Genomic DNA, 115,343 nt, shown 5'->3' with positions numbered 1-115,343 from the left:
CACTGATCAGCAAAATCAACGCAAAAAGGCTGACGCGGGTAAATTCCACCGTCAGCCCCTGATTTTTACTGTTCTGCAAAGCAAAACTTAAACGCATCTATTGAACCACATCCGCCATGTTGAAGATCGGAAGATACATCGCCACAACCAGAACCGCGATGATACCGCCCAGAACAACCATCAACAGTGGTTCCAGCAAAGAGGTCATCGCTTTTACAGCCGTTTCAACTTCATCTTCATAGAAATCCGCGATTTTACCCAGCATGATATCCATCGTACCAGACTGCTCCCCGATAGAGATCATCTGAACCACCATCTCCGGGAACGCTTTTTCCTTTGCCAGCGGGGAAGCGAAAGTTCGCCCTGCCGTCACCGACTCTTTACAGCGAAGCAAAGACTGCTCGATCACCACATTGCCCGCAGTTTTAGCAGAGATCTCAATAGCCTCGATCAAGCCCACACCGGAAGAAAGCAATGTTGACAAAGTGCGGGTCAAACGCGCGATTGCGGATTTTTGCACAACCTCACCAAACACCGGCGCTTTCATGATGAAACGGTCGAAGGCATCTTTGCCCCCGTCGGTTTTCAACCACTGCATCAAAGCCATCGGGCCGACAATCAGAACACCCAGATAGATGTACCAGTTGTTGATCATCGAGTTACTCAGGTTAACAACCATCATGGTCAGCATTGGCGGCTCTTTTCCGGAACCGGCGAAGAACTCCATGAACTTAGGAATGATGAAAACCAAAATACCGGCGATCACGATCATCGCCACGACGATGATGACCATCGGATAAACCAAAGCCCCTTTCACCTGGGCTTTGATTTTTTCGGACTTTTCCATGTAACTCGCCAGACGCTGCAGGATGCCGTCAAGGATACCGGCCTCTTCCCCCGCCTGAATCATATTCACATACAATTTATCAAAGACATTCGGAACCTGCGCCATCGAATCAGCCAGACGACGGCCCCCTTCGATAGAGGTTTTAACTTGCGCGGAAGCTTCTTTCAAAAGACCCGGGCGCAAACCTTCAGACAGGATTTTCAAAGAATCCACCACCGGGATACCGGCGTTGATCAAAGTTGCAAACTGACGAGTGAAGATCTGCAGGTCCTTCCCTTTTACGGTGGGAGCAAACAGACTGGCCGTTTTTCCCGCGGAAGCGCGCGTAGCGCCGAAGGCTACCACCCGCACTGGCAAAAGCTGCTGGGCGCGCAGACGGATAATGGCTTCCTGCTGGGAAGCCGCTTCGATCTCGCCCTGAACCATTTGGCCAGAGGCATTCTTGGCCTGATACTGGAATTTTGCCATCTTAGATACCTACCTTCTTAAGAAGCTGATCAAGATTGTCCGGGTCGCGGGACACTTCAAACGCGGTTTTTAAATCCACGCGACGACGGATCAGATGCTGCAACAAAGACTGATTCAAAGTCAGGATGCCGGAGTTTTCCGGAGCCTGGGTCAAAAGATTTTCCAAAGATTTCAGATCCTGATCTTCAATCAGGCCGCGCACCTGAGGCTTCATCAGAAGCACTTCATGTGCAAAAACCTTTTCACCGCTCAGACCCGCCACCGGATACTGACCGGAAGCCATCGTCAGCACTTCCGCCAGACGAGGGGCGCCGTGTTCTCCAAAACGCTCACCCAAAGTGGAAAGCGCACGACGAAGAGCATTTGTCACTGATGGAGCCTTCATGGAATAAATCACGAACACACCCTGTTCGGCCAAAGACAAAGCCTCCAGCAAAGATTCTTCGTCGTTAAAGCCGTCATAGACGACCATGTCCACGCCGGCCATCAGACTTTCTTTTTCTTCCGGGCGGGCAAATTCACCGTTGTGATAGATATAGCAGGATCTGGATTCACGCACCTGCGGAAACGCCTTGCGCGAAAACACCACACCCAGGAATGACTTTTCATCAGAGATTTTCTGCAGAATTCGGTGCAGGGCCCACACCTGACCGGCTTCACCCGGACCGGACAACAGCACCAGACCCTTCATGCGCAGACAAGCTTCCAGCAACGACGGGGGCAGCGCCACTTCCTGCTTTCCACCGTCAAGATCCATGTCCAAAACAGCCTTCATGGTGCTGTCCTGCTGGAAGAAGGAAAAACCAATACGCAATGTATCCAGTGCTGCTTCCCCTTGCACCACACCCGTGGTTTCAAGCACCGCTTTTTGCTGGGTGCTGAGCAGGCTTTGCTGCAAAAGATTCCATTCCGTCATCAACGCAGGTGATGAGCGCAAACTTGTCCAGCCTGAAGCCAGACGAGCACGCGGCTCACTGCCGACAACAAATAAAAATTCTTCCGCTTTTTTGGCTTTAGCCTGCAAAAGGAGCTCGGTCAGACTCATTAGGTGTCCTTCACTGATGCGTTGAGCACTTCTTCAATAGTTGTTACGCCACGTTTTAGTTTCAAAAGCGCACTTCGGCGCAGGGTTCTCATCCCCTGTTCACGGGCCAGGAAACGAAGCTGTCCGGTGGAGGCACCCTTCAAGATGGCCTCTTTCATTTTCTCGGTCATGGCCAGCAATTCGTAAATCGCCAGACGGCCTTTGATGCCGGTGTTGTTGCAGTTGGCGCAACCCTTTCCACGCATCAATTTATATTCCCCGATTTCAGCCTGCGGCACGCCCAGATTCAGCAGAGTCTGCGCCGGCACTTCCACCGGAGCCTTGCAGGATTCACAGACTTTACCGACCAGACGCTGGGCCACGATCAGATTCACTGTCGAAGTGATAATGTATGGAGCCACACCCATCTCGGTCAGACGAATGACAGTTCCAGGAGCATCGTTGGTGTGCAGGGTGCTGACGACCAAGTGACCTGTGGAGGCCGCTTTAAAGGCGATCTCGGCGGTTTCAAGGTCACGAATCTCCCCCACCATCACGACATCCGGATCCTGACGCAGGAAGGATTTCAGGGCGCTGGAAAAATTCAGATCGATATCCGGGTTCATCTGAACCTGGTTGATACCTTCCAAGTTGAACTCCACCGGATCTTCCGCCGTGGAGATGTTCACATCCGGCTGATTCAGTTCCGCCAAGGCAGAATAAATCGTCGTGGTTTTACCCGAACCCGTCGGTCCTGTGATCAAAACCATGCCTTGCGGCAGATTGATGGTGGCTTTAAACAATTTCAAATCGTCTTCTTCAAAGCCGAGCTTCGTCATATCCAACTGCAAATTGGATTTATCCAAAAGACGCAGAACGACCTTTTCACCCCAAAGCGTTGGCAAAACACTGACACGGAAATCCATCTCTTTGGCCTTGGTGCGCACTTTCAAACGACCATCCTGCGGACGGCGTTTTTCGGCGATATCAAGTTTGGACATGATCTTGATACGAGAAGCAATCGCCGCCGCCGTGCCTGCCGGAGGCGCTGTGGCTTCTACCAGATTACCGTCAATACGGAAACGCACGCGGTATTTTTTCTCGTAGGGTTCAAAGTGAATATCAGATACTTTCTTACGGATCGCATCCGCCAGAATCGAGTTCACGAACTTGATGATCGGCGCGTCTTCAGACCCGCCGTCCTGATCGATGACTTCGGTGGCCGGCCCCGCACTGAGGATGAAATCATCCTCGTCGCCAACACCCATGGTGTTCAAAGACTTGGTGCTGATGCTGCCACCATAGTATTTTTCGATACCGGACATGATGGCGCTTTCCGTCCCCACCACCGCTTGGATGCGGCAACGGGTGATAAAGCGCAAATCTTCTTTGACTATAATATTAGAGGGATCGGCAAAGGCCACGACCAGAGTGTTCCCGGCTTTTTGCAGCGGGATCAGGGTGTTTTTTTCGCACACATCCTTGGGAATCATTGCAATGACACTTGCATCGATTTCAAACGTGTTGACCTCGACCCCTGGAACCGCAAAGTGTTTTTCAACAGCGCGAAGGATCTGATTGTCTTTTAAGTAACCGAGTTGAATGATGGAATTCGTCAGCTTCTGCCCGGTTTTTTTCTGCTCTTCGATGGCCAACGCCAATTGATCAGGCTTGAGCAAACCTTGCTTGACTAGAATTTCCCCGATTTTGAGTGAAGACATTAGGACTCCCCTGGACTCACTTTACTCCAGGGTGCCATTTTTTGTAACTAGACTGAGGATGAGTTTTCTTTCAAAAAGCGGGTCCAGCTTTCGTGAATCTCTTCGTTGCTCAGATTATGATTCGGATGCAGACGCTCCAGCCACAAACGTGTCAGCGCCTCGGCGACCAGCACCGGATGCAGCACCCGCAGCTCGGCTTTTTCGGCTTCTTCCAGCAACAGATTCTGCAGCGGCAACAAGTTCAGGTCCAGGGCATAGCCAGTGCCCTTCATATAATTGAAGTAAGACAAATCCGTCAGCAGTGCCTGCTGCCCTGATAAATCCACCGTGTTCACCACAATGCCGGCACTCACCGCCTGCATTGTCAGTTCATCAATTGGCAAAATATGGAAACGAATCCCCAGATGGGATTTCATCAAAGCCTGCTGATGTTCCTCCAGGCCTTCAGCTTCCCCCACCAGATAAATATCTGAAATACCCATCAGCGCCAGCACCGAAGCGACCACGCGGGCCTCTTCGTTGTGCCCGATCACAAAAGCCGGGGTGCGAATATCCAGATCGCGGGCATCAGCCACCAAAACCATGCGCAAAGCCTCATGCAACAGCACCCGCGGATACCAGGATCCGTCTTCTGAAAAGAAAGAATCCAGAACCTGCACCGCCCGAACCTGCGTGGGCAGCACTTTCATTTGCGGCAGAATTTCGGAAGACAATGACGGAGCGACTTTAACCGCCGCCGCCCCTTGAAAAACCCCTGCGGAAAATTCACTGACCGTTTCAAACTGCCAGTCCCAGCCCTTTTCACTGGCCAAAGACTGCATAAAACGCATGAACTGTCCTGGTGTGCCGTCCGGCCGGATCTCACGAATGAGGGTGCTCATCAAAATACTTTCTGGCGTCGGCCATGTCGTTTTGAATCTGGTTTTTCAGCTCTTCAATGCCCGAGAATTTTTTTTCATCGCGCAGGAATTTCAGCAGGTAAACCTCCACTTCAATTCCGTAAAGCTGAGCATCAAAATCGAACAAATGCGTTTCGATTTTCACCGGACCCTTGCCGTTTTCCTGGAAGGTGGGATTCACTCCGATGTTGGTGATGGAAGGATGCAGATGCGCTCCGATTTTGGTCAGAGTGCAGTACACACCCTGACGCGGAATAAACTCGACATCCGGGTGAACATTGGCTGTCGGAACACCGATGGTGCGCCCGCGCTGAAAGCCTTTTTCCACATGACCACGCAAATAGTAAGTGCGCGCCAAAAGATCATTGGCCTTTTCCACCTCACCGTTTTTCAGATGTTCACGGATGCGCGTGGAAGACACCACCGCCCCTTCAAACTGGAACGGCGGAATGATGATCAGGCGAATGCCTTTTTCGGCGCAGTATCTTTCCAGGAACGGGATGTTGCCGGCGCGGTCAGCTCCAAAGTTAAAATCATGCCCCACCACCAGGGTTTTGGGATTCAGTTGCTTCAGGACATAATTATCCAAAAACTGCTGCGGAGTGACCTTGGCAAAGTCCCGGGTGAATTCCTCGATAATGACGTTTTCGATGCCGCGTTTTTCAAACTGTTCCTGCTGGTCTTTCAGGTCGAAAAGACGATAAGTGGCCCTTTCAGGGTGAAGAACCTTCACGGGGTGAGGATGGAAAGTATACACAACCGACGGGACCCCGAAATACTGAGCCTCTCGCACGACATTTTCAATAAGCTGCTGGTGGCCCAGATGGACCCCGTCAAAATTCCCTATAGTGACGACAGACGCCGCCAAGGGAGCGCTCAGATGTTTGGCACCTTGATAAACCTGCATATTTTTCAATATACCCGTTTCTACGCCTCCCGGTAAGAGCTTTTAATCGTTGAATTTTTCAATAAATTTGCTATGTTGCGACGCGTGCAAAAGGGCCTCATTCCTCACCTCTTATACCGACTCGAAGTCCTGCTTCGATTCTTCTCCCGTCGCCGGGGTTTTTGGCTGCGTTGCCTTTTGTGCTGGCTTATCGGTTGCCTGGCTTTGTCCAACGATGAAATCACGTCTTACGACCAGCGCTTCCAACTGCGCGGAGACCAAAAAACCTCCCCGCAGATCGTTCTGATCACCATCAAACAATCAGACTTTGCGATGATCTATGATGCCCGAACAAACTTCCTCGACAACATGAGCGAAGTCACCGACATCACCGACAGCTTCTTCTGGAACAAACCCCTTTGGTCCGAACTGCTTTTGCGTATCCTGCGCCAAAATCCCCAGTCTGTGGGCGTGACCCTGTACTTTGGCGATAACATCGGCACGGTTCGCATGACGCCGGAGGATCAGCGCATCTTCCTGGATCCGCGCATCGTGTGGGCTTCGACCACCAATTCCCTGGAACGCATCCTGACCCCGGTCTTTACCAACCGGGACCACAACAACCTGGGAAGCAACGAACTTCGTCGGGACGAAGACGGCGTGGTCCGTCGTGTGTTCCCTCAGCGGGCGGAAATGCCCCACTTGGTGGAAAAAATCACCGGCAAGAAGTTCCCGACCCAATTGGCGGGCCTGGCGATCAACTATCGCGGCTCAGCGCGAGTCTTCAAACAGTACTCTTTAAGTGAAATCATCTATGACGAACTTCCGGCCAATGCCTTCACTGACAAAATCATTTTGATCGGGGCCGAGACTTCGTCCGCTCCGGTGTACATGACCCCGATGGGGACTTTGTCGCGCACAGAAATCCTGGCGCATATCACCGACACGGTTTTAGGCGACAAGTGGATTAAGCGCCTGAGCTTTGCCTGGTACGCTGCCGGTTTCTTTGTGCTGATGCTGATGGCGGTCTTTGTGATCACCACCTATCCGCAGTCCGTGGCCCTGTTCTTTATTCTTTGGATCGGCACTTTGCTTGCGGCCCTGTCGGCGTGGGTCTTTGACACGTTCTATTTCTGGTCCCCGGCGTTTTCTCCGTTCGTACTGCTGGCCACAAGCTGGATCATCTTCATCGGTTATCAGGCCACCAAAATTGAACGCCAGAACTTCCATTTGCAGCAGGAACAGGAATATCTGGCACAGCTGGAACAGTTGAAAAACAACTTCGTCAGTCTGATTTCCCATGACCTGAAAACGCCGATTGCAAAAATTCAGGCCATCGTCGACCGCCTGATGACCCAGCATGCGCACGAAACGGAATTGGGACAGGATCTGAAATCCCTGCGCCTTTTCAGTGATGAACTGAATCGTTATATCCAGTCCATCCTGAAGGTTCTTCGTGTCGAGTCCCGTGATTTCAAAATCAACAAGGAAGTTGCCGACATCAACGAGATCATCGAAGAGGCCCTGCAGCACCTGCGCCCGCTGGCCCGGGAAAGAGGCATCCAGATCCACACGGCTTTGGAGCCGATGTTCTCGGTGGAATTTGATACGACTCTGCTGAAAGAGGTTGTGATCAATCTGATTGAAAATGCGATTAAGTACACGCCCAGCGGCGGTCAGATCGAAGTGATCTCGCACGAGTCCGAAGAATTCGTGCACGTCCTGGTGAAGGACACCGGGGAAGGGATCAAGCCCGAGGACATGGAAAAGGTCTGGGGTAAATTCACGCGCGGTTCCGATCAGGATCTGCGCACCAAGGGAACCGGCCTTGGACTTTATCTGGTTAAATATTTTATTGAACTGCATGGCGGTAAAGTGACGATGGAAAGTAAACTGGGACTTGGGACCACGGTTGCTTTCACCCTCCCGCTGGATGCTGAAGAAGACGAGGTGTTAGTATGATCAATAAGCTCCACACACTGATTGTTGATGACGAGGCCGAACTGCGCCGTTCGGTGATTTCGATCCTGAAATCCACCATGCCCGAAATTGAATTCACCATCGAGGAAGCCGCGACGGGCCGCGAAGCCCTGGACAAGGTGAAACAACAGCAATGGGATCTGGTTCTGATGGACGTGAAAATGCCGGAAATGAACGGCCTTGAAGCGTTGACCGCGATTAAGGAACACGATCCCCGCACTTTCGTCGTTTTGATGACGGCGCATTCAAATCTTCATGACGCTGTCGTGGCGATCAAAGAAGGTGCTTACGACTACGTCGAAAAACCGGTGCAGCCACAACAACTGGCCGAAATCGTGCGTAAAAGCCTTGAGGCGCGCGATCTGATCTCGTCTTTGGCGATGTCCAATCCCGTGTTTGACGACGACATTGAATCCGAGATCGTGGGCGGCTCTTCCAAAATGAAAGAGGTCTTCAACCTGATCTACCGTCTGTGCAAAGTCGACACGACGGTTCTGGTGCGTGGTGAAAACGGAACCGGCAAAGAGCTTGTGGCCCGCGCCATTCACTTCAACTCCCCTCGAAAATCCGGCGCCTTTGTGGCCATCAACTGCGGGGCGATCCCGGAAAATCTGATGGAAAGCGAATTGTTCGGCCACGAAAAAGGCGCTTTCACCGGCGCGGTGGAACGCAAGATCGGGAAATTCCAACTGGCGAACAACGGAACCTTGTTCCTTGATGAAATCGGCGAGCTTCGCCCGGACATGCAGGTAAAACTTTTGCGCGTTTTGCAAGAGCGCAAGTTCACCCCGGTGGGCAGCAACCGTGAAGTCAAAACCACGACGCGTATTATTGCCGCCACCAACCGCAATCTGGAAAAGATGATGGAAGAAGGCGAATTCCGCGAAGATTTGTTCTATCGCCTGAATGTCATGCCGATCTTCCTGCCGCCTTTGCGTGAGCGTTCTGATGACATCGAGGCCCTGGCTGGAAACTTCATCAAGAAGTTCTCAAAGCAACACGGCCGTCAGATCACGGGCATCACCCCGGAAGCTTTGGACATGCTGAAATCCTATCGCTGGCCCGGAAACATCCGCGAGCTTGAGAACATCATCGAGCGTTCTTTCATCGTGGAAAACAGCCACCAGATCACCGTGGATTCACTGCCTGATTCCATCAAACTTGCGCCGAAAGACGGCACTGACAAAACAGCGAGCGTTGGTTATTCCGGCCCGCTGGACTTTGATGCCTTCAAAGAAGAGATGGAAAAGGAATTTATCGTCAGCGCTTTGAAAGCCAACAACGGTCGTATCAACCAGACGGTGGCTCAGGCGAACATTCCGAAGAACACCCTGCTGCGCAAGATCCGCAAGTACGGCATCAATGTGAAGGAATACACTAACGAAGAATAAACCCGGCCGTGCGAAGGACTTCCTCTGCCGGGATGTCCTTCATGCACACATGGGTTTTGATCGGACAGACCTTGTGGCCATGCTTGCCGCAAGGTCGACAGCGCAAGTCCTCTTTCTGGACGACATAAGATTGTGCTGACCACGGGCGATAGCCAAATTCCAAAATCGTGGGACCAAACACCGCAATCAAAGGTGTTTCACAGACCGCCGCCAAGTGTGTCGACGCGCTGTCGTTTCCAACCAGCAAAGCGGCACGGGCGATCAACTGGGCTGACTCAATGATCTTGGTTTTGCCAGCCAAGGACACAGAACCCGGAATGCCCGCGGCCACTCGTTCTGACAGTGTTTCTTCCCCGGGACCACCCATCACGTAGACTTCATAGCCCTGATCTTTCAGCGCCTTGCCAACGCCGATAAAGCCCTCCTCCGTCCAGCGTTTGGTGGCCCACACGCTGCCTGGGAAGATCAACACGGCTTTTCCGTTTTCAAACCCCTGAAGGTTGAATTTGGTCTTTAGCTGCTGAAACAATTCAGAATGCGCCAGCACTTTTTCACGCTGGCTCATGGACGCCCACTCAGGAGGCGCTGGTAACAAACCATTATCTGCCGGCAAATAGGGTTTTGCCCGGGCGACATAGTCTTCGATGTTCTTTTTCAGTTCGGGATCAAACGGCGCCAAAAGACTGAGCTGTCTCATCGCATCCGGCAGACGCACATCGCGTTTTACGCGGGTTTGGAAAGCCAGAAAATTCCAGGCATTTTTGTAAGAGACTTTATGAGCGGCCTTGATTTGCATACAGAACAAAACCGTACGCATGGATTCATGCGGAGAAATCAGATGATCGACATTTTCTGACCGCAGGGATTCAATGATGCGGGCGTATGTGTCTTTCTTGCCCTTTTCGATTTCATAGACGTGATCAACAATACCGGCTTTGACAAAGAAGTCGCCCAAACCTTTGCGGCAAACCAACCCCAGCTTGTGGTCAGGCCACAAGGCCCGGCATTTTTTAAGGAGCGGGATTGAGAGCAGTAGATCGCCCAGAAAGGCGGTTTGCACAACAAGATTCAAGGGCATCGATAACTTCCTCTAACGAGACCTGATCGTAGCACATAATGGCTTTTTCACAAGTCCTCTTCCAGCAAGGGCTGCAGGGGCTTTTTGTCAAAAGCTTAAATCCTCTGTCATAAATGTCGATCTCGTGAGCACAAGTCGGACCAAACCAGGCCACCACTTGTTTTTTCTGAGAGATCGCCATGTGCATGCCCAGACTGTCCCCGGTCACAACCACATCACAGGCGGCAACACTGATCAGGCCGTCACGAAGCCCCGACTCGGTTTCCGAAGAAATCACGGAATAACCTTCCTGAATAAGACCGTTACGAATGGTGTCTTCAGGACCGCCCAGCAGCACAATCTCAGCATACGGAAACTTTGCCTGAATGCGCTCAATCAGCAGACGATGATAGTCCACCGTCAGTTTTTTATAAGGAATCACCGGACTGCATCCAGTGTTCAAACCAATCACCAGGGATTTATTATTTTCAGCAAGCCACATGTCTTTACGACGACGAGCTTCTCGGTCTTCACTTTCAGTCAGTGGCAACCAGTAGTCATCGCGCTGGTATTCACCCAACTCCAAAGCCTCAATCATCAACTGGGTTTCAGGCTTTTGATTGACGAAGAATTTTTTATGATTGTCCAAACCCAGTTCCCACAGCTCTTGAGCCGCGTCCGTGGCCGGAACAATCGCGCCATTGGATCCTTGAACCGTGAAGCCATAAATTTGATCCACTTGAGTGCGCTTCACGACCCCGCAGGCCTTCAGGGACTTATCAATCACAAAACCCACTTCAAATTCCAAAGTCGACAGTTGCAAAAGGTCCGCTTCGCTGGTGGTCAGGACACGATCAAGGGCAGGATGATTTTTCAGCAGATGGTGAGCCGGCGCATCAGTCACCCACGTGATCATGGAACCGGGGTATTTGCGCTTGATAGCTTTCAACAGACTGGTGCTGCGAACCACGGCCCCCAAGGCGCCCAGATGAACAATCAAAACAGAGCATGTCGGCACATCTTTTTGCGTGCAGGAAGAGTCACACACCGTATTTTTGGAGCAGGGTTTGTAACCGGAAAAGTGTCTGCAATTGATCATCGCCATCTTCATATTCTATGTCAGTTGCCCGCCGATGGCGCAGATCCAGACCGGCTTTTCAGGACCTTGGTATTGTTGAAGGCCGGCTGAAATATTCCGATAAGCCCTCGAATGAGAATCGAGAAAGAACCCCTGCAAATCCCCGCCCTGCAAATGCAGCCTTCCGCTGATGGCGGCAGCTTTACGGTTCTTTCCACGCGCAAAAGCTATCGCCTGAATCCCCTGCAGTACTCATATCTGGATGTGCTTAAAAACGGCAGCTCCATCGAGGGCCTGGTTCAGTTCTTTCTGGGACAGGGCTGGCTGGTCAGCTTTCGCGAATTGTCTGCTTTGCTGGAATTCCTGATTCAGGAAGGCCTTTTGCAAAACCCGAATGTTCAGGCGTACTTCAACCGCGCCCAACAGGCCATGCACGAACAAGGGCATTTAAGCGGACCAGGCCAGCAAGTGAGCTCGCTAAATCCGTCGCAACTGCCCTTCTTCCGTTCTTTGGATTCGCGGCTTGCGCAGCACCTGATGCAAAACTCTGAACGCTTCCAGGTCCCGGCCAACATCAAAGTCATTCAATCCGGAAAAAATGACCGGGATCTGTTCATTCTGTTAAAAGGCCAGGCCGGCATTTACCGTGTGTTCGGCAATCAACAGCGCCAGATGGTGGCGGCACTTCATTCCGGGGCCCTGTTTGGTGAAAGCGGATTCCTGTTAAATCACCCGCGCACCGCGGACGTTATCACTCTGGCTCCCAGTGAAATTCTGCGTGTTCGCCATTTGCCAGAGTTCGATCAACTGATCAAAAGCGACAAAGCTCAAAGCCTGCAACAACGCTTCTGGATTCTGCAGGCCCTGCAGTCTTCCAACGTATTTAAGAATTTACCCGGTGATTGCCTGGACAGTTTGATCTTCTCAGGCCGTTTGGTTAAGTCCCCGGCCCATCAAAGACTTTTCAATGAGGGCCAACCCGCCAACACCTGCTACATCGTCGTCCAAGGCAGCGTTGTGATCAGCCAACAGGGCCGCAACATCAACGTCATGGCCCAAGGCGCCTGTTTCGGCGAAATTTCCCTACTAATGAGCGGCGGCCAGCGCACAGCCACCGCCACCACCCAACAAGAAACCATTCTGCTGGAAATCCAGCAAAACAATTTCTATCAAGTTCTGTCTCAAAATTTATTCTTAGCAAAAGAAATCGAAACTCTGGCCGCACAAAGACTCGAAGCCGACCGCCAACGATAGTTCAACTTAGGGGCCGCTCAAAATGCCCCAGATGCAAGGCGGAGAAGCTCCCCACAGCGCAGGCGTGCTCCAAGCACGTCGGAGCGAGGAGAGCGCACGACAACGCAGTCAGATGGGGTATTTTCAGCGGCCCGGGTTAATAGACACGACTTCGGAAACAAGTGTTCCGATTTTGATTTTGGATTCAATTCTCAGGATAAATTTACGATCATCGTCAGACAACCAGATGAAGTTGTCGCCGATCGGATTTAATTTGCCCTTCAAAGTGATTTTGGGCTGAACCACGATGGCTTTAATCGGCCCCAGCTTGGTGTTCAGAACTTCACGGCGCAGGGCTTTGCCAGAGAAGACCAGGTTCTCATTGTCATTCCCGACGCGGAAAGAATACTCTTTGCCCGTTTCCCATTTGAAATTTCGCATATAGTAAATCGCGCTGTACACGTTTTGCGTGTAAGGCAGGATTTCCCAGTTCTGTTTTTTCTCTTCTTCCCCGTGATCCTTGGTCACCTTCTTTTCCCAGAAGGTCGCCGTGTTTTTCTCGACGTCAAAGAGCATCTTGGCTTCACGCAATTGACCGGATTCCTTCACGTGCAACTGGAACACACGAGGCACAAGGTCCTCGTAATCCACGAATGTCTCAACGCGGTCTTCAACACTATAGAAGGAACTGAACAAGGAACTGGTACGAATCTCCACCGCAAATGTGTAAGACTTGCGATTATTGACCATGGCAAAAGGCTCCACCTTCATGCGAAGCTCCCCGGCAGAGACCTTGAAATAATGCACGTCGTGCACCACTTCCTCACCCACCCGGAATGGATCATTCACCGGACGACGGCCGTTGAATCCTTCGGAATCTTCGATATCAGGCTGGCGGGCCGCTGGCTCGGACGCAGCCGTTTCTGTTTTAGCCGACTTGGTGGTTTTTGCAGCCGGCTTGCCTGCGGGTGCGGCGGCTGTCTTTGCGGAAGCTTTTACATCCGTTTTTTCAGCGGCCTTCCCTGTTGGCTTTGCAGAAGTTTTGCCGGGGGCTTTGGCAGAAGTTTTGGCGGCTGACTTATCCGCCTTCCCTGGAGTATCGGATTTCGCCGCGGCCGGTCCTGCCGCTGTGGTTTCCGCAGCGCCCTCTGGTGGGGCTTCCGTCTGCGGTTTTACAATCGTGACGGCTCCTTCGAACTCCTCGTTTTTTTTCAGTTGATCGGCCTTTTCGTACTTCAAAAATGAAGTCGAACAAGAAACCAAAAACAATGAAACGAGAGCACCAAGAAGCAGCTTATTCACCGGAAGTCCTTCCACCGTCGATGCACCCACATCCATTGTTCCGGGTGCTTTCTGACAATCTCTTCAAGCTTGTCGCAATAACTTTGCGTCAAATTCAGAGTCGTCTGGTCTTTATCATCAGCCACACACGAAGCCGTGTCCATCGCTGGCTCCACAACAACATGAAGTTTTTTGTCTTCCCCCTCGTAGGTATAGATGGGAAGGACCGGAGCCTTGGTTTTTTGCACGAACAGAGCTAGACCATAGGCTGTGCCTGTCTTTTTTCCGAAGAAGGAGGTCTCAATACCGAAGGGGCGACCCATAAACTGGTCCAGGACAAAGACCACCGCCGAGTTCTTTTTTAAGGCCTTCAAAATTTCAAAAGCGTTGTTAGGCGCGTGCGCATCGATGTACTGAACACCTTTCGCCCCGCGAATGGAAAACCACAGATCATCAAACCATTTGGTTTTAAATCTTTTCGTGATCAGGTTCACGCTCTGCCCGTTTAACACAATCGTGTTACAGGCAAGATCCCCATTTCCCAGATGCAAAGTCAGGAAGAACATTCCTTTCCCGGCAGCCCGGGCATTTTCAACGTGCTCCCAGCCGTGAAAAACCACATTCTTGGTGATCCACTCAGGCGTCACAGACGGAATGAAAAAGAATTCTGCAAAGTTATATCCCAATTGATAAACTGACTCACGCCCCACAGCTTTTCTTTGTTTGTCAGTCCATTCGGGGAAAGCCAGCTTCAGATTGTCCAGGACGATTTTTTTGCGGAAACCAAAGACATCAAACCACAAGAATCCCACCCAGGATCCGGATTTGCGCAGCCAGCGGCGCGGCACCAGCGAGCTGAAAAAAACCATCAGATTAACGAAGAACTTGAGTAATAATCTCATGAAGGCGTCCCTTCTTTCCTGCTTCAACCACTTCCAAAGAGGTGCTCCACAGGATGGAGGAGTCGTTGAACAAATGACGAAGTTTCACGGCATCTTTGCCGGTGGTCACCAGCATATCCGCCCCTGAAAGTTCGAAGGCCTCGGTGATGTTTTTCACATCCTGAGCCGTGTACTGATGATGATCGCGATAGTGCAGGCTCTGTTTTGAGACCTCCCCGATTTCGCCCATCATCTTTTCGAAAACATCGGGTCTTGCAATGGCTGAAACCAGGAACAGTTTTTTACCCTGAATTTCGCTGCGATTCAAAACCTGTCCGGTTTTGACGTTCTGGCACTTCTGAATCTCGTATCCGAAATAAAGCACTTCCTTGTCTTTGGGAAGTTTGGCCTCCAAAGCCTTCAAAGCATCCTCTGTGGCCAGATTGCATTTGGATAAAATCAAAACATCCGCACGCTGTATCCCCGCCCACGATTCACGGGCACGGCCTTCCGGCAGAACCTCGTAATTCGCCAGGCTTTCGGTCGCATCCAGAATGACGATATTCAAATCACGATGCAGGCGGCGGTGCTGGAATCCATCATCCACAATCAGCACATCATATTTATGAACTTCCGTGGAATAACGGGCCGTGCGCCACTTGCTGGGGCCCACGTACACTTTCACCTGGGGGTTGGCCTGAGCCAGCAACACCGGCTCGTCACCGAAGTAACGTGCGGCAAAGGGGTGATCCACATCCACCAGACAAGGCGAATCAGCATCCGCGCGGTAAGAGCGGCTGATCACCGCCACTTTCTTGCCATCAGCCACCAGCGACTTCAGACAATAATCAGTGATCGGGGTTTTTCCGGTTCCACCCACTGTCAGATTTCCGATACTGATCACCGGCACCGGCGCCTTGTAGATGCCGAATACACCGCGGTCAAAGAGGCTGTTTTTAACCCCCACGACCTGATCATACAAAAATGACAGTGGACGAAGATATCTCATCAGACGAAGTACTCTTCCAGGGCTTTGACCACGCGTTCGGTCGCACCCTTGTCACCAAGATACTGACGAACCTGCCCAAGATCCGCGACGACAGAGTCGTGATACTTCTTATCCAGAACATAACGTTCCAGCTCAGCCGCCAAATTCTCGGCGGTCACTTCACTTTGGAACAGCTCTGGAACCGCTTCTTTGTCCAGAATCAAATTCACCAGACCAAAATACTTGGTCCCGCGAACGAAGAGCTTCGCAAAAATACCCGTCAGCCACTTCATCTTGTACATGATGACCATGGGTTTTTTCAGCAAGCCCACTTGCAGGGTCGCTGTTCCTGAAGCCACCAGCATCATGTCCACCAGATGAATCATTCTAAACGGCTCATCCTTCAGCAACATATAAGGCAGTCGGAAATTTTCCAGACGGTCCTGCATGTACTCTTTCGTGAAGGTCGGAGCAGTCAGGATCAAAACTTTCAGATTCGGGAATTTCTTGGACAAAATCCGAGCCGCATCCAATTGAATGTCCAGGTGCTGCTTCACTTCCAGACGACGGCTGCCCGGCATCAAGCCCAGCACGATTTCGTTGTCACGAATGCCGCACTGGTTGCGGTGAGTTTTGCGGTACTCAAGATCATCAATCAAACGCTCGTCCAATTCATCCAGAAGCGGATGACCGACGAACTCCACCGGCACCCCGTGCTCTTCATAGAAAGGCACTTCAAACGGGAACAAAACGAATACTTTTTTGCAGTACTTTTTGATCGTCTTCACACGGCCTTTGCGCCATGCCCACACCTGCGGGGAAATGTAGTAAACAACCGGGATTCCCAATGCGTGCAGTTTTTTTGCCAGCATCAGGTTGAATTCCGGATAGTCCATCACGATCGCCACTTTCGGACGGCGCTTTTCAGCCTCCGCCACCAGGCTGTCAAAAACACTTTTCAGATGAGAATAAGCACTGATGATTTCGGCGGCACCGACCACGGCCATCTCTTCGGATTTACCCAGGCGTTCAAAGCCGATGTCTTCCATATCCTGGCTGCCCACGCCGAAAGCATGAACCTTGCGGCCTTTGCGCTTCCAGGCTTCCAGAATTCTTTGGGCATAGGTCACACTGGAGGCTTCCGCCGCCACAATCAGAACCTGATCCATCAGCCCTCAATCATTCTCTGCACGTCTTCGATGGCTTTCAGGGCCTTCAACCCGTCAAGACCTGTGACCACAGGTTTTTTATTATTCAAAACACAGTCGATGAAAGCATCCGTTTCCCTTTGCAGGGCATCGGCTTTTTCAACGGACCACTTGGTGACCGTCAGGAACTCATCACCACCCGGACCCGGAACCACTTTTTCAAGTTCCAAAGTGCCAGTCTGGGCAAACAGGGTGCAATCATCCTGCAAAACGCGAATGGATCGCTGGGCCACCGGGGACACACGGCTGACATTGATCATCACCTGCATGCCATTTTTCATTTTGAAAGACACAGAGGCGGTATCCAGCTCTTTGGAAATAAGCTTGGTGCCGGTGCCGTTCATGGACTCAATTTCAGAACCCGTCAGCCAGAACAACAGATCCATGTCGTGGATCATCAGGTCGTGCAAAACGCTGACATCAGAACCACGCTTGTTGTAAGGCGCCATGCGGTTCAGCTCGATGAATTTTGGATTCTTCAGATGCTTTTGCAGATCATTGATCGCCGGGTTGAATCTTTCGATATGCCCGACGGCCACTTTCACATTCTTTTTTTCAGCCAAAGCCAGAAGCTCTTCAGCCTGCTGAACGGTGGCGGTGATCGGCTTTTCAACGTTCACATGAACGCCGTTTTCCACGAACAACTTTGCCAGTTCAAAGTGACTCAGCGTACTTGCCGCAATGGTCACCAGATCCACATGACCAATCAAATCCTGGGGCTTGTGGAAGCTTTTTACCCCCAGCTCCATGGCGATTTTATCAGCCTGTGCCGGGAAGTGATCACACACCCCGACCAGTTCCACGTTCGGATTGTTTTTGTATTTCTGAGCGTGGAATTTACCCAGGTAACCAACCCCGATAACCGCGCCACGAAGTTTATTACTCATCGTCCTGCCATCCTTTAGGGCTTCTGTCCACGGCGATACCGCGTTTGGAAGAGCGAATGAAGTTCACGAAGTACTCGATGTTCGGGCTCATCGTGCACTCGTTCAGGATGCGTTCAATGCCTTCCTCAACGGTGTGAGAACCCATGATGATGATACGGATGGCTTTGTGCACGTTTGCGATTTCTTCACGTGGGAAGCCTTTGCGCGCCAGACCGATCTTGTTGGTCGCGCGGATTGTCGCGTAAGTGCCCTGAGCACGACAGAACGGCAGGATGTCCTTGTTCACGATGGAAGAACCCGCCACGAAAGCACCACGGCCCACTTTGGTGAACTGGTTGAAGGCGCACACGCCCCCGATGGTCACACCGTCTTCAATTTCACAGTGTCCGCCCAAATGGGAGTTGTTGGCGATGGTCACATTGTTGCCGACTTTGCAGTCATGCCCGATGTGCGTGTAAGCCATGAAGTAGCCGTTGTTGCCGATTTCTGTTTTGCCGTCACCCTTGCTGGTCGCAAGATTGGCGGTGGAGAATTCACGGAACGTGTTGTTGTTACCGATAATCAATTTGGTTGGTTCACCTTTATAGGAAAGGTCCTGAGGAGCCCCTCCGATTACAGCACCGGGACAGAAATGATTATTTTCGCCGATTTCGATAATGCCGTGACGGGAACCCAGTGTCACATGACCTTCGACGAATGTGCCTTTGCCAATAAAACCTTTGCCTTGAATCAAACAGTAAGGGCCGATTTCAACATCGTCGGCGATTTGGATGTCTGGAGAAATAACACTGCTTGGATGAATCTTATAATTTGCCATGAACTTCTATTCCTAAACTAAAAAAGGGCCTTTGCAGGCCCTTTCGTTTTCTTATCAACTACTTTTCTTTTTCGAAGGCCGCGATTACTTCAGTTGTCAGGTCCGCATCCGCAGTTGCGTAAAGAACCATTTGAGAGTTCTCCAGCACCAGAGTGTAACCTTTGTCTTTCGCAAGTTTCGCGATCACTTTTTTCATTTTCTCAAGAATCGGAGCTGTCAGCTCGCGCTCTTTTTTCTGAATTTCGATCTGGCTTTTACCAACCACATCACGATACTTCAGCATTTCTTCCTGGAATTCAGCTTGTTTTTTACCAAGCGCTTCTTCAGAAAGAACAGACTTTTTCTTTTCCAGGTCTTCACCCATCTTTTTCAAGTCTGCTTCTTTTTTCTCCAGCTCTTTTTTCTTTTTGTTGAACTCTGTTTCAAGTTCCGTTTTTGCTTTCTTACCCGCAGAAGTGGACTGAATAGCTTTTTGCATATCAACAAATCCAACTTTTGCCTGAGCTTGTGCCAAAGATGCCGTCAGTAGCATGCTCAACACGATCAACATTTTCTTCATTCCAAATCCTCCTTAAAAGGTTTTAAAAATAATTTTGTACTGGTTCAGCTACGCGGGCAAAGCCCGCTGCGCTCTCCCGGCCCAGCCGGCTAAGTCTAGCTACGGCGCCCAGAGGGCGCCTGCGCTTCCTGCGCCGGGCGCGCTTAGAAACTAGGCCCGATGGAGAATTCGAAGACGGTGGCGTCTTGGTAAGCTGGGTTGCGGTTCAGTGGGAAGCCCCATTCGAAGCGCAATACACCAATTGGTGAATACCAGCGAATACCGAAGCCGACGTCCGCGAAGAAGTTATTGTCTGAAAGGACATCATCCGCGGCACCGATATCGAAGAATCCAGCACCCATGATGCCAGCTTCTTTAACCAAAGGGAACTGTAATTCCGTCTGGTACATGGCCTGCTGAACGCCCCCGTAGAAACGCCAAGCTTTCTCACGAGCTTCCGCCTCGGACTTACCCTCGGCGATCAGATCGTTATAGATCATCTCAGAGAACTTCATTTTACCCACGCGATAGGATCTATAACCACGCAAAGAGTAAGGTCCACCCAGAAGGTACAATTCAGAGAACGGAACTTCCTGACCATCCAACCCGTCGATACGGGAATATTGGATGTTATTTCGCCACACTACGTCCCAGAACAGGTTCTTATAGTATCTGAAGTTGGCGTTACCGCGAGTATACTTCAGATCTCCACCCAGACCGGCGTATTCATAAGACGCGCTGGAATAGATCCCTTTGGTCGGCATCTGACGGTCATTACGCGTGTCATATTCAACAGTTCCAGTCATGGAGCTGGTCACACCGGAAGCCGATTCCAACGGGAACAGATCCGGATCCGTGATCAACTTGCCTTCACTGTCGTATTTTTTAGACAGTTTGGTGTCGTCATATTTGTACTTCAGGAAACCACGCGTGTACTCGGCCAGCGGGTGACCCAAACGAATTGCACCACCTGTGTGATTTTCGTCATAGTCCACACGTCCAGTGTTCGCGCTTTGATAAAGATCCGCCCCCAAAGACCAAAGGGTGTCTCGGAAGTACGGCTCAGTGAAGGACAAGCTGTAGTAACTGCCCGTGTTGCTCAAATTCAAGGACGCACCCAGATTCTGACCTTTACCCAGGAAGTTCGCCTGACTGATGGAACCCTGCAAAGTGAAACCCTGGGAAGTACCATACCCGGCACCCAACTGGATCTGACCGGTGTTACGCTCTTTCACGGAAATGTCCACGTTCATAACTTCCGTGCGTTCCGGATCGATGGAGGTCTTGAAGTTCACCTCCTCAAAGAAGCCCAGACGCTGGATGTTTTCCAAAGACTGACGACGGCGCGTTTCGTTGTACAGCTCGCCCTCATGAACTTTCAGCTCACGACGGATGACCTTGTCACGGGTCTTGGAGTTGCCGACCATGTTGATTTTGCCGAAGTAAACTTTGTTACCCTTGTCGAATTCAAACACCAGGTCCACGCGACGTTCTTTGTCGTTGAAACGAGTGCGCGGAATAACGTTGGCATAGGCATAACCCAAGTCACCATACTTCGCCGTCAGATCACTGATGTCTTTTTGCAACACATCGTAAGCAAAAACGCCGTTGTCATCGATCTTGATCACTTCGCGCAATTCGGATTTCGGGAACAAAAGATCGCCGGCAAAATCCACGTCGCCGACATTGTACTGCTCACCCTCTTCAATTCGGATGGTGATATAAATGTTCTTTTTATCCGGTGTCACCGTCACCTGCGGACGATCAACCTTGGCTTGAACATAACCCTGATTCCAGTAAAGGAAGCGAAGGATCTGAACATCACGTTCAAACATCTCCTGCTTGTACTGACCAGAGCCGCTGATGCCAGAGAAGAAGCCGCCCTCTTGAGTCAGCATCTTGCTTTTCAGCGAGCTGTCACCCATGTGGTTGTTACCCAGGAAGGTGATCTTTTTAACTTTTACTTTATCATTTTCACGGATCTTAAAGACCAGACGGACAGTTTCGTCTTTGGTGACCTCTTGAACTTCTGAATCAATCTTGGCCAGGAAGAAACCCTTGTCTTCATAAAGCTTTTGGATTTTCTCCACCGCTTCTTTAACTTTGGCCATATTCAAAAGCTGGTAAGGCTTGATGCCTGTGGCATCGGCAATATCTTCAGACTTTACTTCACTGTTGCCTTCATAAGTGATTTCAACCACAGAAGGTTTTTCCAAAACAGTGTACGTCAGCGTGACGTCTTTGCCGGTGGTCTTGCGATCCACTTGGATGTCGTTGAAGAAGCCCAGATTGAACAACGCCTGCACATCTTCACGGATGTGCTGAGTGCTGTACTGCTCGCCCACTTTGGTGGTGATCTTTGCAAGAATGGCGTCTTTTTCAATTTTACGATTGCCGGCAACTTCGATGGTTTTAACGATCAAACCGGATGTCGCATCCGATGCTTCCGCAGCCGCAACAGGAGCTTTGGCCTTGGCGTTTTTCTTTTTGGCAGGCTGAGCTACCACCGTCGAAGTCATGAATGTGATTAACAGTGCACAAAGAAGCTTACTCAAAGTTCCCATTCCCCGTTATTTTTTAAAAATCTATAAGATTTTTAAGTACTTACAATTTAGACAAGGAATCGTAACTTAAGACCAAGGTCCTGTCAAAGCCACCAGACAAGCAAATCGACTTTTTTAGCCGCAAAGCACAAGCAAATCATGAAGATAGCCCCAGGGCCTTAAGACTGCCATTGACCGTCTTTCATTCTGTACACCTTCGGAAACCTGGTGGCGAAGGTCAGATCGTGAGTCACGATAACCAGGGCCAATTTCATTTCTTCCTTCAGACGGAAGAACAGCTCCTGAATCTTTCCACTGGTGTGGGAATCCAAATTCCCTGTCGGCTCATCTGCGAACAGAATCTTTGGATGGCGCACCAAGGCACGAGCAATGGCTACGCGCTGCAACTCACCCCCAGAAAGCTGGTTCGGATGATGGTCGGCGCGGTCCGCAAGGCCCATGAAATTCAAAAGGTGCAACGCCTTTTCTTTGGCCACCTTGATAGACTCCCCACCCACACGACAAGGGATCATGACGTTTTCAAGAGCATTGAATTCACTTAAGAGATGGTGGAACTGAAAGACGAAACCCATCTCCGAGTTGCGGAAGCGGGACAGCTCATCATCACTCATCGCCAGAAGATCGCGACCTTCACAATACAGCTCGCCCTTATTCGGACGATCCAAAGTTCCCATGATCTGCAACAAAGTCGATTTGCCAGCACCGGAAGCCCCAAGAATCGCAAACGCCTCACCCTCGCGGATATCCAGACTGACACCACGAAGAATTTCAAGCTCACCCACCCCTTGGGTATAGGATTTGTGAATGTCCACGGCACGCAAAAGAATATTTTCGCTATTCACTTCGAAGTCCCTCCACCGGTTCCAGCTTCGCCCCGCGACGTGCCGGCGCAATTGTGGCAATCAAACAGATCACAAGTGTTGCAATACAGATGGCCACGCCATCCACGAAACGGATTTGCAGTTCGATATTTTCCAGACGATAGACCTCGCCGGAAATCAGACTTAAACGCCCCTGCATAAATTCAAACAAATAGGCGATACCGACACCCAGAACAAACCCCAGCACCAGCCCCACCACGCCCATGAACAGGCCCTGACAGACAAAGATCTTCATGATGTCTTTTTGTGACAGGCCCACGGTTTTAAGAATGGCGATATCTTTGAAGCGACGAACGACATTTACAAACAAAGTTGCCGACACATTGAACGCCGCCACGATGGTGATCACCAGTACAACAAAGAAGATCCCCGGACGCTCGACATTGATGGCTTCAAAAAGGTTTTCATTGGCATCACGCCAGTCACGCACCCAGTAAGGAGCCCCCAACACACCGCTTAAGTTGAAGGCAGCTTCACGGGCATGATCCACGTCCTGAAACTTCAACAACAGGCCCGAATAACGGTCTCCAATATCAGCCAGATCCTGGGTGGCTTTTAAATCAGACAAAATAAAACGTTCATTCCAGTCGTGTTTTCCCAGATCCAAAACACCCTGCACCTTGAAAGCCCCCACCCGGCGCTGGAATTTTGACGGATCCACAGAATCCGCCACTGGCACCACCACACGGAAGGTGTCGCCGACATTGAGGTTCATTTTTTTGGCAAGATTCTTACCCACCAGCGCCAAAGGCACATCCGTGGCCACATTTAAATCATCAGACCCGCTGACAATACGGCGTTTGAAGTTCAAAACCTCATTCACCCTTTGTGTGTCCACACCCTGAATCAAAACACCCGAAATCTGGCCTTTATTGGCCAAAACCGCTTCAATAAAAACAAAGCGGCTGGTGCTGACCAAGGTGGGTTCGGCCTTGCGAATGCGCTCTTCCAGCTCTTTCCAGTCATCAGGAAAACGTGAACGCTTCACCACTTGTGCATGACCGGAAACTTCCGCCATGGCGGTTTTCAGAGTGTTTTCAAAACCACTCATCACCGCCATCGAGGCCACCAGCGCCGCCACCCCCAAAACCAGTCCCAACAAGGCCAAAGGAGCCGAGCCGCCAAACATGGTTTTGCGCGAGAAAAGCAGTCGCCAGGAAAGCCAAGGCAATGACGACTTCACGAAGGCTGACTTTCCGCCGTCAAAGTGGACTTCAGATAAGACATGATAAACCCATCCAAATCCCCGTCCATCACGTCATCGACCTGATTGGTCTCATGATCGGTGCGGTGGTCTTTGACCATCTGATAGGGATGCATCACGTAAGAGCGAATTTGCGAACCCCATTCATTGGCTTTTTTCTGGGAATTCATCGCGTCTTTTTCTGCATTGCGCTTTTCGATTTCCATTTCATAAAGGCGCGCTTTCAACATCTTCAGGGCTTTTTCACGGTTCTGGATCTGGGATCTTTCCACCTGACAGGTCACAATAACCCCGGTCGGAATATGTGTCATACGAACCGCCGAATCCGTTCTGTTGACGTGCTGACCACCGGCCCCGCTGGCGCGGAAGGTGTCAACTTTCAAGTCTTCCGGACGAACCTCGATATTGATGTCGTCATCCACTTCCGCCCAGGCAAAAACGGACGCAAACGAAGTGTGGCGACGGGCATTGGAATCAAATGGAGAAATGCGCACCAGACGATGCACACCGGATTCAGCTTTCAGATATCCATAGGCATACGGACCTTCAATCAAAAGCGTGCAGGATTTAATCCCGGCACCCTCGCCCTCGGTCATCTCGATGATTTGAACTTTGAAGTCATGCTTGTCAGCATAGCGGGTATACATACGCAGAAGCATCGAAGCCCAGTCGCAGGACTCAGTACCGCCCGCCCCGGAGTTGATGGAAAGGTAGGCACTGTTGCTGTCCAGCTCGCCATTCAGAACTCGTTTCAACTCAAGTTCTTCACCCAGTTTTTCCAGGGCCACGACTTCACCTTTGGCTTCGCTGAAGCTGCCTTCATCCTGGGCTTCTTCCGCCATTTCCAGCAGAACTTTGGCGTCGCTCAAACGGCCTGCAAAAGTGTCGAATTCACCCACCGCCTTTTCAAGCAGGGCTTTTTCTTTGTTCAGCTTTTGCATTTCAGCAGGTTTTTCCCAGATGGCCGGGTTTTCAGCCTGAATGGAGATCTCTTCCAGGCGTTTTTTCTTGCGATCTAAGTCAAAGATACCCCCGAAGCTCCTTCGAGAAGGCTTCGAGAGACACGATTTTACTTTTAATTTCAGAGGCTTCAGTAACGATAGACATAGGCCCAGTGTAATCACAGGGCCCAGTCTGTCAAGAAAAACGCCTCCGAGAGAAGGGAGGGGAAAATCTCTCGGAGGCGGAAGTATGGGAGAAACACACATCTGCCTATTACAAAGGCGATGCCAACCGGGTCTCTTCTGACTATTTGCGAAATGAATGCAGGAAAGCGGCGAAAACACCGGCCGCGCGAAGGAATCGTTCAAACTTTAGACAAAACCATGGACGCAGAAGGTCCCTTTGGGGTCTTTCTGCGAGGTTTCGATTGTCTTGTCGATTTTAGAGGGAAAAGAGGCCTTATTTACCAGAAACTTTTTTCAAAAGGACTTCGAAAGCCGCATCCTGAATGCCGAACATTTCAAGAGCGTCGGCCTCACTGGTTTCGTGATCGTACCCCAGCAAATGAAGCACCCCATGCAACAGCATGTAACCCAGCTCCTGCTGATAAGTAAGCCCATGCTCTTTGGATTGCCGCTTTAAAACCTCGGGGCATAAAACAAGCTCCCCTAAAGAACCCGGATCCATCGAGTCAAAACTCAGGACATCCGTGGCGTAGTTCTTACCGCGAAACTCCATGTTGATTTTCTGAGCGGGTTTTTTATCCAAAAAGACCAGCGTCAGTTCGCGACGGGCCTGATCCGCTTTCAGCACTTTTTTGCGCTTTAACTCAGTCACCACAAGATCCATCCAGCTTTGAATGAATTTGCGAGGCGCCGCGTGTTTGGATTCATTGACGATCAAAACTTCCATGATCAACCCTGTGATGGCGTGTGACCGACATCCCCCAGCCCGCCACCGGCACTGCGAGGATAATCAATACGCTGGTGATAGATCCCCAGAAGAATGCGGATGAACGCGGCTTCGACCTTGGAGATGTCTTTCAGGGTCAGATTACATTCATCCAACTGCCCGTCAGAGAACTTTCTTTGCGTGATGTTTTTAACGATGTTCTGCAGACGTGCCGGAGTCGGCTCATCCAAAGATCGAGCCGCCGCTTCGATACTGTCGGCAAGCATACACAATGCAGCTTCGCGGAACTGCGGTTTCGGACCCGGATAGCGGAAGTCCTCTTCCCCGATCTCCGGACCGTCTTCTTTTTTCAGATCCAGAGCCTTGTTGTAGAAATAAGAAATCAGCGTGGTTCCATGGTGCTGCAAAACCCCGTCAATGATCGGTTTCCCCAGTTTGTAGGCCATGCCCATTTCCACCCCGTCTTTTACGTGGGCGATCAGCAAGGTCTTACTCATAAACGGAGAAATATGATCATGCGGGTTGTGGCCCGGCTTCTGATTTTCAATAAAGTAATTGGCGTGCTCCATTTTACCGATGTCGTGGTAATAGCACATCACTTTACCCAGCAATGGATTGGCGCCGATTTCTTCCGCGGCCGCTTCCACCATCGAGCCCACCATCATAGAGTGGTGATAAGTTCCCGGGGCTTTGACGATCATTTCTTTTAGCAGCGGGTGATTCAGGTTGCTCAGTTCAAGCAGCTTTACGTCCGTGGTGTAGCTAAAGACGGATTCCAGTAGCGGAACAAACATCATCGCCACCAGAGCCGAGAAAATACCCCCCAGGAAGCCCGCCGGGATCGAAAGCAGAATTTCTTTTACGCCGCCCTCTTGATCGAACTTGGTCATGGTCAGAATGAAGGCAATCATCGCTGCATTTACTAATCCCGTGCGCACACCGGCATAATAAACGTCGTTACGGGTTTTGCAGTTATAAACCCCGCGCGCCGCCGCGATACCACCTACCAGAGACACGAACATAAAGGCGAAGTTGTAATCCACCATGATGCCCAGGCACACCGACAGGAAGGCTGTGAACAACCACACGATTTCACCGTAAGTGATCAGCAGGCCCACCAGCATCGGACCTGCCGCCACCGGAGCCGCATACAGGAAGATCGCCGGAGGCAGGAAGTGGCCCAGTTTTGAAGCAAAGGCCGCATCCGTGATGAACATGTAAATCTTGGTGAAGAAGATAATGCCAAAAGCAATCAGCATCATGACGGAAACGTCTTTGAATTCGATTTTCACTTTATTGATGGTGAAACGCTTCAGGTAAGAGAAAAACACCAAAATCGCCACCGACAGCATCAGCGCCATGGAAAGCGACATGATGTCTTTGCCCTTGTCCGCGCGGATGTTTTCAATCTGCTTGATCACCGCCATCTGGAACGGCTGAACCACCGAACCTTGCGCGATGATGTTCTGATTCTTTTTAATCGTGATGGTCACCGGAATCACCGCATCACGCGCGGCCTGACGGCGGCTGGCGGTTTCCTGCTTGTTCAGGGTCATGTTCGGAACAACCAAAGAACGGGCAAAGTAAAGGATATTGGCCTGATCCGATTCCGAGAAACGATTCAGGTCTTTTTTCAGCTCCAGTTCGAAGTTTTCCGGGGACTGCAGATCCAGGATTTCTTCACGCGGGATCGGGAATTCTTTCCCCAGATTGTTTTTGTGCACCACCCGACCCAAAACAGCAGCCTGGCTGGCCGGAATGAAGCGGTCCGGCGCTTCAGCCACTTTGCGGTCGTACCAGTTTTCAAGGTTGCGGATAACGATGGCTTCAATGCGCGGATTGAATCGAAGATCAATCAGCCACTCGAACATAAAGTCCGAAACCCCCACACCCAGCTCTTTTTCAAACTGCTTTTTGTACTGGAAGAAATCCTTCACCGCGATCCGGTACTGGGCCGGAGCCGTCGGCCACTTGGTTTCGCGGTAATAAGCACGCATGGTGCGGAAAGAGTGAATCAGGTTGACCGACACACGTTCAAAGACGCTGGTGTCATAGTCGTAAACGATCGGCACCGCGTATTCCGCCTTCAGGCGTTTTTCCTCGGTGGTGACCTCGTCGGTCATTTCAAAGCCGATGGGCGACGTGACATCGTACTTCGCCACATCACCGACATTGAAGTTGTATGGAATATCGAACTGATAGAAGATCGTGTAAGAAAGCAGGACGCAATACAGGAAGATCAAAGCCGCGCGACGGATGAAGAATTTTTCCTCCATGAGTTGCACAATACGACCCAGGAATGTCTTCTCCAAACCGATGGAATCCACCCAGTCCAAAAACTTCAGACTGTGATCCTCATAGTTGACCCGCTTGGCTGGGCTTTCGCCCTTTTTTGGATTCTTACCTCGTTGCATATCTAGTTTTTCTACGGTAACCCATATTGCAAAAATTGTCGAAATCACTATGCATTTGTGTTAGCAATAAAGAGATTCCATCAGAAAGTCGAGGAGTCCCGATGCCACACATTCCCTCCAACTTACGTCATATTGAGTCCTTAGTCGAGATCGTTGCTTCCTTGCGCGGCCCGGGAGGTTGCCCCTGGGACAAAGAACAGACTCACGAGTCTTTGACTCAATACGCAATTGAAGAGACTCACGAACTGGTCGAAGCCCTGGAACTGCCCGCTTCCGATACGGCGAAAGATCTGAAAATGAAAGAGGAACTGGGGGATGTCCTCTTTCAAGTGGTTCTGCACGCTCAGCTTGCCGCCGAACGTGGAGCTTTTACTCTGGAAGATGTGATTGCCGGAATCAGCGAAAAACTGGTACGCCGCCACCCGCATGTCTTCGCGGACACCCAGGTTGCCGACACCGCCGAGGTCATCCGCAACTGGGAAGAAATCAAGAAACAAGAGAAGGCTTCTTCTGCCGCACCGTCGCCATACGCACTGAATGTGCCTCCCCTGCCGGCTTTACAGAAAGCCTACAAAATCGGCAAACGCACTGAAAAGTTGAAATTCGACTGGGAAGACATGGATGGTGTCCTTGCCAAAGTCGAAGAGGAATATCAGGAGCTGCGCGAAGCTTTGGATGAAGGCACTGACAGCGAGATCGAACACGAGTTGGGAGACGCCCTGTTTTCGCTCGCCCAGTTGGGACGTCATGTGCAGATGGAACCCGAGCAGGTTTTGCGCAAAGCAAATCAGCGTTTTGAAAATCGCTTCAACACCATGGTGGAACTTGTCGCGAAAGATCACAAAGATTTTTCAGCAATGACCCTTGAGCAAAAAGAAGAGTACTGGCAGAAAGCCAAATTACTTTTGAAGAAGAAATAATCCAAGGGACCTTCCATCGAAGGTCCCTTTTCTTTTAAGCCTCGTAATAAAAGAGGACATTGGTTGTGACGACAAGTTCGACAGTTCCGAGTATCTTCTAATTTCGACGCGCACTTAGCCTGGAAAACAAGACGGAAAGCCTGACAAACTGGCTATAGGTTTTACACAAGAAAATATTTTGAAAAATGATTGATTTAACAACACCCTGTTATTTCACACACTTAGCGTGTCTCAATTCTAGACCAATTAAAAAATAAAAAACGAATTCATGCAGTTACCTGAAATTTCAGTTTTGGGTTGTTTTAAACGAAACTGAATCCATCAAGAAGCATGGTGGGGCTCAGGAGGGCATAACCGTATGAAAAAAACAGTCGCTAGCAAAGCACTAATGATGGCTTCAGCAGTGGCACTGGTAGCTGGTTGCAGCAAGGGGACTGGTTCTTACTCCCTCTTGAATGATGCAGAAGACTACAAGCAACAAGCAGTCTTCATTCCGAAGCAGATCGACATCCTTTGGGTGATCGACAACTCCGGCTCCATGAAAACCTCTCAGGACAATCTGGCGGCTAACTTCCAGTCTTTCATCTCGCGCTTCCAACAGTACAACTATGATTTCCACATGGCCGTGACAACAACAGAAGCCTGGGAAAAACAATTCAATTCCGCAAGTGAAAAAGCCCGCATCAAGGATGGTGCGGTTCTACAGACGAATCCAAAAATCGAAACTCATTCGGGCGTGTTCATTATGGACAAGAACACCGCAAACCTGGGTGATGTGTTCTCTACCAACGCCAAGCAGGGAACGCTGGGTAATGGTGATGAACGTGCGTTCTCAAGCTTCAAGGAAGCTTTGCTTGAGCCGCAAAATGCAGGATTCCGCCGCAGCGAAGCCTTCCTGGCGGTGATCATCGTCAGTGACGAAGAGGACTTCTCGTCTTCCTCTGCGGCTTTCAACGAAAGTTACAGCAACGCCAACCTTCACACAGTTCAAAGCTATGTGGATTTCCTGGATGGATACGTTGGCAGCCGCAACTATTCCGTCAGCACCATCACGGTTCCTGACGACGCCTGCAAAACCACTCTGTCCACAGACGGTTTTGCGCGCAAGATCTCCACTCGCCTGCCAGAACTGGCAACTTTAACTGCGGGCGTGAAAGGGTCTTTGTGCTCTAACTTTGGTTCTACTCTGGAGCTCATCTCTGATTCCATCATCCAGCTTTCCAGCGTCTTTAAACTGAATCGTGAACCACAAGAGGACACGATCGTGATCACGGTAAACGGAGTTTCCGTGCCTAACGACGCAGTCAACGGATGGACTTACGATGCATCCAACCTGACCATCACCTTCCACGGAAGTTCGGTGCCGGCAGCGGATGCAAATATCACGATCGACTTCTATCCTAAGTCGATTAAACTGTAAAAGGATGTTGTATGGGTGGGGTACAGACAGCAACTAATCAGCAGCAGTGGTATATTCTGCGCGGGGAAATGAAATACGGTCCCTACGAGTACAGATCACTGATCACGATGATCCAAAATGGCGAGCTCTACGACTACAACTTCGTATGGGCTCCGCACCTGGAAAATTGGACTTTGCTGGGCGATCTTCAGGAATTTTCCAAAGACCGTCTGTGCAGACTGATTGAAACCAAGGATCATATCGCAGGCTCATTCAAAGACAGAAAGTGTCCACGCGTGGATCTGGAAACTCCGGTCTATGCGCACAACGATCACAACTTTTTTGACGGCCACACCTTGAGTGTGAGTGAAAACGGGGCGTTGGTTCTTTTGAACGATCCCCTGCTTCTGCCCGGCCAAAAGATTCTGCTCAACTTTAGAACCTCTGAGGTGAACCCTCAGACATTCAACGTGCTTTGTGAGATTATTCGCAAGAATTACTCCAAGCAGAGACTCAACGTTAAATCCGGTTTGCATTACGCTGTTCGTTTCCTCTCAGTGCAAGAAACCGGTATGGCTCAATTAACAAAATGGACACGCGGTGGCGTTTCCAAGGAGGAAACAAATGATGGCATTCTTAAAGTTCATGAATGATTCCGGTGTTGTCGGCTGGTTTATTCTGCTGGTGGGCGTGGGCTCTCTGGTACTTGTGGCCGAACGCGCAAAAGCTCTTTACAAAGAATACGGAATGAATGTGGATGAATTCATGGGCAAAGTTCAGAACCTGGTTCTGGCTAAAAAGCTCGATGAAGCTCTGCTTCTTTGTGCCCAACTTGAGAAAAAGCCATTGGCTTCTGCCTTCAAGACCATTCTTGAAAAAGCCGACCGTGATGACGACACAATCTTCCAGGCACACGACATCGCCTTGAGCGAAAACGTGCCTTTGTACACCAAGCGCCTGCACTACCTTTCCATGCTTGCCAACGTGGCGACATTGTTGGGTCTGTTGGGTACGATCCATGGTCTGATCCTTTCGTTCCAGGCGGTTGCATCTGCTGACCCGGCACAAAAACAAGCCCTGTTGGCACACGGTATCTCTGTGTCCATGTATACGACGGCTTTGGGTCTGGCAGTAGCGATTCCGGCGATGGTGTTCTTCTCGATTCTGACTGCCCGTCAAAATGAGCTGATCGAAGATATGTCTGAAAAGTGCTCCAAACTTACAGAGCTTCTGACCAGCGCCCATATCCCTAACCTGACTCGCCAGAACGTGTTCCCGGATCACGTGACGGCACCAAGTGTGACGCCTCCGTCCCCAGGCCAGAAGGTCTCCTAACGGAGGCCTTTTCCCGGAGCGGTGGACCTTACATAACTAAGGATGGGACGATTCTATGAGACGCGCACGCAAGATCAAAGTTGATCATAACAGTGAATTCGAACTGGATTTGGCACCCCTGCTAGCCGTGATGGTGAAGCTGGTGCCTGTCCTGCTGGTTTCCTCCGCCTTCGTGCAAATGATGGTGATCGAAACCGAACTTCCTCAGGTGGTTAGCGAAGCTATCCAGCGCCAGGAAGATCAGAAGACTCCGACCAACGTGGCGATGGAAGTTGATGCCAAAGACGGCATCCGAATCATCATCACCGAAAAAGGCCAGGAAAAAGTCGAGACCATTCCATTGAAGGACGGCGCTTTCGACATGAACACCCTCCATCAGAAACTGGTGGCGGTAAAAAAGGCCCATCCGGAAGTATTCAAGCTTGAATTGAATCCCGACGGCAAAGTTCCTTACGACACCATTGTGAAAATCATGGACGCTGCCCGACAGGCCCGCGACAACACGGTCAAGTTCCCGGTGTTTGACACCAAACAGGGCAAGAACGTGGAAACCAATTACATGTTCCCAGAGATCATCTTTGCGAACACCATGGAGGGCTAAGCCATGTCACGTCGTCGTAGATATGAACCAAAAACAAAAAAGAACTCCACATTTGGTCTGAATATCACGTCTATGACTGATATGTTCACAATCATGCTGGTGTTCCTGCTGCAAAGCTATTCAACATCGGAAGTTCAGCTGAATCCCGAGAAGGACATCCGCCTTCCATCTTCGGCTTCAATGACGAATGCAACAGAGTCGATCAAGCTTTCTTTGAGCGGAAACGAGCTGAAGATCGACCAGACAAAGATTGCTGATGTGAAAAATGCCGACTTCCTTCCGCAGGATCTGGAAGACAAAGACAGTAACTTCATCAAGCCCCTGTTCCAGGAGCTGGATAAGATCGCCAAGTCCGAAACCGAGAAGGATAAAGCTCATGTGAAAGAGGGCCGTATCCTTCTGCAGGCAGACAAGGATCTGCCGTACGCGACGCTGAGAAAAGTGATGTACACCGCTTCAATGGCGGGGTTCCCTCAGTTGAAGCTTGTCACCATGGTTGGAGAATAAGTTTATGATTCGCACAATAGTTCTGCTTCTAGCATTTCATCTGTTCTCACATTACTGCTTTGCTGCCGACAAAAACACCAAAGGGCTTCTTCCTGAAGTCAGCATGACCCAGGGCAGTGAAAGCGATAACGAGAAAAAGGCTTTCAGCAGCGAGATCATGATCACTCGCTCTGAAAACAGAGCTATTGAGTCCCTGCAAGTTATCATCAAAAAAAACAAAGGTGCCAAGAACGAAGCTGATCTGTGGTACCGCCTGGCGGAGCTGTACATGAGACGCTCCAAGTCCGGCCGCTTCTTTGACCTTCATCAGGACACTCCCCTGATGAAGCTTTCGCCGTTCCCGGTGCCAAACGAACGTGGCGCTGAGGCCATTAAACGTGCGATCAAGATTTACACCAAAATCGAAATGGACTTCCCGCATTTCAAACAAATGGATGCGGTTTTGTTCAATAACGCCTTCGCCAATCAGCAGATTGCGCAGTACAAGGTGTCTGAACTGCTTTACCACAAACTTTTGACTCAATTCCCTAAATCCCCGCTGATCGCCGATGGTACTTTGGCGGTGGGTGAACTGCTTTATGACCAGGGTAAATTCTCTCAGGCTCTGGAGCACTTCCTGCGCGTGGAAAAATTCCCGAACAGCCGTGTTTATTCCTACGGCATGTACAAGGCCGCCTGGGCTTACTACAACATGCGTGACAGTGAAAACGGCATCAAGAAACTGGTACAGGTTGTAAAAACGAACCCACCGTTGCAGGACGGCGAGGTGCCAACCAACCGCCACAACCTGCGTCGTGAGGCCATGCGTGACCTGACGGTGTTCATCGGTGACTCTTATCCAGCCAACAAGCTTTATTCTTTCTTTGAAGATCTCGCCACAGAAGAAGAACTGGGTCAGTCCATGATTGACCTGGCGAAACTTTACGAATCCCATTCCCGCCAGAAAGAGATGAATATCTTCCTGGAAGAATACATCGACAAACGTTCGATGGGTCCGGACGTGGTGCGCTCTCACCTGTTCCTGGTCGAAGCCAACGAAACTTTGAAGAAACGCGACAAGGTTATCAACCACCTGCAATACGCATCGGACCTTTGTAAAAAGGACTCCGCTTGGAGAGGCATGCAGAAAGTGGACGTTTTGGAATCTTCCTGCGTGGAAGGATTCCGTCACACCAGCCTCGACATGGCCAAAAAATGGTGGGAGATCTGGCTTAAGAACAAACAAAACATGGAATTCTCGGATTTGACCCAGCAGTTGTTCAAACTGATTCTGGAAAACGAGGACCCGACCAAACCAGACCTGAAAACCCGTTTTGCTTACGCGGAACTGCTGTTCCAACTGCAAAAGTATGACGAAGCCAGCGTTCAGTATAAAATGGTCGGCGACAAATCCGCAGAACCAGTCATGAAACACGATGCGAACTATGCGGCCCTGTATGCCAAAGAAAAAAGCATCGAAAAGAAAAAAGACCCACTCAAAGAAGCTGAGCGCAAAGAACTTGCTGCCAACTATCTTTCCAAGCATCCAACTGGCAAGTTTGCGACTTTGATCAAATTCAAAATCGGTCACATTGCATACGAGGAAGCCAATTATCCGGAAGCGGAAAAATGGCTGATGCCACTGACATCCCTGAAAGGGGCTGACAACGCCGACATCAAGAAAAAATCCGAGGATCTGATCCTGGATATGATGAACCTGCGCAAAGATTACGCAGGCATCAAGGACTTCTCAAAGAAAGTCATGGCATCCAGTGCTGACGACGGCCGCAAGAAAAGCATGAATAAAATCATGGAAGAGGCGCATTTCACTGAAATCCAGGAGTTTGCCAAGACTGGCGACAAAAACCAGGCATCTGAAAAGCTGATGTCCTTCGCCAAAGAACACGAAGGCTCAAAACTGGCACAGGATGCTCTGTGGCAGGCCCTGAGTCTGCAATACAGCGAAGGCCGTGTATATGACGCTGCAGAAGCTTCTGTGAAATTCGTGCAGAAACATCCTGATGACAAACGCAACCTGGATGCTTTGAAAGAAGCGGCCAAGGCTTACGCGGATGTCGGTCAGATCTCTAAATCCGCAGAGACTCTTTTGAAGATTGCGGATCTGGACAAGAAAAACCGCAACACTCACCTGGAACTTGCGGCGGACATTTATATCCTTGAAAAGAAAAACAAGGAAGCCCGTGCCGCGTACATGGGCATCCTGAATGGCGCTGATAACAAAACCCTGCAGCGTATTTATGGCAAATTGATGGATTCCTACAAGTCCGAACCACGCTCTGGCGAACTAGAGAAAATCCAGAACCAGGTCCTGGCAAAGGGGCTTGAACCTTACACAACTCAGATCATGATCGACCGCGCGAAGGCTTTGCTGGATTCCGGTAAAACCACGGCAGCCTTTGATCTGGCGATGAAAGCCAACGGTCGTGACGTGGCACCGGAAATACGTGCGGAAGCCCGTCTGATTCAGGCCCGTATTCTGGAAAAAGAGCTGGTCGCACAAAGTGTGAAAGCCCGCGAGGAAAAATTCGCGATGGTGCTTTCCATGAAAACCGAGAAACTGGACAAGGCGCACACGGCTTACTACACCACTCTGAAGATGTCGAAGGATCCATTCCAGCAGTTGGAAGCCATGCGCGGTATTGACCGTTGCTACGACAACTTCATCTCAAGCCTGACAAACATGCCATTGCCGGCATCACTGACTCCGGCCGATCAGGAAGCTTTGCGTGGTGAGATCGCAAAACTGACAGCGCCGATCCAGGAAAAGAAAAATGAAAACGAGGCCAAACTGAAAGTTCTGGCTGCCGCCAAAGGACAGGCCGCAACGAATGAGCGCAGCTTTGCCTCCATCCGTGTGGATCAGACAGTTCCACCGGTGGCCCAATACCCTGCCGCTGACAAAATGACAGCTTATCTTCCAGCCTCCTCGGACATGACCATCGGCAAGGTGTCCCGTTTTGAGACCCGCACTCCGAAAGCTTGTAACAGAAGTGCCATCCTGACCGGCCAACTGGCGAATGTGAACACTTTGGAAGTTGCAGGAAATTGTTATTATTCTAGACAGTACGAGATGGTTGAAAAACTGGGTCTGGAACTTGCGAAGTCCAAAGACACGCGTGCCTTAGGTCTGTTCTATGCCAGCGTTGGTGCGGATGCCCGCGGTTATAACGACAAGGCGATGTGGATGATCGATGCAGCCCTGAAAGTTCAGCCGGAAGCAGCACCATACGTGTATCAGAAAGCCCGTCTGCTTTACAAAGAAGACGGTATGAATTCCGCGATGCCGTTTTTCGATAAAGTTTTAGACATGCAAATGGCTTCGACGGAAATGAAAACTTTCGCTGGAGTGAAGGCATTCTCAGAGGGAGATTTTACGAAGGCAATTGAAAATTTGTCTGCAATCTCTAAAGAACAATTGTATACTTTGAACGTGGGCACTCTGATGAGTGAAGCTTACGCCCAGAAGGGTGAAGTCGACAAAGCACTGAGCGTGGTGAAAGACCTGCTTGGCAGCAAGAAAGACAACACTGATTTCCTTCTGCAGCAGGCTCACTTGTTTGAGACCTACAAACAGAGTCCAACGCTTGCGCTGGATTCTTATGAAAGAGCATTTAAAGCCAGTCAGCAATTGGAAATGCGCGACTGGTTGGGTAAGAAAATACAGTATTTGAAAAATCAAAACAAAGTCGGTCAGCACGTTATCTCGGGAGACTTGTAGTATGGAGGGTACAAGTGAAATCTATCATCACAGCGATGGTTGCTTTCATTCTCTTGGGAGCATCGGCTGGCTTTGCCAAACAAAGAACAGTCCGTAAAGTCCAGGAAGTCAATTTCGGTGACATGAACCTTAAGGGAACGATTCGGAACCCTGACGGCGCCTATCTTGTGCAAAAAAGAGGCATCAAGTTTATGCCTCTTTACGATGTGCAGAAAGATATGGATGGCCGTATCCGCGAATCAGCTCTCTACTTGAACAACTAGTTTCATGAGGTGTCACATGCTCACGTTGATTGTGCGTCAATCCCTGAAAAACGGGACGGCGAAAACTTGGAAGTTAAGATCCAATAACAAAACCCACACCTTCGGGTCCTCCCGTCTGGCCGATGTGATTTCTATCGCACCGGATTCCAAGGGCATCCAGGGTCTTTTTGAATACCGTGACGGAGCCTGGTGGTATGTCGATCTGGACATGAACACCAGCGCTTCCGCTAAGGGCTCTCCGGCTTTGCGCCTGGATGAGGAAAAGTCCCTGACTATCGGCGACTGTACATTGCAGTTCACTCCGGTGGTGAAAGAAGCGGATTTGTATCTGCGCCTGGAAAAGGCCGGCAAAGAACAGCGTGAAGCCGGAAAGCAGTTCCAGCTTTACATCGTAAAACATAACGATCAGGTTCTTGAAACCAAGATCCTGCCTATGAACAAAAAATTCAAACCTTCCATGGCGATGACTCCAACAACAGTCGCTTGTGTCCCTTCCCAGGAATGGCACAAACAAATGGTCGGTGAACTTGAAGTGAAACAAAGAACCGTTTCTTTGGAAGACGCCGCCCGCATGGCCCGCCTTTCCACAGACCAGTTGATGGATGAAGACTCCAAAAAAGGTGTATTTATCGTTCTTGGTGCGGCTTTGTTCCTGGTGACAGTGGGATTGTTCTCGCCAAAATCCCAGGATCTTGAAGTGGTTGCAGCTCCGCCAAAAGCGGCGCAGAAAATCATTGTTAAAACTGAGATCAAACCCAAACGCAAAAAAGCCGAAGCCGCCCCTACCCAACAGGTGGTCGTGAAAGAACAAGCTCCGGCAGCCAATCAGAAAACGGCGGAGATGCCTACTGGTGGCAGCAAAGTTTCCAAAATGATGAAGTCCATTTCCGGCGGTCGTATTTCCCAGCTTCTGGGTAAAGTTTCCGCTCAAGCCGCTCGTTCCGGCAACGTCGTTATCGCCACAGGCGTGAAAGCAGGTTCCGGCGCTTCCGGTCGTGCCCTAGCGGCTGTCGGCAGCATGGAGCGCTCCGGCCGTGACTGGGGTAACGAAGGTGCTGGTTCCGGTGGTGGTGTCGGCACTGTCGGCCGTGGCGGTGGCAACAGTGCCACAGGTATGGGCGGTCTGGCAGCGGGCGGCACCGGTTCCGGTGGCGTGGGCCTGATCGAAGAGGAAGGCGAAATTACTGGCGGTCTGGACAGAGAGATCATCGCCCAGTACATCAAATCCAAACTGGGTCAGATTCTGTATTGCTATGAAAGACAACTGAGTGCCAAACCGGATCTGTTCGGTAAGGTCGCTGTAAAATTCACGATCGGTCCATCCGGTCAGGTGGAACAGCAGCTCATTGGGGACACAACACTTAAGAACGCAACCGTTGAGGGATGTATATTGAATAGGGTTGCCGCGTGGAAGTTTCCTGCTCCACAGGGGGGAACACGCGTGCTAGTGACTTATCCATTCTTATTCAAAAGTACAAACTAAGGCGGGGGTTATATCATGTTGAAGAAGACAATTCTAATGTTCATCCTGACGGCATCTCAGGCATTTGCACAGCAGGCGGCAGACAGCAAAGCTGATCAACGCGGCAGCGACAAGCTGGACATCAAAAAGCTGGAGCAGAAATACTGGGCAGCCAAAGACGACGACTTCAGTGTCGTTCAGAACAGACGTTACGTGAAAGCGGAACGTTTCTATCTGACCGGTGCTGCGGGTATTCCGTTCAATGACCCCTACAGCACAGGAACTATCGCTGGCGGAAGCCTGGGGTATTTCTTCAATGAACGCTGGGGTCTTGAAGGCAGCTACAACTCTGCAAGCCTGAAAGACAACGATGCGGTAAAACAATTCGTTGATACCTACGGCGCGATTCCGGACCACAACGTTTTGAAGTCATCCTATTTCCTTTCCGGTATCTGGGTCCCTTTCTATGCGAAAATGAGTGTGGTTGACAAAGCCATCATCTATTTCGACATGGGTATCTCGTTCGGTGTGGGGTCACTGAACTATGAAATCACCCAGGCCGAAGGCAACGTCTCCAAAGACACCATGGCCTACAAACTGGGCGTGTTCCAGCAGATCTTCTTCTCTGAGCATTTTGCCATCAGAGCGGATTTGGTCAACACCTGGTCCACTCAGGAAAAGATGAAGTACTATGCTCCGGGCACAAACGTGGGCGGTACTGTCGTGGGTGGTCAGCGTGATCTGGGCAGTGAAACGATCAACGATACATCACTGATGATTGGTATCACGTACTGGCATTAATTTTCTCCAGGGTGGGGGGATTTATGAACAAGTCATTAAGCATTCTGATTACTATTCCATTTCTGTGCGGCACGGCTTTGGCTGAGCCCGCACTGAAAGTCAAAAAAGGCGGCCGTCCAGCGGCTGCCAGCCTGAAGGTCAAATCCAGCCTGGTTCCGACTTTTGATGTCTATCAAAAGAAAGTGGTGAAAGGCAAAGTCGAGGTCTTCAAGGTTAAAAACATTCCTTTGCTGGATGTCGGTGAAGAGCGCGAACTCGAGGCCTCTCAAATGAGCCCGCTGCGCCTCCCCGCCTCCCGCGAAGTCACTTTGAAAGAAACCCGCCGTCGTGATTCTCCAGTGGCCATTGATTTTGTCCTGAAGCCTTACACGGACGTGGTAAACCCGGCCAAATCCCTGACCACAGCGGATGCCTTCAACAAAATTCCGGATGTCAAAATCCTGAATCCGGTGGCAGAACCTGTGACCAAGGATCCTCTGGTGCAACTGGCGAAGCTTGAAGACATGCAGCCGAATGACTACAAACTGCTGCAGGCTTTGATCTTCCTGGAAATCCAGAAGAACTACGAACTGGCGATGGGTCTATTCTCGGAACTGATCGAGGACCCGGAACACCGGATTGAGGCTTTGTACCACTATGCCATGACAGCCAAGGGCCTGGGTCTGCACTCCGAGTTCCGCCAGTACATGATTCAGGTGGCGCAGGAAACCAAATCCAAAGAGTGGCAGCAAAAAGCCACCGAAGCCCTGGTTCAGAACATCAACACACTGGAAACGTCCGACATCGCTTTGATCGACCCTTTGGTGATCAAGCATGAAATGGACATCACCAAGAATGATGACTACCAGATCACCCGTGCCAAATACTATTCAGACAAAGGCCAACTGGGCCTGATGGAAGACGCTTTGATCTTTATCGGCGAAAAGTCCCCGCGTTATCCGGAGGCTTTGCTGCTGAATGCCCTGTTCAACTATCGTCAGGGTAAAGTCGAAGAAGCCACCATCTATCTGGAAAAGCTGATGACTGCGACCGAGGCCGACAAAACATCCCAACTGCGTTCTGTGGGTGCTTTGACTCTGGCGCGCATGCAGTTCCAGAAGTCCCAGTATAAAGAGGCCTTCCAGTCTTATCTGAAAGTCGATAAATCCAATCCTCTGTGGCTGCAGGCTATGGTGGAAAGCGCGTGGACTCAGATTCTGGGTGAGGACTATGAAGGGGCTGCGGGGAACATGTTCTCTCTGCACACGGACTTCTTCAAAAACGCGTTCTCTCCGGAATCCTATGTGGTGCGCACCGTGGGTTACCTGAACCTGTGCCAATACGGTGACGGTGTACAGGTGCTGAATGAAATGAAAAAGAAGTATGCTCCTTGGAAGCAGAAGCTGGCTGCCTACAGCTCTTCCCACAAGGATTCTTCCGCGTACTATGAAACTGTGAAGGGCTGGTTGAAAAACTCGGACCTTAAGGAAGTTGACGGTCTGCCACGTTCCTTCATTGTGGAACTGGCGCGCCACCCTGCTTACATGAGCGTGCAAAAGCAGATCAACGCCTATGAGGACGAGATCGTGAAATTCAACCGCATCGCGCTGACTTTGGTGAAAAAAGAGCGCGAGCTGATTGCCAAACAAAACGAGGCCAACAAAGAACTGGCTGACGCGAAAAAAGGACTCAAAGGCGACAGTCCTTCTGAATCCACCGTGGCGGCAGTGCAAAGAGCCGAGCAGAAACTGCTGAGCTATCGCATCCAGTTCCACATTGCCAAGAAAGCCCGCACGTCCATCAAGAATCTGCGCGCAACCGGCATGGCCCGTATTGAAAAAGAAAAAACAGTGCTGCGTGCCCAGGCATCCCAGGCTTTGAAAGGCCGCTTTGACGAGATGCTGGCAGGTCTGGACAAGGTCCTGGATCAGAACGATGTTCTGCAGTACGAGCTGTACTCTGGCGCCGGTGAGCACATCCGCTATCAAATGGCTGGTGGTGAGATCAACGAAAAAGAGCGTCCGGAGCTGAAGGTTCAGAAGGAAAAATCCCTGAACTGGAAATTCAAAGGTGAAATCTGGGAGGACGAAGTGGGTCACTATCGTTCTTCTTTGAAAAATGTTTGTGCCCAAGAAGGTCAGGACGGCAGTGTGGCCGGCTTGTCTGAACAATAAGGAAAGGATTTTCAAGATGAAATTCGCTAAAACAATGACGACTTTGTCCCTAGGTGTTTTGATGAGTCTTGGCACAACCGCAATGGCGCAGAATTCCGCCAAAGAGGGCCTGGAGAAAATCAAAGGCAATCTGAACAACTCCAAAACCAACCTTCAGGAGTATGAAAAGAACCTGAAAACCGTGGAAGGAAATCTGTCGGAAGTGGCCAAAGCCAAATCCCAGGTGGAAAACCAGCAAAAGCAGGTTCATCAGCAGGCTGAAGAGAACAATCAGGCCATGGGCCGCATCGGTGGTCAGGAAAAAGAAATTCAGGGCCTGATCAACGAAGAAAAAAACAAGATGGCGCAGGAATCCCAGAAGATCGCGGAACTGGAAGCCATGATTGCCAAGATCAAAGAAAACCAGAAAAAGCGCGAGCTGAACATCAACGACTATCAGTTGCAGATGTCCCAGTTGACGGAAGAAAAGAAAATCTGGAATTCACGTGCGGCAACTTTGAAAGAACAGAACGAACAGGTGAACCAAAAACTTCGCGGCCTGGCCAGCGAAGAAAACGAATGGAAAGCCAAACAGCGCGGCTATCAGGGCGAAGTCAAACGCTGGAGCAAAGAGGTTGAAAGACAGCAAAAGATCAGCGACAGCTACAACTCTTTGGCTGAAGTGAAGTAAACCCTCGCTTTTAAATAGAACCACCCAGGGACTTCTTCCGCCCGCGGAAGAGTCCCTTTTTTTTTGCCCGACGTTCATCTACATTCATTGCAAGCATAATGAAAATCTGGACTCCACCCCGGAACTAAGAACTCCGAACAATTCTCGGTCAATATTTCTTTAGCAAGCTAAATAAATTAATTTTACGAGGAGAACACATGAACGCCACCGGAATCGGATCCTGGTTCAGAGGGATCAAAGGAAAACTACTTCTAGCCGCAGCATTGCCCGTCATCGGCTTTAGCATCGTCTATGCAATTTCAAATCAGGGAATGAAAGGCTTTGAAGCCTACCTGGAAAATTCCCACAAAAATATCATCCCGAATCTGCAGGCCCTGGCAGAGATGCGACAGGCCCGAAACAAATACGGTTATCAGGTCTTTGCAGCGATGAGTGTAAAGACAGCCGAAAAGCGTGAACAACGTCTGAACATCGCCAAAGAAGCTGTTAAAGAATTCACAACAGCCATGGATATGTATGCCTCCACCCCGTTCACCCCGGAAATGGAAAAAGTCTTTGAACCGGCAAAACAAGCGCGCGCAGAATATGAAAAACTGCTGATGCTGGTCATTGAAGAAATCGCCACCGGCACGCCTGAAGGTTTCGCTAAAGCAGAAGGACAACTGGATGGTCGTCTGTGGGAAATCGGAACGATCATGCATAAAATGAGTTCTGATTCCATGGCTTATTATAATAAAGCGGCAGCCGATGACGACAAAGCGGCCGAAGAAGCCTCTGTTCGCATCAACAACTTGACGCTGTTTGTGACATTAGCATCCACATTCTCCATCCTGGCAATTCTGCTGTGGATTGCAGCACGCATTTCAAACTCTGTGAGTTCTATCGCTTCCCGTCTGTCCACGGCTGGCGGCCAAGTGGCTTCCGCGGTTGAGCAGTTGAATGAAGCTGGCAACTCTTTGTCCCAGTCCTCCACTGAAGCGGCAGCCTCTTTGGAAGAAACCGTGGCCGCTCTGGAAGAAATGAGTTCGATGGTGCAAATGAACTCTGACAACGCCAAACAGGCAGCGGCTTTGTCTGCAAGTTCCCGTGATTCGGCTGAACAGGGTGAAAAAGAAATCCAGTCTTTGATTCACTCCATGACCGAGATTTCCCAGTCTTCCAAAAAGATCGAGGAAATCATCTCTGTTATTGATGATATCGCCTTCCAGACCAATCTGCTGGCGCTGAATGCGGCGGTGGAGGCGGCTCGTGCCGGTGAACAAGGAAAAGGTTTTGCGGTTGTTGCCGAAGCGGTTCGCGCCCTGGCACAAAGAAGTGCGGCTTCTGCCAAAGACATTTCCTCTTTGATCAAAGACTCCGTGTCCCAGATCGAAAGTGGCAGTGAGATTGCTGACAAGTCCGGTGCCGTTCTGACGAATATCGTGAATTCGATCAAAAAGGTTTCAGATCTGAACAACGAAATCGCCGCGGCCAGCTCTGAGCAGACCACCGGCATTCAACAGATCAGCAAAGCCATGAATCAGTTGGATCAGGCAGCACAAAGCAATGCCGCTTCTGCTGAAGAAATTGCCGCCACCAGCGGTGAAATCAACGGCCTGGCAGCAACCAATCAGAACCTAACCGTGGAACTGAACACGATCATTCTGGGCGGCGCCAGCGTGATGACCGAAGTTCCAACTGAAACCACAGCGAAAACCACCAAGAAAGTGCCCCACTTCGCCAAACCAGCAGCGAAGAAAAGCAATGTGATTCCGATGAAGGCCACCCCGGCCCGTAAAGAATCCCAGGACATGATCCCGTTTGATGAAGATGACCGTGCAAAGGTCGGAACAACAGACGGATTCTAGTCTCGCAAACACATCAAGATTTGTTAACAGAACCCCACGACCTCAGTGGGGTTTATTAATTTTTCTCCCCCATTATTCGTATTTTTAATTCTGGACTACTAAGCACTCTTTTAAATTCCGAATAATTATCTGTTAAAAACCCATAAAGACTTTTACGGAGACTCAACTTATGTCGGAATTTAAAATATCAAGCTGGTTCAAAGGAATTAAAGGCAAATTGCTCGTGGCCGCATTTCTGCCGATGGTGGGCTTTGCCATTCTTGGATCCATCGCTCTTAACGGGATCTCAAGCGTGGTCAACCTTTTGGATATCGCCAACGAACAGGTAATTCCAACATTTGATATGGTTGGTGAAATGCGCCAAGCGCGCAATAAGTTTCAATATGGTGCTTGGGCAGCCATGGAACACACTGACGAGCCTGAAAAGCTGGCGTCCTATCTAAAGACCGCCACCGAAGGTATGAACGAGTTCCGCAAGGCTCAGGAAACCTACGATCCAATTCCTAGAACACCGGAAGAGGACAAGGCTTACCAAATGGCGAAGCCTCTTTTTCCGGAATATTACGCCTCGATGGAAAAAATCATCAGTCTGATCGGCTCTTCAGATCCGGCAAAATCCAAAGAGGCTGAAGCCCTGCTGGATGGCCGCTACAATGAAATAGGCAAAACGGTTCGCGCTTGGAATAGCGCCGTCACGGATATCTATGCCAAGATGGCCAAAGACGGCGTGGCAGAAGCCGCCTCCACTGAAGCTTATGTAAAAAATCTGATTTATCTGGTTTCTGCCGCGACGGGTGTCACAGTGTTTGCAGTCCTTCTGTGGATCGCAGCAAAGATCGCATCCTCTGTAGGTTCCGTTGCAGACCGTCTGACAACAGCCGGTGGCCAAGTGGCTTCTGCGGTTGAGCAGTTGAACGAAGCTGGTAACTCTTTGTCTCAGTCTTCTACGGAAGCTGCAGCCTCCCTGGAAGAAACGGTGGCGGCACTGGAAGAAATGACATCCATGGTTCAGATGAACTCGGACAACGCCAAACAGGCAGCCGCTTTGTCTGCAAGCTCCCGCGATTCTGCTGAACAGGGCGAAAAAGAAATTCAGAACCTGATCATGTCCATGACTTCAATTTCTCAGTCTTCCAAAAAGATAGAAGAAATCATTCATGTCATCGACGACATCGCCTTCCAGACAAACTTGCTGGCACTGAATGCCGCAGTGGAAGCAGCCCGCGCCGGTGAACAAGGCAAAGGCTTTGCGGTGGTGGCGGAAGCTGTCAGAACTTTGGCGCAAAGAAGTGCGGCTTCTGCCAAAGACATCTCTTCCCTGATCAAAGACTCTGTGTCTCAGATTGAAGAAGGCAGTGCCATTGCCGACAAGTCCGGTGCAGTTCTGACCAATATCGTGACCTCCATCAAGAAAGTTTCTGACCTGAACAATGAAATCGCGGCGGCAAGCTCTGAGCAGACCACCGGTATCCAGCAAATCGGCAAAGCCATGAACCAATTGGATCAGGCAGCCCAAAGCAACGCTGCTTCCGCAGAGGAAATCGCGGCGACCAGTGGCGAGATCAACAACCTGGCGGCCACTTCCCTGAATCTGACCGTGGAACTGAATGAAGTGATCCTGGGCAGCAATGAAGTTTCTAAAGCTTCTGCATCGTCAGAAGCTCCGGTCAAAGCGAAGGCCAAAATACCTTCGCCAATGCCGAAGAAATCCAATGTCATTCCGATGAAGGCCGCGGCTCCGAAAAAGTCCGCGTCCCAGGATGTGATTCCGTTTGATGACGACGAAAGAGCTAAGGTTGGGACGACCGACGGATTCTAGAAATCTGCTCGCAACCCAAAACATAAGCCAGACCGAAATAGGCGACAACCGCCAACAGGATCGTGATAAAGAGGGCCAGCATCTGCAGCCCTCTTCCTGTTTGAGCCATCAGCAGTTCATACGTCTGCAGCGAAACCACCATCCCCGCCCCGGCCAGCACGAACTTCACCGCCGGACGAAGCAACACCGACATTCTGATTCCCGGAGAATACTTCTTAAGCAATCCCATCAGCAAAACCGCATTTAAAAACGCACCGGCCACACCCGAAATCATCAGCCCCTCAAGCCCCCACTGCCGCATTAGCACCGGCGCCAACGACACATGCACCGCCAATGAAACCACCGCCAGCACCATGGGAACTTTCGTATTTTTAACGGAATAATAAAGCGGCATCAAAACGCGACTGCAGGACACCAGCAACAAACTGACAGCATAGATGCGTAAGATCGCCGCCGTCATCTGCACATCCTGCGCGGTGAACTTGCCCCGCAGGAACAAAGCCTCAATGATCGGTTCAGCCAGAATATAAAGTCCCAGTGCTGCGGGCCACGCCAGGAACAGATTCATCAGGAAGCTTTCTTCAGCGGTTTCCTGGAATTTTTCTTTCAGTCCCCGACTGGCAAAGTCACTTAAACTAGGCAGCAGTGCCGCCCCGATGCTGACTGAAATCAACGACAGCGGCAGCTCCAGCAAACGGTCGGCCCAATAGATATAAGAAATCGAACCTTCAGGAAGGGAGCTTGCAAAATACAGATTCACCAGTGTGGAAAACTGCAAGAGCCCCATACCGATCAGCCCCGGAATCATTCCCCGCACTACGGCTTTCACTTCCGGCGTCCACAACGTCTTCTGCAGTCGCGGCAGACAGTTTCGCTGCCTTAAAGCTACCGCCAACAGCAGCGCCTGCAACAGCCCCCCGATCAGCACGCCCCACGCCAATCCGTCCCCGTGGACGGGAAACCACTGCGGCGGCATAAAGGTGAAAACCAACATCGAGACATTTAAAAGCGCTGGCGCCACAGCCGGCAGTCCGAAACTGCCCAGGGCATTTAAAATCCCCATATAGAAGGCATAGGTGCAGACAAAGAACACAAACCCAAACATGATCCGCCCCATGCGCAGGGTCAGTTCCCACTTGGCGGCATCCAGAGCGTACTCAGAAGAAAGAATCAGACGGAAAACAGGCTCGACATAAATGATCCCCAGCAGGGTCAAAACCCCTAAAATCACCAAAAGCAGCGAATAAAAGGCATTCGCCAGGTTTCGGGCGCGCTGGCCGGTGGGATCTTCCGATTGTGTTTGCATGAAAACGGGAATAAAACTCACAGCCAGGGAGCCTTCCCCGAACAGACGGCGGAACAGATTGGGGATGCGGAAAGCGGCAGTCCAAGCATCAGTGACCGCCCGGTCAAACAAAGCCCCCAGGGCAATATCCCGGAAAAGCCCCAGGATGCGGCTAGTTAACGTCCCGGAGGCCATTAAAAAGGCGCTTTTGAGGACCTTTTTGCGATCTTCTTTTAATCCACTTGCTTCGTGAGACACCCTATGTTAATCCCTTTGGTTCGTCTATAAAAGTTACTGTGGAGGTTATCCCTTGGCAAATCATAAGTCTGCAGCAAAAAGAGCTCGTCAGTCTATCCGTAAAACTGCTGTTAACAACGCTCGTAAAAGCACTGTTAAAACAGCTGAGAAAAAACTTGTTAAAGCTATCGAAGCTAAAGATCTGAAAGCTCTTCCTGAATTGTTGAAGAACTTCTCTTCTCAAGTAATGAAAGCTGCAAAAACTGGCGTTATCAAGAAAGAAACTGCATCCCGCAAGATCAGCCGTCTTTCTACTCGCGCTTCTGCAACGAAGTAATTGGGTTTAATTCAACTCTGATTCGGTTCGCGCTGATACAAAGGCGCGAATTTGTCGTTTTGTAGAGAACGCAATCTGATTGAAGCTCAGTCCGTGGGTGACTTTATGGTCACCCTCTTTTTTTTGCGTCGAACGAACCACGCCGCGAAGGAAGACAAAGTCCCCGGCGGGCACTTGGAAGCTGACCACCACTTCGTGGCCCTCGGTCAGAACATAATCGGTGACAATGGACATACCACCCTCGCCGATTTCTCCGGATTCACAGACAAAGTAAGTCCCATCGCACAGGATACCGATCTTGCGTTTCATCGCACGACGCGGGTACTGGCGGCGGAAATAACCTTTATCTTCAAATGCAGGATTGGCTTTGTTCATCACAAAGCTTATCGGTCTATTCAGCTATCAACTTGAAAATGTCTGCACTCCAGCTTCGCTGGAGTGGTTCACATGGCGTATTGAGTGCCGCAGGTCTTTAAAACCAGGTTTTCCAGCCAGATGTGACTGGACAATGGTGAGGACTTCAAAGCCTTGTCTGTCTCAGACAGAACCACCAGGGTTTGTTCCAGCTTTTTAGCAGTCCAAAGTCGGGCCTGATCCAGATAGCTTTCCAGGAAATAAGGCGGCACCTGGGCAAAATGCGCGAGCTTCGCGCCATGCAGGCCTTCTTCCATTCCCCGCTTTAAAGTCAGCAGGATACGCACGTGACGGGCCACCAAAGACACGATCCCGATCTCGTTCTGCCCCTGATCCAGCAGGTGAACCAAAAGCTCCAAAGCCTTTACACGGTCGTTTTCGCCGATGGCCTTGGTGAAATCAAAAACGTTCTCTTCCTTGGAGCGGGACACGGCCTGAGCCACATCCGCCACTTCAATACGGCGCTCGCCGACGAACTCACCGAGCTTTTTAAGCTCCCCTTCGATTTCGGTCAGGTGATGACCCACCAGCTTGTGCAAAAGCAGGATGGCATCATTACTGATCGTCAAACCCAGGGACTGCGCGATGTAGTTGATCCAGGATGGAATCTGATTTTCGTAAGGTTTTTTGAATTCAACACAGTCGGCTTTGTCGAGCAAAAGACGGATCTGTTTTTTGCGCTTGTCCACGCGGGACGCCAAAAGCACGAACACGGTGCTGTCCACCGGAGTTTCAAACAGCGTTTCAAGCTCGGCCCATTCTTTGTCCGTAAGTTCCTGGGCCTCTTTCAGGATCACCAGACGGCGCTGAGCCATCATCGGCAAAGTTTCAACGGCATCACGCACCGACACCACGTCAGCGTCAGAAGCATAGAACAGGCTGTAGTTAAAATCCACGGCCCCTTCCGTCAAAACAGAATACTTGAAACGTTCAACGGACTGGTTCAACAGGTAGGGTTCTTCACCGAACAGGAAATACAACGGCGCAGTCTGACCTTTTTCAAGATCGCGATAAAATTTCTGCGCATCGATGAGTGCCACGAGTTGAATATCCTTTTAGAAATTTTCGGTAATACGATCATGTGCCTCGGACATAATGTCATAAGCCATGAGGTCAATGTTCTGCCTTCGCGCAGAAAGATTGTAAAGCGGATTTATGGAGTTAACACCGGCCAGCGTTACCTGAGGTGCTGCGTAAGTTCTTTCTCCACTGAAGGACCCACTCCAAAGCTCCGTTCCATCCGCCTGGCGCACGACTTTCACCGTCACGGTCAGCAGAATACGATACTCTGACGCAACGACAGTTCCATTGGGCAAATAAGGCGCTGAAGAGTCCCCGGCCACACGTTTTGCACCCGGTAAATACTGAACAGAATCAATCTGCCCGATCACTGCCACTTCCGACAAGGAATTGTCCACAATTCGGGCAACTCGGGAGCGCTGGAATTCCTGAATCAGTGTGTTTGTGAACGCCACTTCGATCCCGGTTTCCTGTGTTTTGTTTTTGAAAATCGGCACAGAAATCTGCTTATAACCGCCAGGAATACTGCGTGTGCCGCTGCCCAGACGATAGGCACATCCCGAGAGGAATAGCGACAGAATCAGAGTGATGCGAAAAGCTTTAAATATTGCGTCCACGGCCCCAGTTGAGTATAAAATTAGCAGGAAGTCATCACAGAAATGGTGACTGCGCGACGCAATCAAGGAAGAAATATGGCAACTCAAGATTACAGTTTGCTGGCTCCGGGCCCCGTCAATATCCATCCTGAGGTGCGAAAAGCGCTGGCACTGCCGATGATTCACCATCGCACTCCGGAATTCGATAAAATTCTTAAGAAAGTTCTGACCCAGATCAAAACTGTTTTTCAGACCGCAGAAGATGTCTATCTTCTGACCTCCACCGGCTCTGGCGGGATGGAAGCTTTACTGGTCAACACCTTGTCACCGGGCGACAAAGTTATTGCCATTGTTTCAGGCAAATTTGGCGAGCGCTGGGCTGATATGGCCGCCCATTTTGGCGCCAAAGTTCTGACCATCAACGTCCCTTGGGGCGAAGCCGTCAAAGTTTCCGAAGTCGAAGAACTGCTGCAGAAAAATCCTGACACCCGCGCCGTGCTTTGCCAGGCGTGCGAAACCAGCACCGCTGTGGCCCACCCGATTGAAGCGCTGGGCAAAGTCATTCAAAAATATTCCGACACTTTGTTCCTGGTCGACGCCATCACCGCACTGGGCGCTTATCCACTGCCGATGGACGCCTGGGGTATTGATGGCATCGTCGCGGGATCTCAAAAAGCCTTTATGCTGCCGACAGGTTTGTCGCTGCTATCCTTTTCGAAAAAGGCGTGGAGATTCATCCCCGACGCCAAATGCCCAAGATATTATTTCGACATCCGCAAAGAGAAAAAAGCCAACGCCTCTGGTGAGACATTCTATTCTTCCAACGTCGCTTTGATCCGCGCTTTGGATGTGGTGCTGACACTGATTTCCCAGCAGGGTCTGGAAAAACTTTTCCACGACATTCACCGCCGCGCGGAATTCACCCGCATCTTTGGTCTGAAACTGGGTTTCACTTTGTATGCGCAATCCCCCAGCAACTCGGTGACTGCGTTACTAGTGCCACCACAGATGGACGGACAAAAAATCCGCCTGCATCTGGAAGAAGTTCACAACATCACCATCATGGGCGGACAGGATCAGGCCAAAGGCCGCATCATTCGCGTGGGCCACATGGGTTACATCCAGGATCACGAACTGATTCGTCTGGTGGAGTGCTTGGGGCACACCCTGCGCCACTTTGATTCAGATTTTATGTCGTTGGAGCATATTTCCAACATCACGACCGAGGCGAAAAACTGGCTGGAGCAAAATCCGTGAAGAAAAAAATCCTGATCACCGACCGCTTTGCGCAAGACAGTTTTTTGTACCTGCAACAACACAGTCAGTTTGACGTCGTTCGCAGCGACAACCCCCAGCACCTGCCGCTGGAACATCTGGTCAGCGCCAACGCCCTGATCATTCGCAGTCGCACGCGCATTGACGAAGAGCTTTTGAAAAAAGCCCGTCAACTGCAACTGATTGTGACTTGCACCAGCGGGTTTGACCATATCGATTTGGATGCCACCCAAAAATGGGGTGTCACGGTCATGCATACTCCCACGGCCAATATCGAATCGGCCGCACAGTTAACGTGGGGTTTGGTTTTGTCCTGCGTGAACAACATTCAGGCCGCACACAAAATGGTGAAAGCCGGCGAATGGAACCGCGATCAAATCACGGGCATTGAACTGGCTGGCAGAAACTATGGCATCGTGGGCTTGGGACGCATTGGCTCCCGCGTGGCAGAGCTGGCGCAAGCCTTCGGCATGAATGTGGTCGCCTACGATCCGTATCAAGAAGACGACGTCTTTGAACGCCTGCACATTCCCCGTCTCAGTTACGAAGAGGTTCTGAAAACCGCCGACGTGATCAGCTTTCACGTGCCAAAAACCCTGGAAACCGAGCACATGCTGAACCGCTCGCAGTTTGAATACATCCACCGCGGGATTGTTTTGATCAACACCTCCCGTGGATCGGTCATCAACGAAAACGACCTGTGCGAGGCCCTGGAAAAAGGCTGGCTGCGTTCGGTGGGTTTGGACGTTTATGAAAAAGAGCCCTTGAACAGAAACTCTAATTTGCTGAAATACCCGAACCTGGTTTTGACTCCGCACATTGGAGCCAATACAGAGGACGCGTTCTTTAAAGCCTCCCAGATTGCAGCTAATAAGCTTATGGCGTTTTTTGTGGACGGATCGACCTCTGACACCCTCCCGCCAAGGGCGCCTTGGTATGGAGCGGCTCCATTTAAGGGCGAATAAACTTGCCTGATATCCCCTCTTTGAGAGACAGTTCTAGGGTCTGTTTTAAGAGGTACGTATTATGTCAGGCGTTGTTGTTGTCGGTGCTCAGTGGGGCGATGAAGGTAAAGGTAAACTGATCGATGTGTTCGCTGAAAAAGCGGACATGGTGGTTCGATATCAAGGTGGAGCCAATGCCGGCCACACCCTGGTAGTGAACGGACAAAAAACCGTTCTGCATCTTGTTCCCAGCGGTATTCTGCGCCCGGAAACAACATGTGTGATCGCCTCCGGTGTCGTGATCGATGTTTTCTCGATCCGTGATGAAATCAAAAAGCTGAAAGACACAGGCTTTTTGCAAAACCCAAAACAACTTTTGATCTCTGATACGGCAACTTTGATTTTGCCATACCATAAAGCTCTGGACGCTGCTCGTGAAGCCGCTTTGAGTGACGGCAAGATCGGCACCACCGGCAAAGGCATCGGCCCGGCTTACGAAGACCGCGCTTCCCGCCGCGCGATTTTGTTCGGTGATCTTTTCGACAAAGACAATCTGAAAAAGAAACTGGAACTGGCACTGACTGAAAAGAACTTCATGCTGGAGAACTACTACAAGGACTCCACTTTCAAAGCCGATGATCTGATCAAGGATCTTCTGGCCGTGGCTGAAGAGCTGGCTCCATACCGCACGAAAGACACTTCGCTGTTTATCAGTAAAAGTTTGAAGTCCGGAAAAAGAGTTCTGTTCGAAGGCGCGCAAGGCACGATGCTGGACATCCTGCACGGCACATATCCTTTTGTAACGAGCTCTTCCACTCTGGCTTCCAACGCCTGCGCCAGTGCCGGCATCGGCCCTGCGAGCGTTCAGAAAGTCATCGGCGTGTTCAAAGCCTACACCACTCGCGTGGGCAGCGGCCCCTTCCCGACTGAGCTGAACGATGAAATCGGCAAAAAGATTCAAGCCGACGGCCACGAGTTTGGTTCCACCACCGGTAGAAGCCGTCGTTGTGGTTGGTTGGATCTGGTAGCGTTGAAATATGCGATCCGCGTGAATGGTATTACAAATCTGGCGATGATGAAATTGGATGTCCTGACAGGACATGATCGTATCGGTGTGTGCACAGCGTACAAACTGAACGGCGAAATCATCACTGATCTGCCAACTTCACCGTATGAACTGGAAAAAGTGGAGCCCGTGATTGAATGGATCCCTGGTTGGACACAAGATTTGACGAAAGTAAAAACACTCTCGGATCTTCCACGCCCAACAACGAACTACATTGACTATCTGGGTTCACAATTAGGCACACCGATCGACGTAATTTCCGTCGGACCGGGCCGAGAACAGACACTGTGGGTCAAGCCTTTGTTCAACAATTAAGCAGAGTTAGCAGTTTTTATAGAATTTTCGAAGGCCTTTGCCCACACCTTGAGCAAAGGCCTTTTTTTTATCAAAAAATCGCAAAAATTTTTAAAAAACTGCAAGAAAGTGTATTGACTTTGGACCCCTCTTACTACAAATTAGCACTTCCTCAAACGGACAGTGGTTCGCTAGCTCAGCTGGTAGAGCACTTCACTTTTAATGAAGGGGTCGATGGTTCGAATCCATCGCGAGCCACCATTTTTAGTTCGTTTGTTTTTCCTAAACGTTCCCATCGTCTAGGGGCCTAGGACACCTCCCTTTCACGGAGGATACAGGGGTTCAAATCCCCTTGGGAACGCCAATTTTTGTACTAAAAATAAAAAACCCGAATCGAAAGATTCGGGTTTTTTATTTTTACCCACAGCTTGGTTTTCCCAAGGGGCTTTGAACTTAGAGCGCCGGCGCAAAACAATCCTACAAAGCTCGCGGCACGCGGCGACGCCGGCACAGGGGTTCATCGCCCTCGCAGGAAGCGAGCGCGAGGGTGCCGTAGGCAGGGCAAAGCCCCGAGGAGCGTGATGCGACGAGCCCCACTCCCCGTCGCAAACCCCAGAACCCAAGCGAGTTTCAAGCGAAGCGAGAAACAAGCCAGAAAAACCCGGAGCAAAACAATGACCCACAAAACCCTCTCCATAGTCCACCCCAACGGCACCCGCATCGCCAACGGCGAAAAAACCATCGAAGTCCGCCGCTGGCTTCCACCCGCCGACCTCACCGGCGATCTCCTCATCGTAGAAAACAAAAACTTCCTCTTCAACGAAGGCGAAACCGACATCGGCACACCCGTCGCCCTCGTAAAAATCAAATCCGTCCGACCCTTCGAAGAAAAAGACATCCCCGCCGCTTGCGCAAGCAGATGGGAACCCGGCTATTATTCCTGGGAACTCACTGACGTCAGAAAAATAAACAGCACGCAGCAAGTCCTCGCTGCCCGAGGCATCTACGAGCTCGACATCGAACTTTAACTAAAGAACCCCTTGTGCAACTCCATCAGGCTGTAGTGAATGATCGCCAACGCCATTCCCGCCTGCATCACCCCCAGCACGACACCAAAAACCTGCATGGCTGCTGCGCCCACTTTTCCCAGAAAGATTTTTTTGTAGATCATCGTAAGCAAATTCAGAATCATCACAACAACCAGAACACCGAAAATCAGAAGCGTTCGTTCATAGTCCTTACTGACTGCAAGCAAAACGATCAGCGTGGCCAGGCCATGGGCGCTGACCACCATTTTCATGGCCACCCCCAGCGCTGTCACCGGAACGGGTTCTTTGGACTCTTCGGACTTGGGCTCTGTTTTTTGTTTTCCCGTCAAGACTATAGAAAAGGCCACATAGGCGAAGATCAATCCCGCCGTCAGCTCAAGCACGGCCCGTGGAATATTCCAGTTTTCCATCAATGTCCGGCCGCAAAGACCGAGCACTATCAAAATCGGAATGACCGCCAGTACAGACTTCACAGCCAATGAAACCACCTGCGGCTGCGACATGTCTTTTGTTGCTTTGGCAAACGGTTGAAGAAGCTGAAACGGCCCCAGCATAATAAAGAACACAGTAAATATTTGTCCTGGTCCCAATGCGTATGTCCCATCCATATCAACTCACCCCACAATCATCCATAAAACAGAAACAATACCGATTAAAATCAAAGCCAGCGTGAAAGCCCGTACGGAACGGTGCGCGGGCATATAGTGATGCGAATCAATTTGTTTCGCAGTTTGCGAATACCGATACAAAGACCATATCAGCATGGCACTGCCCAGAATCACCATCCCCAGTCCGGTATTTTTTGCGTCATCCAGAAAAGGGCGGCCCCCATGGCGGGATATCGCTTTATTTTCCATCAGAAACCAACTGAACCGATTCATGGTGATTCCCAAGCTGACGAGCGAAATGCCGGTTCGCATGTACGCCAGATGCGTACGCTCATTCGCCAGATGACTTCTCACCGCCGACAGATCGCTGCGCCCTTCAGACAGTTCGGTTCGGTGCTCTGAAAGTCCTGTGCGATGCTCAGAAAGATCCGTTCTATGCTCTGACAGATCCGTTCTTTCCTGCGACATCTCGTTGGGCGTGCGCTCAGGTTCCATTGCCAAACTCCTTTCTGGAGGCGGCCTCCAGATCTCTTTCCAGGAAATAACTTAAGAATGTTCGGATCAAAGCGATCGCCGCAAGCATGCCGATCGCATCCCACGAAGGAGAAACAATGGTCGATACGATGTCTGCCGCCAGCATGAATTCCAACCCCAGAACAATCCACCGAGCGAAACCCAGCCAGATGTCCTTTCTGATACCAAGACCTCTTTCACCGAAAATGGAAAATTTCACCAGCCTGACAAGACCTTCAATTGCACCCACAGCAATCAAAAGAGCCGCAAAGAACTCAAGACAAATGGATATAATTTGAGTCCACTGCCTGACGGCTTCTTCCATGAAAGCCTCCTTTAACTTCGTTCGCCGCGAACCACACAACGAAACCCCAGATGAGATGTCGACGTATCCACGGGTTGCGCCATGCGTGCCGAAGGACGATAGCGCTTGCAATAATTGGGAGCGCACAAATGCGATCCCCCCTTCATCACTTTGCGGGGAATTTTTAATGCCTGACGAGGATCAAAGCTGTCAGACTCAGCCCCGCCTCGCGGATTCTTCGGTATGCAGCAGGCTTTGGGTTTCTCATCGGGATGACGAGGACTGTACCAATCGACGGTCCATTCCCAGACATTGCCGATCATATCAAACAATCCATAGTCGTTTGGAGGAAAGCTTGTGACCGGGGAAGTGCCTTCAAAACCATCCGCACCGAGATTCTGCCAGGGGAATTCTCCCTGCCAGATGTTGGCCAGATGACGGCCCTGGGGTTCAAGTTCTTCGCCCCACGCAAACTCGCGACCTTCATGACCGCCCCGAGCGGCGAACTCCCATTCGGCTTCGGTCGGAAGCTTTTTCCCGATCCATTTTGCATAAGCCTGAACATCCTGCCATGAGACGTGCACGACCGGATGGTCCATGCGGTCTTCAATGGAACTGCCCGGACCTTGCGGCGAACGCCAATTTGCACCACGAATAAACTGCCACCACAGATAGGGATTGCGCAGATCCACTGGCGCGGCGGGCTTCACAAACACCACCGATGCGGGATCCTTCATGGCCGCAGATGCTCCGGGATACAGAGCCAAATCCGGTTCTTTTTCACATAATGTCTGATAGCCCGTGGCCTCGACAAAGGCCAAAAAATCACGATTGGTCACAGGACAGCGATCCATCCAGAATCCGTCCACCTTCACACGATGCGCGGGGGCTTCTTCAGCATAGTGATTGTCAGACCCCATGGTGAACAGGCCACCCGGAATCCAAACCATATTGGGAAAAGGGGCCAGCGGCCCCTTTTCCTGTTCAGGTCTAATGAGTACTTCTGCGTTGCTCACCTTCGTCCTGTCTGCCTTTTACAGGCGGCATCCCTTGCCCCTCTTCGCGACGGGACTCCGGGGATTCATGGATATTTTTTCCGGTCGAATCCTGATGCGCATATCCGGCGGCACTGCTCATTTTTTCCATGATCTGATCAATGGTGAAGCTGGCCGCTTTCTGCCTTGGAGGATACTCGGCAAAGGTTTCCAGGAATTTTGCAACAATGGCCTGAGCTGCCAGAATGATATAGGCCTTGCTCATGTACCAATCCCAATAGGTGTTGGAGGTCACATCAGCACGCTCATAGGGATCCGTGCGCAGATTAAAGAGTTTCGGCACACGGAGCGGCGTAAACGGCTCTGCCCACACTCCCAATGTTCCGGCCTTTCGCTGCTCCATAAACACCATCTTCCAGTTCTGATAGCGAAGAGCCACCAAATCCCCGTCATCGCTGAAGTAAATAAAGGCCTTGCGAGGACTTTCTTTTTCTTCGCCAGTCAAATACGGTACCAGATTGTATCCGTCGATATGCACACGGTATTTGTTTTCACCGGCCTGGTGACCGCGCAAGAGCTTGTTCACGATGTCAGGTTCCCCTGCTGCTGCCAGGAATGTCGGCAGCCAGTCGTGATGCTGAACAATTTCATTTGAAAGCACCCCCGGCTTTACCCGTCCCGGCCAGCGCAGCAGAAGTGGAATACGGAAAGCCCCTTCCCAGTTCGTATTTTTCTCACTGCGGAATGGAGTCATTGCGCCATCCGGCCAGGTGTTCATGTGAGGTCCGTTGTCGGTCGTATACAACACAATCGTGTCTTCGGCGATACCCAGATCATCCAGGTGATCCAGCATTTGACCTACGTTTTTATCATGATCAATCATGGTATCGTGGTACTCTGACTGCGACGGTCCCGCCTGGCCACGGCTTTCCGGCTTGGTGTGAGTCCGCAAATGCATATGAGTTGTATTCAGCCACACAAACCACGGCTTCCCGTCGGAATTTTGGCGGGAAATAAAGTCTTTCGCCGCATCGACAAAGTCATCGTCACACGTTTCCATGCGTTTTCTGGTCAGCGGACCAGTGTCTTCGATAATCTGCTTTCCGACGCGGCCCCAGCGTTCGTGAACAGTTGGATCGTCCTTGTCCGTCGCCTTACAGCGCAAAACCCCGCGCGGCAGGAAGCGGTCTCTGAAAAGATGCCCCTTTGGATAATCAGGATCTTCCGGATCTTCCTCGGCATTCAAGTGATAGAGATTTCCATAGAACTCGTCAAAGCCATGCACAGTGGGCAGATAATCGTTGCGATCGCCGAAATGATTTTTTCCAAACTGCCCCGTCGCATAACCAAGTGGTTTCAACAAAGCGGCAATGGTCGGATCTTCCTTTTTGATCCCGACATCCGCGCCCGGCATTCCGACTTTCGAAAGCCCCGTACGGAACACACTTTGTCCCGTCATAAAGGCCGCGCGGCCGGCTGTGCAGCTCTGTTCGCCATAGGAATCCGTGAACATCATTCCCTCACTGGCGATGCGATCAATATTCGGGGTGTGATAACCCATCAGTCCGCGACTGTAACAACTGAGATTTGAGATACCAATGTCGTCCCCCATAATAACAAGAATATTGGGCTTCCTGCCTTTTCCGTCACCACTTTCTTTCCTTTGAGATTTCTGAGATTCTCCGGACTTAACCATGATGGAACTCCTTTTCCATGTGTTATTGAGTCAACTAAAAATCCTTCGCGATTGATTTCTGCGACGGAAAGACCTGCTTCCAGTCGTTTTTGATGCTTAGAACTTTGAATCCGTACTTTTTCGCCGCCGCCAGTGAAGCGCCGTCCTTTTCGCTGTAAGCGGCTTCCCGAACCTCGTCATCGTGATTGATCATGATTTGCAAATTCGGTCTTTCAGATTCACTGGAAAATCGTAGATGGGCGATGTCCCCGCCACTGCGTTCATTCCCCACGGACAAAATGGGACGTTTACCAATATGGCGAAGGATCCCGATGGGTTTGTTTTCTTTGTCGTTGACCAACGCCAGGGTCGAAGTACGCACGGCCACCAGCTTGCCATTTTTTTCATCGAGCTTATCCACAAAATAAGAACCGATGATATTTTGTGAAGGAATGCCATAAATAGTCGTCGCGACTTCCCGCATGAATGAAATCTCTCCGCCGGAACTGATAAAAAGAGTAAAGTCGTTGGCACGAAGATAGGCCAAAAGCTCCAGCATCGGCTGATAGACTGCCTGGGTGTAGGGCACCTGCAATTTCGGGTGAAGTGCCGTGCGGAAGAATTCACGGACCTCTTTTGAAAACTCCTCTTCGCTCATCCCGGTGTGGGTCAAGGCGACCACTTCAAGAATCTGTTTTTGTGAGAGTTGTGTGACCGGGGTTCCTTTAAGCAGACTTAGGTAAGGCTCCTGCTTTTTCAGGTTGGGATTCTTTTTTAGTGCTTCCTGCAGGCGATTTTTTGTAAACTCCACTTCGATGGTCGGAACCTCCGACCATAAGGTGCCGTCGTTGTCAAAAGTTGCGATTCTATCTTCAGGAGGAACAAAGCGGGATCCTCCGGTCTTGGTAACTTCAGAAACAAAATCCAGAATCGACTTTTTAAGTTTTCCCTCCTGCCAGGACGGAAGAGGATCCGGACCTGCCGCGTAAGTGGAAAACGAAAACAACATGAATGTCGCTATCACGAGATGCGCAAACTTGCTCATATCTCCTCCATTTTTCCTGCCCTCGAAGAATAAAAAAAACCGCCCCGCCCCAGTACTAAATAAAGCAATCAGTGTTGACAATCTGATATGTAACGTCCTGATGTGGCAGATGGCACCCGACCTATAATGAGACTGATAAGCAGAAAAATGGTTCACATTTAAGACCACTAAATCTCAGAAAAGACTGGACTATTTGCGGCAAAAATCACTTAACAATTCAACCAAATCTGCCGAAAAGAAACTTAAGATGTTTAATGCCAGTACGTCCCTGAAATACATCTCAACCGTTTTGCTCGCCCTCTTGCTGACAAGCTGTATGGACGCCTCGTTGTCCCCTCTGCTCAGCGAAAACCAGGTGCTTCGTAAAATCACCGTTGAGTCCGGAAAAACCGTCGTGCTGGAAGAAGGCATCGGTCATCAAATCACCTTGGGAGTCGAAACCCCAAGCGTACCGGGCGTGACCGTGAAGCCCGAAGACCTGGGCTGGACCTTAAACGATGAAGATGGCGATTTTGAAGCTTCCAACGGCACTCTGCTGGTTCAGCCGGGCATCACTTCTGTCAGCTTCATCATCAAAGCCACTCGCGATGCGGTTATTGAAAACGATGAAACATTCGAACTTCGTTTTACCGGCGAAAAATTCGAGGGCCTGGACAGCAACGTTATTTCTTTTGTCGTGAAAGACAAAACCACCCGCGCCAAAGTGACGGCTGCGGCGACTTTGGATTTTGGTCCGCAGATGAAAGACACGGTCATTGAAAAATCCGTGAGCTTCCAGAATACCGGCGATGCTCCGGCCCAAGGCCTGACTTTGAGCACTTTGTCGACACCCTTTGCCTTTAAAGGCGGATCATTCCCAGGAAACGGCGGAACCTGTTCCACCACTTTGAATGGTCACTCTTCCTGTTCGGTCGTGATCACTTACAGCCCAACCGAGGTCAACACGCACTCGCAAACGTTGACTTGGAATTACACCAATCCTGATATCGCGGATAACGGTTCCTTGGGAATTTCAGGCTTGGGCGTGGAAGTGGCTGCCGTGCTGGGTGGTCGCCCGGCGAATCCAAGCAATGTCGAAGATCTGGACATCACCGTCTCTGGCACGAACGTCACACATTATCGCTACAAGGTGGGCCCGCAAGGCTCAACAGATTGCACAGTGTCTTCTGGCTATTCGACAGAAACGGCCGTGGGCGCAAAAATCACTGACGACCTTGCTGCTTTGGCCAATCAAAACCTGAAAATCTGCGTGGTCGGGAAGGATTCAAACAACTTCTGGCAGCCTTTCACTGCGGCGACAGTTTACACCTGGAATTACGACACCCTTCGCCCGTCCGTAGTGATCAGCCAAAAAACAGGACAGGCTGATCCAACAAACACCCTGCCCGTTCGTTTTACTCTGGTGTTCAGCGAAGCCCTGGCTGAAAGCTCATTGACCGATGGCGATGTGAGCTTCACCGGATCCGCTTTGGTTAATACGCACACTCTGACGAAGATTGACAGCACTCACTATGAGCTGACAGTTTCTGGTGTGGATAACAACGGCGTGATTCAGCCGGTAATCAATGCAGACAAATTCTCGGACCTTGCTGGGAATCTGAATACCGCTTCTACAAGCTCTGACAACCAAGTGACTTATGACACCAGCGCCCCGTCTTTACCGACGTCTTTAAGCTGGATTCAAACATCACCAACCAAGGTCACTCCGGCTGCCGCCAGTTGGACTTTGTCAGATTCATCCGACATCGCTGAGCAAAAAATCCAGTTCTATAAAGATGCCTCCTGCCTGCTCTTGGAAGGCACGGCCATTTCACTTTCCACTTCGGCGGTCACGCGAAGCTTTGCCGGGGCTGATGGCGAAACGTACACTTATAATCTGACGGTGATCGACACTTCCGGAAACGTCTCGGTTTCTGGCTGTTCGACGGCGCTCACCATGGACCGCACAGCGCCTACTCTGGCTTCTTTCAATCCTGCGACCAGTGTTCGCTCAAGTCTTCCGGCTTCAGTAACGGTCACTTTCAGTGAAGCCATGCTGCAATCCGCAGTTGAAACTAAAAGCAACTGGGGTATCACCTGCTCCGGCGGCGCGAACGTTTCAATCGCTGGTGTGTCAGCTTCCAGTGCGACAGCGGCCGTTGTGAATTTGACGGTAACGACATTGCCTGCCAATGCCGAAGTTTGCACCCTGACTGCAAAAACAACCCTGACTGATGTGGCGGGTAACGCCCTGCCTGCTGCCGGCACGGTTCAATACACCCTGGATCTTCCGGGCACTGTTGTGTCTGTGACATCGTCTTTGGCCAATGGTTCTTACAAAGCTTCCCAGGTCGTGCCTGTCTCTGTCCAATTTACCGAAAACGTGACGGTAGCTGGCGGCACGCCAGAACTTTTAATTGAAACTGGATCTACCGATCGTGTTGCGGCCTACGTCAGTGGCTCCGGTACGAACACTCTGGTGTTCCAATACACTGTCCAGGCAGGCGATAACTCTGCGGATCTTGATTATGAGTCCTTCAATGCGTTGACACTGGCAGGCGCCACAATCAAAGACAGCTTTGGCAATGACATGATTCTGACTTTACCAGCGCCAGGCGCTGCAGGTTCACTTTCCGCCAACAAGAATATCATCATCGATACCCAAGCACCCGAAGCCTTCGTGATCGCGGGTGTGACTGGCGGCACCGACTCCACTCAGGATGAATGGCTGACCAATGGTTCCACGGGAACGATCCATTGGGCTGCGGCACCAGGCAGCACTCAGTATTTGGTAGAAATCCGTAACAGCGATGCTTCAGCTCCCGTTTGTGCCCAGCAAACAGTGACAACAACGTCTCACACCTTCACTGGTTGCGCCCTTTCCAATGGCACCCAATACACGGCGCGAATCTCTGCCCAGGATGCCGTGGGGAACTCCACCGCAGCCACTAATAACGACTTTGTGTTCACGGTGAACACTTCCGCAGTGATTGCCACCATTACGGGTCAACCTACGGGCAAAACCAATCAGACCACACTGAATATCGATGTCGCCGGTGCTGACGTTCAGACCTATCGCTACAAGATAGGTCCTGCAGCTTCCACAAACTGCGCGGTTGCAACCGACTATTCCGGTGACATCGCCATTGCCACCCACATCACGGATTCCATCAGCGGCTTGGGTAACACTGATATCAAAGTCTGCGTGATCGGTAAAAACTCGGCCAGTGTCGAACAAGCCCTGACCTCGGCGACCACGGCGACGTGGACACAGGATTTGGCAGCCCCGACTTTGACCATCAATCAAAAAGCCGGTCAGGCTGATCCGACCAACGCCGTCCCGGTGGAATTCACCATCGTGGCCAGCGAAGCCATTGCCAACTTCGCAGTCGCAGACATTACGCAATCCGGAACCGCTTCTGGCATCACCTGGAGTCTGACGACGTCTGATAATATCACTTGGTCCCTGAAGGCCACGGCCATCACGGGGGCCGGCACCCTGATCCCATCCATCACCGCCAATAAAGTGACGGATGCGGCTGGCAATAACAACACCGCCAGCACCAGCACTGACAATCAAATCACTTACGAGACGACCAAGCCGTCTTTGACCATCAATCAAAAAGCCGGTCAGACCGATCCAACCAACACCCTGCCAGTGGAATTCACGGTGGTCTTCACCGAGGCTGTCAATGCCAGCACCTTTACCGCGGCTGACATCACCCAAGGTGGAACGGCTTCCGGTATCACGTGGAATCTTTCGACTTCTGACAATATCACATGGACCCTGCAGGCCACCGCCATCACAACAGCCGGAACTTTGATTCCGTCCATCACAGCGGGGAAAGTCAGCGATCCGGCCGGCAATACGAACAATGCTTCCACCACGACGGATTCTACGGTGACCTATGATATTACGGCTCCGGTGAATGCAACGTCCCTGGCCTGGCAGCAGACGTCCCCGACGAATACCACCAGCCTTGTGGCTTCTTGGAACAAATCAACAAGCACGGATCTGGCTTCACAAAAAGTCCGTTTCTATACAGGGGCTTCTTGTGACACGTACACCGGAACAGAAAACGCTGCGACCAGTTCTGCGACCACATCAAACTTCACAGGTGTGAATGGCACGACTTACACTTATCAGGTCATTTCTTTGGATGCTGCCGGGAACTCGATCACCTCAGCTTGTTCCAGCGCGATCGTTATTGACACCACGGTTCCCACTGTCACCAATGTTACATCCAACAAGGCCAATGGAGCATATACTGTCGGTGATGTCATTGATGTGCGCATCACGTTCTCTGAAAACGTGACTGTCACTGGAACTCCGTTGATTGCCCTGAACACGACCCCTGCCCGTTCTGCATCTTACGCTTCGGGCACCGGGACGAACACCCTTGTCTTTAACTATACAGTTCAAGCCACGGACACCGCGGCAGACCTGAATTATGCCGCCACCACGTCCCTGACAGTGGCTTCTGCCACCATTCGCGATGCCGCGGCCAACAATGCGACTCTGACCTTGCCGGCAACGGGGGCCGCGGGCTCTTTGGGCACGAACAAAAATATCGTGATCGACACGACCGCCCCAAGCATCACCACCTTCACGGTGACAAACACGACCCCGACGAACAGCACAACATTTAATATCAATTCGGCCGTCAGTGGCAGCCCGGCTACTTATTGTATTATGGAAAACAACACAGCCGTGGCATCGTGCACGTGGACAGCCGGAGCTTCACTTCCAGCTACATTCACGGTAACGACTGTGAATGAAGCCAAAACACTTTATGCCTGGGTGAAAGATGCTGCCGGCAACGTCAGTGCAATGGCTAGTTCAGCATCGATTACATTCGATAACACTCCACCGACCGCAACCCTGTCCGGCCAGCCCACGGGGTCCAGTGCAAAGTATGCACTGAATATTGATGTCAATGGCAGTGATGTTGTCGCTTATAAATACAAATTGGGTGTCGCTGGTTCCACGGACTGTACTGTGGCAACCGGATACTCGGCCTCTGAAATATCCAGCTCAACAAATATCACTGACAACATTTCCGCACTGGCTAATGGAAGCATCAAAGTGTGCGTGGTCGGCAAAGACACCGCTGGAAACTGGCAGACCTATGCGACTGCAACCGCTGTGACCTGGACTAAAAATTCTCCGGCTATTCAGTTTAGCGCTACGACATCCAGTGTTTCTGAATACAACGATCCGACGCATACCGTGGCCGTCAGCATCCCGTCCGCCGTCGATATCGCCGTCAGTGTCAGCTATACATATTCCAATGGTTCCGCACCTTCTGCAACAATGGGATCTGACTATACCGCCACCAACGGCACGGCAACAATTGCGGCCGGCAGCACTTCCGTAAATATTTCAATTCCGATTCTTGATAACAGCACTGAAGAGTATGACGAAACATTCAAAATCACCCTGAGCGGCCCGGTGGGTGGTTCTTTGGGGGCTAACACCGTTCACACCGTGACTATCACGGATGACGAAGCTCCACCGCTGGTCACGATTCAGGACGTTTACGTTGTTGAAGGTTCTTCCACCAGCCTGATGGCGACACTGTCGCATCCAACAGACAAAGGATCTGTCTCCATCAACTGGACGCGTGACACCTGCACCGGCACTGACTGTGCCACAGTTGGCACGGACTATACGATGGCAACCACTTCGGGCACTGCTTCTGTTGCGTCGGGGGCAACTTCGGTCACATTTGGCAGTCTGACAACAATCAACAACGCGGCTGACGAACTTTACAAACGCATTCCAATCAAAATCACCGGTATCACCGGCGGTACATCTTATATTTCCAACGCCGATATCTTTATCAACGACAATGACAGCCCGGCCGGAAAGGATGCCGTGGATGTTGTTGCCGGTGACAACCACACCTGCGCCCTGACCAGTAACGGTAACGTCTATTGTTGGGGCCACAATGGGGCCGCGCCCCTGGGACAAGGACACTACTATCCTAGTTCTTCACCACTGCTGGTTCCGTTGGCCGCCCCGGCCGTGGGGATAGCTTCTCTCTATAACAACGTCTGTGCTGTGTTAAACACCGGGGCGCTTTACTGTTGGGGTCAGGGAAGTCATGGTACTTATCCGGGGGGTGGTTTTACCGGAACCAGCTCGATAAGCACTCGTTTGACACCAACACTTGTAACCGGAATGAATTCGGGTGTCACCCAAGTCAGCATTGGCTGGGGTAACTCTTGCGCCATTCAAAACGGGGCCGTTTATTGCTGGGGTATCAAAGAAGGTGGCATTCTCGGGGATCCCGCTACCGCCTCCCCGACAACAGCACCCGTCGCAATTGCGAGCTTGAATTCGGGCGTGACAAAAATCTCAAGTGGCCAGTTCCATGCTTGTGCCATTAAATCCGGAGCATTGTACTGCTGGGGGCAAAACTCCAACGGTGAAGTGGGTGTTGGCAGCACCACTCTGGTGGGCACGCCGACGGCGATCAACGGCCTGGGAACTGTCACTGATGTTTGGACGGGATACTATGGCACCTGTGCGAAAAACAATTCCAATCAGGTCTATTGCTGGGGTAACAATTCCGACAACCAGCTTTTAAGCAATACCACTGCGGATGTCACCTCGCCGCTTTTGATGGCGGAACTTGCCGGAGCCACAGATATTTACTTTGGTATCCAGTTCTGCGCGGCTTTAGCCGGCGATTTGCATTGTAAAGGCAGAAACTATTTTGGCGAAGCCGGCATCAATCAGCCGACAGGAACCTCGGTGATTCCTTTGACCCCCGTTGTTGGAGGCTCTGGCGGTGTCACTGCCGTTGCGGGCTCTACAGGAGCTCACACCTGTTTCGTGCGCAGTGGCCAGGTTTATTGCACAGGATTCTCGGGATTCGGCCAGCACGGCGATCAGCAACCTCTGCAGTCCAATGCCCACGTTCTCAGCCCGAAATTCAGCGGTGCCAGCACCATTTCCATCTTCACTGAGCATGCTTGCGGCATCTTCAGCGGGGCCGTGAAATGTCTGGGTGACAGCTACTATAGCAAAACCGGAAATCTGCTGACAGATCGTATTTATCAGGCTCCGACCCAGGTGAAAAATTTGACCTCTGGAGCCACCAAGCTTGTCAGTTCCAGCACCGGCACATGTGCCGTTGTGTCAGGCGGTGTTCAATGCTGGGGTCGCAACTTTATTCGCGCTTCAGGAAGCACGTCGGGAAATCCGAATATTCCGGCGGGACTGTCTTCAGGAGCTACGGACTTGGCAATGAGTTTTGGCAGCACTGTGTGCGCCATTAAGGCGGGCAAACTTTACTGTTGGGGTCAGGTTGATATCATCCCTTACTTGGACCTTGCTGTAGATTTCTATTATGCGCCCGTCGAAATCACCGCCGCTGGTTCCAATAACGTGTCCGTCACCTTGGGCCGCCATCATGCTTGCGTGTTGAAAACAGACAAAACCGTCTGGTGTACCGGCTACAATGCCCACGGTCAGTTGGGCCAGGGGGACACCACTGACCGAATCAGTCTGCATCAGGTGCCGGGTCTGACGAATGTCGATGAATTGCAGGCTTCCAGTTATGGAACTTGTGCCCGCATCGGAACAACGTCCATCAAGTGTTGGGGGCAAATAACAGGAAATGGAACCAACACCAACCAAAAGACACCTGTTGATATTGGAAGCTTCACCAACGTGACCCGACTGATCAGCGGTTACACCAACCACTGCGCGATCAACAACGGCGCCGCCTATTGCTGGGGCTTTAATCGCTATGACCAACACGGCTTGAATGACTATCAGACCAATGAATACCATTTTTCTCCGACGGCTTTGACGACTCTTAACGCCATCGGCACTGTGACTGATCTGGAAGTTCGTGGCGCTTATGGTATTTGCGGTAAAATTGGCACAAACTGGTACTGTTCGGGTATCGACACGAACAGCGAGCTTGGAACCAACAGAAAACCATTCCGCCTTGCGCCAGTTTCCATGGGACCCTTCCCCAATTAATTGAAATCTACGAGCCTTGGGCGAGGACCTCGCCCCTTCCGAGCCGTCTTAACCAAATCACTTCTTGATTAACCCTTTCTGTTCCCATAAAACTTTGCGGGAACAGAAGGGTTTTCGATGCCTCATATCTCTCTAAAAAATCAGCTAAAACTGCGCTTTTCGACGGTGCTTTGGTTTATTCTTTTTTGTCTATTTTTGCTCAGCGTGCCTTCAGTGAAAGCCTGGACCCCTTGGCTGCTGGCGGCGGTCATTGGCTCCGCGTTCGTGATGGCGGCGTTATTGTATGGACTGTTTTGCCTGATTCGCAAGACGATATGGAATCTTGGTGAATACCTCTGGACCACCACTTTGCTCGTCTTCGTTTTGACCAGTGCGGTGGGACTGCCTGTTTACTATTTAAACTATGTCGCGACCGCCACCCCAGTCACCGTTCCGCAGGTCACTATGACCAATGGTCAAAAAACCGTCGTCTTTCAGGGAATGATGCATATTGGAAGTGAAAGCTTCTATAAGTCGGTAGTCTATGACCTCGAAAGTGCCCTCAGCTCGGGATACAAACTCTACTATGAAGGCATTCGTCCCGGAACCCCCGCGTCGGACAAATGGTTCAAAGATATTTTGGCCGGTGGAAAAGACCTGTCCGGCAATTACCGCAGCCTTGCAACCCTGTGCGGACTGAAGTTTCAATTGGATTACTTTCCGCTTGTTATGTCCGATCAGATTAAACACCCGGAAAGACATCTGGTAGCTGATATCAGCACAGAAACTATGCAAAATGAATACAATCGTCTGATAAAAAGTGACGCCGATTTTTCGAAGGCCATGGAACAAAGCCTTAAAAAAAGCCAGGCCCCTGAGGATTTAGGCACCATTGAAGAATTCGTAAAATGGCAGCAGACTGGAAACAAGAACCAAAGACTTGTCTCGGGAATTGTCTGCCGCGGTTTTATGACCCGAGCTCTGCATAATGCCAGCAACAAAGATCAACCCCTGAATCGCGTGATTCTGGATTTCAGAAACAGGAATCTGGCTGACTATATTCACAACGATAAGTCTTCCAAAATCTATGTGACCTACGGATCCGCCCATATCAAAGGCGTGCTGGCAGAACTGCAAAGGCATGATCCCAAATGGAATATCAAAAGTGTTAAATGGAGCCGTGTCATTGCTGCTCCGGAAGAACTGACTGGCGAACTTTAAAATGAATATTAAAAAGAGGTCCTGCATGAAGAAGCTGCTTATATCCTTAATGGTGATCCTTGGAGGACCATCATTTGCAAACGCTCAGTACGAGGTTGTCGACAATTCACAAAGCCCGCCCCGTCAGTGGAAGGCGATTGAAAACGAATACGTTAAAATCATCTATCCTGAAGCCTTCCGTCCCAAAGCGGTGTATGTGGCGAATCTCATCAAACACAACGCCGCCGTTGTGGGCCTGAGCTATGGAATCAGCAAACCGAAGAAAATCACCCTTATTATCCGCAATGAGGTGGCTCTTCCCAATGGTTTTGTAGCTCGCGCTCCCCGCCGCACAGAGTGGTTCAATGCCGGTGCCTACAGCCCCATGGTGGGATCTCTGGAATGGCTGCAGATTCTTTCGATCCACGAATACCGTCACGTACAGCAGATGGATGACTTCAATAAAAACACGGTTCGCTATTTCGATTACCTCTTCGGGGATCTGGGGCTGAATCTGGCCGACGTGATCTCTAAAAAACCATGGATGGCGGAAGGTGATGCCGTCTATGCTGAAACAAAATACACGGATGGTGGCCGGGGCCGGTCCCCGCGTTTCCTGACGCGTCTTAAAGGTATTTTGCTGGGGGGCGAAACCCCGACTTACGATCAATTTGTGAATGGGACCTATCGTGACGCTTTGGTGAATCAGTATGTTTACGGTTACGTGCTGATTTCCCGCGCGTATCAAAAATATGGTGATGATTTCTGGGAAAAACTGACCGACAAAATCACCCGCGGTCCCCACCCGTTCCGTCTGGAATCCGCGTTCAGGGAACTGACCGGCGTTGAGTTCCAGAGCTTCTACTATGAGACTTTCAACGAACTGCGCGAGGCATGGAAGAAAGACGCCTTCACCGACGCTCCCAAAACCGACTACACGGTAAGATTCAATCCCAAGGTTTCCAATAACAGTCTGTACTATGTGAAGTTTGACCTCAATACGGTTCCGGCCATCTACAAATCCACAGCACAGGGTGAAGAAAAAATCGCCGAAGTGCCGTATTCAGAAGACTTAAGCCGCATTGACTATTCCGGCACCCATGCTGTGTACACGGATTATGTGCCTCACCCGCGCTATGGATTTGAGGGCTCGGCAAATCTTGTTCTGGTGGATCTGACCGGTGGATCGAAGTCCTACATCACTTCAGGACGCCGCCTTTATAATCCGAAATTCAGCGCCAGCGGTAAATCCATTCTGGCAGCGGAGTTCAATGACAAGATGACCTGGGACATTCAAGAAATTGGTTTTGATGGAAGGAACCTGCGCACTCTGTCCCTTAAAGACCTTGATCTGATGGAGGCCGCTTCGCTGAACGGGGATGAAATTATCGCCGTGGCTTCCAACAACACCGGACACAAGGCCTTGATTCAGGCGCGCTTCGGTTCGGATCAATATAAGGTACTTTTGCCGTTTTCCCGCAACAATATCTTCTGGCTGCAGACAAACTCAAACCAAGAAATTCTGTTCGAGGCACAGTACAAAGGCGCCAACGAAATCTTCCACGGAAACACCCTGGGTGAATTCAGGCAATGCACCCAGAGCAAAATTTCTGCTTACGCTCCAACCTTTGATGGAACAAGCCTGGTTTACACCGAAGAAACCCCCTACGGAGCCCGTACCAAGAAAGCGGAGTTGAGCTCATGCGCGGCCCTGCCTGCTTCCCAACTGGTTGACTTCAACTATCTGGGCGACAACCCCAGTGACAATTACAACAAGTTCCAGCCGGTACCACTGGCCGGCCAGGAAACCTTCTACACGGCGGATTCTGCCAAATACACCGAATCAGACTATGGGATGTTTGATGCGCGGGGTTTCACTCCGCACACCTGGAGCTTCTTTGGCGGTCGCGGCTTGGCTTTGACGGTGATCACGGACAACTATCTTCGCGATTTCGGTTCCGCCATCACGGTCGGTTCTGATGGCGAGGAAAACACCCCATTTACTTCCGTCAAGATCGACTTTAAACGGTACTGGCCGGTCTTCAGCATTCTGGGCGACATCCGCAACCGTGCTGCCGATGTGAATCTGAACACGCAGGAACTGACCTGGCGCGAAGGCTCTTACGGTTTGGGCGTGGCCTTGCCGTATGCCTTTAAACACCACCTGTACAACGGATACCTGCAGGTTGATTACTCTGCGAAGCTTTTAAAAACGGAAAGCTTCCGACTGGACAAGGTGTCTGTGCCGGGATCTCAGGCTTCCACTTACGCGGATCAAAAAGTGGGCCTTTTGTTCTCTTACACCAAATCCGCGCAGCACCGTGCGATTCTGCCTCCGCTGGGGGTCGACGTTCAGGCGTTCTATGAAGACGTGGATGGAGTGTCCAACGAAGAAGCTCCGGGTTCTTACCGAACTTACGGACAGGTTCGTCTGTACCTGCCAGGCTTCCTTGCCAACAATGGCATTCGTCTGACTGGGAATGGACAGGAGAACCGCGAAGGCACCGGCAATTACATCTTCCCCACTCCGGCATTCAATCCGGTGGGTTACATCTATTCCCGTGGCTTTGATTACCTGCCGGCAGATCGTTTTGTAAAGGGCAGCTTCGAGTACATGTTCCCGCTGTCTTATCCGGACTACAACCTGGGGGCGTGGATCTATTTCAAACGTCTTTATGGAAATCTGTACATGGATCACACCAAAGTCATCCTTGGCAACAACAACGCCAACCTGAACAGTTATGGTGCAGAGTTGATCGCACAATCTGTGATCTTCCGCTTCCTGCCAATCGACTTTGGCTTCCGCTATATTCAGAAAGTGGAACCGGCCGAGGGTGAAGGTGAAATCTTCCTGGGCACAAACTTAGCTGTGTTCTAAATAAAAAAGGCCTGCGCAATGCAGGCCTTTTGTTTTTCGATCTTAGCGACCGACAGTTCCGGGAATCCCGTCAAACATGATCCCCACCGTAAAGTAAGAACCCGACAGATCCAGAGAGTTCACACTGGTGCTGACCGAACCGGAGCGCTTCAGGTCATCCACCTTGTTGTGCTCAATAGCGCCTTCAAATACAAAATAGAATCGCTTGTAACCCAAAGCCAAAGAGACTCCCGCCGCAGCGTAAGGGGATGCGTACCAGCTCTCTCCGACACTCTTGGTGTAGTCACCGTTTTGCGCCAGAGTCTTCATCGTGACTTTCGTATTGGTGCCGCCAACACCAGCAAAGGCATCGACGCGATAGAAGTCCTCACGAACAATGGGGACACGTGCAATCAGCAGGAACGCATCCTGATCAATTTTGGCAGAATAGTCGGTATTAGGGTCGGCCGGATTTTCTTCACTGTCAGCGAGCTTCTTGGCATAACGAGCGCCCACATCCAGATATTTCATCACAGGATAGGTAATTTCCAGGCCCAACTGTGTGACGCCTTCAATTTTTTTCATGGATTGAGCTTCCAAACTGTCATTCAGTTCATCAAGCTTCACACCCGTCATTCCCGCAAAGAAGCGGGCCTGAACCGGAATCTCAACCGCCGCAGAGGCTGTTGCCGATACGATTAAAGAAAACAAACCAACGACGACAGGGAACTTCATCATAATCACCTCGTGAAGTTCCATAGTAAGTAGGACGAAGCAGTTTACTCAAGTCTGGGCCGCTGGATCCCAACAATTTCTCGACCGCAAACTGAAGATTGTTTTCAGGACTTTTACGGCTTCAACGAAGGGTAAATCTCGATCAGGCTGATCACCCCGTTTACCACGATCTGAAGTCCCACGCAGAATGTGAGAAAACCCACCAGTTTATTGCAGACCTGCGCCGCCTGAGGGCTGAGCTTGGCCAGAATGGTCGGAGCAGAATAGTAGCAAACAAATACCGTCGCACACATCAGCACACTGGCCGTCAGCACGGCCACGACCTTAAACAGGTGCACCTGCGTGTCGGGATGATAGCTGTTGGCACTTAACGCCAATAAAACCGATATCGTCCCCCCTCCCATCGTCGTTGGAAACGCCAGAGGATAGAACAGATGTGACATCAGGGACGTTTGTGGTTTTTGAGAGGACGCAATATTCTTCTCAGGGTCTTCTTCTTCAGACTTTGAAAGAATCTGCAAAGCCATACGCGCAATGATAAAGCCCCCGGCCAGTTGCACCACCGCAGTCGAGATCCCAAACAAACGGAAAAAATAAACCCCAAAAATAGAGACTACAAAACACAGGGCCAGGCAGAACACCGCAATGGACAAGGCCGCCTTACGACGAATCTCTGCGGAGTGCCCCATAAAGAAGGGCCCCACCACCAAAGAACTTCCAATCGGATTGACCGGCGGAAACAGGGCCAGAAATGACAAAAAGACCAAATGAAAGAATGAATGAATCGAGATTGTTTCCATCGCTAAAATCCTGGTTGGGTTCCCTCTAAACTACTTTAAGTTCGCCCTTTCAGACAATGACAATTGATACGGCTGCGGGCCCACAAATAGTCTTTAAATCCCCCACAATAAGCTTGCGCTAAGCCCTCCAAAGCACTAGAAAAAGTGCCGAAACTGGTGGCATTTTTTCCGGCACGGATCTTGGAATATTTCCCACTGGATTTCCAAAAACCCGTTTTTCGGTGTCGCTATGGCACTGAAATGCGACATGAGAGCAAAGGGCGCAAATGAGAACGTTTAAAACGAACACACCACCAAGATTTTTTTCATCCCTGCTGATTTCAGCTTTGCTGTTCACCGCCTGCAGCCCGACGGCTCAAGCTCCAAAAGGGCCGATCTTCAATTCAGACTTCCTGGAAGGCCTTTACAGCAACCGCCCTACCGTTGAAGATCCGTACATCTTTATCGTCAAACTTTCCAATCCGGCTTTGCTTGAAACCGCCCAAAGAAAAGACGGTAAACTGGTCATCGACAAGAAGCTTCTCGCTGCAATTCAGGCGGAGCAGGAAGCCACCATTGAAGAACTTAAAAAAATCTCTGCCGACATCAAGGTGCTTATCCGCTACAAGCTGGTGCTGAATGGCTTTGCTGTTTGGGCACCTGCGAATGTCTATGAAAAAATCAAGTCCGTTCCCAACATCACTCTTTCTGAAAAAGCCGGCTCTTTCGCCCGTCCCATGGAAGAAGATGACATCAACCTGAAAGGTTTGGTGGGTAAAAACACATCCGTGAACTTCATCGGTTCAGAAGCCGCCTATGCCCAGAATATCCGTGGTCAGGGCATGCGCGTGGGTGTGATCGACACCGGCGTCGACTACACTCATAAAATGCTGGGTGGCGAAGGCACGGAAGAAGCTTACAAGGCCGTGAATCCCAATGAAGCCCACCCGTCTTTCCCGAATAAAAAAGTTGTGGGCGGTATTGATATCGTGGGATCTGAGTACAACTCCGGCCACACGAATCCTCTGAAACGCATTCCAGTTCCTGATGCCAATCCTTTGGATGAAGCGACTCACGGCACCCACGTGGCTGGTACGGTGGCGGGCATTGGCGATGGGATCAACACCTACAGTGGCGTTGCTCCGGATGCCGATCTTTATGCGATCAAAGTTTTTGGCGCAAAAGGTTCCACCAGTGATGAAGTGGTCATCGCCGCTTTGGAATACGCAGCGGATCCGACGGGCGATCTGACTTTCCAGAAGCAACTTGATGTTGTGAACCTGTCTTTGGGCAGCGGTTACGGCAATCCTCATATCATGTACAACCACGCCATTAAAAATCTGGTGCGCGGCGGGACTGTTGTCGTAGCGGCGGCTGGTAACAACGGTGACCTTCCCTACATCGTGGGGGCTCCGTCCGTGTCTGATGATGCTATCTCCGTAGCCAACAGCATCGACAACATGAACCAGAACGTTCTGTTCCCGGCTGCAGAGTTCACTGTGGGTGGCGAAGCATTGATTGTTGAAGCCACCGAAGGGGCCATTTCAAAACCTTTGGCAGAAATCCCGTCCCTGAAAGAGGAGCTGGTATACATCGGCACCGCTGCAAAACCACTGGATGAAGCAACCAAAGCCCGTTTGCAGGGTAAAATTGCTTTGATCGACCGCGGTGAAGTGAACTTCTCTGTTAAAATCCAAGTGGCTCAGGAAAGTGGTGCGATCGGCGTGGTTGTTGCCAACAACGCCGAGGGCGCTGCGATTGTTATGGGTGGCGAAGGCAAATTCGACATCCCGGCAATCATGATTGACCTGGCTTCAGCAAAAAAAGTTAAATCCGCCATGGCACAAAGCCCGGTGGTGGTTGACTTGAAAACAACTGCCCAGATTGAAAAACCCTGGATGGCAGACACCATCTCCCCGTCTTCGTCCCGCGGTCCGCGCTCTGAAGACGGCATCATCAAGCCTGAAATCTCTGCTCCGGGCACCAACATCATCTCTGCGGCCAGCCGCGCGGGCGACAAAGGCGCCAACATGACCGGCACCAGCATGGCCAGCCCGCACATCGCAGGCGTGATGGCATTGCTCAAACAAAAGTACAACACTCTGTCCCCGGCCGAACTGAAATCCGTTTTGCTGGCGCATGGTAAAGTGATCAATGCCGCTGATAAAAAAGTTTACTCCGTCAGCCGTCAAGGGGCTGGCCGTGTTCAGGTGGCCGAATCCCTGAACGCCAAAATTGTGACTGTGCCTGCGGCAATTTCCTTCGGCATTACAGACGTTGAAAAACAAAAGACCCTGGCTAAAGAAATCACCGTCAAAAATATCAGCGACGAGGCTGTGACTTTGTCCGCTCAATGGACGGGTTCTGAGGCGCTGCAAATCACGGCTCCGACAGTGACTCTGGCGGCGGGTGAATCCAAAACGATTCTGGTGAAGGCTAAAATCAACGGTTCTTTGATGGCCAATCAAACTGACGAGCTGGATGGCTACCTTTCCCTGAAGTCCCAGGACAAAACTTTGGCGCAACTGCCGGCTTTGGCCGTGACTCGCAAGATTTCCAAAATTTCTGCCACGTCCTTGGTGGTTCATTCCTCTTCCAAAACAGACAGCGCTGGCAGTCTGGCGGAAGTGGTTCTGAAAAATGACAGCGTGAATCCGGGTGAAGCTTACCTGTTCAACCTTCTGGGTGCGGACGGCCGTAAGAAATCTCCGAAGCAGGATCTGGTTCACAACCGTAACTGTGACCTGCAGTCTGCGGGTTACCGTGTGATTGAATCCGACAAAGGCCGTGTGCTGCAGGTCGCTTTGAAGCTTTATGAAGGCATGACCACTTGGCAGCGTTGTGAAGTGAATGTGCAGATTGATTCCAACGGTGACGGTTTGGCGGACCAGGAACTGGCAGGATTGCCGGCTTCGGACCTGCCGGGCATGACCGGAGACGACTTTGTCAGCTTGCTTTTGGATGGCAATGCCGCCCGTGATATGCGCCGCCAGTATGAAAAAGACTTTGCCGCAGATCCAAGCAAGGCCAAAGAAGACTACAGCGGTGCTGTTTTGGATATGCGCGGAATGGGCGTCTTTGACAACTCCACTTTGGCTATCATCGAGGCTGATATTTCGTTGTTGTCCTTTGCAGAAACTGGCGAGATCAGCCTGAAGGTCTCTACAACCCACGGTGACAACGGCGCGATCGAATACGACGACTATCTGGGTGAGCACAGCTCTCAGTGGGAAAAGGTCTCTGTGAATACGAATGCTCAGGCCTATACACAAATCCCGGAAATCATCGAACTGGATTCCCAATCCAGCACCACCGTGAACCTGATCAAAGGTTATGGCGCAGGTGATTTGATCCTATACGCTCCTCAGAATCGCTCGGTTCGGGATGTCCTGCTTGAGGACAACCAGTCCCAGTTGATTCCAGCTCAGTTCTCGACTGATAACTAGTTTTAAAAGAGGGCCCCCAAGGCCCTCTTTCTCTATAAAAATATCTTGTTTAAAGAAGGCAGATTCTTAGTCCGATATTGAATCCATGGCATTGAAAAGTCGTAGATTCATTTACATAGGCACTTTTATCGTCCTTTCTGTTTTCACAGCATTCTATCTTGTGTCAACGGACGACAACCGTCCTATTGACGTCTCAGATCTGGACATCACAAAAATTTCAGATCCTCCAAAAGAACATTTATCCCAAGACGACATCCAACGGGATGTTGAAACCTTGATTTATACCTTTGAAAGAGGCTACTCGGGCCGACTCGTATATCCCGAAAAATACAGCCAAATGATTGAAGGCCTCCGCGCAATAGCCCCAGCCTTTCCAAAAGGAGTATCGCAAAAAGAATTTTACGTGGTGATTTCGGCATTATTAAATTCCATACCCGACGGACACTTGAGTGCCTCCATTCTTCCAACGGAGCAATCAGCACTTCGAACCCTAGCTTCAGCCCACTGTGAAGACAATGCCGACGGAGAACCCCAACTCCCAACCATTGAACTAAAAAGGCAAAATAAACAGAAAATCCTCATTGTCACTGTTCCATCCTTCATGTTCCAAGAAGGCTCAGAGAACTTTATCAACTCCTTCAACGACCAAGTAACTAATGCCGACAAAGTGATAGTTGATCTTAGAGGTAATAGAGGCGGATATGAGTCCATTCCTTTGAGTATGGCTGCGCGTCTTTGGGGTGAAGCATACAGGGAAGGTAATTCCATTCAATACTACCCAATGCCTACCAAATCTTCTGTCGCCCTTAGGAATAACGTCACTTATCAGCTTTGGGCAAATCTCAACGCCATAAAAGACCCTGCAAAATTTGAATTTTTGAAGAGGTACAACCAAAGCCTTTGGTTCAAACTACTGAACTACAACGAATATCAATCAGGTGGCTTGGGTAAAACCATCTATGGAGCCGAAGATTTTGCATCTCATACCATCGAAGACTTCAATACCTACAGGGATGAAGAACCGAACTTACAGGAAAAGGGATTCCCAAGACCAATTTCCATAATCGTAGACAAGCACTGTGCATCCGCCTGTGAGAGATTTCTTGAGTCCCTCGAGTTTCATCCTTATGCCAAAGTTATTGGAGAAAAAACTGTCGGGGCCGCTCAATTTGGCCACATCGGCATACTTCGTTTGCCAAAAAGTCAGATTGATGTCACCATTTCAACTGCTCACATAACTTATGAGGACAATCGCGTTGTCGAGCGTATTGGATATCAACCTGATATAAAAATCAGGGAAAACGAAGATCCGATCAAAAAAGCCTTGTCCTTGTAGACAAGGATGATCCATGAAAAAACAACATCTGATTCTTTCAATTGCATTCTTAGGCCTTTCCTCTTGCGCGATGAAGGGGCAAAGTATTCGTGATGTTCCCACTATCAACTCTCAAAACATTCAGGCCCCGCTTCGTGATCTTCCCAAGAAGGAAGTGACCATCAGCGTGGTGGATGCCCGTAAAGAGGAAGTCAAAGCCCAAAGCGATGAATTGCGCTCGGAAGTCCGCCGTGCGGTGGCCGAAGCGCTGGAACGCCAGGGGGTGGCGGTGAAAGCTCCGGGGGCGAACTCGCTGTTACTGACAATTGAAGATTATCAAACCGGCCAGTTCAAAGAAGGCTGTGTGAAAGTTTCTGGTGTTCTGACGATTCCAAACAAAGCCAAGGCCAAAGCCGAAGCCTCCAGTTGTTTTGAAACCAAACACCCCTTCGGCTTCAAAATGGGCACGGATATCACCAAGGCCTACGAAGAAGCCTTGAACCTGCTGTTTAAGAATCTGGATTCCGCTTTGTCTGAGGTTTATTTGCGCTAAAAACGCGGCCTTACCGGTAATTTCAAAGATCTCAACCATTCCCTGACAATCTCCTGACAACATTAGCGGAACATTTTGGTTATAGTCCCGGTTCTAAAAACACAAGGAGATAGAATGAAAGCACTTATCTTTGCTCTTACTTTGGGCCTTTCTGCTGCTGCTCAGGCCGACAACTGCGTTTCTGCTGATGGTTTGATCATCCCGAACGGCAAAACTGTTCGCATGTATTATAGCTCCCAGCCAACAAAAGAAATCGGCCCGAACTACACATGCAACAGCACATCCCGCACTCGCACCTGCATTGATGGCGCGCTTTCTACTTCCGCGATCACTTGCAGTGAATATGATTCTGGTGGCTGTGTTGACTGGTGGATGGACCGCTTGCAAGACACGGACTTCAGCTTCGCTCAGTGCAACGACTAATTTCCAAAACAAAAAAGCCAGGGTCCTCCTGGCTTTTTTTATTCCAGCATTTTCTTCAACTGGTCTCTTTCCGCATCCCCTGCAATCAGCCATTCCGGCGGCACATGCTCAGTCACATAATCCCACGACTGCTGACACATCTTCTTAGCCAGGGGCTTTGCGTGCAGATCCTTCAACAAATTCAAATGGCGCAGCAGGATTGTGCGGGTGGGTTTATAAAAACCCTCGGCGTCGGTGCCGGCGTTGGTGATATCTTCCGAGGCTTCCACTCGCGCAATGATGTCCTTAAAGTACTTTTCCAAACTCATCTGAGTATTGGAGCAAACATCCCCTGCCTTGCCCATCACTTTCGTTGAAAATTCTCTGATTTAAAGAATCATCAACTTCATTTTTTACCAGACTTCCGTCGGCATTTTCAAACCTATCGTCCTGAAATTTTATGTTTCAGTGTGAAAGTTAACATACTTCAAAGGCCTTCTTGTATTTTGAAAGTACAGCTTTGTCTTACACCGGTGACATGATTTTGAACACTTAACAGTTTACCCAGGCACCGTTCGCACGTTCTTCAAGCAGGAGCCCCCGACACTTTGGAGGTCTTTTGACGAACCTTAAGCATCTAACGAAAGCTGTTTCTTTCGCCGCTATTGCTATTGCATTTTTACTGGCGGCAGGTTGCTCCCCTTCCTCGACATCCCTGAAAGATCTGGCCAGCACCATCGAAGATGGCAATGGCAGCGCCGGCACACCCGATACCGGTGAACAAACCCCAACAGAGCCCACTGATCCAACAGAACCCTCGGTTCCTTCCGTCCCGGACAACAGCTATAAGATGGAGGCCCTGTCCTGGGAAACATCCACCAATCCTGAACGGAAAAAATGGTCAGAATATCTGCACAAGATCATTCTGGAAGACTGGAACACCCTGCTGGGTGGTGCAGATGATATGAGCAAGTTCTGCCCGCGCTACAGTTCCCTGGATAATGATCAGCGCGCCAACGTGTGGGCGGCGCTCTTTTCCGCCATGGCGAAGTATGAAAGCGCTTACAGCCCGACTTCACGCATGCATGAAACAACCATGGGGACGGATCCGGTGACTGGCAACCCGGTTTATTCGGAAGGTCTGTTACAGCTTTCTTATCAGGATGTGCAGTGGGCACGCTGGTGTGAATTTGACTGGAGCAAAGACAAAAATCTGGCAGCAAAAGATCCCAAGAAAACAATTCTGGATCCGTACAAGAATCTTTACTGCGGCGTCGGTATTATGGCCAAACAGATCAAAAACAAAGGTCTGATCACTGTTGGTTCCGGTGCCTATTGGGCCGTGCTAAAGAGCGGTGGCAAATATCAGAAAATCACCGAGATCTCGGGTATGGTCAAAAAATTATCCTTCTGTAAGTAACAAGACGGTCGGGCGTCGCTCTGATTTCCCTCGGGGGGCGCCCGTTCCGCACCGTCTTTTTGTTTTCTAAAACATTTCCTTTAAAATCTTAGCCTTTCAAATCTTCTGCGCCGATTCTATAGACCACCACATACGTGGGAGGAATCATGCAGGAGCCAATGGATCAGTCTGAAAAACACATCCAGGAACTGTGCCCCATCTGGGAACTGGACGAGATGCAACGAGCATCCAAGCGCCATCAGCGCGAAACGGTCCCGTATCCATCACAGATGAACAGCTCGCGGGACAACTTTGAAGACTACTATCTGCACCCGCATTCGCCTCCTGCCCCAAATGAAAGGAGCTCTTATGCTTAGAGCCGCGATAGCTTTCTTTATCATAGCGATTGTTGCCTACATCTTCGGTGCCAGCGGCGTAGCGGGGTTGTCGGTGGAGATCGGACGAATCTTGCTGTTCGTCTTCCTGGCTTTGGCAATCATCAGCTTTATCATCAATCTGGTCAGTGGTCGAAAGCCCTGACAGAGAAACAAAAAAGGCGCTGTCACCAGCGCCTTTTTATTTAATGGATCCAGCCAATCAAAATGGCGCCCAGAGTGCATGAAGCCACCACGATCCACAAACCCACACCTTGCAGGAACGGTTTGATCCCGACGCTTTTCAGTGTCTCTTTGGTCAGGTTCGCACCAATCAGGAACAGCGTTACGACCAGGGCGCGCTTGGCCACGGTTTCAACTATGTGGCCCGCCGGGCGAAGCTCCGGAAGCCAGGTGACCAACGCTGCCGCAATTAAAAAGCCCAGAATAAACCATGGCTTTTTTGCCTTGCCAGCGCCCCCTTCGACCTTTTGACCGCGGAAGTAAAACATACCAATCAGGAACGTCACCGGCACGATCCACAATGCGCGCGCCAGCTTCACCGTGGTTCCCACCTGCAAAGACTCAGGACCGTATTGCAAAGTCGCACCCACCACCGAACTGGTGTCGTGAATTGCCAGGGCACTCCAAAGACCGAACTGGGTCTGAGTCAGATTCAGCAGATGTCCAATCCCGGGGAAGATCACAAGTGCACAGGCATTCAGCATGAACACTGTGCCCAGGGCGACAGACACCTCATGAGACTTCGCACGAATGGTCGGAGCCACGGCGGCAATCGCACTGCCTCCACAAATCGCCGTCCCCACGGTGATCAAAGTCGACGTATCCCGTTCAATCTTCAACAGCCGACCGATCAGCATCCCCAGAATCATCGTGAACGAGATGCCCACCACCGTGTAGCCGATGCCTTGAAAACCCACTCGCCCGACCACCATCAAATCCATCCCGGCACCCAGTCCGATCACGGACAGACTTAGCAAGTGGTGAGTATAGCTGCGGGTTTTATCAACATAAGGATTTCCCAAAAACACCGCCAGCACAACGCCCAGAACCAGGGCTGCCGCGGATGAAACAAAGGGAAAGAAGCACAAAAGTGCTGCTATCGGAAAAACGATTTTTGCAATTCTTGTTTTGTTCATAGGACCACTATGCGCGCGTGAACACTTTCTGTCACCCCACAATCGAAAAAATGCATTTTGTCGAAGCACTAGGCGAAGGGCGATGGAACATCTTATGCTTTCCTCGAACAAAGGAGGTTGCAATGCAACGCAAAGGATCAGCTCACTGGCAGGGAAATCTTCAACAAGGTCGCGGCGAACTGTCTACGGAAAGCGGCGCTCTTAAAAATCTTCCCTATTCATTTTCCGACCGGTTTGAAAGCGGCACCGGAACTAATCCCGAGGAGCTGATCGGCGCAGCCCACGCCGGATGCTTTTCCATGGCCCTGTCTGGTGCCTTGGCCAAAAAAGGATTCAATGCCGAATCTTTGGATGTTTCCGCAACAGTGACCCTTGAAAAGTCAGGCGAAGGATTTTCCATCACGTCATCAAAACTAAAACTGCGTGCGCTGGTTCCGGGTATTGATCGCAAACTTTTTGAAAGCATCGCCCAGGATGCCAAGAGCAACTGCCCGGTGTCCAAGGTGCTCAAAGCCGAGATCTCGCTGGAAATCGATTTCCACGAGCTTCGCTCCCCATCCGCCACCGCACACTAGTCCGCGACACGCCCCCGGGGGAAAACCCCGGGGTTTCTGTTTTAAGGGTGGTGTTCACGCTCATGCTGCTGAAATATCTCGTGGATCTTTTTTTCGTCATACTGACCGATGGCTTCTTCCACCAAAAGACTTTCACGATCCCGGCCCAGAGTCAGCACCGCCGCCACCTTCTGATCTTCATAATAGGCCACGGCGAAATCTCTGCTGCTCAGATCCCCCATGACATCCATGCGATCAAAACGGTCGGAATGCCCGACATACCCCAGACTCAGATCATAGTGCTGTGTCCAGAAGAATGGCACATCCTGGAATTTCACCCGATCCCCCATCATATTCAAAGCCGCGGTCTGCCCTTGGCGTTCGGCAACCTCCCAGTGTTCGACCCGGATAGAGCGCTGACTGTGCGGGTCCGGCCATCTGGCGATATCTCCGGCGGCAAAAATTCCGGGGACACTGGTTTCAAGATATTCATTCACCAGCACGCCATTTTCCACCCAGCATCCCGCCTGCTCGGCCAACTGGGTGTTGGGGCGAATCCCCGTTCCCACAATCACAAAATCACAGTCCACACTTTGCCCGTCATCCAGCAGAACACTGCGCTGACGGATCTCTTTGATGGTGTGCCCCAAATGGAAGATCACGCCGTGTTCTTCATGCAGTTTGTGCAGCACACTGCCGACGTGAACTCCGACCACCTTCAACAGCGGCATTTCCTCTGGGGCCACCACGTGGACTTCCAGATTGCGCTGTCGAAGTGCCGCTGCCACCTCAAGACCAATAAACCCGGCCCCGACAATCACAACCTTCTGCGCCCAGGAGGTGCGACCGATAATGCGCCGACAGTCCTGCAACGTGCGCAGATAGAATACGTGATCCTGCTGGACACCCGGAATCGGAGGATGAATCGGCTCGCCCCCGGTAGCCAGCAACAAGCGATCATAGCGCAGCGTCTTTCCATTGGATAAAAACACCGAGCGTCTGTGAGCATCAATTTTTTCGGCCTTGGTGGAAAGTTCAAAATGGATCTTGTGGGTCTGATAGAATTCCTCTGTTTCCAACGGAACCCAGTCCTCAGGTAGGTTCCCGGCCAGATAGTCTTTCGACAGATTCGGACGGTCGTAAGGCAAAGACTTGTCTTCGCTGATAATGGTGATGGAGCCTATGAATCCCTGTTTGCGCAGCATGATTGCCGCCGCAGTTCCCCCGGCTCCGGAACCGACGATGACGTATCTTTGTGATTCACTCCATTCCCGCGGCCGCACCGAGCTTTCCTTTTTTCCGGTGACATAGGCTTTCCCCTCGCGCACTTCCACATTATAAGCAGAAACGGGATTCAGCGCGGGCGCCTTTAAAGCCTCGCCGGTGCGCAGATCGAAACAGGCATGATGCCACGGGCAATGCACAGTTTCCCCCACCACAAGCCCTTCGGAAAGAGGCCCCCCATAGTGCGAGCAAGTTGCGCCGATCGCAAAGTATTCGTCATCATGGCGGACCAGAATCACAGGTTCCTCACCGACGTAACCCAGTAGACTTTGATTTTCACGCAGCTCCGCCAGATCGACACCTTTACTCAGATTCGGCCCGCTCAATTCAGCACTTCTTCCCATAAAGCAGCTCCTTTGAATGCGCCTATCATAGTAACTTTCCGCTTCAGGCTGGAGCAGGACCTCGACGAAAATGCTAAAAAGCAACACAGTTGCAACGTAAATAAAATTAAATGTTTTTTTCGGTGTTTCAGGATGAGACGGAACCGTCAAAAATTCACCGCCCCATCTTCAAACAAAGGCCAATAAGTCCGATAATAAAGTGTTGTATCCGTGGCCAGGAGGCTGACTTGAAACAGTGGGTGAAAAAACTAGTTGATCAGTTTGACATGGACTGGGGCTCGAACAGTGGCACTGAAAAAGCCAAGGATGTTCCAGCCATGAGCGAAGAGCGCGCAACCCTGCTCTTTATTCTCGACGTTATGAACAAGCACCTTTTTGAAATCCAGAACCACTCGGTGCGCAAAGTGCGCAACAAGCTGGATAACTTTTCAAAGGCTCTGGTGAAGCAGGACCATGCCGACACCGAACGCGTGCTGTTTGAAATCCGTCAGTTTATTTCCAGTTATCGCATTGATGAATACAGCTATGTGCAAAACACCTTTGATGACTTTAAACGCATCATCTGGGAATTTGCCGATCACCTGAGCGAAGAGGTCGATGCCGAAGCTTCGGCCAGCGGCGACATCAATCAAAGTCTGGAGCAACTGCGTGAGGCGGTTGAATCCAACTCTATTGAAGACCTGCGCGCCAAGTCCCGTGAATTTATCAATTTCTATCTGAAGCATCAGAGCACGCATAATGAACGCCGTTCCAAACGCATGGAGGCGATCAAGAAGAACCTGACCACGGTCAAAAAGCAGCTTATGGAAGCTAACACAACCATGAGAAAAGACCATTTGACCGGGGCCCACAACCGCAGAAGCTATGACGAGCAAATCCGCCGTTACCTGCAGTTGCATGAGATCGACAAAGACCCTATGACGTTGATCATTATGGATATCGACTTCTTTAAAAAGATCAACGATTCCTACGGCCACGACATTGGCGACTTTGTCCTGCAGGAATGTGTTCGCCTGATCCAGGAAAGCTTCTCCCGCGAAGAGGACTTCATTGCCCGTCTGGGTGGTGAGGAATTTGCGGTGATCCTGCCGGGCTGCGATGCCCAGGCGGCGGTGCGCATGGCGGAAGAGGCCATGAACCGCATCCGCAAAGAGGTCTTCGTTCACGAGAAGTTTGAAATCCGCTTCACCGTGTCCATGGGTATCGCCGAAGTGATGCCCGGAGAAAAAGCGGACTCTCTTTACAAGCGCGCCGACGAGGCCCTGTATGAATCCAAGCAGACAGGACGCAACAAATACACCGTGTCCAAGGGCTCCCAGATCAAACGTGTTGCCTGAGGGACTGTCCAAATTTTAGACAGTCGTCAATAGAAGTATGGTGACCAGAAAAGCCTGAACAATCGTTCGGGCTTTTTTTATGTTCAGAGATTTCTGAACACCCGCAGTGAAATTCCGGCTCAGTTACATTCAACCCGTCCCCCGTGTTGGCTTCATGCTTGCTTTAGCACTTCAGCATGAAAGCAATTCTGTTTTTAATCACTACAGTTCTGGGGGCCTCGATGAATTCATACTCTCAAGAGAATTCAGAAAAGGATATTGTCGTTGCGATCATCGACACCGGCGTGGATGTGAATCATCCCCTGCTTCGCGACAACCTGTGGGTGAACCCCCGCGAAAAAGACAACATGAAAGATGATGATGGCAATGGATATGCCGATGACCTCCATGGATGGAATTTTGTTTCCAACAACAACGACCTGACCGACAACCACGGTCACGGCACACATGTGGCCGGCATCATCCAGCAGCGCACCCGTTCTTCGCGGGTGAAGTTCATGATTTTGAAATATTATGATCCGTCGATTCCGGCGAACGACAACCTGATGAATACTGTGAAGGCCATTCGTTACGCCACAAAGATGAAAGCGGATATTATCAATTATTCCGGCGGTGGTGACGAAAGAAGCCCCATGGAAGAGGCAGCCATTCGCGACGCCCAGGAACAGGGCATTCTTTTTGTCGCTGCCGCCGGCAACGAGGGGCGCAACACCGACCTGGTGGGCTATTACCCGGCAGGATACAAACTGAACAACATCATTTCCGTGGCTGCCATGGATTCACAAAAACGCCTGCTGGCGTCCAGTAACTTCGGCACAAGTTCTGTGGATATTGCAGCTCCGGGAAAAAATGTGTTTTCAGCCCTTCCCGGCGGAAAATACGGATATATGAGCGGCACCTCCCAGGCAACGGCGTGGGTCAGTGGACTGGCGGCCTCGCTGATGCTCAACCGCCCTTGGGAAACCCTGAATCCGCAGGACATTAAAAGAGCGCTGGTTAAAAGCGGCGTCAAAGACCGCCAGCTTTCCAGGAAAATCCGTTCCCAGACTCGCATTTCAAACTTACAGGTGGGATTGAATCTGGAGTAGTTGCTAGCGGTCCCCAAAAGACGCTACAATATCCTTATGTTGAAACCTGCATTGATTCTGCTTCTGCCCCTGATGATCACCGCCTGCTCTGAAAGTTTGCAAGCCCGGGAAGTCCCGGCGATCCAAGCCACCTGTGAACACGATGAAAAAACCTTCCGCTGCGTGGAGGTTCTGAAAAACTATGACGGTGACACCCTGACCGTGAACATTCCCAATGTCCCGGCCCTGATCGGGAAAAAGATCAGCGTGCGTGTTTTTGGCATCGACACGCCGGAAGTAAAAACGAAAAACAAGTGTGAAAAGGAAGCCGGTCGCATTGCCCGCAACCTTGTGGCCAGCACCCTTAAAAACGCCAAAAGTGTGGAGCTTCACAATGTTCAGCGTGACAAGTACTTCCGCATTCTGGCGGACGTCATGGTTGACGGCAGATCTTTGGCGGACATTCTGCTAAAGAACAACCTGGCCTATGCCTATGACGGCGGAACCAAAAGCCATCCGGACTGGTGCAAGTCTTTGCGTCAGCCTGCCAATTATTAATTCTGCTTGTTTGCACACCGGGGCTCGCCACCATTGCGGGCCTCGGCACCGCCCGCCAGAATAATCCCATGGCACACGAATTTCAAAAACAGCGCATTTCGGACTGGCACCGCTCCAACCTGGGAAACCATATCACCGACAAGACCCGGGATATTGACACGCAGGACTTCACACCATCGCAGCAAAGATCTGATCTGCACTTTCAGGTCGATGGCCTGAAAACTCTGCTGAATGAACTTGCTGGGAAAGGCATTCAAATCGAGGACCCAGTGGTTGAAAACGACTTTGGTTCGTTTGCCTGGATTCATGACCCTCAAGGACAGCGCATCGAACTGTGGGAGCCCGCCCCCTGGCAGAACAATCTGATCAACCTGCCCGAGCCGGACTGACTCACTTCATGTACTTGTCGAAGATCTTTTTGGTCACGCCCTCTTTTTTCATCTTCAAAAGGGTTTTGTTAAATCGTTCCGCCAGTTGCTGATGCCCTTTGCCTGCGGCTTTGGAGAAAACCACGTAAGACGGATTTTCTGAAACCACGAAGACCTCTTCAAAAACATCCTTATACCCCATCCGCCTGATCAGGAACCAAAATGCTTCTTCCGAGGCGATCACCACATCAACACGTTTTACGTCGTTGGCACTGAGCTTTTTCACCAGCATCTCTTGGGTGGTGCTGTGATCCAAGCGCAGCTTTTTCTTGAAATCGTCAAAGGCGGGACCGTAAGAATAGCGATCATTCACGCCGACCGTCAGCCCTTTGAAGTCTTCAAAACTGTTGATCTTCAAGTTGCGCTTTTTTAGAGCGAAAGCCAGATTACGGGTCTTGCTAGTGGGCTCTTCAGTGAAGTAATAAACCTTCTGGCGGGCTTCCGTCAAAAAAGGCGGAAACAGAGCATCGACTTTCCCCAATTCTGTCATGACCTCGGCCCGCGGCCAGGGATAAGTTTCAAAAACGGGCTCCACGTTCATGCGCTTGCAGGCCTCGCGGATGATTTCCACATAAGTGCCCTTAAGCTCCCCGGCTTCGCGGTAAATCTTAGGGGGAATATCATCATAGGAGGCAAACACTATCTTTTCAGCCTGGGCCGTAACAACGGCAAAGCAGACGCCCATAAAAATCAAAACGCGGAACATACTCACAACCTGCACGTACAAAAAGAGTTCGTCACAGAATGAAGTTGGATAACAAAATGTTCAACTCTTTTCCCCTGCAAACCGGTCGATATCAGGGACAAAGCTTCATCAAATTCGGCCCCTTAAGAGGACTGTCTAAATAACGATGAATCCTGTCGTTTTTACTCTGTGGCCGGGCCGGAGGTCGCCCCGCCTGCAAGGTGGCGGCTTTCCCGCTGGCAAGAAGCTTGCTTTGGCTTTACAGATTGAATGATTTTTAAACACTGGAGTGTTTCGTGAAGCTGCTCTTGACCCGTCTGATTCTGGCGCTCGGCCTGCTATGCTCGTTCTTTTTGGAAATGGCTCTGGCCAAGCAAGTGGACCTGCGTCCTTTGCAAACCGAGGTCAAAGATCAAAAGCGCCGTGACACCTGTGCTTATTTTGCCGTGTCAGCATTGATTGAATCCACCATCAAAGGCTTTACCGGTCACGATTACGACATTTCGGAAGAATACGAAATCTATCGCCACAAGGTGCAGTCCCCATGGCGTCCAGAAGTGGAATTCGGAAACACCTATCAGTTGCTTTTGAATTTCTCCAATGGCAACAGTCTGTATCTGGAAAAAGACCTGCCTTATCAGGAAAGCAGTCTGGACTTCACCAAACCCTTCACTCCGGAACAAACCAGCTTCTTCGATCTGCGCCAGCAGAAAGTCACCCGCGTCGACTATCGCAGCCTCCGCACAAAAATCATCACCCAGATGTGGGTGCGAAAACCATGGTCCGAGCTTTTCATCCAGGAGCTGGACGCGAAACGTCCGGTCGTCGTGACACTGAAAGTATCCCTGTCTCATATCAACGACCAAAAAGGCACCTTCACATTCAGCCCTCAGATCAACGCCGACTGTGACAGTGGCAAAATCAACTGCGGAGGCCACGCAGTCCTGATTGTGGGTTATGACGACGAACAAAGAGTCTTTATGTTTAAAAACTCCTGGGGCCCTCACTGGGGCAATCAGGGTTATGGCTATGTGACCTTCGATCATGTCGATGGTTTCTCGGATCAGCCCTTGACGGCGTATTTTGACAAACTCACCGGTCCTATGGTGAGAGTCGTTGAACCCTAGCTTAAAATTGAAGCCATGAGCGCATTTCAGGAAAAACACTGGTATCATCTGTTTAGCAACAAGGCTCGCGTGCTCTATCCGAGTTCGGATCCCGCGCATGATTATCTTCATATTATGCGCGTGGTAAGCACCGCCAAGCAGCTTTGCCAGGCTGAACATGCCCGCTGGGAAATCGTCATGCCGGCGGCCTTCTTTCACGACTATATCAATGTTCCCAAGAATGATCCGCGCAGGCCTTATGCCTCCAAGCTGTCTGCCGAAGCGGCCATTGAATACCTGAAGTCTGTGCAGTATCCGGAACAGTACTTTGATGATATTCGCCACGCCATTGAATCACACAGCTACAGTGCCGGCATCAAACCAGAAACCCTGGAGGCCCGTATTGTTCAGGATGCCGATCGCCTGGACAGCCTGGGTGCCATCGGCATTGCCCGCTGCTTTGCCGTGACCACGCAGCTAAGCCGGCCTTTCTATGCCGAAGAAGACCCTTGGGCAGAGACGCGCGAACTGGACGACAAAAGTTATGGCATTGATCATTTCTTTTCGAAGCTGTTCAAATTGGTGGATCACCTGAACACACCAACCGCAAAAAAAGAAGGCGAACATCGTGTCGCCTTCATCAGAACCTATCTTGACCAGATCAAAAGAGAAATCTAGCGTCCGCTGTCTTCACCAAACATTGGCGCAGGAACCGATTCCACAATTCCCGCCTCAATCACAAATTCGCGCATCAGTTCGGCCAGCGACGCCGTTTTTTCCGGCGGCATATTCTGAAGAGTGTCGATCATGTGTTCTTGAACTGTTCGGGGGATTTCGCTGAGTTTTTCCAGACCGGAGGGAGTGAGCGATACAACCACTTTGCGGGAATCTTCTTTGGATATCATGCGGGATACAAGGCCTTGCTCTTCGAGCTTTTTGACCACCACAGAGACGGAGCTTTGATGGGTGGTGGTCCTTAAAGCCAGGTCATTGATGGAAAGCCCTGGTTCCTCTTTGAGTTTTTTCATCACAAAAATTTGTGCGGCACTCAAACCTAGATCTTTCTCGAACTGACTGGAAGACACGCGAAGGGCTTTGAAGATATGGCGGATATAGTCCATGACTTCACCCACCTCGGACCTGTACTCAGAATAAGTATTACTCATGAAATCAATTAAGTACTATTCGATGAGATCGTGCAAACGATTTTTATATGCACTGCCATACATGACATTTTGCAAAGCCACGCAAAGACTAAGATGAAGAGATCTCGATGAACTCCGGCAGCCCTAGAGCTGAGGCTCCATTTGCGTTCGCAAAGTCAATTCTGTACGAGCGAAGAGCGATGCGATTGTCAGAAAGTTCCACAGTTGATCCATAAAGCTTGTCACCCACAATCGGATAACCGTGACGACTTAAATCAAAACGCAATTGGTGCGAACGTCCAGTGACAGGGTTCAGATCCCAGACCTGATATTCGCCCTGCATGCCTCTGAAAACCGCCACAGTAAGGCATTCCTTGCCTTGCGGGCTTTCATACGCCCGGCGTTTTCCCCGCAGCAAACGACAGCGCCACTCAAATGTGTTCCCCACTTGCGGACTGAGTGCCAGTTTATCATTGGGCACGTTCGCCGGGATATGCGCATAACTCTGCCCGGTGGTCAGAGCACGATAGGTCTTTTTCACAGTCTTGTTTTCAAACCACGCATTGGCTTTACGATGCGCCTCTGCTGTCTTGGCATAAACCACCAGACCCGAAACTTCGAAATCAAGTCGGTTCACCGGATAGATTTGAATTCCCTTTTCCTTCTGTAAAGCCGTTCCCAGGCACAGACGGGCATCATCTTCTTCAAAGCGACTGGGTGTGGAAAGCACACCTGCGGGTTTGTCACAGATGATAAAGTGAGTATTCTCAAATACGATCTGAATCATTTTTTACTAAGGCCTACGAGGAATATCTCTTTGGAAATCTTGCGGGTGGAATCCGGCTTCACGGCCTCCACTTTCGCGAAGGTCTTTTTCATTTCATCGCGAAGCTTGCCGAAGTCATCACTGTGGAAGAGCTTGCACACAAAGTGTCCGTCTTTTTTCAGGAAGCGGCGAGCGACATCCAAAGCCAGCTCACACAACTCCATGGAACGTGCCTGATCGGTCATGCGAATGCCCGTGGTCTTGGGCGCCATGTCTGACATCACAATATCAAACGGCGGCACGAAGCCATGTTCCTTAAAGATGTCTTCCAGATTCAGATCACGAAGATCGGCCTGAATAAATACGGCATTCTTCAGCTTCACCGTCACCGGGCTCAGGTCCACACCCAGAACACGGCCTTTTTCACCCGCCATCTTGGAAGCATACTGCGACCACGACCCCGGAGAAGCACCCAGATCCAGCACCACCTGACCGGGCTTGAACATCTTGAATTTCTGGTCGATCTCTTCAAGTTTGAAGACGGAACGAGCCGCAAAGTTTTCCTGCTTTGCTTTTCTGAAGTAGTGATCGCGAGGATTATAAGTCATATCGGAGGGTTATCCAGCGAACCCCCGATAAAGTCCACCCCTTTTTGGGGCCTCGGTAAAAAGGATTAGGCGTCGCGAGGCTCTTTCACCATGGCCAGCAGAACGCCGCCAGAAACGAATAGAACGAGCAACCCCACCATCCCCCAGCGCGAGCTTCCGCTGAGCATCGCCCCGGCCGCGACCACCAATGGCCCCAGAATCGAGGCAAAGCGGCCCACCAGGTTGAACAATCCAAAATATTCGCCACTGGCCTCTTTCGGGATCATACGGCCAAACATAGAGCGACTGAGGGACTGCACCCCACCCTGCACCAGACCGATTACGGTGGCCAGCAAATAGAAATGCGTGGCGGTTTTCATCTGGGTGGCGGCTATCACGGTCACTCCGTACACTATGATACAAACCAGAATTGGCATCTTGGCACCCCAGCGCTTGGTCAAAGTTCCGAAGAAATAAGCACAAGGGAAACCGATGAACTGCGTGATCAGCAAAGCGGCAATCAGATCCTTGGATTCAAAACCAATCGAAATTCCGTAATCCACCGCCATGGTCATCACGGTGTAGACCCCATCAATATAAAGCCAATAAGCCACCATGAACATAAACAGATTGCGCTCTTTCATCAGGGCCTTCAAAGTCCCTTTGAGTGTGCGCAAACTTTCCAGCGTCAAGGTCCCGATGCCTTTCACCGATCTTTCCGCATCAGGCTCTGGCACGTTCTTCATCAGTGGTAAAGAAAACGCCAGCCACCACACCGACACAATCATGAACGACAGCTTGGTCGCCACCGTAGCATCCGGAATACCAAAGCTTAACGGATAAAGGGCCATCAGCACATTCAGCAGCAGCAGGACGCCGCCGCCCAGATAGCCCAGCGAGTATCCCAACGACGAAGCAAAGTCCATGTACTTGAGCTCCGCCACGTAAGGAAGAAGCGAATCATAAAAAACACTGGCCGCATTAAAAGCCGCCAGTGTGATACCGTAGGCCCACAAAGCACTGACCCAGTCCCCTTGCGGAATGAACCCCATCCAGGCACAACCGACGACCCCAATTAAAGTAAAGACCATGCAAAAGAGCTTTTTATAGCCCTTCATGTCCGCGATAACGCCCAAAGTGGGGCTCATCAAGGCGATAGCAAGACTTGAAACAGAAATGGTGACCCCCAGACGGGCCGTGGTCACAACAGCGTCAGTGCCGACGCTCCAATATTGCTTAAGAAAAACCGGAAAAAAGGCGGCCATGACCGTCGTGGCATAACCACTGTTGGCCCAGTCATAAAAGGCCCAGCTAAGGATTTTCTTTTTCTGATTTGGATTCATGCTTCCCCCGCGCTTCAAAGAAAACACGGAACGCGGAAGAACGGAAGAAGAAAATCAGCGCCAGCAAAGTCATAACAAACATCAGACTTGAAAGCGCATTCAGCTTGGGGCTGACCCCCAGCTTCATCGCCGTGTAAAGCTTGACCGGCAGCGTATCCTGCCCCACACCGTTCACGAAATAGGTGATCAGAAAATCGTCAAAGGACAGCAAGAAACTTAAAGCCCCGCCACCGATGATCGACGGCACCAACAGCGGCAACACCACCGAACGATAGGTCTGCCATTCGGTGGCGCCAAGATCACGGGCGGCATCCTCAAGGCTGCGATCCAGCGTTGCAAGCCTTGCCCCGACAGTCATCATCACATAGGAAATACTGAAGCTGACATGGGCAATCACGACGGTTGTCAGCCCCAGCTCAAACTGCAAAATAAAGAACAACGACAAAAGCGACAGCGCAAAAACAATCTCTGGAAACACCAGAGAAACCACGGACAGCCCCTCGACAGCCCAGCGCCAGCCTCCGGCAGAGCGGTACAATCCCACCGCCGCACTGGTGCCAATCACAGTCGAAAGAAGACTTGCAATCACGCCGACAAACACACTGTTTTTCAAGGCATCCATCAAAGCCTGATCATTCACGACTTCAGCAAACCAGCGCAGGGTCCAGCTCCAGGAATCCGGCGTCTTTTCAATCAACGCCCCCAGAATCATAACCAGAATCGGTGTGTGCAGCAAAAGCAGCGTCACCCACAAAACAATCTTCGCCAATGGGGGCGCCTGAGGACGGCTTCGTTCAGTTGCGGGCACGGCGCGCCTCCCACATTCTGAATACCAACGCCAACACCAGCAAAAGCACCATCATCAGCACAGACAAGGCCGCCCCGAAAGGCCAGTCACGGGCTTTCAAAAACTGCTCGGTGATCAGGTTTCCATAAAGCATGTTCTTGGCGCCGCCCAAAAGATCGGGAATCACGTATTCACCCAATGAAGGAATAAACACCAGCAAGGACCCCGCCCACAGGGCTTTTTTCAGATTCGGCAAAATCACCGTGAAAAGAATTTTCCAGACATCTGCCCCCAGATCCTGAGCGGCCTCCACCAAAGAAAAATCAAATTTTTCAAATGCCCCATACAGCGGCAAAACCATAAATGGCAGATAAGTTGTGATCATTCCGTAAAGCACCAGCCACTTGTTCTGGGTCAAGGCAAACGCATCAAAGGGAATTCCCAAGAACGTCAGCCCGGCCTGAAGCGGCCCCTCGGCCCCGACAAAAAGTCGGATGGCGTAAATACGAATCACCAGATTGGTCAGAAATGGCAGAACGATGGCCATCAGATAAAGCTGGCGCAAACGCGTGGAAGAGGTCGCCATGGCCCAGGACACAAGAACTCCCAACACCAGGCAAAACCCCGTCGTAACCAGAGCCAGCTTGAAACTCTCGGCAAAAATCCCCAGGTAAGTCGGCGAAAAAGCCCGCACATAGTTGGCCATGGTCCATGACCATTCGACGCCACCATAGGTTCCGCGGGTTGCAAAACTCACCACCCCGACAATAATCAGCGGCAGCAGCACAAAGACCACAAACCACAAACCCACCGGCAGAAGGAACAGATCTCTTAATTTCACTTTTCACGCTCGCCAAAGACCATGGCGCGACGAACGTAGGCTTCGATGCTCATCCCCAGACGGATCTGATCCGGCGGCACGTTGATTTTACCTTTGATAAGACTGCCATCGCCCAGACGAATGGTGGCCAGGTCCTCACTGACCTCGACAAGCTCGCCCCGCAGCAGACTGGTGGATTCCACAAACTGAGAAGCAAAGATGGTTTCCGGATTTTCGTAAATCTCGCGCGGAGAACTGACTTGCTCCAAAACTCCCCGGCTCATGATGCCGATACGGTCTGAAAGGGCCAAAGCCTCTTCCTGATCATGAGTCACACAGATAAAGGTCAGCCCCAGTTTTTGCTGCAAGGCACGCAGCTCCTTTTGCATGTGTTCACGCATGCGGTAATCCAGCGCCGACAAAGGCTCGTCCAGCAAAAGCACGCGGGGTTCGTTCACCAGGGCGCGCGCCACGGCCACACGTTGGGACTGCCCGCCGGACAATGTTTCAGGCTTGCGGTCCCGGAACTCGCCCATGTCCACCAAGGCCAGCACTTCAGCAACCTTGGCCTCGATCTGATCTTTACCCAAACCTTTCAGGCGCAGACCATAGGCAATGTTTTCCCCCACGCTCATGTGCGGGAAAAGAGCATAGCGCTGAAAGACCATGTTAAAGGGACGTTTTTGCGCAGGCAGATGATCCACGCGCTGACCATCCAGCAGAATCTGCCCTGAAGTGGCGCTTTCAAGACCGGCAATGATGCGAAGAAGTGTTGTCTTTCCACATCCACTGGGCCCCAAGAGGGAAAAAAACTCCCCTTCCCCAATGGAAAGATTGACTCCCTTCAGAGCCGTTTGACTGGAAAAACTCTTGCCGATATTCAGAAGTTCCAACATGCTTCTAACAATAAGAAGGAAATAAAAAAATGTCGAGAATATTGATGGCCGGCCTGGTTCTTTGTGGGCTGCTGGCGGGATGTACAAAGAAGTCTGCTGAAGTTTCTGAAGCCAAAGAAGTGAACCTGTCTATCTGGGGCAACTATATCTCCCCGGAATTGCAGGCGCAGTTTGAGAAAGAAACCGGCATCAAGATCAACATTTCCAACTATTCCTCGAATGAAGAATTGCTGGCCAAAGTGCAAATGGGATCGTCCGGCATCGACGTGGCCGTGCCTTCGGACTATATGGTCGAAGTCATGTCCAAGATGAATCTGCTGGAAGCACTGAAGCCGGACCAGATTTCAAGCAAAACCCTGATTGATCCTCAGTTCCTGAAGCAGAACTACGACCCGGAAAACAAGTTCTCGCTGCCCTACATCTGGACGACAGCAGGCATCGCAGTGAACCGTGATCTTTACAAAGGCCCGATCAAAAGCTGGAAAGACCTTCTGGAAAATCCGCAACTGAAAGGCAAGTTCGCCCTTTTGGATGACGTGCGCGAAACCCTGGGCGCCGCACTGAAAATGAACGGCTTCAGCGTGAACAGCACCAACCCGGAAGAAATAAAAAAAGCCAAAGACACTTTGTTAAAAGCAAAGAAGAACGTAAAGATGTTTGCCTCTGACACCATCGACATCCTGAACAACAAGGAAGTCGCTGCCGCTCAGACCTATTCCTCTGACGCCCTTCAGGCCGCCGACAAGTCCCCAGGAAAAATCGAATACATCATCCCGGAAGAAGGTGGAACATTCGCCATCGACAACCTGGTCATCATCAAAGGCGCCAAACACCCGGAGGCCGCCCACAAGCTGATCAACTTCCTGCTAAGTGAACAAGCCGAAATCAACCGCGTAAAGACAATCCTTGGCGGCCCCGTTCTAAAAAACACCAAAGCCTCGCTGACAAAAGAAATGCAAAACAACCGCGCCTTATTCCCGGACGAAGCCACTCTTAAAAAACTGGAACGAATCCAAGACCAAGGCGAAAAAAACAAACTCTTCGAAGACTCTTGGACAGAAATTAAAACTCACTGATTGTGGGTTTGTTCGTTGCCGGGTGGCGCGGGGTTTGGATGGGGTCTTGAGGGATCCCGCCTCCGCGGTACGCCATCCGGGCTCAATTGCCGCTCGTCCCCTTCGGGGCCGAGTTCGCGCCATCCAGGCGCCGGCAAAGACCGCTGCGTCGGGCTCCCTCAAGTCCCCATCCAAATTGTTCCAGTCGAAAATAACTAATAACTATCAATGTGTTCTTAACTGCGCAGGCACGCGACAATAAGTGCCAGTACGGTAGAAATTCGATGTGCTTTGTTTTTGAGCGCAGGTGCACGACGATGTGACATAGAACCGACGTCTTTGTGATGGGATGTTCGGAAGTGGTTTCTTTTGCTTTATTCAACGCAGATTTGGCGGCTTGTTGCCGCAGGCTTGGCCGAAGGGGGCTTTGTCGGCGCCTGGATGGCGCGCATTCGGCCCCGAAGGGGACGAACGACAATTGAGCCCGGATGGCGTCCCCCGTAGCGCCAAGGCTGCGGCAACAAGCCGCCAAATCCCCCGCGCTAGGAAGGAAGTAAAAGGAACTACTTCCGAACAGCTTCCTCTGCGATGACTTCGACCTGTTCGATGGCCGCATCGTTGTGGGCCCGCGAGTCTTCGCTTTGGAGTTCGGAGTACAGACAGGCGACTCCGATGACGGTCAAAATTAATCCCGTGCCTATATACAAGGTCACACTTCTTCTGCTTTGGTTAAAGAGGAAGTAACAAAGGCCGATCAAGATCAGGATCGGGCCCAACACTGCTGTCGAGGCAAGCACCTGCCTGAGCGCAAATGCGCCAAGCTCCGTATTCATAACCACCACCTACGTTCAATTATTTTGGTTATTTCGTATAACTTTTCGGCAGGACTTTAATAGAGCTAAAGGGGTTTAGAGTAAATTCCCCACCTGGGGGATAATTCGTAATGCTTGCGGCTCAAAGTGAAATTTGCGACAACCAGACATCCGGTTTCGAGACAATCGTGAGATGATTCAGACCCTGCACCACACGGATGTTCGCTCCCGCTTCGGTGAAGAGCTGCTCCTGCCGCTGCGGGATGATGAGTTCATCCTGTTCACCCACGACCACGTGAACCGGTGGATGAAGCTTCTGAATATCAGCCATGATCTTATCTGACGGAGTCACTGCTGCCAGATAGGCCGCACTGTAAGTCACCTTTTCCTGACCACTGATGAATTCAACAGGCAAGTTGACCTTAAAACCACCATTGCCGTCCGGTGAAATCCATCCGCCGAAATCGTCGTGGAAAACATGCAAACCGGGCGGCAGATACGGAGAGATCGCCAGAAATTGGGCGAACTGCCTGCGAATGTCCGACACCGCCACACGCAACACAAAACCGCCACCCAACGAGTGACCGGCCAATATCACGCGAGAAACCGCGCGAGTCATTTTGATATGAATGATTAATTCTTCAAGATCGATTTCGAATTGATGCTGTGAATGCGGATCGGCCGCGTTCAGACTGGCGCCATGACCGCGCAGATCCGGGGTCACCACAGTGCCAAGCCCGGCCTGGGCCATGGCTGTGGCCAGGACACACATGTACCGGCTGTCGCTCCCCACCCCGTGATACAGAACAATCAGGTTGTCCGACCAAGCGGGGTAAATACGGTAAGAAAGGACATCCCCCTGGCGAGTGCGAAAAGTTTCAAGCGGGGAAAGTTTTCCCAGCGGAATTTTGAAACTTTTCAGATCCAGGGTTTTGCCGGCCATTAAGCCATCTGCTCTTGTTGTTTTTTGTGCTGATAGTACTCGTAGTCGCCGTCATAGATGCGAATCTGATTCTTGTCGACTTCGAAGACTCTGGTGGTCACTTCGCGCAGGAAGTGACGGTCGTGCGATACGATCATCACAGTGCCCGGGAAGTTCTTGATCGCATCCAGCAGCAACTCGCGGGATTTGATATCCAGGTGATTCGTCGGCTCATCCAGAATCAGCAAATTCACCGGCTGCGCCAGGATGCAGGCCAGAACCACGCGGGACTTTTCACCACCCGACAGGATCGAGATCTTTTTCTCAGCCTCTTCGCCCGAGAATTTGAAAGCACCCAAAAGACTTCGCACCGTGCCCATACCCGCATTCGGAATGCGCGAATGAACCTCATCCACGATTGTCATCTTTGGATCCAGAACGTCCAAAGAATTTTGGGAGAAATACCCCAGAGTGATGGAAGCCCCCAAAGTCATTTTGCCTTCAGTGGCTTCGGCATGACCGGCAATGATTTTAAGCAGTGTGGATTTACCCGCACCGTTCACACCCACAACCGCAATACGGTCCAGACGTTTCACCAAAGCATTAGCCCCCGAGAAGACCAGCTTTTCCTTGCCGTCATCACGTGTCCAGATCTTGGAAAGGCCTTCCAGCTTCACCACCTCGTCCCCACCACGGGCAGGCACCGGCCATTCAAATTTGATTTCAGCTTCTTCGTCCGGGATTTCAATACGGTCGATCTTTTCAAGTTTCTTCACGCGGGACTGAACTTGCGCTGCGTGGGAAGCACGCGCCGCAAATCTGGCAATGAACTCTTCTTCCTTCGCCAGCATGTCCTCTTGACGTTTGGCTGCGGCAATAAGCTGTTCTTTGCGGATGTCGCGTTCTTTTTCATAGAAGTCATAGTTGCCACCATAGACCGTGATGGTTTTGTTGGCGATCTCAACGATCTTGCCCACCAGACGGTTCATGAAGTCACGATCGTGGCTTGTCATCAGAATCGCGCCCTTGAAGTTCACCAGCCACTCTTCCAGCCACACGATGGATTCAACGTCCAGGTGATTCGTCGGCTCATCCATCAACAAAACTTCCGGATTCAGCGCCAGGATTTTTGCCAAAGCGATACGCATTTTCCAACCGCCTGAGAAACTTTCGCAAGGACGGTGATAATCGTCCGGGCCGATACCAAGACCGGTCAGGATTTCAGCGGCACGGGATTCAAGGTCATAACCACCCAGGCGTTCAAATTCGCCCTGCAGTTCGCCGTAGACTTCAAGAATCTTCATCATTTCATCCGGATCCAGATCCGGATCAGCAAGCTTGGCTTCACATTCCTGCATGCGCGCCTGCATGTCGCCGATGTTGCCAACAGCGGACTTTACTTCCTCAAGAGCGGACTTCCCTTTCATCTCTTCGATGTTCTGGGAGAAGTAACCGATCACAGTACGATCCGATTTGGAAATAGTGCCGCCGTCGATGCCCTCTTCGCCCATGATGATGCGGAAGATGGTGGTTTTACCGGCGCCGTTGGGGCCGACCAGACCAATTTTCTCTCCGGCATTGATCTGGAAAGATCCGTTGCGATAGAGGACTTTGTTACCCTGCTGCTTGGTGATGTTCGATAAATGAATCATAGGTCCTTCGTATAACTTTTTTTGCCTCTGAAGGCTTCAAAAAATTTCGGGAAAATCTGCCTTCTTTTTTAGCACCTCTCAGAGTGTACACAAAAAATCATAAATTCGCGATTTTTCTGGTCCAAATCCTTAAGAGATATCAAGCACTTCGCCAAATATAGACCCGCCTCACATGGTCCCGACGTTGCTCTGGTAGAGCTGCGGGGGTTACACATGATCGCAACAAAGAACCACACTGCAGTTAAAAACAATACAATCGCTGCCGCCTTGATTTCACTCGTTGTTCTGTTCACAGGTTGTGCAAATTCCAGCCAATTTCCAGTCACCAGTCTGGATGATTCCAACCAAAGTGCAGGGGTCACAGATCCCGGCAGCACCGATCCCGGTGATGATACCGATACGGGCGTGACACCCACGCCAACGCCGACCCCAGAACCGGAACCCGGCTATAAAATGCAGGCCCTGGCCTGGGAAAGCACCAAGTACCCCGAACGCACCGAATGGTCCAAATATCTGCAAGAGCTGATTTTGAACGAATGGAGCAGCCTGCTTCCTGGCGCTGACGATATCACCACCTTCTGCCCGAAATACAACACCCTGGACAACAACCAGCGGGCCAATGCCTGGGCCCAGCTTTTTGTCGCCATCGCAAAATATGAGAGCGCCTACAGTCCCGTTTCACGCATGCACGAAACCACTATGGGCACAGACCCTGTGACCGGCGGGAAGGTCTACTCTGAAGGGCTTCTGCAACTGTCCTATCAGGATGTCCAGTGGGCCCGCTACTGCAAGTTTGACTGGCAAAAGGATAAGAACCTGGCGCCCACCGACCCCAAGAAGACCATCCTGGATCCCTATATCAACCTGCACTGCGGAGTTGGCATTATGGCCGGCCAGATCAAGAGCAAAGGTCGTATTGTCGTAAGTTCAGGGGTGTATTGGGCCGTGATCAAATCCGGCGGAAAGTACCAACAAATCAATAACATCGCCGCTATCGTGAAGTCCCTTCCGTTGTGCAAATAGTTCATTATTCTGGGAAATATTAAAAATATATAAAGCTTTTCGCGCCAAGATCGACTATCTTGGCGCATCTTTTTGAAGTGGGCTTGGATCTGCCGCAAGCAGTGCGGTATCAATGCACATATGGTGTTTTTTATTTGAGACCACTTCCAATACCTGAAAGGTCTCTAATGACTCCGTTAACAACCGTAGACAATTTTGAAAACTTTGGACTGAGTGCACCTGTGATGGCTGCGATGGCAGACATGGGCTTCACCACTCCAACTCCGATCCAGCGTCAGGCTTTGCCGATTCTGCTGGCTGGTGCCAATGACTTTATCGGTCTGGCTTCCACGGGTACCGGTAAAACCGCTGCCTTCGGGATTCCGCTGATTGAAAATATCGACAGCACCACCAAAGACACTCAGGCTCTTGTCCTGAGCCCAACGCGTGAGCTGGCTCTGCAAGTGGCAGAACAACTGACTTTGCTGGGTAAGAAAAAAGGCGTTCGCGTAGTTACAATCTACGGTGGCGCTTCTTACCGCACACAAATCGACGGCGTTAAACGTGGCGCACACATCGTGGTGGCAACTCCGGGCCGTCTGGTTGACTTCCTTGAACAGAAAATGATCAAACTTCAGAGCGTGAAAACTGTCGTTCTGGATGAAGCTGACGAAATGCTTTCCATGGGCTTTAAAGAAGCTCTGGAAACAATCCTTTCTGCAACTCAGCCGGAAGATTCAGACTCTGTTCGCGCGGCTTGCCGTACATGGTTGTTCTCTGCAACCATGTCTTCGGAAGTTCGTCGTTTGACTTCCACTTACCTTGAAAATCCTGAAACTGTCTCTGTGAACAAAGTGGGCGGCACGGCTGACACTATTGAGCAGATCTACTACACAGTTAAGAACTCCTACAAAACCGAAGTGATTGCCCGTCTGTTGCAAACCGCTCCGGAATTCTATGGCATCATCTTCTGCCAGACAAAAATGGAAGTCGCAGAGCTTGCTGACATTCTGACTCAGCGTGGATTCCCGGCAGACTCTCTGCACGGTGACAAATCCCAGCAGGAACGTGAAGCGACTTTGAAGAAGTTCAAACAGCGTCAGGTGAAAGTCATCGTGGCGACCGACGTTGCGGCCCGTGGTCTGGATATCAAAGATCTGACTCACGTGGTGAATCATTCTTTGCCTTGGGATACTGAATCCTATGTTCACCGTATCGGCCGTACCGGTCGTAACGGTCAAAAAGGCACCGCGATCACTTTGGTGAACCCGGAACAATTGACCCTTCTTCGCCGTGTGATGCAAAACACGAAAGCAGTTTTGACCAAAGGTGTGGTCCCATCTGCTGATGAAGTGGCTGGCCTTAAAATCAAAGACGTTATGGATAAAGTCAGCACCATGGACTCCGAATCAGTCCCATTGCAACTGGCGATGGACCTGATCCAGGATCTGATCCAGGCTGAAGACATCAACTTCAAGGATCTTTCCAAAGAAGAGCTTCTGGCTCGATTCATCGCAGCTTACTTCCCGAACGTGTTCGTGAAGAAAGATCTGATGCTGGATTACATGGGCGACCGTGTTCCGCGTGAGCTTCTGCCACGCGATCCAAACGACAACCGCTTCACCCGTGGTGCCCGTGGCGCCGATCGTCGCGATGACCGTGATGATTACCGTGCCCGCCGTCCATTCGGTGCCGGCCGTGGTGCCAGCGCCCCTGCGCGCGGTTTCCGCTCTGAAGGTGCTCGCGCTGAATTCAGCGGTGGCGAACAGCGTGCTGAAAGAACCGAAAGACCGGCTTTCCGCGACCGTCCGGAAAGAGCTGAACGCACAGAACGTCCTGAGCGCAGCGAACGTGCTGAACGCGCAGAGCGTTCCGAACGTTCCTTCCGCGCTTCCGCCAACAGCGACAGCCGTCCGGCCCGCGCTGAACGCAGCGAGCGCTCTGAGCGCCCACAACGCGCTGAAAACGACCGTCCTGAGCGTCGTGGTGACCATCCAGGCATCAAGCGCTTCCGCGCTCCGAAACGCCAGTACCGCGATTAATTCATCCGTCTCATAGTGAGACAGCGCAGAATTGTCACGACAGTGTGATGATTCTGAACAAGAGCAGACTCTAAGAGTCTGCTCTTTTCGTTTTAAGACTCCGGCATCATGCTTGCTTTGCAATGTTTCGGAGACATTATGAGACAATTCTTAACGGCACTAATCATATTTGCGCTGGGACTGCCGACATTTGCGGAAACCCGCAAAGTGCACCGCTCTGACGGAGCCCGGGGCATTTGCCTGGGTTGCGAAGACCGTGGCGACAAGTCCGTGGATCAGATCCGCGCCCTTCGTTCGGCGGTGGGTGGTGATCAATCCTATAAAGACATTTACAAATACAACTACAACAAACAGAAGGACCGCAAGGTCGCAGAAGTCTGCAGCAGCATGGTCACCAATACAGGCTACGGACCCTGGGGCCGGCATATTCTAAACATCCTGAATGAGCGCGAGTATCCGAACCTCTTTGACGGCACACCGGATCTTGTCAGCCTTTGCCCGGCCTATCCCCAGTTGGGACCGGAAGAAAAGAAGGTGGTCTTTGTCGCCATTATGAATGTCATGGTCCTGGGTGAAAGCACCTGCGGAGCTGGCCCGCACACGGCCAAGGGTCCCAATGGAACCGCCGTGGGCATCTTACAGCTTCATCGTGGTAAAGAAGCCTCTTATGAAAGTGAAGGACGACATGGACACGGCCCCGAAATCGGCTGCAAAAACGGTGACGGCGAAAAGCCGGAAAGCTCTCTGAAATGCGGCTTGCATTTGCTGGATATGCAGTTTGCTGCCAAAGGCGAATTGCTCAGTCGTTCCTCCCACTGGGAGGTTCTAAGACCCCAAGGCCGCAAACAAAAACACAAGTGGACCAAAAAAATCGTCAGTGAACTTTCAATCTGTAAATAACAAAATCTTACGCCACTGATGCTGGAACTCACGATCCTGTATCAGTTGGCTGTAGGAACGATCCGAAAACAACACCCCGACAAACTCTCGCACTGGCAAACTGACCCTGCTCACCGACCGCGCATCAAAGTGATGATAAAGCATTTCATGCACCGTCAGCGCCGCCTGCTGATCGAGCGACAGGATATTCCACAGGGGGCGATGAATGAAAATCTGATTCTTTTTTCGCACGGCCAATTGAACCAGTTTTGCGGGATCCACCGCAGGAAGCTTTTCCAAATCCGTCGTCAGTTCAAGTTCACTGCGGGTGAACTCCCAGCGTAAATCATTCAAAGACATCATCAGCAGCAAATGCAGCTCCGGAGAAAACCGCGCGATGTCCGCCATTTTCTGCGCGATCAGCCCCACCGGAAAGTCGCTGGGAAGATTTACGCGCAGGTCCCAGTAGGTTTTTTCAGAATAAGATCCGCCAAAGAAAGGAAGCTCAACGCCCGCTTCAAAAAGATCCAGCAACACCACTCCCCGGTCCGTCAGCACACCCTTGCCACCATTGCTTTCGCGATAGGCCTGAGCAGAACCACTTAACAGCGTCAAAGAAATGACAAGCATCATCAGTGCCTTCACTACTCCTCCTTGTTCAGTGGATACAACGACAAACTGAGCTGAAACACCTGATCTTTGGTTTCGCTTTCAGAAAGAAAAAGCCCCAGCTTGCGCCGAAACGCCTTGATCATCTGTTTGGCCTCGTGCAGTTTGCGGGAATCCGTGGCCACCACAATGGAGGACTGATCCCGGTGCCCCAGCGACAGATCCTGCAGCGCCTGCACAGAACGAAGCAGCACCGCTTTCTGAAAACGGCGATGGGCTTCTGTCGCAGCCACATCACTTAAGATGTCCGTCGTGAATCCCTCGGAAGTGTCGACCCATGTGCCATCACTTTCGATACGCAACAATCCCACCGCCTGCAGTCGGTCCACACATTCCTGTGCCTGATCAGAGGATATCCCCATCACCAGAGCCACCCACTGAACGTCCGGCTGAAAGCTTTTCAGCTTCAGCAGTTCCAGTATGTGATAGTGCCGGGGATCGGAGATGATTTTAAAGGTCTCCAAAGGAATCTTCTGCAGCCTGACGACGTTGTTTTTCGCCCGGCGGGTGTGACGCCGGTATTTCTTCAATTCTGCTTTTTTGAAATTTTCAATGGCCTGATCACTCAGCTGAATCTTGCGCCCGATGGCTTCCACCAGTTCAGGATGGATCGGTCGCTTGCCGAGCAGAATTTTGGACAGGCGGGAGTCATCAATCCCGATATAGCGGGCATAGGCCCTCTGGGAAAAATGACGGTCATTGGCGCGTTTTTCTTTGTAGTGATCTTTCAGGACATCGACAAAGTTTTTAGTGCTCATGCACCGATCAGATCAGGCACTGAACAACAAGGCAATCGCGGTGCGGCCGCGAAATCTTAAGTGTTTGCAACCCGCACCTTAAAGGCCCGCACTATTCCTTGCGGCCTCCGTGAATCATGTCCGAAACCAACCCTTGATCGTGGCGATTTTCCGCGACAACAATTCCCACAATATGCCCAACAACAAATGCGACAAAGAACCACATCATCAGTTCATGAATTTCTTTGACGGGATTCAGGGCTTCTTTACTGATCCCCAGCTCGGTTTTGAAATAGAGCAAAAGACCGGAAGCCACCATAAAGACCGTGACCAGATAAAACAGAGCGTAACCGGTTTTAACGAGTGTATAATGAACGGCATTGGCTTTCTGTCCTGCGGGAACCTTGCGCAGATTCCAGGCGCTTTGAGCCGCATGCGTGGCCGGGCATTTTTTAACGGCAAAGATCCCCACCAGAACCCGCACCAGCAGCAAGCCCCCTAACGTGAAGCCCAGCACATAGTGCCAGTCCCACATGGGAGTCCGAATACTGACTGCAATATCCTTGGCCAGCTCTGGAGTGATCGTGGTTCCGGCTTCCTGAAGTTTGTTTTCGATCAGCGCGGAATTGGTGCGCCAGCTTAAAAAGGTTTTACGCAAAAAAGCTGTTCCCAGCAGTCCCAAAATTGCCAGGGCATTCAGCCAGTGCCAGACGCGCAGACTTAGAGGTTGGTATTTTTTAAAACTGTAGTTGTTCATGCCGCCAACTTAGCACATCAACCCACGCGGCTGAAGGACAAAAGAGCGGACTTTAAGTCATCTGCAACTTCCAACCCCCGGATGACTCCCATACGCACCAGTCGTTCGCGCAGATTTTCGCGCAGAGAACACAGGCGGATTTCCGCCGGCTTCAGACGGATCTCCCTTTGCACCTGGGCCAGCCACGGTATGGCGTCGGCACTGATGGAATCCACATCCTGAAAATACAGCACCACACAACTGACCTCGCGCTTGGCGAGAAGTTCCTGACGGCAGGCCTCCAGGGCCGGCAACACCGGGGTGTTGATCTCGCCCGAGAAACTCACCACCAGCATTTTGTTTTTCTGGTTGAAACTATACTGAAACGACTTCTGATCTTCCAACGTACAACTCCTAGAAATCGGCTTCTTTAATTTTTTACATGGTAACACAAGAAGCGCAGCATTAAAATTTCTCAAGAAAACCATATCAAGATGATCCAGCACCGTATTTCGGAGCCCGAATAACACTCCGTTTGACAAGGATTAGCCGTCCAAATACATCTTTCAGGGTTTATTTCGGAGGGATTCATGAAAGTATTTGCAGCACTCCTGCTTGCCGTCTTTGTCACGACTTCAACGGCCTTTGCCGCGCCAAAAACGACGCCTCAAAACAGCGCGACAGTAAGAATCAATCCCGACACTCTTCGCCGCATGTTCCTTGACCGCAATGTGGGTATTGCGATTTCCCTGAACAACGTTCATCAGGCCAAAGAGCGCGTGAATGTGGCCCGTGGCAACCTGCTGCCTTCCGTGAATCTGGGTGGCGCTATTTCCAGTGGACCTTCCTTTGCGCTGAACACAGTTTCCTTCCTGTTGCCGTTCCTGATGCCGTCCAACTGGATGGATCTGAAAGAAAACACCTACTTGCTTAAGGCGCAGGGCATGTCCCACTACATCGCCCAGTTGAATGGGTATTCTTCTGCGTACTCCATCTACATGACGATCCTGGGTGATATCGAACTGCGTGGTATCCTGGCCCTGCAATACGAAAATCTGAAAGCGATCGAGGAACAACTGCGCCTGCCTGCTCAGTTGGGCATGATCCGCGAAGAGGAATACCTGCAAGCCCAGGCACAAACACAGATGGCGCTGGTTCAGTTGTCCCAGGTGGATGAACTGGTACTTCAGGAAAAAGCCGCTATTCGTGAATTGCTGGGCCTGTCTTTGACGACCGAAATCGTTTTCGAGGACGCCGCGGTTGCGGTTTCACCGGTTGAAAACTGGTCCCCGCAATCATTGCTGACCCAGGTGCACGAAAACTCCCCGGAAAGCCGTCAGATGGCAGCCATGATCACTTCTGCTCAATACAACAAGTGGAGCAAGGCTTTCAGCTTCCTCGGTGGACATTCCCTGGGCGCCTCCCGCATGAACGGCGCCATGGGAAGCCTTGAACACTCTGGCTCTGTGAACTTTGGCTTTGCATATTTCCCAAATTTGAAAATCAGCAACCTGAATATCGAACAACTGAAACTGCGCAAAAAAGAACTGCAGTTGGAACAGGCGAACCTGATTGAAGTGACTTTGGGTTCCCTGATGGAAGCGCAGAAACAGTACAATGCCGCGGCCCTGGCGCACGCAAATCTGGTGAAAGTGTATGACGCTGAAGTTCTGCGCTATAAACTGGGCATGACAGACTTGCTGCACGTGCTGGAGGCTTCTAACGGCCTGACCAATTCCGTGACCAACAAAATCAAAGCCCAGACGGCCCTGAACACTTTGCGTATCAGCCTTCACCGTATCATGATTTCAGAGCAGTTCGCGAAAGTGGAAGACTGTGAAATTGAACGCCGCGGTTCAGGCGGCATCAAAGGCAAATTGGGCCGTGTCTTTAATCCGGAAAAATACCAGGTCACCCTGGACGAAGTCTGCGGCAACTAACGCAGAAACTGGACATCGAAGTGGCCGTTGGAAGTTTCCTCCGGCCATACCAGAAAGATGTCACCATTCAATTCCGCCACGTAAAGGCGTGTGAAGACCGCCTCCCCCTGCCAGTAAAAGGAACTTCCCATCCGAAAGTTCCGGCTGACTGTTTCCGACAACATTTCAAATCCGACCACTCTTAAGCGATCCCCGCGATGCAGATCATCGCCTCTCTCAGATTCCCTGATCACCAGTTCCTGGCCCACCTGCAGTGAGCATCTATCCAGTGTTTTCACAAGCCCTCCCAAAAAGTTCACGTGGACTCTTGGACTTCAGTTTAACCGCCTAAAATCCAAGAATCCCTTCACAGTCTCATTCTGACTATTGCACACCACTGGAAGCAGAACGTTCAGGACGTCCCTTGCCCGGACCACCGCCGCGGCCAAACTTAGGCGGAGCTTCAAAGCCTTTCTCTTGCAGACAGGCATCAATTTTTGAGCGGGTTTCATCATCGGGGGCCTGAGGTCTTTGCCCCGGCTCGGGCTGGGCAATGCCAAGCTCTTCATGGCAGGCACGGAACGCCTCTTTCAGGGCTTCGTGGGACTTTTCCTGAGCCCAACTTGTGTGCGCTGAAGTCACCGTCACCAACATCAGGGTCGCGATCAATTGTTTTTGCAGAGTTTTAAACATAAGGACCTCCTCGTCCTTTTCAAGAATAGAAAAGGACTATGGAGGCAGAATGGAACAGTCCCGGAACAGGACGCTTGCAAGGACCTTTTAACGGGCTTCGCAAACAATTCCCGGCTCTTGAGAGGTGCCGGTCAGGTTGTAGTAATGGCGGGAATCCAGATCGTTGATGAAAAGATCACCCTTGTAACGCCCCATGAAGGCGCCGTTTTTCAAAACCGGGCTGACACGGATGTGCACCATGCCCGCGGCCCCGCCGCGCAGATTCACATCATCCATGGATGCTGCTGGAACAAGGACAACATCAGAACGCGTGTAAGTCTGGCCGGTGATCTTGTCGTGAAACTTCAAAGCCGCCCCAAGATTGTAAGCACCAACAACAGGTTTTAGCGGATCAATAGTGCGGTTGAAGATGACCTCAATCACAGCGTCAGCGCGCATCGGTTCATATCCCGGCACGCACACAAGTTTGGCGACAGAAGCCCCGGCATGCAGGGACGAAAAAAGAACAACAACGGAAATCAAAAGTTTTTTCATAAGGGGACTTCTACCTGAAGCCCCTCCCCCTTTGCAAGGGTCATAAAAGCCAGTCTTACTTGGCTTTCAATAAGCTAGTTTTTGGCGTGCAAAGCCACTTTATTGCCTTCCGTGTCCTCGAAAGTGGCAATAAAGCCGTACTGGCCAATGCTCTTTTTATCCGTCAGCGTCTTCCCGCCTTTGTCTTTGATCTTTTTAAGACTGTCTTCAATGCTGTTCACACTGAAGTAAAGCAAACAGCCATCATGCGACGGCTTGTAGTCAGAGCCCTGCACCAGCGCCCCGGTGGCACCCGGCTCTTTTTCCTTCATGGGAAACATCGCCATTTTGACGGGGCCCATTTCGCTCAAAGTAAAGGAAACATCGAAAGACTGCTCATAGAACTTCATGGCACGGCTCATGTCTTTGACCGGGATTTCAAACCAACCGCAGATATGCATAAGAACTCCTTTGTGATGCTGGAGTTCATTGTAAAGGCAGGCTTTAAAAAAAATAATGCCCACGTGTAAAACACATGGGCACAGAGGATCTGGAGAAAAACGAATTGTTCTTATTTGAATCGAATCAGAGTCACTCAAAAGCACACTCTATTTTTTTCATCCAAGAAACAATTATATTGTTTGAGCTCCTTTTAGTGAGGGATCAATTCAATTGATCCTATTCACGGTCCTCTTTGGACTCTTTGATGCTTCGGTTATTTCTAACTTCATTCATCCAGAGTTCATACTTCAATACTACTCCTTCAAAAAAATAAAAAAACCGCAAACCCGCTCCCTTACTGCATCTTAAGCCCCGGCAGGACTTTGCAATCTCACTGGCGTTTGTTCACTGAACGAAGGAATTGAAAAATCTGAATCCATTCCAGATTCGCCCACGCACAAGGTCCTAAAAATTATGTCTCGGTAACAATTTTTCCGACGAACACCCCGTGTCAGCTAGCATCTGTCGAAGAACACACAGCATCTTTCACGGAGGAACGATGAATTTGATCTCTAAAAAGTCCCTGGTATTGGCCGCTTTCCTTTCCATGACCGCTTGTGCGGGCCAAGACTACAGCTCCGCCGAAGTCCTTCCGGACGACACCGAAATGGAGCAGACAATTCCCGAAACAGAACCCGTCGACAAATCCACTGCCGCAGAAAATGATACGGCATCAAACGAAGACACCACCACTGTGCTTGAAAGCGAAGCGATTCTGAAAAACTATGATCATCTGGATCCGAAAAGACTGATCAACTCAAAAGCGCTGGCCGAAGCGGTTGTATACTTCGACAAAAACCAGTCCCGCATCAAAAACAAAAAATACATGTCCCTGATCGATTTCGGCAAACGTTCCACTCAGGCCCGTTTCTTTATTATTAATATGTCCACTGGTGAAGTGACAGCCATCCACACCGCCCACGGTAAAGGCTCTGATGCCAACCATGACGGCTACGCGGACAAGTTCAGCAACAAATCCGGTTCCAACGCGAGTTCTTTGGGCTATTATCTGGCGGCAGAAACTTATACCGGCAAACACGGTTTGTCTTTGAAGCTCGATGGTCTTTCCAGCACGAACTCCAACGCACGCGCCCGCGCCGTGGTGATCCACGGAGCAAGCTATGTGAAGGAATCCAGTGTTATTCAAGGTCGCAGCTGGGGCTGCCCGGCCGTGGCAAATCACCTGCGTGACAAGGTCATCGGCATGCTTAAAGGCGGCAGTTTGATCTACGCCTTCGCCAAGTAATTACTTGATCACAGGTTTTGTATCCGGCGGAGTTTTAATTTCTCCACAGGCGATCCGGTCTCCGGCTTCGCCTGCGGGCTGGGATTTATAATCATCCGCTTTCGCATGAATCACGATCGCGGTCCCCTCTTTGGAGACCACAGAGTTTTTTCCCGCCCGGACGGTGAGCATCGGATTGACAACATCCACGGACGCCGTCCCGTCTTCTTTCACGACAATATTATTGAAGTCCCCCGCATGCGGGCCGCCTTTGCTTTTGTGGCCGTGCTTCTTTTTATCCGGATTAAAGTGGGCGCCTGCGGATTTGAAATCTGGAGCGGTACACAGGCCCTTTTCGTGAATATGAAAGGCTTTTTCCCCAGGGGGAAGATTCTGCAGTTCCATCTGGATGCGCATCCCGTTGGTCACATCAGTCAGCGTCGCATTCCCGACCTGTTCACCCTTGGCATTACGAATGATGATGGCTATAGGGTCTTGCTGTGCATAGACCGAACTTGCTCCCACGAGGGTCAGCACCAGGGCTTTACTAAGGGCTTTAAACATAAAATTCCTCCCGCGAAAATATCAAACTAAGTTAAGGCGGATTTGAGGAATCTCCAAAATAGAATACCTTGTAATTTACCAGATTTAACCTAGGCTAAGTTATACATCTATTCGAGGGGAAAATTATGAAATGGATTTTGGCTGTTCTTGTCGCCGCACTTGCCGGATGCTCCACTACACCCAAGAAAGAATCCCCGTCCACTGGCGCCGTCGTGCCGGATGTTACCGCACCTTCAACCATTGACTACGTTGCTTTACAAACTTTCCTGGGACTGGATCGTGCGCCGGAAGAGCTGGGTTACACGGAAAGAGCTTTCAACACCTGTGACGCCGGTTATGGTTATTCCCGCTCGCAGAACTGCCGTCAGGAAGTCTTTGTGGTGCTGCATTTTCGACTGCTGTGTCGTGATTCTGAAGGAACCATTTCCACAATCCTGACAGAGTCAGACGTAACACCGATTGCTGGCAGGACCGTGAAATGGAGTTTAAAAGGAATGACTGGAACAGCCCTGACTGATGGTCTGGGCTATGGACAGATTCGCACGGTGTCCCCAAGATCCCAGCGCCGCGAGCGTGCGCGCCTGGCCGTGGGATCTGAGTTCTTGTACATGCGAGCCAACGAGATCACAAAAATCATCACACCACGTCCGTGGTGCAATCCTTAATTGCAATCCACCTCCTGAATGTCGAGGGTCACGTTTTTCGCAAAAGCGCGTCCCTTGCCCTCACCAATGATAGTTGCTGACAAGTTTCCGCGCAGGATGTCTGATCCACCACAGGCGGTTTCAAGCAGCACGTCCTTCTGCCCCACATACTGGGTTGTTTTTTCGGCTTTTTCAGCGGCAACAATTTCAAGGGTCTGTTTGGCGCCCTGGCTGCCGGCTTTGAAGATTTCAACTTCCGCTTTCACGCGGGTCTGCTGCGGATACGCACGCAGGCTGATCAATTGCTGACTGTCGCGCACAACAATCTTTTTTCCGGCTGCCGCCTTCAAGGTCAGTGCAAAGGTGCAACTGCCACGGGCAATCTTGCTGGTTTCCTCTTTCTTGACATAAAGTCCGTTGGGGATGCGCACACGGCCTTCGGCTTCGTTCAGTTCATAACGGCCCGGAGTCCACTCGCAGGCATTACCCGCAGTTTCGACAAATCCCGTTTGGGCAGCCGAAGCGGCCAAAGACATAAAGGTGAAGGAAGCTGCCAGCAAAGTGTGTCTCATCATAATTCCCCCCGGAATTTTACTGGGGCCCGATTGCCACCAGAGTGCATGTCAGAAGGAAACTATTTCAAGAAGAGTGCCAGATTTTTTGGCTCCAGATTAAAGCGCGGACTTACCAGAAAAACACTGAACCCAGTGGAGCATGCCCTGTGAGTTGGCAGCGATCCCCACACCCATGGTGCGAAAGTTGGAACTTAGAATGTTATTGCGATGACCGGCGGAACTCATCCACCCTGCCATGACCTGAGCTGCGGTGGAATAACCGGCCGCGATGTTTTCTCCCCAGTAACTTCCGGAAAGGCCAAAGCGCGCAAATCTTTGTGTGGTGGTTTCCGTAGGACTGTCGTGGGCAAAAAAGTTTCGTGCAACCATATCGTCGGCGTGCGCCTGAGCCTCGGCCACACAGGCTGGCAGGGCCGTCAAAGCGTCCAGTCCCCGGCTGGTGCGCTCGTGGTTGACCGCCATAAGGACTTCGCAGGCCATCCCTGTCATGGGATCACATTCCGCCTCGCTGCTTTCGCCATTGGACTCTTGTTCGTTGCTGCCACCGGCGCCAGGCCCTGCGCTGTCCCCGCCACCACCACCCGCACAGGCGGTCAGAGCCAGCACAAACAAGAATAAAAATGAGACACGAACCATACCGTCCTCCTGCGCAAATTAAAGCAAGGACGGAGCCAATAAATCAAAACTGCTGAGGTGATTGAAATCGGGAACTTAGAAGAGCTGCGGGAGCTTTGAATTTCAGACAAAGTGTAAGCTGTCTGAAGCGTCGACAGAAAAAACAGGATTCAGAAATAAAAAAAGGCGGAAATTTCTTTCCGCCTTTTTCATTAAGATGAAAATCTTAAAATTAGAAACGACCACCGCGGTTACCACCGCCGAAACCGCCACCACGGTTGCCGCCGCCACCGCCGCGACCACCACCGAAGCCACCACGGTTCTCACGAGGAGCCATTGGTTTAGCTTCAGATACGTTCATTGCACGACCCATCAACTCAACGCCGTTCAATTTAGCGATTGCAGTTGCAGCTTCGTCGTCAGTAGACATTTCAACGAAAGCGAAACCTTTAGAACGACCAGTTTCACGATCGATCACGATGCGTGCAGATTCAACATTTCCGAATTCTGCGAAAGTGTCAGCCAAAGACTGATCATCCAAAGAATAAGAAAGATTTCCAACGTAGATTTTTTTACCCATATAAACCTCCTAAGATTTGCTTTTGGGAAGCTCTTAAGAGGTCTTGGGCCCTATGCCCGAAAACTCTCCAGAGACTAAATTCTTACTAGGGAATTTCTAGCGAATTTCTCGGAAAAGGGGAAGCAATTAAAATGAGAATAACCTAAATGAGCATTATTTCGCTGAAACCTGCGAACACTCAGGGATATGAAAGCGGCGCGCAAAAACAAACAAAATATTGTGAAATCAAAGACTTAAAGCCCAAAATGGGGTTTCAGCGGCAAAACCCCACCCTGTAAGAGGTCTAGACCCCCCAGGGGGCCCGGAAGCCCCGTGGCGGCCCCCTTAGCGGCCATCCACCAGGCGGATGCCGTCATCGTGGACCGTAATCAGGCGTTTTTTATAAAGCCCACCCAGGGCGATTTTGTACTTCTTTTTGCTGACTCCGAACAAATCATAAATCGCCTCAGGATCTGTTTTGTCGGTGATGGGCAGGAAGCCGCCTTTGGACTTCAACAGCTCCATGATGCGCTCACCAATATCGGCGGTGGCTTTGTGGCCGGCCTCGTTCAGACGCAGATCGATTTTTCCGTCATCACGCACCTGCTTGATAAAACCCTTCAGACGCTGACCGTATTCCAACTGTTGAAACACCTCATTCGCATACAGCATGCCCCAGTGACGGCCATTGATGATGGCTTTGTATCCCAGATCAGTTTTCGCAGCGATCAACAGATCCACGCTTTGCCCGGCTTCGTAATTGCCGGATTCTTTGTCGATGAAACGGTCCAGACGCATGGACGAGGCAATGCGATCCGTCTTATCCAGATACAAATAGACCAGAACATTCTGACCGATTTTCAAATCACGGGTTTGTTCACTGAATGGCAGGAACAAATCCTTCGGCAATCCCCAGTCCAAAAAAGCACCCACGCGCTCAATGGATTTCACTTTCAGCAAACCGAAAGTCCCGACCATCGCAAACGGCATTTCTGTCATGGCAACAAGGCGGTCTTCCGAGTCAAAACAGACAAACACTTCCAGTTCGGCACCGACTTCGCAGTTCTCGGGCTGATAGCGTGCGGGCAACAGGATTTCCCCGTCACTTCCACCATCCAGAAAGACCCCGTATTCCATTTTTTTGACGACTTTAAGCTTGTTGATCTGACCGATTTGAACCATGGCGAAGTGATGCCACAAAACCGCCATAGGGGGTACCTAAATCTGGAGCGGGTCATTTTTTCGTATTTTCATTCAGAACTCGACAAGAAAAGCCCCGCCTGCTACCTAAATATTTTTCATTTTCCCGAGGTGTCTTGTGTCGCAAAATCAATTCTCATCACTTCCCCTGTCCCCGGAGCTGCTGGCTGTTGTTCAGGAACTGGGTTTTGAGGCACTGACACCGATCCAGCAGGAAAGCATCCCGCTGCTTCTGGCAGGAAAAGACATCATCGGCCAGGCCAAAACCGGCAGCGGAAAAACCGCGGCCTTCTCACTTCCGATCCTGAACAAGATCCAGATCGACCTGCCTCAGTTGCAGGCGCTGATTTTGTGCCCGACCCGCGAGCTGGCAAGTCAGGTGGTCACTGAAATCCGCAAACTGGGCCGTCGTTTACCGGGCCTGAAGGTTCTGGCCATGACCGGGGGCCAATCCGGCCGTGAGCAGGCGGATGCTTTGGAAAACGGCGTGCAGATCGTTGTCGGCACTCCGGGCCGTCTGGCTGACTTTGTCGGTCGCAGCCGCATCGATCTTTCGGCCGTCAAAACCGTTGTGCTGGATGAGGCCGACAAAATGCTCGACATGGGTTTTGCCGATGAAATCAAAACTGTGATGCGCGATCTGCCAGGCTCGCGCCAGACCGTGCTGTTTTCCGCAACCTTCCCTGAATCCA

At 50.9% G+C, this 115,343-nt stretch carries 108 protein-coding genes and 2 tRNA genes (2 of these 110 only partly in view); 50 read left to right on the top strand and 60 right to left on the bottom strand.

The features are described from left to right. The 6 genes in view from ACZ520_RS06935 to ACZ520_RS06910 are tightly spaced (at most 47 nt apart) and all read right to left on the bottom strand, a layout consistent with a single transcriptional unit that may run on beyond the window. A protein-coding gene (locus tag ACZ520_RS06935; RefSeq protein ID WP_088565590.1) for a two-component system sensor histidine kinase NtrB crosses the window boundary here: on the bottom strand, positions 1-97 show its beginning. 1,481 nt of this gene lie to the left of the window's left edge; only the first 97 of its 1,578 coding nucleotides appear in the window; it begins with the start codon at positions 95-97; the stop codon falls past the left edge of the window. After that, positions 98-1,315, bottom strand: a complete 1,218-nt coding sequence (locus ACZ520_RS06930) for a type II secretion system F family protein (RefSeq protein ID WP_088565591.1) — start codon at positions 1,313-1,315, stop codon at positions 98-100. A gap of 1 nt (position 1,316) precedes the next feature. Continuing rightward, positions 1,317-2,360 carry a twitching motility protein PilT gene (locus ACZ520_RS06925; RefSeq protein ID WP_088565592.1) on the bottom strand — a complete coding sequence of 348 codons (1,044 nt, stop codon included), beginning with the start codon at positions 2,358-2,360 and terminating at the stop codon, positions 1,317-1,319. Then, positions 2,360-4,060 carry a type IV-A pilus assembly ATPase PilB gene (gene pilB, locus ACZ520_RS06920; protein ID WP_088565593.1) on the bottom strand — a complete coding sequence of 567 codons (1,701 nt, stop codon included), beginning with the start codon at positions 4,058-4,060 and terminating at the stop codon, positions 2,360-2,362. Before pilB ends, ACZ520_RS06925 begins: the two co-directional genes overlap by 1 nt. Positions 4,061-4,107: 47 nt before the next feature. Further along, positions 4,108-4,941, bottom strand: a complete 834-nt coding sequence (locus ACZ520_RS06915) for a hypothetical protein (protein WP_088565594.1) — start codon at positions 4,939-4,941, stop codon at positions 4,108-4,110. Then, positions 4,922-5,866 carry a bifunctional riboflavin kinase/FAD synthetase gene (locus ACZ520_RS06910; protein WP_088565595.1) on the bottom strand — a complete coding sequence of 315 codons (945 nt, stop codon included), beginning with the start codon at positions 5,864-5,866 and terminating at the stop codon, positions 4,922-4,924. The genes ACZ520_RS06915 and ACZ520_RS06910 overlap by 20 nt, the downstream gene beginning before the upstream one ends. A gap of 204 nt (positions 5,867-6,070) precedes the next feature. On the opposite strand from ACZ520_RS06910, the gene ACZ520_RS06905 reads away from it, so the two are divergent. Further along, on the top strand, positions 6,071-7,807 hold the full coding sequence (locus ACZ520_RS06905; protein ID WP_416481077.1) for a sensor histidine kinase: 1,737 nt from the start codon (positions 6,071-6,073) through the stop codon (positions 7,805-7,807). Then, complete coding sequence (locus ACZ520_RS06900) at positions 7,804-9,216, top strand: sigma-54-dependent transcriptional regulator (RefSeq protein ID WP_088565597.1); 1,413 nt, start codon at positions 7,804-7,806, stop codon at positions 9,214-9,216. Before ACZ520_RS06905 ends, ACZ520_RS06900 begins: the two co-directional genes overlap by 4 nt. Here ACZ520_RS06900 and ACZ520_RS06895 read toward each other — a convergent pair. Then, positions 9,203-10,213, bottom strand: a complete 1,011-nt coding sequence (locus tag ACZ520_RS06895) for a glycosyltransferase family 9 protein (protein WP_464127827.1) — start codon at positions 10,211-10,213, stop codon at positions 9,203-9,205. The two genes, ACZ520_RS06900 and ACZ520_RS06895, sit on opposite strands and share 14 nt — an antisense overlap. A gap of 13 nt (positions 10,214-10,226) precedes the next feature. Beyond that, on the bottom strand, positions 10,227-11,378 hold the full coding sequence (locus ACZ520_RS06890; RefSeq protein ID WP_464127826.1) for a glycosyltransferase family 9 protein: 1,152 nt from the start codon (positions 11,376-11,378) through the stop codon (positions 10,227-10,229). Between the two features lie 105 nt (positions 11,379-11,483). Here ACZ520_RS06890 and ACZ520_RS06885 point away from each other — a divergent pair, with 105 nt between their 5' ends. Continuing rightward, entirely contained in the window at positions 11,484-12,605 is a 1,122-nt protein-coding gene (locus ACZ520_RS06885) for a cyclic nucleotide-binding domain-containing protein (protein ID WP_464127825.1), read from the top strand. A 123-nt stretch (positions 12,606-12,728) separates the two neighbouring features. Here ACZ520_RS06885 and ACZ520_RS06880 read toward each other — a convergent pair whose 3' ends face one another. The 13 genes from ACZ520_RS06880 to ACZ520_RS06820 all read right to left on the bottom strand — a co-directional run bounded on the left by ACZ520_RS06880 (position 12,729) and on the right by ACZ520_RS06820 (position 28,101). Next, positions 12,729-13,823: a DUF3108 domain-containing protein gene (locus ACZ520_RS06880; RefSeq protein WP_464127824.1), complete on the bottom strand. Its 1,095-nt coding sequence runs from the start codon at positions 13,821-13,823 to the stop codon at positions 12,729-12,731. A 59-nt stretch (positions 13,824-13,882) separates the two neighbouring features. Next, a complete protein-coding gene (locus ACZ520_RS06875) occupies positions 13,883-14,767 on the bottom strand; it encodes a lysophospholipid acyltransferase family protein (RefSeq protein WP_464127823.1) in 885 nt (294 codons plus the stop codon). Continuing rightward, a complete protein-coding gene (lpxK, locus tag ACZ520_RS06870; protein ID WP_232468593.1) occupies positions 14,739-15,755 on the bottom strand; it encodes a tetraacyldisaccharide 4'-kinase in 1,017 nt (338 codons plus the stop codon). The genes ACZ520_RS06875 and lpxK overlap by 29 nt, the downstream gene beginning before the upstream one ends. After that, positions 15,755-16,903, bottom strand: coding sequence for a lipid-A-disaccharide synthase (lpxB, locus tag ACZ520_RS06865; RefSeq protein WP_464127822.1), 1,149 nt, complete (start codon positions 16,901-16,903; stop codon positions 15,755-15,757). Before lpxB ends, lpxK begins: the two co-directional genes overlap by 1 nt. Beyond that, positions 16,903-17,829, bottom strand: a complete 927-nt coding sequence (locus tag ACZ520_RS06860; protein ID WP_088565605.1) for a Gfo/Idh/MocA family protein — start codon at positions 17,827-17,829, stop codon at positions 16,903-16,905. Before ACZ520_RS06860 ends, lpxB begins: the two co-directional genes overlap by 1 nt. After that, positions 17,822-18,646 carry an acyl-ACP--UDP-N-acetylglucosamine O-acyltransferase gene (gene lpxA, locus ACZ520_RS06855; protein WP_374032581.1) on the bottom strand — a complete coding sequence of 275 codons (825 nt, stop codon included), beginning with the start codon at positions 18,644-18,646 and terminating at the stop codon, positions 17,822-17,824. Before lpxA ends, ACZ520_RS06860 begins: the two co-directional genes overlap by 8 nt. Before the next feature lie 58 nt (positions 18,647-18,704). Beyond that, positions 18,705-19,205, bottom strand: coding sequence for an OmpH/Skp family outer membrane protein (locus ACZ520_RS06850; RefSeq protein WP_088565607.1), 501 nt, complete (start codon positions 19,203-19,205; stop codon positions 18,705-18,707). A 143-nt stretch (positions 19,206-19,348) separates the two neighbouring features. Beyond that, positions 19,349-21,748: an outer membrane protein assembly factor BamA gene (gene bamA, locus ACZ520_RS06845; protein ID WP_088565608.1), complete on the bottom strand. Its 2,400-nt coding sequence runs from the start codon at positions 21,746-21,748 to the stop codon at positions 19,349-19,351. Positions 21,749-21,906: 158 nt separating this feature from the next. Further along, positions 21,907-22,590 carry an ABC transporter ATP-binding protein gene (locus ACZ520_RS06840; protein WP_232468595.1) on the bottom strand — a complete coding sequence of 228 codons (684 nt, stop codon included), beginning with the start codon at positions 22,588-22,590 and terminating at the stop codon, positions 21,907-21,909. After that, positions 22,583-23,812 carry an ABC transporter permease gene (locus tag ACZ520_RS06835; RefSeq protein ID WP_232468596.1) on the bottom strand — a complete coding sequence of 410 codons (1,230 nt, stop codon included), beginning with the start codon at positions 23,810-23,812 and terminating at the stop codon, positions 22,583-22,585. Before ACZ520_RS06835 ends, ACZ520_RS06840 begins: the two co-directional genes overlap by 8 nt. Next, positions 23,809-24,940, bottom strand: a protein-coding gene (gene prfB / locus ACZ520_RS06830; protein ID WP_232468598.1) for a peptide chain release factor 2 whose coding sequence is annotated in 2 segments (ribosomal slippage) — positions 23,809-24,858 and positions 24,860-24,940 — 1,131 coding nt in all. Because the reading frame shifts where the segments join, the coding sequence is not laid out codon by codon here. The genes ACZ520_RS06835 and prfB overlap by 4 nt, the downstream gene beginning before the upstream one ends. A 294-nt stretch (positions 24,941-25,234) precedes the next feature. Next, positions 25,235-25,687: an rRNA maturation RNase YbeY gene (gene ybeY, locus ACZ520_RS06825; protein WP_088565611.1), complete on the bottom strand. Its 453-nt coding sequence runs from the start codon at positions 25,685-25,687 to the stop codon at positions 25,235-25,237. Positions 25,688-25,689: 2 nt separating this feature from the next. Beyond that, positions 25,690-28,101 (bottom strand): HD family phosphohydrolase, encoded by a 2,412-nt coding sequence (locus tag ACZ520_RS06820; RefSeq protein WP_464127821.1) that lies wholly within the window; start codon positions 28,099-28,101, stop codon positions 25,690-25,692. 101 nt (positions 28,102-28,202) lie between these two features. On the opposite strand from ACZ520_RS06820, the gene mazG reads away from it, so the two are divergent. From mazG to ACZ520_RS06750, 14 genes are all read left to right on the top strand, one after another. Beyond that, positions 28,203-29,021, top strand: coding sequence for a nucleoside triphosphate pyrophosphohydrolase (mazG, locus tag ACZ520_RS06815; protein ID WP_232468600.1), 819 nt, complete (start codon positions 28,203-28,205; stop codon positions 29,019-29,021). Positions 29,022-29,379: 358 nt separating this feature from the next. Further along, positions 29,380-30,441 carry a hypothetical protein gene (locus ACZ520_RS06810; RefSeq protein WP_464127820.1) on the top strand — a complete coding sequence of 354 codons (1,062 nt, stop codon included), beginning with the start codon at positions 29,380-29,382 and terminating at the stop codon, positions 30,439-30,441. Positions 30,442-30,452: 11 nt separating this feature from the next. Further along, the gene (locus ACZ520_RS06805) at positions 30,453-31,073 is read left to right on the top strand and encodes a PilZ domain-containing protein (RefSeq protein ID WP_416481069.1); all 621 of its coding nucleotides are present in this window, start codon (positions 30,453-30,455) and stop codon (positions 31,071-31,073) included. After that, the gene (locus tag ACZ520_RS06800) at positions 31,045-31,755 is read left to right on the top strand and encodes a MotA/TolQ/ExbB proton channel family protein (protein ID WP_088565615.1); all 711 of its coding nucleotides are present in this window, start codon (positions 31,045-31,047) and stop codon (positions 31,753-31,755) included. Before ACZ520_RS06805 ends, ACZ520_RS06800 begins: the two co-directional genes overlap by 29 nt. A gap of 55 nt (positions 31,756-31,810) precedes the next feature. Then, positions 31,811-32,356 carry an ExbD/TolR family protein gene (locus tag ACZ520_RS06795; protein ID WP_464127819.1) on the top strand — a complete coding sequence of 182 codons (546 nt, stop codon included), beginning with the start codon at positions 31,811-31,813 and terminating at the stop codon, positions 32,354-32,356. Between the two features lie 3 nt (positions 32,357-32,359). Then, positions 32,360-32,863 (top strand): ExbD/TolR family protein, encoded by a 504-nt coding sequence (locus ACZ520_RS06790; RefSeq protein WP_088565617.1) that lies wholly within the window; start codon positions 32,360-32,362, stop codon positions 32,861-32,863. A 4-nt stretch (positions 32,864-32,867) separates the two neighbouring features. Continuing rightward, positions 32,868-36,581, top strand: coding sequence for a tetratricopeptide repeat protein (locus tag ACZ520_RS06785; protein WP_464127818.1), 3,714 nt, complete (start codon positions 32,868-32,870; stop codon positions 36,579-36,581). A 14-nt stretch (positions 36,582-36,595) separates the two neighbouring features. Further along, positions 36,596-36,844, top strand: coding sequence for a hypothetical protein (locus ACZ520_RS06780; protein ID WP_088565619.1), 249 nt, complete (start codon positions 36,596-36,598; stop codon positions 36,842-36,844). Positions 36,845-36,860: 16 nt separating this feature from the next. Then, on the top strand, positions 36,861-38,327 hold the full coding sequence (locus ACZ520_RS06775; protein WP_088565620.1) for an AgmX/PglI C-terminal domain-containing protein: 1,467 nt from the start codon (positions 36,861-36,863) through the stop codon (positions 38,325-38,327). Between the two features lie 15 nt (positions 38,328-38,342). Beyond that, positions 38,343-39,107 (top strand): outer membrane beta-barrel domain-containing protein, encoded by a 765-nt coding sequence (locus ACZ520_RS06770; protein WP_088565621.1) that lies wholly within the window; start codon positions 38,343-38,345, stop codon positions 39,105-39,107. Positions 39,108-39,130: 23 nt separating this feature from the next. Next, positions 39,131-41,260: a tetratricopeptide repeat protein gene (locus ACZ520_RS06765; RefSeq protein WP_464127817.1), complete on the top strand. Its 2,130-nt coding sequence runs from the start codon at positions 39,131-39,133 to the stop codon at positions 41,258-41,260. 16 nt (positions 41,261-41,276) lie between these two features. Beyond that, positions 41,277-41,930, top strand: coding sequence for a hypothetical protein (locus tag ACZ520_RS06760; protein ID WP_464127816.1), 654 nt, complete (start codon positions 41,277-41,279; stop codon positions 41,928-41,930). A gap of 197 nt (positions 41,931-42,127) precedes the next feature. Further along, the gene (locus ACZ520_RS06755; protein ID WP_464127815.1) at positions 42,128-43,777 is read left to right on the top strand and encodes a HAMP domain-containing methyl-accepting chemotaxis protein; all 1,650 of its coding nucleotides are present in this window, start codon (positions 42,128-42,130) and stop codon (positions 43,775-43,777) included. Between the two features lie 169 nt (positions 43,778-43,946). Further along, entirely contained in the window at positions 43,947-45,596 is a 1,650-nt protein-coding gene (locus tag ACZ520_RS06750; protein ID WP_464127814.1) for a HAMP domain-containing methyl-accepting chemotaxis protein, read from the top strand. Here the strand turns inward: ACZ520_RS06750 and murJ are convergent. After that, a complete protein-coding gene (gene murJ / locus ACZ520_RS06745; protein ID WP_464127813.1) occupies positions 45,568-47,076 on the bottom strand; it encodes a murein biosynthesis integral membrane protein MurJ in 1,509 nt (502 codons plus the stop codon). The genes ACZ520_RS06750 and murJ overlap by 29 nt on opposite strands. Before the next feature lie 115 nt (positions 47,077-47,191). Here murJ and rpsT point away from each other — a divergent pair, with 115 nt between their 5' ends. After that, positions 47,192-47,455, top strand: coding sequence for a 30S ribosomal protein S20 (rpsT, locus tag ACZ520_RS06740; RefSeq protein WP_011163955.1), 264 nt, complete (start codon positions 47,192-47,194; stop codon positions 47,453-47,455). Between the two features lie 6 nt (positions 47,456-47,461). Here the strand turns inward: rpsT and ACZ520_RS06735 are convergent, their stop codons facing one another. From ACZ520_RS06735 to ACZ520_RS06725, 3 genes are all read right to left on the bottom strand, one after another. Continuing rightward, the gene (locus tag ACZ520_RS06735) at positions 47,462-47,830 is read right to left on the bottom strand and encodes a PilZ domain-containing protein (protein ID WP_088565627.1); all 369 of its coding nucleotides are present in this window, start codon (positions 47,828-47,830) and stop codon (positions 47,462-47,464) included. Positions 47,831-47,898: 68 nt separating this feature from the next. After that, positions 47,899-48,909 (bottom strand): DNA polymerase III subunit delta, encoded by a 1,011-nt coding sequence (gene holA / locus ACZ520_RS06730; RefSeq protein ID WP_088565628.1) that lies wholly within the window; start codon positions 48,907-48,909, stop codon positions 47,899-47,901. 15 nt (positions 48,910-48,924) lie between these two features. Continuing rightward, positions 48,925-49,506, bottom strand: coding sequence for an LptE family protein (locus ACZ520_RS06725; RefSeq protein WP_088565629.1), 582 nt, complete (start codon positions 49,504-49,506; stop codon positions 48,925-48,927). Positions 49,507-49,581: 75 nt separating this feature from the next. Between ACZ520_RS06725 and ACZ520_RS06720 the strand changes: the two genes are divergently transcribed. From ACZ520_RS06720 to ACZ520_RS06695, 6 genes are all read left to right on the top strand, one after another. Next, entirely contained in the window at positions 49,582-50,742 is a 1,161-nt protein-coding gene (locus ACZ520_RS06720) for a pyridoxal-phosphate-dependent aminotransferase family protein (protein ID WP_464127812.1), read from the top strand. Beyond that, a complete protein-coding gene (locus ACZ520_RS06715; protein ID WP_088565631.1) occupies positions 50,739-51,725 on the top strand; it encodes a D-2-hydroxyacid dehydrogenase in 987 nt (328 codons plus the stop codon). Before ACZ520_RS06720 ends, ACZ520_RS06715 begins: the two co-directional genes overlap by 4 nt. A gap of 61 nt (positions 51,726-51,786) precedes the next feature. Beyond that, positions 51,787-53,085, top strand: a complete 1,299-nt coding sequence (locus ACZ520_RS06710) for an adenylosuccinate synthase (RefSeq protein ID WP_464127811.1) — start codon at positions 51,787-51,789, stop codon at positions 53,083-53,085. Between the two features lie 164 nt (positions 53,086-53,249). Beyond that, a tRNA-Lys gene (locus ACZ520_RS06705) sits at positions 53,250-53,325 on the top strand. 27 nt (positions 53,326-53,352) lie between these two features. Continuing rightward, positions 53,353-53,428, top strand: a tRNA-Glu gene (locus tag ACZ520_RS06700). Between the two features lie 310 nt (positions 53,429-53,738). Further along, positions 53,739-54,092 carry an ASCH domain-containing protein gene (locus ACZ520_RS06695; protein WP_416481064.1) on the top strand — a complete coding sequence of 118 codons (354 nt, stop codon included), beginning with the start codon at positions 53,739-53,741 and terminating at the stop codon, positions 54,090-54,092. On the opposite strand, the gene ACZ520_RS06690 is transcribed toward ACZ520_RS06695, so the two are convergent. The 6 genes from ACZ520_RS06690 to ACZ520_RS06665 are packed head-to-tail and all read right to left on the bottom strand — an operon-like array spanning position 54,089 to position 59,253. Next, positions 54,089-54,721, bottom strand: coding sequence for a MarC family protein (locus ACZ520_RS06690; RefSeq protein ID WP_416481063.1), 633 nt, complete (start codon positions 54,719-54,721; stop codon positions 54,089-54,091). The genes ACZ520_RS06695 and ACZ520_RS06690 overlap by 4 nt on opposite strands. 6 nt (positions 54,722-54,727) lie before the next feature. Next, positions 54,728-55,216, bottom strand: coding sequence for a YidH family protein (locus tag ACZ520_RS06685; RefSeq protein ID WP_464128397.1), 489 nt, complete (start codon positions 55,214-55,216; stop codon positions 54,728-54,730). Then, positions 55,206-55,559, bottom strand: coding sequence for a DUF1622 domain-containing protein (locus ACZ520_RS06680; RefSeq protein ID WP_374032550.1), 354 nt, complete (start codon positions 55,557-55,559; stop codon positions 55,206-55,208). Before ACZ520_RS06680 ends, ACZ520_RS06685 begins: the two co-directional genes overlap by 11 nt. A gap of 11 nt (positions 55,560-55,570) precedes the next feature. After that, positions 55,571-56,488: a formylglycine-generating enzyme family protein gene (locus ACZ520_RS06675; RefSeq protein ID WP_374032549.1), complete on the bottom strand. Its 918-nt coding sequence runs from the start codon at positions 56,486-56,488 to the stop codon at positions 55,571-55,573. Between the two features lie 40 nt (positions 56,489-56,528). After that, the gene (locus ACZ520_RS06670; RefSeq protein ID WP_464127810.1) at positions 56,529-58,229 is read right to left on the bottom strand and encodes an arylsulfatase; all 1,701 of its coding nucleotides are present in this window, start codon (positions 58,227-58,229) and stop codon (positions 56,529-56,531) included. A 34-nt stretch (positions 58,230-58,263) separates the two neighbouring features. Beyond that, complete coding sequence (locus tag ACZ520_RS06665; RefSeq protein ID WP_464127809.1) at positions 58,264-59,253, bottom strand: HAD family hydrolase; 990 nt, start codon at positions 59,251-59,253, stop codon at positions 58,264-58,266. Positions 59,254-59,500: 247 nt separating this feature from the next. Between ACZ520_RS06665 and ACZ520_RS06660 the strand changes: the two genes are divergently transcribed. The 3 genes from ACZ520_RS06660 (at position 59,501) to ACZ520_RS06650 (ending at position 71,288) form a co-directional block, all read left to right on the top strand. Next, the gene (locus ACZ520_RS06660) at positions 59,501-67,231 is read left to right on the top strand and encodes a Calx-beta domain-containing protein (protein ID WP_464127808.1); all 7,731 of its coding nucleotides are present in this window, start codon (positions 59,501-59,503) and stop codon (positions 67,229-67,231) included. Positions 67,232-67,348: 117 nt separating this feature from the next. Next, entirely contained in the window at positions 67,349-68,431 is a 1,083-nt protein-coding gene (locus ACZ520_RS06655) for a hypothetical protein (protein WP_416481058.1), read from the top strand. A gap of 25 nt (positions 68,432-68,456) precedes the next feature. After that, complete coding sequence (locus ACZ520_RS06650) at positions 68,457-71,288, top strand: hypothetical protein (RefSeq protein ID WP_464127807.1); 2,832 nt, start codon at positions 68,457-68,459, stop codon at positions 71,286-71,288. Between the two features lie 42 nt (positions 71,289-71,330). Here the strand turns inward: ACZ520_RS06650 and ACZ520_RS06645 are convergent, their stop codons facing one another. Further along, entirely contained in the window at positions 71,331-72,005 is a 675-nt protein-coding gene (locus ACZ520_RS06645; protein ID WP_088566867.1) for a hypothetical protein, read from the bottom strand. 110 nt (positions 72,006-72,115) lie between these two features. Beyond that, entirely contained in the window at positions 72,116-72,802 is a 687-nt protein-coding gene (locus tag ACZ520_RS06640; protein WP_088565634.1) for a MarC family protein, read from the bottom strand. A 266-nt stretch (positions 72,803-73,068) separates the two neighbouring features. Between ACZ520_RS06640 and ACZ520_RS06635 the strand changes: the two genes are divergently transcribed. The 4 genes from ACZ520_RS06635 (at position 73,069) to ACZ520_RS06620 (ending at position 78,518) form a co-directional block, all read left to right on the top strand. After that, on the top strand, positions 73,069-76,227 hold the full coding sequence (locus ACZ520_RS06635) for a S8 family serine peptidase (RefSeq protein ID WP_464127806.1): 3,159 nt from the start codon (positions 73,069-73,071) through the stop codon (positions 76,225-76,227). Between the two features lie 85 nt (positions 76,228-76,312). Beyond that, positions 76,313-77,563 (top strand): S41 family peptidase, encoded by a 1,251-nt coding sequence (locus tag ACZ520_RS06630; protein WP_464127805.1) that lies wholly within the window; start codon positions 76,313-76,315, stop codon positions 77,561-77,563. Positions 77,564-77,576: 13 nt separating this feature from the next. Further along, the gene (locus tag ACZ520_RS06625) at positions 77,577-78,095 is read left to right on the top strand and encodes a hypothetical protein (RefSeq protein ID WP_464127804.1); all 519 of its coding nucleotides are present in this window, start codon (positions 77,577-77,579) and stop codon (positions 78,093-78,095) included. Positions 78,096-78,209: 114 nt separating this feature from the next. After that, a complete protein-coding gene (locus tag ACZ520_RS06620) occupies positions 78,210-78,518 on the top strand; it encodes a hypothetical protein (protein ID WP_374032542.1) in 309 nt (102 codons plus the stop codon). A gap of 38 nt (positions 78,519-78,556) precedes the next feature. Here the strand turns inward: ACZ520_RS06620 and ACZ520_RS06615 are convergent, their stop codons facing one another. Next, positions 78,557-78,826, bottom strand: a complete 270-nt coding sequence (locus tag ACZ520_RS06615; protein ID WP_374032541.1) for a hypothetical protein — start codon at positions 78,824-78,826, stop codon at positions 78,557-78,559. A 290-nt stretch (positions 78,827-79,116) separates the two neighbouring features. On the opposite strand from ACZ520_RS06615, the gene ACZ520_RS06610 reads away from it, so the two are divergent. The 3 genes from ACZ520_RS06610 to ACZ520_RS06600 all read left to right on the top strand — a co-directional run bounded on the left by ACZ520_RS06610 (position 79,117) and on the right by ACZ520_RS06600 (position 80,436). Beyond that, on the top strand, positions 79,117-79,917 hold the full coding sequence (locus ACZ520_RS06610; RefSeq protein WP_374032540.1) for a hypothetical protein: 801 nt from the start codon (positions 79,117-79,119) through the stop codon (positions 79,915-79,917). Positions 79,918-80,063: 146 nt separating this feature from the next. Beyond that, positions 80,064-80,273: a hypothetical protein gene (locus tag ACZ520_RS06605; protein ID WP_157678775.1), complete on the top strand. Its 210-nt coding sequence runs from the start codon at positions 80,064-80,066 to the stop codon at positions 80,271-80,273. Beyond that, entirely contained in the window at positions 80,266-80,436 is a 171-nt protein-coding gene (locus tag ACZ520_RS06600; protein WP_088565640.1) for a DUF1328 domain-containing protein, read from the top strand. The genes ACZ520_RS06605 and ACZ520_RS06600 overlap by 8 nt, the downstream gene beginning before the upstream one ends. A 40-nt stretch (positions 80,437-80,476) precedes the next feature. On the opposite strand, the gene ACZ520_RS06595 is transcribed toward ACZ520_RS06600, so the two are convergent. Continuing rightward, positions 80,477-81,430, bottom strand: a complete 954-nt coding sequence (locus tag ACZ520_RS06595; RefSeq protein ID WP_464127803.1) for a YeiH family protein — start codon at positions 81,428-81,430, stop codon at positions 80,477-80,479. 122 nt (positions 81,431-81,552) lie between these two features. Between ACZ520_RS06595 and ACZ520_RS06590 the strand changes: the two genes are divergently transcribed. Further along, on the top strand, positions 81,553-82,005 hold the full coding sequence (locus ACZ520_RS06590) for an OsmC family protein (RefSeq protein WP_464127802.1): 453 nt from the start codon (positions 81,553-81,555) through the stop codon (positions 82,003-82,005). A gap of 41 nt (positions 82,006-82,046) precedes the next feature. On the opposite strand, the gene ACZ520_RS06585 is transcribed toward ACZ520_RS06590, so the two are convergent. Then, positions 82,047-83,612 carry an FAD-dependent oxidoreductase gene (locus tag ACZ520_RS06585; protein WP_088565643.1) on the bottom strand — a complete coding sequence of 522 codons (1,566 nt, stop codon included), beginning with the start codon at positions 83,610-83,612 and terminating at the stop codon, positions 82,047-82,049. A 227-nt stretch (positions 83,613-83,839) separates the two neighbouring features. On the opposite strand from ACZ520_RS06585, the gene ACZ520_RS06580 reads away from it, so the two are divergent. The 4 genes from ACZ520_RS06580 to ACZ520_RS06565 all read left to right on the top strand — a co-directional run bounded on the left by ACZ520_RS06580 (position 83,840) and on the right by ACZ520_RS06565 (position 86,963). Continuing rightward, complete coding sequence (locus ACZ520_RS06580; protein ID WP_088565644.1) at positions 83,840-84,949, top strand: GGDEF domain-containing protein; 1,110 nt, start codon at positions 83,840-83,842, stop codon at positions 84,947-84,949. 176 nt (positions 84,950-85,125) lie between these two features. Next, the gene (locus tag ACZ520_RS06575; protein WP_088565645.1) at positions 85,126-86,037 is read left to right on the top strand and encodes a S8 family peptidase; all 912 of its coding nucleotides are present in this window, start codon (positions 85,126-85,128) and stop codon (positions 86,035-86,037) included. Positions 86,038-86,073: 36 nt separating this feature from the next. After that, a complete protein-coding gene (locus ACZ520_RS06570) occupies positions 86,074-86,574 on the top strand; it encodes a thermonuclease family protein (protein WP_088565646.1) in 501 nt (166 codons plus the stop codon). Between the two features lie 68 nt (positions 86,575-86,642). Beyond that, the gene (locus ACZ520_RS06565) at positions 86,643-86,963 is read left to right on the top strand and encodes a VOC family protein (RefSeq protein WP_088565647.1); all 321 of its coding nucleotides are present in this window, start codon (positions 86,643-86,645) and stop codon (positions 86,961-86,963) included. A 1-nt stretch (position 86,964) separates the two neighbouring features. Here ACZ520_RS06565 and ACZ520_RS06560 read toward each other — a convergent pair whose 3' ends face one another. Continuing rightward, positions 86,965-87,708 (bottom strand): substrate-binding periplasmic protein, encoded by a 744-nt coding sequence (locus ACZ520_RS06560; protein WP_464127801.1) that lies wholly within the window; start codon positions 87,706-87,708, stop codon positions 86,965-86,967. A gap of 275 nt (positions 87,709-87,983) precedes the next feature. On the opposite strand from ACZ520_RS06560, the gene ACZ520_RS06555 reads away from it, so the two are divergent. Beyond that, positions 87,984-88,814: a C1 family peptidase gene (locus tag ACZ520_RS06555; protein ID WP_464127800.1), complete on the top strand. Its 831-nt coding sequence runs from the start codon at positions 87,984-87,986 to the stop codon at positions 88,812-88,814. A 15-nt stretch (positions 88,815-88,829) separates the two neighbouring features. Next, complete coding sequence (locus ACZ520_RS06550) at positions 88,830-89,471, top strand: HD domain-containing protein (protein ID WP_088565650.1); 642 nt, start codon at positions 88,830-88,832, stop codon at positions 89,469-89,471. Here ACZ520_RS06550 and ACZ520_RS06545 read toward each other — a convergent pair. The 7 genes from ACZ520_RS06545 to ACZ520_RS06515 form a co-directional block, all read right to left on the bottom strand. Continuing rightward, on the bottom strand, positions 89,468-89,959 hold the full coding sequence (locus ACZ520_RS06545) for a MarR family winged helix-turn-helix transcriptional regulator (RefSeq protein WP_232468607.1): 492 nt from the start codon (positions 89,957-89,959) through the stop codon (positions 89,468-89,470). The two genes, ACZ520_RS06550 and ACZ520_RS06545, sit on opposite strands and share 4 nt — an antisense overlap. Positions 89,960-90,047: 88 nt before the next feature. Then, positions 90,048-90,725: an RluA family pseudouridine synthase gene (locus ACZ520_RS06540; protein ID WP_088565652.1), complete on the bottom strand. Its 678-nt coding sequence runs from the start codon at positions 90,723-90,725 to the stop codon at positions 90,048-90,050. Beyond that, the gene (locus tag ACZ520_RS06535) at positions 90,722-91,312 is read right to left on the bottom strand and encodes an RlmE family RNA methyltransferase (protein WP_011163914.1); all 591 of its coding nucleotides are present in this window, start codon (positions 91,310-91,312) and stop codon (positions 90,722-90,724) included. Before ACZ520_RS06535 ends, ACZ520_RS06540 begins: the two co-directional genes overlap by 4 nt. Before the next feature lie 65 nt (positions 91,313-91,377). Beyond that, positions 91,378-92,634, bottom strand: coding sequence for an MFS transporter (locus ACZ520_RS06530; protein WP_464127799.1), 1,257 nt, complete (start codon positions 92,632-92,634; stop codon positions 91,378-91,380). Further along, on the bottom strand, positions 92,603-93,442 hold the full coding sequence (locus tag ACZ520_RS06525; protein ID WP_464127798.1) for an ABC transporter permease: 840 nt from the start codon (positions 93,440-93,442) through the stop codon (positions 92,603-92,605). Before ACZ520_RS06525 ends, ACZ520_RS06530 begins: the two co-directional genes overlap by 32 nt. Next, complete coding sequence (locus tag ACZ520_RS06520; RefSeq protein ID WP_088565654.1) at positions 93,429-94,262, bottom strand: ABC transporter permease; 834 nt, start codon at positions 94,260-94,262, stop codon at positions 93,429-93,431. Before ACZ520_RS06520 ends, ACZ520_RS06525 begins: the two co-directional genes overlap by 14 nt. After that, on the bottom strand, positions 94,259-95,137 hold the full coding sequence (locus ACZ520_RS06515; RefSeq protein WP_088565655.1) for an ABC transporter ATP-binding protein: 879 nt from the start codon (positions 95,135-95,137) through the stop codon (positions 94,259-94,261). Before ACZ520_RS06515 ends, ACZ520_RS06520 begins: the two co-directional genes overlap by 4 nt. Positions 95,138-95,166: 29 nt before the next feature. Between ACZ520_RS06515 and ACZ520_RS06510 the strand changes: the two genes are divergently transcribed. Next, entirely contained in the window at positions 95,167-96,213 is a 1,047-nt protein-coding gene (locus tag ACZ520_RS06510) for a polyamine ABC transporter substrate-binding protein (protein WP_464127797.1), read from the top strand. 542 nt (positions 96,214-96,755) lie between these two features. On the opposite strand, the gene ACZ520_RS06505 is transcribed toward ACZ520_RS06510, so the two are convergent. From ACZ520_RS06505 to ACZ520_RS06495, 3 genes are all read right to left on the bottom strand, one after another. Continuing rightward, the gene (locus ACZ520_RS06505) at positions 96,756-97,025 is read right to left on the bottom strand and encodes a hypothetical protein (protein ID WP_416481044.1); all 270 of its coding nucleotides are present in this window, start codon (positions 97,023-97,025) and stop codon (positions 96,756-96,758) included. Positions 97,026-97,146: 121 nt separating this feature from the next. Next, positions 97,147-97,947 carry an alpha/beta hydrolase gene (locus tag ACZ520_RS06500; protein WP_464127796.1) on the bottom strand — a complete coding sequence of 267 codons (801 nt, stop codon included), beginning with the start codon at positions 97,945-97,947 and terminating at the stop codon, positions 97,147-97,149. Further along, positions 97,947-99,578: an ABC-F family ATP-binding cassette domain-containing protein gene (locus tag ACZ520_RS06495; protein WP_088565659.1), complete on the bottom strand. Its 1,632-nt coding sequence runs from the start codon at positions 99,576-99,578 to the stop codon at positions 97,947-97,949. The genes ACZ520_RS06500 and ACZ520_RS06495 overlap by 1 nt, the downstream gene beginning before the upstream one ends. Before the next feature lie 213 nt (positions 99,579-99,791). Between ACZ520_RS06495 and ACZ520_RS06490 the strand changes: the two genes are divergently transcribed. From ACZ520_RS06490 to ACZ520_RS06480, 3 genes are all read left to right on the top strand, one after another. Next, positions 99,792-100,601 (top strand): hypothetical protein, encoded by an 810-nt coding sequence (locus ACZ520_RS06490; protein WP_416481042.1) that lies wholly within the window; start codon positions 99,792-99,794, stop codon positions 100,599-100,601. Positions 100,602-100,768: 167 nt separating this feature from the next. After that, on the top strand, positions 100,769-102,622 hold the full coding sequence (locus ACZ520_RS06485; protein WP_232468611.1) for a DEAD/DEAH box helicase: 1,854 nt from the start codon (positions 100,769-100,771) through the stop codon (positions 102,620-102,622). 138 nt (positions 102,623-102,760) lie between these two features. Beyond that, the gene (locus ACZ520_RS06480; RefSeq protein WP_232468613.1) at positions 102,761-103,522 is read left to right on the top strand and encodes a hypothetical protein; all 762 of its coding nucleotides are present in this window, start codon (positions 102,761-102,763) and stop codon (positions 103,520-103,522) included. Here ACZ520_RS06480 and ACZ520_RS06475 read toward each other — a convergent pair. The 4 genes from ACZ520_RS06475 to ACZ520_RS06460 all read right to left on the bottom strand — a co-directional run bounded on the left by ACZ520_RS06475 (position 103,508) and on the right by ACZ520_RS06460 (position 106,047). Further along, the gene (locus ACZ520_RS06475) at positions 103,508-104,146 is read right to left on the bottom strand and encodes a hypothetical protein (protein WP_374032528.1); all 639 of its coding nucleotides are present in this window, start codon (positions 104,144-104,146) and stop codon (positions 103,508-103,510) included. The two genes, ACZ520_RS06480 and ACZ520_RS06475, sit on opposite strands and share 15 nt — an antisense overlap. Further along, complete coding sequence (locus tag ACZ520_RS06470; protein WP_464127795.1) at positions 104,146-104,928, bottom strand: TIGR02147 family protein; 783 nt, start codon at positions 104,926-104,928, stop codon at positions 104,146-104,148. Before ACZ520_RS06470 ends, ACZ520_RS06475 begins: the two co-directional genes overlap by 1 nt. A 91-nt stretch (positions 104,929-105,019) precedes the next feature. Next, complete coding sequence (locus ACZ520_RS06465; protein ID WP_417869656.1) at positions 105,020-105,664, bottom strand: cytochrome b/b6 domain-containing protein; 645 nt, start codon at positions 105,662-105,664, stop codon at positions 105,020-105,022. Between the two features lie 17 nt (positions 105,665-105,681). Beyond that, on the bottom strand, positions 105,682-106,047 hold the full coding sequence (locus ACZ520_RS06460) for an STAS domain-containing protein (RefSeq protein WP_232468614.1): 366 nt from the start codon (positions 106,045-106,047) through the stop codon (positions 105,682-105,684). 186 nt (positions 106,048-106,233) lie between these two features. On the opposite strand from ACZ520_RS06460, the gene ACZ520_RS06455 reads away from it, so the two are divergent. Then, positions 106,234-107,583, top strand: coding sequence for a TolC family protein (locus ACZ520_RS06455; RefSeq protein ID WP_088565665.1), 1,350 nt, complete (start codon positions 106,234-106,236; stop codon positions 107,581-107,583). Here the strand turns inward: ACZ520_RS06455 and ACZ520_RS06450 are convergent. From ACZ520_RS06450 to ACZ520_RS06435, 4 genes are all read right to left on the bottom strand, one after another. Continuing rightward, positions 107,580-107,861: a hypothetical protein gene (locus tag ACZ520_RS06450; RefSeq protein ID WP_157678776.1), complete on the bottom strand. Its 282-nt coding sequence runs from the start codon at positions 107,859-107,861 to the stop codon at positions 107,580-107,582. The two genes, ACZ520_RS06455 and ACZ520_RS06450, sit on opposite strands and share 4 nt — an antisense overlap. An 85-nt stretch (positions 107,862-107,946) precedes the next feature. Next, the gene (locus tag ACZ520_RS06445) at positions 107,947-108,255 is read right to left on the bottom strand and encodes a hypothetical protein (protein WP_088565667.1); all 309 of its coding nucleotides are present in this window, start codon (positions 108,253-108,255) and stop codon (positions 107,947-107,949) included. Positions 108,256-108,342: 87 nt separating this feature from the next. Then, entirely contained in the window at positions 108,343-108,789 is a 447-nt protein-coding gene (locus tag ACZ520_RS06440; RefSeq protein ID WP_464127794.1) for a hypothetical protein, read from the bottom strand. Positions 108,790-108,863: 74 nt separating this feature from the next. Next, on the bottom strand, positions 108,864-109,229 hold the full coding sequence (locus tag ACZ520_RS06435; RefSeq protein ID WP_088565669.1) for a VOC family protein: 366 nt from the start codon (positions 109,227-109,229) through the stop codon (positions 108,864-108,866). A gap of 539 nt (positions 109,230-109,768) precedes the next feature. Between ACZ520_RS06435 and ACZ520_RS06430 the strand changes: the two genes are divergently transcribed. Continuing rightward, positions 109,769-110,515 carry a murein L,D-transpeptidase catalytic domain family protein gene (locus ACZ520_RS06430; protein ID WP_417869652.1) on the top strand — a complete coding sequence of 249 codons (747 nt, stop codon included), beginning with the start codon at positions 109,769-109,771 and terminating at the stop codon, positions 110,513-110,515. On the opposite strand, the gene ACZ520_RS06425 is transcribed toward ACZ520_RS06430, so the two are convergent. After that, complete coding sequence (locus ACZ520_RS06425; protein WP_088565670.1) at positions 110,516-111,058, bottom strand: superoxide dismutase family protein; 543 nt, start codon at positions 111,056-111,058, stop codon at positions 110,516-110,518. It lies immediately after the preceding gene. 125 nt (positions 111,059-111,183) lie between these two features. On the opposite strand from ACZ520_RS06425, the gene ACZ520_RS06420 reads away from it, so the two are divergent. Continuing rightward, on the top strand, positions 111,184-111,723 hold the full coding sequence (locus ACZ520_RS06420; RefSeq protein WP_088565671.1) for a hypothetical protein: 540 nt from the start codon (positions 111,184-111,186) through the stop codon (positions 111,721-111,723). Here the strand turns inward: ACZ520_RS06420 and ACZ520_RS06415 are convergent. The 3 genes from ACZ520_RS06415 to ACZ520_RS06405 all read right to left on the bottom strand — a co-directional run bounded on the left by ACZ520_RS06415 (position 111,720) and on the right by ACZ520_RS06405 (position 113,472). Continuing rightward, positions 111,720-112,277, bottom strand: a complete 558-nt coding sequence (locus ACZ520_RS06415) for a hypothetical protein (protein ID WP_417869648.1) — start codon at positions 112,275-112,277, stop codon at positions 111,720-111,722. The genes ACZ520_RS06420 and ACZ520_RS06415 overlap by 4 nt on opposite strands. 96 nt (positions 112,278-112,373) lie before the next feature. Continuing rightward, positions 112,374-112,913, bottom strand: coding sequence for a CAP domain-containing protein (locus ACZ520_RS06410; protein ID WP_374032521.1), 540 nt, complete (start codon positions 112,911-112,913; stop codon positions 112,374-112,376). A gap of 211 nt (positions 112,914-113,124) precedes the next feature. Next, the gene (locus tag ACZ520_RS06405; protein WP_088565674.1) at positions 113,125-113,472 is read right to left on the bottom strand and encodes an RNA recognition motif domain-containing protein; all 348 of its coding nucleotides are present in this window, start codon (positions 113,470-113,472) and stop codon (positions 113,125-113,127) included. A gap of 146 nt (positions 113,473-113,618) precedes the next feature. Here ACZ520_RS06405 and ACZ520_RS06400 point away from each other — a divergent pair, with 146 nt between their 5' ends. Continuing rightward, positions 113,619-113,750, top strand: coding sequence for a hypothetical protein (locus ACZ520_RS06400; protein ID WP_417869646.1), 132 nt, complete (start codon positions 113,619-113,621; stop codon positions 113,748-113,750). A gap of 46 nt (positions 113,751-113,796) precedes the next feature. On the opposite strand, the gene ACZ520_RS06395 is transcribed toward ACZ520_RS06400, so the two are convergent. Further along, positions 113,797-114,633 (bottom strand): CvfB family protein, encoded by an 837-nt coding sequence (locus tag ACZ520_RS06395; protein ID WP_088566872.1) that lies wholly within the window; start codon positions 114,631-114,633, stop codon positions 113,797-113,799. A gap of 136 nt (positions 114,634-114,769) precedes the next feature. Here ACZ520_RS06395 and dbpA point away from each other — a divergent pair, with 136 nt between their 5' ends. Continuing rightward, positions 114,770-115,343: the beginning of an ATP-dependent RNA helicase DbpA gene (gene dbpA / locus ACZ520_RS06390; RefSeq protein WP_464127793.1), read on the top strand. It continues 815 nt past the right edge of the window; only the first 574 of its 1,389 coding nucleotides appear in the window; its start codon is at positions 114,770-114,772; its stop codon lies beyond the right edge, outside the window.

The organism is Bdellovibrio sp. BIS2, from assembly GCF_055398295.1.
The sequence above is the reverse complement of the archived record's forward strand: the minus strand, read 5'-3'. Positions and strand labels throughout refer to the sequence as shown.

Coding starts and splice junctions, on each gene's coding strand:
- ACZ520_RS06930 (WP_088565591.1), bottom strand. CDS start 1,315: ATGGCAAAATTCCAGTATCAGGCCAAGAATGCCTCTGGCCAAATGGTT.
- ACZ520_RS06925 (WP_088565592.1), bottom strand. CDS start 2,360: ATGAGTCTGACCGAGCTCCTTTTGCAGGCTAAAGCCAAAAAAGCGGAA.
- pilB (WP_088565593.1), bottom strand. CDS start 4,060: ATGTCTTCACTCAAAATCGGGGAAATTCTAGTCAAGCAAGGTTTGCTC.
- ACZ520_RS06915 (WP_088565594.1), bottom strand. CDS start 4,941: ATGAGCACCCTCATTCGTGAGATCCGGCCGGACGGCACACCAGGACAG.
- ACZ520_RS06910 (WP_088565595.1), bottom strand. CDS start 5,866: ATGCAGGTTTATCAAGGTGCCAAACATCTGAGCGCTCCCTTGGCGGCG.
- ACZ520_RS06900 (WP_088565597.1), top strand. CDS start 7,804: ATGATCAATAAGCTCCACACACTGATTGTTGATGACGAGGCCGAACTG.
- ACZ520_RS06890 (WP_464127826.1), bottom strand. CDS start 11,378: ATGGCGATGATCAATTGCAGACACTTTTCCGGTTACAAACCCTGCTCC.
- ACZ520_RS06885 (WP_464127825.1), top strand. CDS start 11,484: ATGAGAATCGAGAAAGAACCCCTGCAAATCCCCGCCCTGCAAATGCAG.
- ACZ520_RS06875 (WP_464127823.1), bottom strand. CDS start 14,767: ATGAGATTATTACTCAAGTTCTTCGTTAATCTGATGGTTTTTTTCAGC.
- lpxK (WP_232468593.1), bottom strand. CDS start 15,755: ATGAGATATCTTCGTCCACTGTCATTTTTGTATGATCAGGTCGTGGGG.
- lpxB (WP_464127822.1), bottom strand. CDS start 16,903: ATGGATCAGGTTCTGATTGTGGCGGCGGAAGCCTCCAGTGTGACCTAT.
- ACZ520_RS06860 (WP_088565605.1), bottom strand. CDS start 17,829: ATGAGTAATAAACTTCGTGGCGCGGTTATCGGGGTTGGTTACCTGGGT.
- lpxA (WP_374032581.1), bottom strand. CDS start 18,646: ATGGCAAATTATAAGATTCATCCAAGCAGTGTTATTTCTCCAGACATC.
- ACZ520_RS06850 (WP_088565607.1), bottom strand. CDS start 19,205: ATGAAGAAAATGTTGATCGTGTTGAGCATGCTACTGACGGCATCTTTG.
- bamA (WP_088565608.1), bottom strand. CDS start 21,748: ATGGGAACTTTGAGTAAGCTTCTTTGTGCACTGTTAATCACATTCATG.
- ybeY (WP_088565611.1), bottom strand. CDS start 25,687: ATGGAAGTTTTGATCGTCAATGAATCCAAACACGCGGCGCCTCGCAAA.
- ACZ520_RS06820 (WP_464127821.1), bottom strand. CDS start 28,101: ATGCAACGAGGTAAGAATCCAAAAAAGGGCGAAAGCCCAGCCAAGCGG.
- mazG (WP_232468600.1), top strand. CDS start 28,203: ATGCCACACATTCCCTCCAACTTACGTCATATTGAGTCCTTAGTCGAG.
- ACZ520_RS06810 (WP_464127820.1), top strand. CDS start 29,380: ATGAAAAAAACAGTCGCTAGCAAAGCACTAATGATGGCTTCAGCAGTG.
- ACZ520_RS06805 (WP_416481069.1), top strand. CDS start 30,453: ATGGGTGGGGTACAGACAGCAACTAATCAGCAGCAGTGGTATATTCTG.
- ACZ520_RS06800 (WP_088565615.1), top strand. CDS start 31,045: ATGATGGCATTCTTAAAGTTCATGAATGATTCCGGTGTTGTCGGCTGG.
- ACZ520_RS06795 (WP_464127819.1), top strand. CDS start 31,811: ATGAGACGCGCACGCAAGATCAAAGTTGATCATAACAGTGAATTCGAA.
- ACZ520_RS06790 (WP_088565617.1), top strand. CDS start 32,360: ATGTCACGTCGTCGTAGATATGAACCAAAAACAAAAAAGAACTCCACA.
- ACZ520_RS06785 (WP_464127818.1), top strand. CDS start 32,868: ATGATTCGCACAATAGTTCTGCTTCTAGCATTTCATCTGTTCTCACAT.
- ACZ520_RS06775 (WP_088565620.1), top strand. CDS start 36,861: ATGCTCACGTTGATTGTGCGTCAATCCCTGAAAAACGGGACGGCGAAA.
- ACZ520_RS06770 (WP_088565621.1), top strand. CDS start 38,343: ATGTTGAAGAAGACAATTCTAATGTTCATCCTGACGGCATCTCAGGCA.
- ACZ520_RS06765 (WP_464127817.1), top strand. CDS start 39,131: ATGAACAAGTCATTAAGCATTCTGATTACTATTCCATTTCTGTGCGGC.
- ACZ520_RS06760 (WP_464127816.1), top strand. CDS start 41,277: ATGAAATTCGCTAAAACAATGACGACTTTGTCCCTAGGTGTTTTGATG.
- ACZ520_RS06755 (WP_464127815.1), top strand. CDS start 42,128: ATGAACGCCACCGGAATCGGATCCTGGTTCAGAGGGATCAAAGGAAAA.
- ACZ520_RS06750 (WP_464127814.1), top strand. CDS start 43,947: ATGTCGGAATTTAAAATATCAAGCTGGTTCAAAGGAATTAAAGGCAAA.
- murJ (WP_464127813.1), bottom strand. CDS start 47,076: ATGGCCTCCGGGACGTTAACTAGCCGCATCCTGGGGCTTTTCCGGGAT.
- ACZ520_RS06735 (WP_088565627.1), bottom strand. CDS start 47,830: ATGAACAAAGCCAATCCTGCATTTGAAGATAAAGGTTATTTCCGCCGC.
- ACZ520_RS06720 (WP_464127812.1), top strand. CDS start 49,582: ATGGCAACTCAAGATTACAGTTTGCTGGCTCCGGGCCCCGTCAATATC.
- ACZ520_RS06710 (WP_464127811.1), top strand. CDS start 51,787: ATGTCAGGCGTTGTTGTTGTCGGTGCTCAGTGGGGCGATGAAGGTAAA.
- ACZ520_RS06695 (WP_416481064.1), top strand. CDS start 53,739: ATGACCCACAAAACCCTCTCCATAGTCCACCCCAACGGCACCCGCATC.
- ACZ520_RS06690 (WP_416481063.1), bottom strand. CDS start 54,721: ATGGATGGGACATACGCATTGGGACCAGGACAAATATTTACTGTGTTC.
- ACZ520_RS06685 (WP_464128397.1), bottom strand. CDS start 55,216: ATGGAACCTGAGCGCACGCCCAACGAGATGTCGCAGGAAAGAACGGAT.
- ACZ520_RS06680 (WP_374032550.1), bottom strand. CDS start 55,559: ATGGAAGAAGCCGTCAGGCAGTGGACTCAAATTATATCCATTTGTCTT.
- ACZ520_RS06675 (WP_374032549.1), bottom strand. CDS start 56,488: ATGGTTTGGATTCCGGGTGGCCTGTTCACCATGGGGTCTGACAATCAC.
- ACZ520_RS06670 (WP_464127810.1), bottom strand. CDS start 58,229: ATGGTTAAGTCCGGAGAATCTCAGAAATCTCAAAGGAAAGAAAGTGGT.
- ACZ520_RS06665 (WP_464127809.1), bottom strand. CDS start 59,253: ATGAGCAAGTTTGCGCATCTCGTGATAGCGACATTCATGTTGTTTTCG.
- ACZ520_RS06660 (WP_464127808.1), top strand. CDS start 59,501: ATGTTTAATGCCAGTACGTCCCTGAAATACATCTCAACCGTTTTGCTC.
- ACZ520_RS06655 (WP_416481058.1), top strand. CDS start 67,349: ATGCCTCATATCTCTCTAAAAAATCAGCTAAAACTGCGCTTTTCGACG.
- ACZ520_RS06650 (WP_464127807.1), top strand. CDS start 68,457: ATGAAGAAGCTGCTTATATCCTTAATGGTGATCCTTGGAGGACCATCA.
- ACZ520_RS06645 (WP_088566867.1), bottom strand. CDS start 72,005: ATGATGAAGTTCCCTGTCGTCGTTGGTTTGTTTTCTTTAATCGTATCG.
- ACZ520_RS06640 (WP_088565634.1), bottom strand. CDS start 72,802: ATGGAAACAATCTCGATTCATTCATTCTTTCATTTGGTCTTTTTGTCA.
- ACZ520_RS06635 (WP_464127806.1), top strand. CDS start 73,069: ATGAGAACGTTTAAAACGAACACACCACCAAGATTTTTTTCATCCCTG.
- ACZ520_RS06630 (WP_464127805.1), top strand. CDS start 76,313: ATGGCATTGAAAAGTCGTAGATTCATTTACATAGGCACTTTTATCGTC.
- ACZ520_RS06625 (WP_464127804.1), top strand. CDS start 77,577: ATGAAAAAACAACATCTGATTCTTTCAATTGCATTCTTAGGCCTTTCC.
- ACZ520_RS06620 (WP_374032542.1), top strand. CDS start 78,210: ATGAAAGCACTTATCTTTGCTCTTACTTTGGGCCTTTCTGCTGCTGCT.
- ACZ520_RS06615 (WP_374032541.1), bottom strand. CDS start 78,826: ATGAGTTTGGAAAAGTACTTTAAGGACATCATTGCGCGAGTGGAAGCC.
- ACZ520_RS06605 (WP_157678775.1), top strand. CDS start 80,064: ATGCAGGAGCCAATGGATCAGTCTGAAAAACACATCCAGGAACTGTGC.
- ACZ520_RS06600 (WP_088565640.1), top strand. CDS start 80,266: ATGCTTAGAGCCGCGATAGCTTTCTTTATCATAGCGATTGTTGCCTAC.
- ACZ520_RS06595 (WP_464127803.1), bottom strand. CDS start 81,430: ATGAACAAAACAAGAATTGCAAAAATCGTTTTTCCGATAGCAGCACTT.
- ACZ520_RS06590 (WP_464127802.1), top strand. CDS start 81,553: ATGCAACGCAAAGGATCAGCTCACTGGCAGGGAAATCTTCAACAAGGT.
- ACZ520_RS06585 (WP_088565643.1), bottom strand. CDS start 83,612: ATGGGAAGAAGTGCTGAATTGAGCGGGCCGAATCTGAGTAAAGGTGTC.
- ACZ520_RS06575 (WP_088565645.1), top strand. CDS start 85,126: ATGAAAGCAATTCTGTTTTTAATCACTACAGTTCTGGGGGCCTCGATG.
- ACZ520_RS06570 (WP_088565646.1), top strand. CDS start 86,074: ATGTTGAAACCTGCATTGATTCTGCTTCTGCCCCTGATGATCACCGCC.
- ACZ520_RS06565 (WP_088565647.1), top strand. CDS start 86,643: ATGGCACACGAATTTCAAAAACAGCGCATTTCGGACTGGCACCGCTCC.
- ACZ520_RS06560 (WP_464127801.1), bottom strand. CDS start 87,708: ATGTTCCGCGTTTTGATTTTTATGGGCGTCTGCTTTGCCGTTGTTACG.
- ACZ520_RS06550 (WP_088565650.1), top strand. CDS start 88,830: ATGAGCGCATTTCAGGAAAAACACTGGTATCATCTGTTTAGCAACAAG.
- ACZ520_RS06545 (WP_232468607.1), bottom strand. CDS start 89,959: ATGAGTAATACTTATTCTGAGTACAGGTCCGAGGTGGGTGAAGTCATG.
- ACZ520_RS06540 (WP_088565652.1), bottom strand. CDS start 90,725: ATGATTCAGATCGTATTTGAGAATACTCACTTTATCATCTGTGACAAA.
- ACZ520_RS06535 (WP_011163914.1), bottom strand. CDS start 91,312: ATGACTTATAATCCTCGCGATCACTACTTCAGAAAAGCAAAGCAGGAA.
- ACZ520_RS06530 (WP_464127799.1), bottom strand. CDS start 92,634: ATGAATCCAAATCAGAAAAAGAAAATCCTTAGCTGGGCCTTTTATGAC.
- ACZ520_RS06515 (WP_088565655.1), bottom strand. CDS start 95,137: ATGTTGGAACTTCTGAATATCGGCAAGAGTTTTTCCAGTCAAACGGCT.
- ACZ520_RS06510 (WP_464127797.1), top strand. CDS start 95,167: ATGTCGAGAATATTGATGGCCGGCCTGGTTCTTTGTGGGCTGCTGGCG.
- ACZ520_RS06505 (WP_416481044.1), bottom strand. CDS start 97,025: ATGAATACGGAGCTTGGCGCATTTGCGCTCAGGCAGGTGCTTGCCTCG.
- ACZ520_RS06500 (WP_464127796.1), bottom strand. CDS start 97,947: ATGGCCGGCAAAACCCTGGATCTGAAAAGTTTCAAAATTCCGCTGGGA.
- ACZ520_RS06495 (WP_088565659.1), bottom strand. CDS start 99,578: ATGATTCATTTATCGAACATCACCAAGCAGCAGGGTAACAAAGTCCTC.
- ACZ520_RS06490 (WP_416481042.1), top strand. CDS start 99,792: ATGATCGCAACAAAGAACCACACTGCAGTTAAAAACAATACAATCGCT.
- ACZ520_RS06485 (WP_232468611.1), top strand. CDS start 100,769: ATGACTCCGTTAACAACCGTAGACAATTTTGAAAACTTTGGACTGAGT.
- ACZ520_RS06480 (WP_232468613.1), top strand. CDS start 102,761: ATGAGACAATTCTTAACGGCACTAATCATATTTGCGCTGGGACTGCCG.
- ACZ520_RS06470 (WP_464127795.1), bottom strand. CDS start 104,928: ATGAGCACTAAAAACTTTGTCGATGTCCTGAAAGATCACTACAAAGAA.
- ACZ520_RS06465 (WP_417869656.1), bottom strand. CDS start 105,664: ATGAACAACTACAGTTTTAAAAAATACCAACCTCTAAGTCTGCGCGTC.
- ACZ520_RS06455 (WP_088565665.1), top strand. CDS start 106,234: ATGAAAGTATTTGCAGCACTCCTGCTTGCCGTCTTTGTCACGACTTCA.
- ACZ520_RS06445 (WP_088565667.1), bottom strand. CDS start 108,255: ATGTTTAAAACTCTGCAAAAACAATTGATCGCGACCCTGATGTTGGTG.
- ACZ520_RS06440 (WP_464127794.1), bottom strand. CDS start 108,789: ATGAAAAAACTTTTGATTTCCGTTGTTGTTCTTTTTTCGTCCCTGCAT.
- ACZ520_RS06435 (WP_088565669.1), bottom strand. CDS start 109,229: ATGCATATCTGCGGTTGGTTTGAAATCCCGGTCAAAGACATGAGCCGT.
- ACZ520_RS06430 (WP_417869652.1), top strand. CDS start 109,769: ATGAATTTGATCTCTAAAAAGTCCCTGGTATTGGCCGCTTTCCTTTCC.
- ACZ520_RS06425 (WP_088565670.1), bottom strand. CDS start 111,058: ATGTTTAAAGCCCTTAGTAAAGCCCTGGTGCTGACCCTCGTGGGAGCA.
- ACZ520_RS06420 (WP_088565671.1), top strand. CDS start 111,184: ATGAAATGGATTTTGGCTGTTCTTGTCGCCGCACTTGCCGGATGCTCC.
- ACZ520_RS06415 (WP_417869648.1), bottom strand. CDS start 112,277: ATGATGAGACACACTTTGCTGGCAGCTTCCTTCACCTTTATGTCTTTG.
- ACZ520_RS06410 (WP_374032521.1), bottom strand. CDS start 112,913: ATGGTTCGTGTCTCATTTTTATTCTTGTTTGTGCTGGCTCTGACCGCC.
- ACZ520_RS06405 (WP_088565674.1), bottom strand. CDS start 113,472: ATGGGTAAAAAAATCTACGTTGGAAATCTTTCTTATTCTTTGGATGAT.
- ACZ520_RS06400 (WP_417869646.1), top strand. CDS start 113,619: ATGAGCATTATTTCGCTGAAACCTGCGAACACTCAGGGATATGAAAGC.
- ACZ520_RS06395 (WP_088566872.1), bottom strand. CDS start 114,633: ATGGTTCAAATCGGTCAGATCAACAAGCTTAAAGTCGTCAAAAAAATG.